The 115,343-nt window shown below is 37.8% G+C and carries 92 protein-coding genes and 1 tRNA gene (2 of these 93 only partly in view); 27 read left to right on the forward strand and 66 right to left on the reverse strand.

Annotation, left to right across the window (positions count from 1 at the left end; all coding sequences use genetic code 11):
• From DCS32_RS03955 to DCS32_RS03980, 6 genes are all read right to left on the reverse strand, one after another.
• Positions 1-762, reverse strand: the 5' portion of a protein-coding gene (locus DCS32_RS03955) for an efflux RND transporter periplasmic adaptor subunit (protein ID WP_108877087.1). 525 nt of this gene lie to the left of the window's left edge; 762 of the gene's 1,287 nt are visible here — the first part of the coding sequence; its start codon is at positions 760-762; its stop codon lies off the left edge, out of view.
• Positions 763-767: 5 nt separating this feature from the next.
• The gene (locus tag DCS32_RS03960) at positions 768-2,225 is read right to left on the reverse strand and encodes a TolC family protein (RefSeq protein ID WP_239057559.1); all 1,458 of its coding nucleotides are present in this window, start codon (positions 2,223-2,225) and stop codon (positions 768-770) included.
• A 140-nt stretch (positions 2,226-2,365) separates the two neighbouring features.
• Complete coding sequence (locus DCS32_RS03965; RefSeq protein ID WP_108877089.1) at positions 2,366-3,535, reverse strand: efflux RND transporter periplasmic adaptor subunit; 1,170 nt, start codon at positions 3,533-3,535, stop codon at positions 2,366-2,368.
• A 22-nt stretch (positions 3,536-3,557) separates the two neighbouring features.
• The gene (locus tag DCS32_RS03970) at positions 3,558-4,817 is read right to left on the reverse strand and encodes an ABC transporter permease (protein WP_108877090.1); all 1,260 of its coding nucleotides are present in this window, start codon (positions 4,815-4,817) and stop codon (positions 3,558-3,560) included.
• 102 nt (positions 4,818-4,919) lie between these two features.
• Positions 4,920-6,164, reverse strand: a complete 1,245-nt coding sequence (locus DCS32_RS03975; RefSeq protein WP_108877091.1) for an ABC transporter permease — start codon at positions 6,162-6,164, stop codon at positions 4,920-4,922.
• Positions 6,157-6,858: an ABC transporter ATP-binding protein gene (locus DCS32_RS03980; RefSeq protein ID WP_035335655.1), complete on the reverse strand. Its 702-nt coding sequence runs from the start codon at positions 6,856-6,858 to the stop codon at positions 6,157-6,159. Before DCS32_RS03980 ends, DCS32_RS03975 begins: the two co-directional genes overlap by 8 nt.
• A 325-nt stretch (positions 6,859-7,183) precedes the next feature.
• On the opposite strand from DCS32_RS03980, the gene DCS32_RS03985 reads away from it, so the two are divergent.
• On the forward strand, positions 7,184-7,567 hold the full coding sequence (locus DCS32_RS03985) for a hypothetical protein (RefSeq protein ID WP_108877092.1): 384 nt from the start codon (positions 7,184-7,186) through the stop codon (positions 7,565-7,567).
• Positions 7,568-7,661: 94 nt separating this feature from the next.
• On the forward strand, positions 7,662-9,881 hold the full coding sequence (locus DCS32_RS03990) for a TonB-dependent receptor (RefSeq protein ID WP_108877093.1): 2,220 nt from the start codon (positions 7,662-7,664) through the stop codon (positions 9,879-9,881).
• 101 nt (positions 9,882-9,982) lie between these two features.
• Here DCS32_RS03990 and DCS32_RS03995 read toward each other — a convergent pair whose 3' ends face one another.
• The 9 genes from DCS32_RS03995 to cyoE form a co-directional block, all read right to left on the reverse strand.
• Complete coding sequence (locus tag DCS32_RS03995; RefSeq protein ID WP_108877094.1) at positions 9,983-12,484, reverse strand: TonB-dependent receptor domain-containing protein; 2,502 nt, start codon at positions 12,482-12,484, stop codon at positions 9,983-9,985.
• A gap of 152 nt (positions 12,485-12,636) precedes the next feature.
• The gene (locus DCS32_RS04000) at positions 12,637-12,915 is read right to left on the reverse strand and encodes a hypothetical protein (protein WP_204161799.1); all 279 of its coding nucleotides are present in this window, start codon (positions 12,913-12,915) and stop codon (positions 12,637-12,639) included.
• Positions 12,916-13,461, reverse strand: a complete 546-nt coding sequence (locus tag DCS32_RS04005; RefSeq protein WP_108877095.1) for a DUF420 domain-containing protein — start codon at positions 13,459-13,461, stop codon at positions 12,916-12,918. It abuts the gene before it with no gap.
• 3 nt (positions 13,462-13,464) lie between these two features.
• Positions 13,465-14,199 (reverse strand): SCO family protein, encoded by a 735-nt coding sequence (locus tag DCS32_RS04010; RefSeq protein WP_108877096.1) that lies wholly within the window; start codon positions 14,197-14,199, stop codon positions 13,465-13,467.
• Positions 14,200-14,212: 13 nt separating this feature from the next.
• A complete protein-coding gene (locus tag DCS32_RS04015) occupies positions 14,213-14,896 on the reverse strand; it encodes a hypothetical protein (RefSeq protein WP_108877097.1) in 684 nt (227 codons plus the stop codon).
• A gap of 129 nt (positions 14,897-15,025) precedes the next feature.
• Positions 15,026-15,409, reverse strand: a complete 384-nt coding sequence (locus DCS32_RS04020; RefSeq protein ID WP_108877098.1) for a cytochrome C oxidase subunit IV family protein — start codon at positions 15,407-15,409, stop codon at positions 15,026-15,028.
• A 25-nt stretch (positions 15,410-15,434) separates the two neighbouring features.
• A complete protein-coding gene (locus DCS32_RS04025) occupies positions 15,435-16,412 on the reverse strand; it encodes a cytochrome c oxidase subunit 3 (RefSeq protein WP_108877099.1) in 978 nt (325 codons plus the stop codon).
• A gap of 120 nt (positions 16,413-16,532) precedes the next feature.
• Complete coding sequence (locus DCS32_RS04030; protein ID WP_108877100.1) at positions 16,533-17,114, reverse strand: heme-copper oxidase subunit III; 582 nt, start codon at positions 17,112-17,114, stop codon at positions 16,533-16,535.
• Positions 17,115-17,942, reverse strand: coding sequence for a heme o synthase (cyoE, locus tag DCS32_RS04035; RefSeq protein WP_239057560.1), 828 nt, complete (start codon positions 17,940-17,942; stop codon positions 17,115-17,117).
• 219 nt (positions 17,943-18,161) lie between these two features.
• Between cyoE and DCS32_RS04040 the strand changes: the two genes are divergently transcribed.
• Both DCS32_RS04040 and DCS32_RS04045 read left to right on the forward strand, forming a co-directional pair.
• Positions 18,162-19,034: an MBL fold metallo-hydrolase gene (locus tag DCS32_RS04040; protein WP_108877102.1), complete on the forward strand. Its 873-nt coding sequence runs from the start codon at positions 18,162-18,164 to the stop codon at positions 19,032-19,034.
• Between the two features lie 11 nt (positions 19,035-19,045).
• Positions 19,046-19,420 (forward strand): glyoxalase, encoded by a 375-nt coding sequence (locus DCS32_RS04045; RefSeq protein WP_108877103.1) that lies wholly within the window; start codon positions 19,046-19,048, stop codon positions 19,418-19,420.
• Here the strand turns inward: DCS32_RS04045 and DCS32_RS04050 are convergent.
• The 22 genes from DCS32_RS04050 to DCS32_RS04155 all read right to left on the reverse strand — a co-directional run bounded on the left by DCS32_RS04050 (position 19,417) and on the right by DCS32_RS04155 (position 53,359).
• The gene (locus DCS32_RS04050) at positions 19,417-19,833 is read right to left on the reverse strand and encodes a hypothetical protein (protein WP_162533590.1); all 417 of its coding nucleotides are present in this window, start codon (positions 19,831-19,833) and stop codon (positions 19,417-19,419) included. The genes DCS32_RS04045 and DCS32_RS04050 overlap by 4 nt on opposite strands.
• 97 nt (positions 19,834-19,930) lie before the next feature.
• Positions 19,931-22,060 carry a gliding motility protein RemB gene (locus DCS32_RS04055; protein ID WP_108877105.1) on the reverse strand — a complete coding sequence of 710 codons (2,130 nt, stop codon included), beginning with the start codon at positions 22,058-22,060 and terminating at the stop codon, positions 19,931-19,933.
• A 99-nt stretch (positions 22,061-22,159) separates the two neighbouring features.
• Entirely contained in the window at positions 22,160-22,951 is a 792-nt protein-coding gene (locus DCS32_RS04060) for an energy transducer TonB (protein WP_162533591.1), read from the reverse strand.
• 160 nt (positions 22,952-23,111) lie between these two features.
• Entirely contained in the window at positions 23,112-23,840 is a 729-nt protein-coding gene (locus DCS32_RS04065; protein ID WP_108877107.1) for an energy transducer TonB, read from the reverse strand.
• A gap of 59 nt (positions 23,841-23,899) precedes the next feature.
• Entirely contained in the window at positions 23,900-24,289 is a 390-nt protein-coding gene (locus tag DCS32_RS04070; protein WP_108877108.1) for a VanZ family protein, read from the reverse strand.
• Positions 24,282-24,662 (reverse strand): glycine cleavage system protein GcvH, encoded by a 381-nt coding sequence (gcvH, locus tag DCS32_RS04075; RefSeq protein WP_108877109.1) that lies wholly within the window; start codon positions 24,660-24,662, stop codon positions 24,282-24,284. Before gcvH ends, DCS32_RS04070 begins: the two co-directional genes overlap by 8 nt.
• Before the next feature lie 104 nt (positions 24,663-24,766).
• Entirely contained in the window at positions 24,767-32,239 is a 7,473-nt protein-coding gene (gene sprA / locus DCS32_RS04080; protein WP_108877110.1) for a cell surface protein SprA, read from the reverse strand.
• A gap of 7 nt (positions 32,240-32,246) precedes the next feature.
• A complete protein-coding gene (gene ruvA, locus DCS32_RS04085) occupies positions 32,247-32,828 on the reverse strand; it encodes a Holliday junction branch migration protein RuvA (protein ID WP_108877111.1) in 582 nt (193 codons plus the stop codon).
• Between the two features lie 231 nt (positions 32,829-33,059).
• Positions 33,060-35,363 carry an NADP-dependent malic enzyme gene (locus DCS32_RS04090; RefSeq protein WP_108877112.1) on the reverse strand — a complete coding sequence of 768 codons (2,304 nt, stop codon included), beginning with the start codon at positions 35,361-35,363 and terminating at the stop codon, positions 33,060-33,062.
• Between the two features lie 87 nt (positions 35,364-35,450).
• Complete coding sequence (locus DCS32_RS04095; protein WP_108877113.1) at positions 35,451-36,404, reverse strand: carbohydrate kinase family protein; 954 nt, start codon at positions 36,402-36,404, stop codon at positions 35,451-35,453.
• Between the two features lie 44 nt (positions 36,405-36,448).
• Positions 36,449-37,786 (reverse strand): MFS transporter, encoded by a 1,338-nt coding sequence (locus DCS32_RS04100; RefSeq protein WP_108877114.1) that lies wholly within the window; start codon positions 37,784-37,786, stop codon positions 36,449-36,451.
• A gap of 120 nt (positions 37,787-37,906) precedes the next feature.
• On the reverse strand, positions 37,907-38,836 hold the full coding sequence (queG, locus tag DCS32_RS04105; RefSeq protein WP_410492546.1) for a tRNA epoxyqueuosine(34) reductase QueG: 930 nt from the start codon (positions 38,834-38,836) through the stop codon (positions 37,907-37,909).
• Positions 38,837-38,838: 2 nt separating this feature from the next.
• Positions 38,839-40,164 (reverse strand): cytochrome P450, encoded by a 1,326-nt coding sequence (locus DCS32_RS04110; protein WP_108877115.1) that lies wholly within the window; start codon positions 40,162-40,164, stop codon positions 38,839-38,841.
• Positions 40,165-40,279: 115 nt separating this feature from the next.
• Positions 40,280-41,302 (reverse strand): Holliday junction branch migration DNA helicase RuvB, encoded by a 1,023-nt coding sequence (gene ruvB, locus DCS32_RS04115; RefSeq protein ID WP_108877116.1) that lies wholly within the window; start codon positions 41,300-41,302, stop codon positions 40,280-40,282.
• A 164-nt stretch (positions 41,303-41,466) separates the two neighbouring features.
• Positions 41,467-43,290: a cbb3-type cytochrome c oxidase subunit I gene (locus DCS32_RS04120; protein WP_108877117.1), complete on the reverse strand. Its 1,824-nt coding sequence runs from the start codon at positions 43,288-43,290 to the stop codon at positions 41,467-41,469.
• 37 nt (positions 43,291-43,327) lie between these two features.
• Positions 43,328-44,410 (reverse strand): cytochrome c oxidase subunit II, encoded by a 1,083-nt coding sequence (locus DCS32_RS04125; protein ID WP_108877118.1) that lies wholly within the window; start codon positions 44,408-44,410, stop codon positions 43,328-43,330.
• A gap of 28 nt (positions 44,411-44,438) precedes the next feature.
• Entirely contained in the window at positions 44,439-45,830 is a 1,392-nt protein-coding gene (locus tag DCS32_RS04130) for a quinol:cytochrome C oxidoreductase (protein WP_108877119.1), read from the reverse strand.
• A gap of 32 nt (positions 45,831-45,862) precedes the next feature.
• Positions 45,863-46,558: a c-type cytochrome gene (locus DCS32_RS04135; RefSeq protein WP_108877120.1), complete on the reverse strand. Its 696-nt coding sequence runs from the start codon at positions 46,556-46,558 to the stop codon at positions 45,863-45,865.
• 9 nt (positions 46,559-46,567) lie between these two features.
• Positions 46,568-47,098 (reverse strand): DUF3341 domain-containing protein, encoded by a 531-nt coding sequence (locus DCS32_RS04140; RefSeq protein ID WP_108877121.1) that lies wholly within the window; start codon positions 47,096-47,098, stop codon positions 46,568-46,570.
• 6 nt (positions 47,099-47,104) lie between these two features.
• Positions 47,105-48,868 carry an NrfD/PsrC family molybdoenzyme membrane anchor subunit gene (gene nrfD, locus DCS32_RS04145; RefSeq protein WP_108877122.1) on the reverse strand — a complete coding sequence of 588 codons (1,764 nt, stop codon included), beginning with the start codon at positions 48,866-48,868 and terminating at the stop codon, positions 47,105-47,107.
• A 31-nt stretch (positions 48,869-48,899) separates the two neighbouring features.
• Positions 48,900-51,971 (reverse strand): TAT-variant-translocated molybdopterin oxidoreductase, encoded by a 3,072-nt coding sequence (locus DCS32_RS04150; protein WP_108877123.1) that lies wholly within the window; start codon positions 51,969-51,971, stop codon positions 48,900-48,902.
• 95 nt (positions 51,972-52,066) lie between these two features.
• Positions 52,067-53,359 carry a c-type cytochrome gene (locus DCS32_RS04155; protein WP_108877124.1) on the reverse strand — a complete coding sequence of 431 codons (1,293 nt, stop codon included), beginning with the start codon at positions 53,357-53,359 and terminating at the stop codon, positions 52,067-52,069.
• A 221-nt stretch (positions 53,360-53,580) separates the two neighbouring features.
• Between DCS32_RS04155 and DCS32_RS04160 the strand changes: the two genes are divergently transcribed.
• Positions 53,581-53,976, forward strand: coding sequence for an SPOR domain-containing protein (locus DCS32_RS04160; RefSeq protein WP_013751045.1), 396 nt, complete (start codon positions 53,581-53,583; stop codon positions 53,974-53,976).
• A gap of 327 nt (positions 53,977-54,303) precedes the next feature.
• Here the strand turns inward: DCS32_RS04160 and infB are convergent, their stop codons facing one another.
• Genes infB through rimP form a run of 3 tightly spaced genes read right to left on the reverse strand, consistent with a single transcriptional unit; the run spans position 54,304 to position 58,884 of the window.
• Complete coding sequence (gene infB / locus DCS32_RS04165; RefSeq protein WP_108877125.1) at positions 54,304-57,123, reverse strand: translation initiation factor IF-2; 2,820 nt, start codon at positions 57,121-57,123, stop codon at positions 54,304-54,306.
• Between the two features lie 52 nt (positions 57,124-57,175).
• Positions 57,176-58,408 carry a transcription termination factor NusA gene (nusA, locus tag DCS32_RS04170; protein WP_108877126.1) on the reverse strand — a complete coding sequence of 411 codons (1,233 nt, stop codon included), beginning with the start codon at positions 58,406-58,408 and terminating at the stop codon, positions 57,176-57,178.
• A gap of 11 nt (positions 58,409-58,419) precedes the next feature.
• Positions 58,420-58,884, reverse strand: coding sequence for a ribosome assembly cofactor RimP (rimP, locus tag DCS32_RS04175; RefSeq protein ID WP_013751042.1), 465 nt, complete (start codon positions 58,882-58,884; stop codon positions 58,420-58,422).
• 214 nt (positions 58,885-59,098) lie between these two features.
• Here rimP and DCS32_RS04180 point away from each other — a divergent pair, with 214 nt between their 5' ends.
• From DCS32_RS04180 to DCS32_RS04190, 3 genes are all read left to right on the forward strand, one after another.
• A complete protein-coding gene (locus DCS32_RS04180; protein WP_108877127.1) occupies positions 59,099-59,932 on the forward strand; it encodes a universal stress protein in 834 nt (277 codons plus the stop codon).
• Positions 59,933-60,211: 279 nt separating this feature from the next.
• The gene (locus DCS32_RS04185) at positions 60,212-62,026 is read left to right on the forward strand and encodes an SLC13 family permease (RefSeq protein WP_108877128.1); all 1,815 of its coding nucleotides are present in this window, start codon (positions 60,212-60,214) and stop codon (positions 62,024-62,026) included.
• A 16-nt stretch (positions 62,027-62,042) separates the two neighbouring features.
• Positions 62,043-62,936: a mechanosensitive ion channel family protein gene (locus DCS32_RS04190; RefSeq protein WP_108877129.1), complete on the forward strand. Its 894-nt coding sequence runs from the start codon at positions 62,043-62,045 to the stop codon at positions 62,934-62,936.
• On the opposite strand, the gene DCS32_RS04195 is transcribed toward DCS32_RS04190, so the two are convergent.
• From DCS32_RS04195 to DCS32_RS04215, 5 genes are all read right to left on the reverse strand, one after another.
• On the reverse strand, positions 62,933-63,433 hold the full coding sequence (locus DCS32_RS04195; protein WP_108877130.1) for a pyridoxamine 5'-phosphate oxidase family protein: 501 nt from the start codon (positions 63,431-63,433) through the stop codon (positions 62,933-62,935). The genes DCS32_RS04190 and DCS32_RS04195 overlap by 4 nt on opposite strands.
• Before the next feature lie 59 nt (positions 63,434-63,492).
• Positions 63,493-63,744: a Rho termination factor gene (locus DCS32_RS04200; protein ID WP_108877131.1), complete on the reverse strand. Its 252-nt coding sequence runs from the start codon at positions 63,742-63,744 to the stop codon at positions 63,493-63,495.
• Positions 63,745-63,999: 255 nt separating this feature from the next.
• A complete protein-coding gene (locus DCS32_RS04205) occupies positions 64,000-64,725 on the reverse strand; it encodes a GLPGLI family protein (protein ID WP_108877132.1) in 726 nt (241 codons plus the stop codon).
• A gap of 77 nt (positions 64,726-64,802) precedes the next feature.
• A complete protein-coding gene (locus tag DCS32_RS04210; RefSeq protein ID WP_108877133.1) occupies positions 64,803-65,024 on the reverse strand; it encodes a hypothetical protein in 222 nt (73 codons plus the stop codon).
• Between the two features lie 107 nt (positions 65,025-65,131).
• Positions 65,132-65,204: transfer RNA gene (locus DCS32_RS04215), tRNA-Gln, on the reverse strand.
• Between the two features lie 250 nt (positions 65,205-65,454).
• Here DCS32_RS04215 and DCS32_RS04220 point away from each other — a divergent pair.
• The 3 genes from DCS32_RS04220 to DCS32_RS04230 are packed head-to-tail and all read left to right on the forward strand — an operon-like array spanning position 65,455 to position 70,397.
• Positions 65,455-68,778: a DUF2723 domain-containing protein gene (locus tag DCS32_RS04220; protein ID WP_108877134.1), complete on the forward strand. Its 3,324-nt coding sequence runs from the start codon at positions 65,455-65,457 to the stop codon at positions 68,776-68,778.
• An 8-nt stretch (positions 68,779-68,786) separates the two neighbouring features.
• Positions 68,787-69,731 (forward strand): TerC/Alx family metal homeostasis membrane protein, encoded by a 945-nt coding sequence (locus DCS32_RS04225; protein WP_108877135.1) that lies wholly within the window; start codon positions 68,787-68,789, stop codon positions 69,729-69,731.
• Complete coding sequence (locus tag DCS32_RS04230; RefSeq protein ID WP_108877136.1) at positions 69,732-70,397, forward strand: polysaccharide deacetylase family protein; 666 nt, start codon at positions 69,732-69,734, stop codon at positions 70,395-70,397.
• Between the two features lie 5 nt (positions 70,398-70,402).
• Here the strand turns inward: DCS32_RS04230 and DCS32_RS04235 are convergent, their stop codons facing one another.
• The 3 genes from DCS32_RS04235 to DCS32_RS04245 form a co-directional block, all read right to left on the reverse strand.
• Positions 70,403-70,702: a thioredoxin family protein gene (locus DCS32_RS04235; RefSeq protein ID WP_108877137.1), complete on the reverse strand. Its 300-nt coding sequence runs from the start codon at positions 70,700-70,702 to the stop codon at positions 70,403-70,405.
• Positions 70,703-70,765: 63 nt separating this feature from the next.
• Positions 70,766-71,992, reverse strand: a complete 1,227-nt coding sequence (locus DCS32_RS04240) for a metallophosphoesterase (RefSeq protein ID WP_108877138.1) — start codon at positions 71,990-71,992, stop codon at positions 70,766-70,768.
• 110 nt (positions 71,993-72,102) lie between these two features.
• Positions 72,103-73,074, reverse strand: coding sequence for a type I phosphomannose isomerase catalytic subunit (locus tag DCS32_RS04245; RefSeq protein ID WP_108877139.1), 972 nt, complete (start codon positions 73,072-73,074; stop codon positions 72,103-72,105).
• Between the two features lie 89 nt (positions 73,075-73,163).
• Between DCS32_RS04245 and DCS32_RS04250 the strand changes: the two genes are divergently transcribed.
• Positions 73,164-74,120: an ABC transporter ATP-binding protein gene (locus tag DCS32_RS04250; RefSeq protein WP_108877140.1), complete on the forward strand. Its 957-nt coding sequence runs from the start codon at positions 73,164-73,166 to the stop codon at positions 74,118-74,120.
• Here DCS32_RS04250 and DCS32_RS04255 read toward each other — a convergent pair.
• Together DCS32_RS04255 and DCS32_RS04260 are read right to left on the reverse strand one after the other, a co-directional pair.
• Positions 74,104-74,562 carry a hypothetical protein gene (locus DCS32_RS04255; RefSeq protein ID WP_013751029.1) on the reverse strand — a complete coding sequence of 153 codons (459 nt, stop codon included), beginning with the start codon at positions 74,560-74,562 and terminating at the stop codon, positions 74,104-74,106. The genes DCS32_RS04250 and DCS32_RS04255 overlap by 17 nt on opposite strands.
• A gap of 83 nt (positions 74,563-74,645) precedes the next feature.
• Positions 74,646-75,758: an NAD(P)/FAD-dependent oxidoreductase gene (locus DCS32_RS04260; RefSeq protein ID WP_108877141.1), complete on the reverse strand. Its 1,113-nt coding sequence runs from the start codon at positions 75,756-75,758 to the stop codon at positions 74,646-74,648.
• A 67-nt stretch (positions 75,759-75,825) separates the two neighbouring features.
• On the opposite strand from DCS32_RS04260, the gene DCS32_RS04265 reads away from it, so the two are divergent.
• The 4 genes from DCS32_RS04265 to DCS32_RS04280 are packed head-to-tail and all read left to right on the forward strand — an operon-like array spanning position 75,826 to position 79,943.
• On the forward strand, positions 75,826-76,308 hold the full coding sequence (locus tag DCS32_RS04265; RefSeq protein ID WP_108877142.1) for a toxin-antitoxin system YwqK family antitoxin: 483 nt from the start codon (positions 75,826-75,828) through the stop codon (positions 76,306-76,308).
• Positions 76,309-76,312: 4 nt separating this feature from the next.
• Positions 76,313-77,023, forward strand: coding sequence for a glycosyltransferase family 2 protein (locus DCS32_RS04270; RefSeq protein WP_108879233.1), 711 nt, complete (start codon positions 76,313-76,315; stop codon positions 77,021-77,023).
• Complete coding sequence (locus DCS32_RS04275) at positions 77,020-78,510, forward strand: cellulose synthase family protein (protein ID WP_108877143.1); 1,491 nt, start codon at positions 77,020-77,022, stop codon at positions 78,508-78,510. Before DCS32_RS04270 ends, DCS32_RS04275 begins: the two co-directional genes overlap by 4 nt.
• On the forward strand, positions 78,507-79,943 hold the full coding sequence (locus DCS32_RS04280; protein ID WP_108877144.1) for a mannosyltransferase: 1,437 nt from the start codon (positions 78,507-78,509) through the stop codon (positions 79,941-79,943). Before DCS32_RS04275 ends, DCS32_RS04280 begins: the two co-directional genes overlap by 4 nt.
• Before the next feature lies 1 nt (position 79,944).
• Here DCS32_RS04280 and DCS32_RS04285 read toward each other — a convergent pair whose 3' ends face one another.
• The 4 genes from DCS32_RS04285 to DCS32_RS04300 are packed head-to-tail and all read right to left on the reverse strand — an operon-like array spanning position 79,945 to position 83,802.
• Positions 79,945-81,576, reverse strand: a complete 1,632-nt coding sequence (locus DCS32_RS04285) for an ArnT family glycosyltransferase (RefSeq protein ID WP_108877145.1) — start codon at positions 81,574-81,576, stop codon at positions 79,945-79,947.
• Positions 81,573-82,193, reverse strand: coding sequence for a lipid-A-disaccharide synthase N-terminal domain-containing protein (locus DCS32_RS04290; RefSeq protein ID WP_108877146.1), 621 nt, complete (start codon positions 82,191-82,193; stop codon positions 81,573-81,575). The genes DCS32_RS04285 and DCS32_RS04290 overlap by 4 nt, the downstream gene beginning before the upstream one ends.
• Entirely contained in the window at positions 82,186-82,905 is a 720-nt protein-coding gene (locus tag DCS32_RS04295; RefSeq protein ID WP_108877147.1) for a glycosyltransferase family 2 protein, read from the reverse strand. The genes DCS32_RS04290 and DCS32_RS04295 overlap by 8 nt, the downstream gene beginning before the upstream one ends.
• A gap of 6 nt (positions 82,906-82,911) precedes the next feature.
• Positions 82,912-83,802 (reverse strand): pseudouridine synthase, encoded by an 891-nt coding sequence (locus tag DCS32_RS04300; RefSeq protein WP_108877148.1) that lies wholly within the window; start codon positions 83,800-83,802, stop codon positions 82,912-82,914.
• Positions 83,803-84,124: 322 nt separating this feature from the next.
• On the opposite strand from DCS32_RS04300, the gene DCS32_RS04305 reads away from it, so the two are divergent.
• Positions 84,125-84,748 carry an ExbD/TolR family protein gene (locus DCS32_RS04305; RefSeq protein WP_108877149.1) on the forward strand — a complete coding sequence of 208 codons (624 nt, stop codon included), beginning with the start codon at positions 84,125-84,127 and terminating at the stop codon, positions 84,746-84,748.
• Positions 84,749-84,810: 62 nt separating this feature from the next.
• Here the strand turns inward: DCS32_RS04305 and DCS32_RS04310 are convergent, their stop codons facing one another.
• The gene (locus DCS32_RS04310; protein WP_108877150.1) at positions 84,811-85,770 is read right to left on the reverse strand and encodes a carbon-nitrogen hydrolase family protein; all 960 of its coding nucleotides are present in this window, start codon (positions 85,768-85,770) and stop codon (positions 84,811-84,813) included.
• A gap of 169 nt (positions 85,771-85,939) precedes the next feature.
• Here DCS32_RS04310 and DCS32_RS04315 point away from each other — a divergent pair, with 169 nt between their 5' ends.
• Positions 85,940-87,226 carry a putative DNA modification/repair radical SAM protein gene (locus tag DCS32_RS04315; RefSeq protein ID WP_108877151.1) on the forward strand — a complete coding sequence of 429 codons (1,287 nt, stop codon included), beginning with the start codon at positions 85,940-85,942 and terminating at the stop codon, positions 87,224-87,226.
• A gap of 7 nt (positions 87,227-87,233) precedes the next feature.
• Positions 87,234-87,998 (forward strand): TIGR03915 family putative DNA repair protein, encoded by a 765-nt coding sequence (locus DCS32_RS04320; protein WP_317047389.1) that lies wholly within the window; start codon positions 87,234-87,236, stop codon positions 87,996-87,998.
• A 60-nt stretch (positions 87,999-88,058) separates the two neighbouring features.
• Here DCS32_RS04320 and DCS32_RS04325 read toward each other — a convergent pair whose 3' ends face one another.
• Positions 88,059-88,508: a nucleoside deaminase gene (locus tag DCS32_RS04325; protein WP_108877153.1), complete on the reverse strand. Its 450-nt coding sequence runs from the start codon at positions 88,506-88,508 to the stop codon at positions 88,059-88,061.
• 38 nt (positions 88,509-88,546) lie between these two features.
• On the opposite strand from DCS32_RS04325, the gene DCS32_RS04330 reads away from it, so the two are divergent.
• A complete protein-coding gene (locus tag DCS32_RS04330; protein ID WP_108877154.1) occupies positions 88,547-90,325 on the forward strand; it encodes a 1-deoxy-D-xylulose-5-phosphate synthase in 1,779 nt (592 codons plus the stop codon).
• Between the two features lie 55 nt (positions 90,326-90,380).
• Here DCS32_RS04330 and DCS32_RS04335 read toward each other — a convergent pair whose 3' ends face one another.
• Positions 90,381-93,086 (reverse strand): T9SS-dependent M36 family metallopeptidase, encoded by a 2,706-nt coding sequence (locus DCS32_RS04335; RefSeq protein WP_108877155.1) that lies wholly within the window; start codon positions 93,084-93,086, stop codon positions 90,381-90,383.
• 89 nt (positions 93,087-93,175) lie between these two features.
• A complete protein-coding gene (gene dgt / locus DCS32_RS04340; protein ID WP_108879234.1) occupies positions 93,176-94,507 on the reverse strand; it encodes a dGTP triphosphohydrolase in 1,332 nt (443 codons plus the stop codon).
• Positions 94,508-94,753: 246 nt separating this feature from the next.
• On the opposite strand from dgt, the gene DCS32_RS04345 reads away from it, so the two are divergent.
• Both DCS32_RS04345 and DCS32_RS04350 read left to right on the forward strand, forming a co-directional pair.
• Complete coding sequence (locus DCS32_RS04345; RefSeq protein ID WP_108877156.1) at positions 94,754-96,016, forward strand: hypothetical protein; 1,263 nt, start codon at positions 94,754-94,756, stop codon at positions 96,014-96,016.
• Positions 96,017-96,098: 82 nt separating this feature from the next.
• Positions 96,099-98,918 carry a TonB-dependent receptor gene (locus DCS32_RS04350; RefSeq protein WP_239057561.1) on the forward strand — a complete coding sequence of 940 codons (2,820 nt, stop codon included), beginning with the start codon at positions 96,099-96,101 and terminating at the stop codon, positions 98,916-98,918.
• A gap of 91 nt (positions 98,919-99,009) precedes the next feature.
• On the opposite strand, the gene DCS32_RS04355 is transcribed toward DCS32_RS04350, so the two are convergent.
• Complete coding sequence (locus DCS32_RS04355; RefSeq protein WP_041295652.1) at positions 99,010-99,375, reverse strand: toxin-antitoxin system YwqK family antitoxin; 366 nt, start codon at positions 99,373-99,375, stop codon at positions 99,010-99,012.
• A 321-nt stretch (positions 99,376-99,696) separates the two neighbouring features.
• Here DCS32_RS04355 and DCS32_RS04360 point away from each other — a divergent pair, with 321 nt between their 5' ends.
• Positions 99,697-101,937 carry an inorganic phosphate transporter gene (locus DCS32_RS04360; protein WP_108877158.1) on the forward strand — a complete coding sequence of 747 codons (2,241 nt, stop codon included), beginning with the start codon at positions 99,697-99,699 and terminating at the stop codon, positions 101,935-101,937.
• Between the two features lie 286 nt (positions 101,938-102,223).
• Positions 102,224-102,376, forward strand: a complete 153-nt coding sequence (locus DCS32_RS16120; protein ID WP_013751007.1) for a hypothetical protein — start codon at positions 102,224-102,226, stop codon at positions 102,374-102,376.
• A 268-nt stretch (positions 102,377-102,644) separates the two neighbouring features.
• On the opposite strand, the gene DCS32_RS04365 is transcribed toward DCS32_RS16120, so the two are convergent.
• The 5 genes from DCS32_RS04365 to DCS32_RS04385 form a co-directional block, all read right to left on the reverse strand.
• Positions 102,645-103,391 carry a succinate dehydrogenase/fumarate reductase iron-sulfur subunit gene (locus DCS32_RS04365; RefSeq protein WP_108877159.1) on the reverse strand — a complete coding sequence of 249 codons (747 nt, stop codon included), beginning with the start codon at positions 103,389-103,391 and terminating at the stop codon, positions 102,645-102,647.
• A gap of 7 nt (positions 103,392-103,398) precedes the next feature.
• On the reverse strand, positions 103,399-105,411 hold the full coding sequence (locus tag DCS32_RS04370; protein WP_108877160.1) for a fumarate reductase/succinate dehydrogenase flavoprotein subunit: 2,013 nt from the start codon (positions 105,409-105,411) through the stop codon (positions 103,399-103,401).
• An 11-nt stretch (positions 105,412-105,422) separates the two neighbouring features.
• A complete protein-coding gene (locus DCS32_RS04375) occupies positions 105,423-106,091 on the reverse strand; it encodes a succinate dehydrogenase cytochrome b subunit (protein ID WP_108877161.1) in 669 nt (222 codons plus the stop codon).
• 400 nt (positions 106,092-106,491) lie between these two features.
• Positions 106,492-109,362, reverse strand: coding sequence for a WD40/YVTN/BNR-like repeat-containing protein (locus DCS32_RS04380; RefSeq protein WP_108877162.1), 2,871 nt, complete (start codon positions 109,360-109,362; stop codon positions 106,492-106,494).
• Between the two features lie 192 nt (positions 109,363-109,554).
• A complete protein-coding gene (locus DCS32_RS04385; RefSeq protein ID WP_108877163.1) occupies positions 109,555-110,319 on the reverse strand; it encodes a carbonic anhydrase family protein in 765 nt (254 codons plus the stop codon).
• A 240-nt stretch (positions 110,320-110,559) separates the two neighbouring features.
• Here DCS32_RS04385 and DCS32_RS04390 point away from each other — a divergent pair, with 240 nt between their 5' ends.
• Positions 110,560-111,852, forward strand: a complete 1,293-nt coding sequence (locus DCS32_RS04390) for an aminopeptidase P family protein (RefSeq protein WP_108877164.1) — start codon at positions 110,560-110,562, stop codon at positions 111,850-111,852.
• An 85-nt stretch (positions 111,853-111,937) separates the two neighbouring features.
• Here DCS32_RS04390 and DCS32_RS04395 read toward each other — a convergent pair whose 3' ends face one another.
• Positions 111,938-113,263 carry an aspartate kinase gene (locus DCS32_RS04395; protein ID WP_108877165.1) on the reverse strand — a complete coding sequence of 442 codons (1,326 nt, stop codon included), beginning with the start codon at positions 113,261-113,263 and terminating at the stop codon, positions 111,938-111,940.
• A gap of 99 nt (positions 113,264-113,362) precedes the next feature.
• Between DCS32_RS04395 and DCS32_RS04400 the strand changes: the two genes are divergently transcribed.
• Positions 113,363-114,019, forward strand: a complete 657-nt coding sequence (locus DCS32_RS04400; protein ID WP_108877166.1) for a hypothetical protein — start codon at positions 113,363-113,365, stop codon at positions 114,017-114,019.
• On the opposite strand, the gene brnQ is transcribed toward DCS32_RS04400, so the two are convergent.
• The gene (brnQ, locus tag DCS32_RS04405) at positions 114,016-115,290 is read right to left on the reverse strand and encodes a branched-chain amino acid transport system II carrier protein (protein WP_108877167.1); all 1,275 of its coding nucleotides are present in this window, start codon (positions 115,288-115,290) and stop codon (positions 114,016-114,018) included. The genes DCS32_RS04400 and brnQ overlap by 4 nt on opposite strands.
• Before the next feature lie 35 nt (positions 115,291-115,325).
• Here brnQ and DCS32_RS04410 point away from each other — a divergent pair, with 35 nt between their 5' ends.
• Positions 115,326-115,343 carry the 5' end (the start) of an alpha/beta fold hydrolase gene (locus tag DCS32_RS04410; protein WP_108877168.1) on the forward strand. The gene runs 777 nt beyond the window's last position, so the window shows 18 of its 795 coding nt (coding positions 1-18); it begins with the start codon at positions 115,326-115,328; the stop codon falls past the right edge of the window.

Genomic DNA, 115,343 nt, shown 5'->3' on the forward strand with positions numbered 1-115,343 from the left:
GTATGCATCTACCTCTACGATCGTTGAATCTCCTATTGCAATTTTTACAATATCATTTTCATTTACATCTACCTCAACCTCCATATTATTAAGGTTTGCTACACGTACAATTTCTGTTCCTGCCATTTGAGCAGTACCTACTACACGTTCTCCCAGCTCTACATTAAGCATAGAAATTGTACCATCACGTGGTGCAAAAATAGAAGTACGCCCTAGATTATCTGTAGCTTGCTTTACTTGTGCAGCTACACTCTGTACGTTATAGAACGCACTCTGACGATTTGCTTGCGCGATATCGAGATCAGACTGTGCTCTTTCAAAATCTGCTTTTGAGATTACTCCTTTATCAAAAAGTGGCTTATTACGATTAAAAGTAAGCTTGGCTTGATTAAGGCTAGCTTCTGCTTGTGATAATCCTGCACGGCTATTTTGTAACGCTGCGCGACTCTGGCTTACTGCTGCTTGCACTAAGTCAGGATTGATTTTTACAAGTAGGTCTCCTTTCTTTACATCTTGACCTTCTTTAATAGGAAGATCTATGATTTCTCCAGATACTTCTGATGATAGTTTTACTTCTATCTCTGGCTGTATTTTACCCGTAGCGGCCACAGTCTCAATGATAGTTGCTCGCTCTAGCTTCTGCACCTCTACAGCCTTGAAATTACCAGACTTACCGAAAGCTCCAGATTTTTTACCTGCGATTAATGCTATAACTACAATAGCAACAATACCTAGTAAAATGAAAAGTGTTTTTTTACTCATTTTGGTTAGAATTTTAGTTCGGTAACTGGAACTCCAAAATAGAGCTCTAATACCTTTATACGGAAAATATAATCATATTTAGAACGCGCAATCTCAATCTGTGCGTTATCGTAACGTAATTTACTTTGGCTAAAATCAAAGGCGTTTGTAAGCCCTACATCATAACGATCTTTTGCATATGCATATGCTAGCTCTTGCGACTCTACAGCTATTTTGGCTGCTTCATAACTTTCTCTTGCGGCTTTTGCATCTGTGTATGCTTGATAAACAGCAGTTCTTAGGTTTTGCTCTGCTAGCTCTTTTTGAAACTCTGAGCGCATCACATTTACCTCACTACGTTTTACTTGATTTTTTACACTGAATCCATTAAACACAGGAACCCTCAAAGATAATCCATAAGAGATACCATCATTAAGATATAGTTGCTCTATAAATGGTAATGGCCCTACTTCATCAACTCCAGTAATATTAGGAGATAAGCTGGTTACAATATCACCGGTGTTACCAACAACTCCAATAGGATTTCCAGAATCAATAAAAGGAGTATCAGGATCTATAGATGTATTAAAACCGCTTGATCTACTTGACTCTCTAGTATTATAATTAAAGAATGCATCTAGTGTAGGATAAAATCCCGTTTTACTTATTTCTAAATCCTTTTTGGCTATTGCTTCATTTTGAGCAGCGATCTTAAGATCATAACGGGTTTCCTTTGCCGTCTCTATCAACACATCTGCTTGTGTGTCTAATATTCCTTCTCCTCGCACCTCATATTCCCCTTCGGCAATATCAAAGTTTGCAATATCTTTTATATTCAATAGTTGAGCTAAGTTCACAAGACCTATAGTAACACTATTTTCGGCAGCTACTATACGTTGTCTTTCACTAGCATCTGTTGCGCGTATTTCTAGTAAATCACCTCTAGGCAATACACCTCCATCCACTAGTTCTTGTGTGCGTTGTATTTGCTCCTTAGTCACTGCGTTTTGAGTGATAATTACTTTTGCACTTTCTCTTGCAAGTAATACTTGAAGATATGACACTGCCACATTAAGAGCGACATCATCTTTAAGCTTAGCAATATTATAATCTGCTGCGATTTTAGAAAGTTCTGCTCTGTCTAGTACTTTATGGTTTCTAAAACCGTTGATTAATCGCACTCCAGAACTTATCCCAAAAGATGAGTTACGTGTTTGTTGCGTTTCTAAAACTCCAGTAAGCACGTTTTGTGTAAGACCCGTTTGCCAAGAATTTGATGCCGTACCGTTTAAGGTAGGTAAAAATGCTCCTATGGCATCAGAGCGGTCTATGGCTGCAGTCTCTAGATCTAACTCCGTTTGCTGGATGTTAATATTATTATCTATCGCATATTGCACGCATTCTTGCAGGGTCCACTTCTTCTCTTGACTATACGTCGTGAGAGCGAGTAACGCTGTCATACAAAATAAGATGGCTTTTTTCATAATCTTGATTGATGTCCAATATGACTATTGAAACGGTTATATGTTACAAAAACTGTTAATTATTTTTTTTGAGAGGTTGTTACGCTTTCGCGAAAGCGTACTTAAAAAACCTCCTTGCATCTATAAAACACGGGGGTTATCTAGCCTCTACCTCCTCCAAATCCAGTAGGGATTTTAAGCTGGTTCCACACCTTGATATTATCTTCTGCTGTGATTCCGCTCTTTACTTCTACAAAAATACCATCACTCACACCCACTTCTATATCACGACGTTCAAACTCTTGATCGCCTGTGGCAACCTCCACAAATGGCTTCTTAGTCTTAGGATCATATTGTACAAGTGCCTCTTTTATTGATAGAACATCTGTCGCTTTCTCAAGAATAATACTAGCATTTGCACTTAATCCAGCTCTAATAAATGTATCAGAATTTGTGCGATCTAGTGTTCCTTTAATTTCAAACTGAATCGCTCCATTTTCGGCTACGCCCTTAGGTGCTATATAATCAAGAGTCGCATTAAAAGTCATATTTTCTATTGCTCCTACGGTGATTTCTAATGGTAAATCTTCTTTTATTTTACCTACCTCACTCTCGTCCACTTTTCCTTCAAAAATCATTTTATCTACATCTGCTAGTGTTGCAACCGTAGTTCCATCATTAAAGTTGTTTGCTTCAATTACTTGGTTTCCCGTTTTTACTGGAACGTCAAGAATCATCCCAGTAATGGTAGATCTAATTTGAGTAGTGGCAGCATTACCAAGACCACTAGTAGTTCCCGTTTTAATAATATCGTAATTTTGAGAAGCACTCGTAAGATTTACTTGCTCCTGCTTTACACGCTGTTGCGCTTGGTTATATGCATTCTGAATACCATCAAAATCATTTGCAGAAATTACTCCTTTATCAAAGAGCGCCTTCTGACGGTCGTAAATACTTTTTTGATTTGCTAGCGCAAGCTTTGCAGTCTCAACTCCCGTGCGAGCTCCTGCAATATTATTCTTTGCATTTGTAAGTGATGATGCATTAGGCACCACCTCAATTTGAGCGATAAGATCTCCTGCTTTGATATTATCTCCAGCCTCTACATAAATCTCTTTAATAATACCAGACACGTTAGGCTTAATAAGCACTTCCTCCTTAGGAACAATACTTCCAGTAGCCACCGTTTTCTTAACAATGGTGCGGCTAGAAGCTTGCTCTGTAGTGTAAACAATAGGGTCTTGCTTATCTTTTGTGTAGATGTACCAGATGCCTACTGCAAATAATATGACGATTACAATGAGTGTAATAATGGTTCCTGTGCGTTTCATGGTATGAGTGGTTGATTGTATTTTATTCTATTCTTAATGCGTCTATAGGCTTCATTTGTATTGCCCTTGAAGCAGGAATAAATCCAGCTAGTAATCCTGATACAATCAAGATAGCGAGTGCAACAAAAATGACATTAATATTTACTGATGGATTTGCAAAATTATCTACTTTTCCTACTTGGTCTAAAATGGTATTCATCACCCATATAAATCCAGCGGCGACGGCGATACCAGACATTCCCGAGATAATAGTAAGCACTAAAGATTCTTGCAAAATCTGAGATTTAATTTCCCATGGCGTCGCACCTAGTGCTCTGCGCACACCTATTTCCTTAGTGCGTTCTTTTACCACAATAAGCATAATATTACTTATTCCTATCACTCCAGAAAGTAGCACTAATGACCCTACGAAATAACCCACAAAAGTGAGGATAGAAAATAGCCCCATCACACGACCATATGCTTCTGACAAATCAAAATGACCTATTGCTCGTTTATCATCAGGGTGGATAGAGCGCTGCTCTCTCATGGTTGCAAATACTTGCTCCTTAATGTCTGTGATATTAATGTCTTCACTAGCAGTTATTGCCATCCACCCTACATTATCACCTCTATTAAAAGCTTGTGAAAACGTGGTAAAAGGCACAAAAATAGTATTTGCATCTTCCTCTGCGTCTCCGCTACTTTTTGGGTTTTTAAAAGTACCTACCACTAGAAAATTTACACCATTTATTTTAATATAGGTGTTGAGGACTTCTTCTCCATTATCATACAACCCCTTCACTACATCTTCTCCTATGACACAAATCTTACGTTTTTCATTAATATCAGAATATGAGATGTAACGTCCGGAAGTAATGTCTTGAGGCTGCTGTTTTATAAATTCTGGATAATCTCCGTAGATACTAAAAGCTCCTGTTTTTTCATTGCGCGTCACATTGTTTGCACCATTAAATCCTCCAAGTTGATTACGGGGTGAGATATATTTAAGCTCTGGATACTTCTCTCTAAGCACCTCAACATCTTCAAGCTTAAAACTAAATCTTCTTCCCTTAGGTAGTCCTTTATACGATATGGACGTACCTTGCGACCACATAAACATAGAGTTCGTCGCAAAGTCACCAAAATCTGCCGAAACTCCATTCTTAAGTCCGTTGGTTAAAGCAAGAAGCAATACCAATATTAAGATTCCCCAGAATACACCAAATGCGGTAAGTAACGTGCGAAACTTATTTGCATTGAGGGCTTCTAATATTTCATTCCAGCGGTCTTTGCTAAACATCTTGTTATACCTTGTGAAGGTGTTTTTAGTTAAACGTTAGTTCCTCCTTTTATAACGGGAGTAATTTATGAGTACGCTTTCGCGAAAGCGTGATAGTTAATTTTATTCGTCTCTTAGTGCCTCTATAGGTCTAATATTTGCTGCTCTTCTAGCTGGAATATAACCTGCTAGTGCTCCTGCAACTATTAATATAATCACTGTCGAAATTGCTGTTGTAAAATCTACTTGAGGAAACTTAATAAAGTCACTATCTATTTGTGGTCCTATGAGCTCCAATAAACCTACGCCTAGAAACAAACCTAAAAATCCAGCGATTGCGGTAATAAAAATAGATTCTTGTAGTATCATCCCAATGATAGAACTAGGTAATGCCCCTAGTGCCTTTCTCACTCCAATTTCCTTGGTGCGCTCTTTAACAATAATAAGCATGATGTTGCTTACTCCTACTACCCCAGCGATAATAGTTCCTATGCCTACAAACCAAAATACCATACGTATGGTGTCTATAAGGCTATATATTTTTTGTGCTTCTTCAAGATTATAATTTACACGCACCGCGCTCCTATCATCTGGTGATATCTGGTAGCGTGACTTAATCTCATCTTCAATACCCTGACTCACTGCTGCAGATAGTGCTACGGCCTCATCAAAATTTTCAGACATTTTTACGGTAAATGCCATAGAGCGCAAGTTGTCTCCCGCATTAAATACTCTTTGTGCAGTACTAAGCGGAATAAAAATTCTAGATTCCTCGCGTTCACCTCCTGGATCAGTAAAGACTCCAGCTACTAGAAAATTAATCCCACTTATTTTTATGGTTTCTCCTATAGGGTCTGCTGTTTTAAAGAGGTCATTTTTTACCTTCTGACCTATAATCGCAACTTTGATGCCTTCGTCTTCGTCTTTTTGAGTAAGAAATCTACCTGCAGAGAGTGTTGCGTTTTCTATAAATTGCTGTCCATAGTTTGCTCCTTCTATACGATAATTACCAGACTCGTTCCCATAGTTTACCTGGCCACCCCAGATATTATATAATCCAGTTTTATGCTCTAAGGCCTCACCAAACTTTGTATTGACATTTTCATAATCACTATTATGCATTTGGATACGCCTACCAGGATTAAGACCTGCATATTCCTTTGTGGTAACACCGGTCCATACATTTACACGGCTTTCGGCGTCTTGAGCAAATTGAGTTTTTACTCCTTTTTGAATACCCGTACTAAAACCTAATAAAATCACTAGGATAAAAATCCCTGATGCTACAGATAGACCAGTAAGAAATGTACGAAGTTTGTTTTTTCCTATGGTCTCAAAAATCTCTTGCCAGCGTTCTACATCAAACATGATTGATTGCCTTTACTTGATTTACGAGTGTATCATCTATAATGCGACCGTCTTTTAGGTTTACAATGCGCTTAGTCATCTCTGCAATATCTGGCTCGTGGGTAACAATTAAAATTGTTTTGCCCTCATCATTAATTCCCTGTATGAGATCCATCACCTCGTAAGATGTCTTTGTATCGAGTGCTCCCGTAGGCTCATCTGCTAGTAATACCTTTGGGTCACTCGCAAGTGCTCGCGCTATAGCGACACGTTGCTTTTGCCCTCCAGACATTTCGCTAGGTAAGTGTGTTGCCCATTGTGCAAGACCTACTTTTTCTAGATAATGCATGGCTCTGTCTGTACGTTCTGCACGCTTCATACCTTGGTAATATAAAGGCATTGAGACATTATCTAGCGCATTTTTATAATTGATAAGATTAAATGATTGAAAAATAAACCCTAAAAATTTATTGCGGTATTGGGCTGCTATTTTTTCATTGAGGTTTTTAATTGGGACATTATCTAGCGTATAATTACCCTCATCTGCCTCATCAAGCATTCCAAGTATATTTAAAAGCGTAGATTTTCCAGACCCAGAAGACCCCATGATTGAAACTAGCTCTCCCTCTTTTACAGAAAAGTCTATACCCTTAAGTACGTGAAGGGAGTTGCTCCCCATCTGATACGATTTGTGAAGGCCGTTTATTTCAATCATAGTCAATGGTTTATAACAATATTAACGTTTACCAACTTAAATACTGTGAATTTCTTGTTAAGACTACTTGATGTTAAGCAAGCCTTTTACGCTGTAAAATGTATTGAATAGACTGTTTTTGAGCGCTTCTGTTACACTTACATATGTTAGCGTTTTGTTAAAGATATTTTTATGCTTTCGCGAAAGTGTAACTCCCTTTTTCTTAAACTATTCTTAAAACGAAACCCTCGAGGTCATATTACCGTAAGTTCTATAGTAGATTCACACATACAAACTGAAAACTAACCATCACATAGCATCCATCACCAAAACTATCGCCTTTTTTATGGCGGTATTTTGCTTGTTATCTCCTATTAAAAAGGTGGTTTTCCAACTTGCGCACAATATTGAACATGCCATCGCGCAGGATAATGATCATAACCCACCACATCAACACGAAACCATAGCTACCCATCACCACAGTAATGAGGTGTCTACACATCACAGCCACCGCGCTCTTAGTTTTCTTAAATTGGTATTTAATAGTAATGACCAGCAGTCAGAGCAATCTAAAAGCGATGAAAAATATAATACAGACAAACAATTGTCACAAACCCATTACCCTACTCTAGTAAGCGCTACATCTACTGAGGCAGTGCAAAACTGGTGGTATCTAGAGAAAAAGTACACTTCGCAAAGAGATTTGTTTATAAAGCCACCACGGCTGTAGTATTCTCACTATGGAATACTGTTTTTATACTCGCCTATCACTAGGCTAGTCATATAAACACGCATAAATACATTCAAATCTCAAATATAATTATATGAAATTCTTTCTTGGAGTTATCACGATGCTCCTCATTATCCCATTATACGGCCAGTCTATTAAAGGTGTGGTGCTAGATGAAAATGCTAGCCCAATAGAAAATGCGAATATCTTTAATAAAGAATCGGGACAGCACGCACATACGAATGCTACAGGCTTCTTTAGTATACCTAAAACAACAGTAGGCGACTCTTTATATTTTTCTAGCCTAGGCTATGAAACCCTTCTTTATATATTATCAGAAGGTGAAACACAATTACAAATCAAGCTTGAGCCTAAGTCTTTCTCACTTGACCAAGTTCTCATTGTATCTGAAGTAAATCAATTAAGTAGAATTGTAGATATCGACGTGCAAAATAATCCTGTAAAATCATCTCAAGAAATTTTACGTAAAGTACCTGGACTAATTATAGGCCAGCATGCAGGTGGAGGAAAAGCAGAGCAAATTTTCTTACGTGGTTTTGATATAGATCATGGTACAGACCTCGCTCTTAGTGTGGATGGACTTCCTGTTAATATGGTTTCTCACGCCCACGGACAAGGATACTCAGATTTACACTTTGTAATTCCAGAAACCATACAGAATATAGAATTTGGCAAAGGTCCTTTTAATGCTCAACAAGGTAACTTTGCAACAGCGGGATATATTGACCTTAAACTTAAAGATGTTGTAGAAGACAATTTAATTACTCTTGAAGTTGGCCAATTTAATACGCAACGTTTATCAGGTTTATTTCCAGTACTTAATAAAGAATATAGCTCGTTATACTTCGCATCAGAGATATACCTTACTGATGGACCTGTAGACTCACCACAGAACTTTAATCGTCTTAACTTGATGAGTAAATACATTTATGCCAAGCCTGGAGAGGAAGAGCTGGATATTACATTATCACACTTTCAAAGTAAATGGGATGCCTCTGGCCAAATACCACAAAGAGCTGTAGATGCTGGATTAATAGGTCGTTTTGGAGCAATAGATGATACTGAGGGTGGTACCACAAGCAGAAGTAATGTATCTCTTAATTACACCAAGAACTTAAATGATAGTGACACGTTTAAGACCAATGCCTTTTTATCAAAATATGACTTTGAGTTATACTCAAACTTCACCTTCTTTCTTGAAGACCCTGTAAATGGTGATCAGATAAGACAGCATGAAGATCGTGTATTAATGGGTGTTCAAAGCTCATTTGAACGTACGGACACAGCTGTTGCTGGTTTTAATCTAGATTATCAAACAGGTGTTGGTTTTAGATATGATGATGTAAATGATGTGGAGTTATCACGCACAAAAAATCGTCGTGAGACACTAGAAAATCTATCCTTAGGTGATGTAGATGAGCTCAACGCATTTGGTTACTTTAATGCCGAATTTAAAAAAGGAGATTGGAACATTAATCCGTCTGTACGTTTAGACTATTTTAAGTTTGACTATGTGAATGAGCTAAGTCCTGTTTATGATAATCGTAGTGAAGATAAAGTGGCCTTTAGCCCTAAGCTTAATGTAATTTACACACCGTCTACTACATTTCAATACTTCCTCAAAACAGGTATAGGCTTTCACTCTAATGACACACGCGTAGTTGTAGCAAATGAAGGTGAAGATATTTTACCTGCGGCTTATGGTTTTGATATAGGTACTATCATTAAACCAGCCGACCGTCTTGTAGTTAATGCTGCCTTATGGAGCTTATTTCTAGACCAAGAGTTTGTATATGTAGGTGATGCTGGAATTGTAGAGCCTAGTGGACGCTCTCGCAGAGTAGGTGTTGAGCTAGGTGCTAGATACCAGTTTAACGATTGGTTATACGCATACTCAGATGTAAACTATACGTATGCTAGAAGCACAGATGAACCTAATGGGGCAGATTTAATACCACTAGCTCCAGACTTTACTGCCGTAGGAGGAATTAGTGTAGACAACTTAGGTGCCTTTTCTGGATCGCTTTCTTACCGTTTTATTGATGATAGAGCAGCAAATGAAGATAACTCAATCGTAGCAGATGGTTATTTTGTTACAGATATGAATCTTAATTACAAAGTAAAAAACTGGACGTACGGAATTGTGATCGAAAACTTATTTGACACTGAGTGGAATGAAACACAATTTGCTACAGAAAGTAGATTGTTTAATGAAACACAGTCTGTAGAAGAGATTCACTTTACGCCGGGTGTTCCTTTCTTTTTAAGAGGAAAGATCTCGGTTTCTTTTTAGACAAACCATTTATATTATTACCTAAAAAAGTAAAGGTGGACGGTTATACCGTCCACCTTTATTTGTTGGGGAAATTACGCTTTCGCGAAAGCTAAAGAAGTCTATCCTTCAAAATCATCTTCTCCTTCACCACCACCTCGGCTACCTCGCTCACGCTTCTTCTTTTGATTAAATCTATACGTAAATGCTAGATTAACCGAGCGAACTCTAAACTGGAACTCACTATCGCTTGTAAAAGAGTCTGTAGTTGTAAATGATTGTCGTTTACTTGAGTTAAATACATCGCTTACATTTAAAGCGAGTGTAGCGTTATCATTGAGTATGTCTTTGCTAAAAGCTAAGTTTGTAAATAAGAACCCTTCTGTATCTGTTTGCGCATTATTACTAGGACCTCTGTAAAAGATATTAGTTTGCCAGTCAATTTTATATGGCAAGCTCACTTTTGCACTTCCTCTTGTAAAGAAGCTAAAGTTACTTGCACCATAATCTACACCATTAAAAGAACCATTTGTTTCAAATAAGAATGCATTTGCACTTAAGTTTAATCGTAACCATTTATTAGGATTATATAGAACACCTAACTCTGCTCCATAACGTTCGTTTGTACTTAGGTTAATAGGAAGTGTTCTAATAATAGGCACTCCATTTGCAGTGACTAATCCTGTATCTTCTTGAATACGCTCAAAAGAATCTGTTTCATACTGGTAGTACACAGATGAAGTTAACGTCAATTTATCCCATCTTTTTAAGTATCCTAAATCATATGCACTTGCAAATGATGGAACAAGATCTGGATTACCTTGAAAGATGTTTGCTTCACTTGAACGCGACGGGAAAGGATTAATAAAACGTCCTCTTGGCCTATTAATACGTCTGTTATAGCCTAAGGTGATATTCTCACGCTCATTAAACTCATAAGTAAGATTTAACGTAGGAAACAAACCATCTGTTTGGTTATCAAAATCAAGATTAGTACCTAGGGGATTATCATCAGAAATCACTGCATCTACAGTTCCTTGCTGTCTTGTATTTTCATAACGAAGACCTGCTAAGAAAGAAAAATCACCAAATTTATCTCCATACTGTGTATAAAACGCATGTACATCTTCTTTATAAGTAAAGATATTAGAAAGTCCGTTATCTCTAATAAACGTACCACCTGCAACATCCTCCTCTAGCAGTGTGTAATCTGTCTCTGTTTCCTCAAAGTTTCCTCTATAACCTATCTCAAACTGGGCAGTCTCTCCTATAGGACGCACATAGTCTACCTGCGCTAAGTACTCCTTTTGATTTTCAATCTGAGTGATAGCTTCTGTAGGTAAATTTTCTAAAGTTGGGAAAGAGTTAAACTCTGTAATAATTGATGTTTCTGTTTCCTCATCTCTTGCATATTGTAAAGCTGCCGTAAGCTCATGGCCAGATTCATCAAACTTTGTAATAGAATTAAGGGAAAATTGATAGGTCATGTCCTCTTCATTCTCGCGCTCAAGTCTAGTTCTTGATACTGTCAATTCATTATCTGGTGTAAACTCATTTGTAAAGTTATCTGTACCAGAATCGTTATCTCCTAATCTTAAAAATCCACTTGCGGTTACAGATGTTTTTTCTGTTAGAAAATACTCAATACCTAAGTTCGTATTAAATCCTCCACGGTTTCTATCAAAATCTCTATCCTCTCTTAAAATACGATCTATTTCGTTTGTAAAAGATTGTTCTCCATCTGCTCCTATTTCTGATGCAAAATATTGATTTTCGGCAGAAGCATTTCCTGGAGAAGTACGTTTACTATATCCAGTTGTATTAAACAGATTAAACTTATCTGTTCTAAGGTTTATATTTCCTGTAACCCCATAACTTTCTGGATAACCTACATTAGTCTGGATAGAACCGTTAATACCTAATGTTTTCTCTTTTCTAAGTATAATGTTAAGTATACCCGCCGTACCCTCTGCATCATATCTGGCAGATGGTGATGTAATCACCTCTACACGTTCAATAGCATCTGCTGGCAACTGACTTAGTGCATCTACAGATCCAAATCCGGCTATTGCAGATGGTCTTCCGTTAATTAAAATACGCACATTAGAGTTTCCTCTAAGTGCTACTGCTCCATCTACATCTACCGTAACAGATGGCACATTACTAAGTGCATCACTTATAGTAGCTCCACTTGTAGTGAGATCTTTACCTATGTTATATATCTTTTTATCTAGTCGCACTTGTACTTCTGTAGTCTCTGCGCGTACAATCACTTCATCAAGAGATTGAGAATCTATAGCTAGTGTTTGTGTAGGCAGTGTAGTATCCTTAGTAAGACGTTGAGCCGCTAGGACTTTTGTTTCAAACGAGATAAACTCAAACTTGATATCATATACACCTGCTGGTATTTCTATGCTGTACTTTCCAGAAGGGTCTGTGATTCCTCCTGTTACTACTTTCCCATCTGCAGTGGCAAATGATACTGTTGCATACTCTAAAGGTATATTAGTCTCTGCCTCCATTACTGTACCAGTAATAACAACATCTGGTCGATCCCCTCCAGGTCGCTGTGCAACAGCAACTAAAGAAAATGACAGTAATAAAAGGGTAATAAAATGTTTCATCCGTTTGATAGTTTGGTTCTAAAATTAGACACGCAAATTACGGATGGGTTTAGTCGGGTTGTCCTAAGGTTTTGTTAAAGAATAAAAACCATTAAACCCCAGAGAAACTAAAAGAAGAACCTATTGACAGCAAGTAATCAAAAAAACTTTTTTTAGGATTCAATATGTTCGTCTTGTGACTCAATAGAAGCGTTTTTTCTAGATTTATAAACGAAGTAGAAAACACCACCCACAAGGATATATGGAATTATCATAAGGTACTTTATTCCATTATTTATTCCTTTGGCAGTACTGTTATCCTCTTCAGATTCTAGAACGGCACGACACATTGCGCACTGAGTAGTAGATGCTGCCACTGTTGCATTTAAGTCCGCTTTCGCGAAAGCGCAACAGAAAAACATTACAACTAGTACTTGTTTAAGATTTTTCATCTAGTGGATGTAATAAGGTGAGATCATTAAATACACAACAACGCCAGTGATTGCAACATACAACCATATAGGAAAAGTAATACGCGCTAGTTTTCTGTGCTTATCAAAACGCTCTGCAAGTGCTCTTACATATGTAAACAATACCAATGGTATGATTATTATAGAAAGTGCAATGTGCGTAATCAAAATGAAGAAATACACATAACGGATAAGCCCTTCACCTCCAAAACTCGTAGAGTCTGATGTCATGTGATAAGCAACATACATCAATAAAAACAATACAGATAACCCAATAGCGGTTTTCATTAAACGTTCATGAAGAGTGCGATTTCCATTTTTTATGGCGCGTACTGCTAGTATTAATACAATAGCTGTAAGTCCGTTTATCGTAGCGTAAACTGGAGGCAAGAATGTAAGTGGCTCTACATCTATACCGTAATCCTTAAGCTTAACACCAAATAGTATAGCAACGGCTATAGGAATCACTACCGATAAAATAATGATCCAAACTCTGTATTTCTTCTCTGTAGGGTTGAGTGTACTCATAATCTATTTAAGTAATTTCTGTATGTCTTCAATAAGTATATCTATCTCTGGCGTTTCTCCTCCTTCTGGGACATTTTCATTCATAGGTACAAACCCTCTGTAATAAGGTTTGGCATTACCATATGGATCTAACCTAGAACGAATGAACCCATTTTGATCAATAAGTGCAAACAGTCCCGAGTGGTATAAATCACTCTCATCTTCTTCTTCATTTGTAGCAAGATAAAAACCTTCGTTAGATAGCTTTCTAATAACAGAACGATCACCAGTCATAAAGTTCCAGTTAGGGTTAGTAACTCCGTATTCCTCTTGATACTTTTTAAGTACCTCTGGCTGGTCATGTTCTGGATCTATAGAGAAAGAAGCAATCCCAAAATCATCGCGTCCTTCAAATCTCTTTGATATTTCAATCAAATTATGACTCATTGGGATGCAAATATCTGTACATCTTGTAAAGAAAAACTCTACTAGGTATACTTTCCCTTTATAATCTGCATTTGTAATGGTATCATTATCTTGATTTACAAATGAAAATGGTGGCACCTTTCTATCTACGCCACCTTGATTAATGTAGATTAACCCATCTGGTGCATCATTGATTTTCTCGCCACCTTCTTGATGCATTCTACCACCGCGGGATACATCATCATTTGCTATGCGTTTATAAATCTTTGGAATTACAATGATCCCAAAAATGAGCACAATGGCAGCTATTCCTATATATGTATTTTTTCTCATGACTTAATAGCTGTTACTTGTTGTCTCTGCGTTGCTCAATCTTAGGACTAGCGTTATTATTCTTCTTAAGTGCCAGCCTATACTCTGCCAGTAATATTTTTACGTCATCCTTAAGATAACCCATTTCTACCGCTTGTGTAAAATCATAGCCGTACACATTTGCCTTCTTTTCCTCATGACCAGAACGTAACGCTCTTGCCTTATCTATCACAAACACATTAGGATGTCCGCCATCATTCATCATAGAAAGTGAGGTGCCTAGTGTATTAAAATGCTCTTGAGTTTGTTGCTTTGATGCTACAATGAAGCGCATTTTTGAAGTGTCAAAAATACGAGACAATTCTGCTCTTAGATTATCTATCACATCTTCACTTCCTTCATTTACAAATAAAACCAATTGGAAATCTGTATAACGCTCAAAGTATTTGAATATCATTAAATTCAAATTTGCCGTATAGCCTTCATTTCCTTTAAGTCCGTCACCTAGGTAACCAACTAAAGTAATATGATCATCAAATGTAAGTGGAGCTTCAGGTGTTGCTTCTGTTGTAATTTCTTGGTCTGCATACCTATTAATGTCTGCTACTTCTGGCGTAAGCAAAGGTAAATTTGCAAAGTTGTAAACTCCAGACGCAAAGAAGAGATAGATAAGCACTGGCAGCACAAAAAGCGATATAAGAACGATTTTCTTTTTCATGTTACAAAGATAAATCTCAAGAAGTAATCGAGCTTATAATTGGTTTCAATTTTTATGAAATAACGCTTTCGCGAAAGCGTAACTACAAGACATAAAAAAAGCGACTCGAAAGTCGCTTTTAATTATTTATTAGAAATCCCAACTCTGGAATCCTGTGTTGTAAACTTCAAAGATATAATCACCTTCTGTAAGTAAAATGAATACTAAGTAACAAATAAGGAAGATACCTGTCCAAACTACTGCTCTGCGTAATCCTTTAACTTCGTCACGCATGTGCATGAAATCCCAAGTAATATAATATGCCTTTACAATAGTAAGGATAATGAAAATCCAGTTAAGAAGTTTCATCCTTATAAAGGTTGTTTCTAGTAAAAACTCTGGCTTTATAATACCTAGAACAACTTCTACAGCTGTGATAATCGAAAGAAATATAAGTACTCCCCAGATTTTCTGAATGTTATTCTTGAACTTTAATGTTCCTCTAAATATTGCAAGTTTATGTTCGTGTGCCATAATGTATAATAGTCTGAAAGGTAAATTAAACTAGGTAGAAGAATGTAAATACAAATACCCATACAAGGTCTACAAAGTGCCAGTATAAACCAACCTTTTCAACCATCTCATAGTGTCCTCTTCGCTCATAAGTTCCAAGAACTACGTTAAAGAAAATAATGATATTGATCATTACACCTGAAAATACGTGGAATCCGTGGAAACCAGTAATAAAGAAAAAGAAATCTGCAAAAAGTGGTGCTCCATATTCATTATGAATAAGGTTTGCTCCTTCTACCACGAGCTTTCCATCTCTAGATAGTTTTGCAAGAGACTCTTCTCGTGACAATACCGTCTTCTCTCCATTTTCTGTAAGTGTCTGGATGCGTATCAATGCATTAGGAGTAGCTTCAAAACCAGCTTTTACTTCCTCAATTGAGTATGTAGTAGGTGCAGCCTCGTCTGAAAACCAAACTCCATTTTTATTAAGGTGTTGCTCTCGCTCTCCCACTTGCGTAATTGCAAAATCACCAAGTGCCATACGGTTACCATCTGTATCAACAAACTGAAGAATCTTACCTCCCTTTGTTTCTACTGCACCGTAATCACCTTTAATAAAAGTAGCCCACTCCCATCCTTGTGATCCCACGAAGATGATACCACCTATGATGGTAAGGAACATGTAGAATGCTACACTTTTATGCTTTAAGTGGTGTCCTGCATCTACAGCAAGTACCATAGTTACAGAAGACATAATCAATACAAACGTCATAAACGCCACGTATATCATAGGGAAATTTCCGTGTATGAAAGGTACGTGTGTAAATACTTCGTCAGCTATTGGCCAAGCATCAATAAATTTAAATCTAGAAAAACCATATGCGGCTAGAAAGCCAGAAAAGGTTAATGCATCTGATAAGATGAAAAACCACATCATTAGTTTTCCGTAGCTCGCTCTTAGTGGTTGATTACCACCACCCCAAGTTGCTCCCTCGGCGTCGTTGTTTGTCACTGTCGTGTCCATTCGTAAGAATTGGTTAATTTAATGGTTGCAAAAATAAGTATTTTATGTTCAGATATCAACACTGAACCCTCGATTTATAATCGTTTTAGATACGTGTCAATATAATAATGTATCGCTAGACTACTTTGTAACAAATAAAAGCACAAATAAAAACACCCAAAGAATATCTAAAAAGTGCCAAAACGTTACTCCTAGTGTTAATCCCAAATGTTCGGCTGCAGAATATTTTCCTCTTAAATGATTGATAATTACCGTAATTAAAGATATAAAACCAGCGATAAGGTGGGCAATATGCACAGCAATGATAAGAAAGAAAAAGGTAGTTGTAATATTACTAGACGCTCCTGTAAAATAATAACCCTGTTCTTGAAACGCACTAAAGCCTGCAAACTGAGAAACCACAAATCCTATTCCTAGTGCTAGTGTAAGCATCAAAAATAAAGTTCCCATTGAATTTTTACCGCTTATAATAGCATTTTTGGCAAGGTGTATCGTGATACTACTTATTATAATTAATACTGTAGAAACTATAAGCGCCTGCGGAAAATCATAGTTTTCTAACCAGTCACGACGTTCCATGCTTACGATATATGCACTCGTAAGTCCTGCAAATGTCATACACAAACTTATAATCCCAAACCACAACATCTGCTTTTTGGCGCGATCTTGTTTTAACTTTTCACCTCTTTGAGTATAATCCATCTATCTTAAAAATTTATCTATTACAAAAACAATTTGAAGTAGTGTGATGTAAGTCACACTTGAAAGCATTAGTCGTTTGGCTGTTTTTGCATCTCTGTTTTGGTACAATTTAATTGCCCAATACAGCATAAATAATCCTAGCGCCCCTACGATAATTGCAGAGACAGGTGTTAAAAATAAATCTCCAGTTACCCCAAATGCAGGTATAAGCGAGATAAGTACCGTCCATACCGTGTATAACACGATTTGAACTGCAGTTCCTTTATCACGTTTTCCCGTAGGCAACATAGCAAAGCCTCCTTTTTTATAGTCATCAAAAAGAAACCACCCTATTGCCCAAAAATGAGGGAACTGCCAGAAAAATTGTATCATAAATAACGTTCCAGGCTCTATCCCAAAATCATTAGTAGCAGCTACCCAACCTAACATGTAAGGTATCGCTCCTGGAAATGCGCCTACGAAAACAGATAGTGGGGTTTTCGTTTTTAAGGGCGTATATAACAGTACGTACATAAATATAGAAATTCCTCCAAACATAGCTGTCTGAGGGTTTATGTAATACAATGTACCTAAACCGAGAATTGTAAATGTGATTGCTATTAAGAGCGCCTTTTGCTTAGACATCCTTCCTGAAGCTACAGGCCTATTTTTTGTCCGATCCATCAAGGCGTCTAGATCTTTCTCTAGCACCTGATTATAAGCGTTTGACGCGCCTACCATAAAGTAGCCTCCTACAGCCAGCAGCAATACAACAAACCAGTCTATCTCTGTGGCTCCAAGAAAATATCCCGCAACACTAGAAAACACAACGCTTATAGATAAACGCATCTTTGTGATTTCTTTAAAATCGTACCAAGCAGAGTAAGTATTCGTATGTATAGCGACGTCGCTCAAAGACAGTAGGTTTAGCAATTTTTTAAGTGGTGCAAAGATACTGCCCAAAAGGAATCTGTACAACAAAACGACAAGCATAATAGGTTGTTAAAATTACGCTTTCGCGAAAGCGTAACTACATCAATACGACTACCTTTATAAAAAAACTCAAAAATGAAACACTTTACACTCATTATCATCACACTAATAACTGCTGCAACTACTGCACAAGGACGTTTTGACGATGTACAAATTACTGTTGAAAAAGTCACCGATCACATCTATATGCTTCAAGGAGCTGGTGGAAACATAGGAATCTCTACTGGAAAAGATGGTGTTTTTATGATAGACGATCAGTTTGCACCTCTTAGCGAGAAAATCACAACTGCCATTAAAACCATATCTGATCAGCCTGTGAGTTTCTTGGTCAACACTCACTTTCATGGTGACCACACTGGAGGAAATGCAAATTTTGAAGCCACTGGAGCAATGATTGTAGCTCATGATAATGTACGTAAAAGACTAGCAGCCGATGAGAAAACAGCTAGTGCTGGACTCCCAGTTATCACTTTTAGTGAAGATGCTACTTTTTATCAAAATGATGATGACGTATTTTTAACCCACGTTCATCATGCACATACGGACGGAGATGCGCTTGTTTATTTCGCTCAGAGTAATGTACTACATACGGGAGACACCTTCTTTAACGGCAACTTCCCTTTCATAGACACTAATCGTGGCGGTAGTATTCAAGGAGATATTGATGCAGCAAAGAAAGGACTTATGCTTATCAATGAGGATACTAAAATAATTCCTGGACATGGAAATCTAGCAACAAAAGAAGACTATCAAAAATACCACGACATGCTTGAAAGTGTTCATACAGCAATTGCTGCAGCGATAGAGACAGGTAAAACTCTTGAAGACGTTACTGCAATGGAGACAATCACATCTGAATATCTTACAGATGAAGCGTCTGCAAAGAGCTTTATTACTGGGCCAAAATTTAGAAGCACTGTTTACAAAAGCATACTAGAGAATAAATAATAATACATCTTATGATTCCTATTACTAAATCCATTAGACCATTTATAGGTGCTGCAGACTTTGATTCTTCGCGAAGGTTTTACTCTTCAATTGGTTTTAAGGAAACAGTCATCTCATATAACATGTCACTATTCACAATGCATGACTTTGGGTTCTACTTGCAAGATGCTTATGTAAAAGACTGGATAAACAACGCGATGGTGTTTCTAGAAGTGCTACATCTAGATGAATACCTCACACACCTTGAGTCTCTTGATTTGACCTCGTTATTTAAAGGCGTTAAGATTTCAAAAATCGTAGAGAATGATTGGGGAAGAGAGTTTTTCTTACACGACCCATCAGGAGTCTTGTGGCACATTGGGTCGTTTACAAATAACCCGTCTTAATTTACAATATACTCTACAGAATCATACACCAAAGCCGACCAACCATAGTCGGCTTTTTGTTTGTTGTATTTTAAGCCAATTAGCTGTGCACCTTGATATCCTTTAGTTTTATCTATTTCAATATGATTTGCATCTTCCTCTGAAATTACCATACATAACTTCCCGCAGAATGCATTACCATAAGCAGCAACTACAAGGTAATGTTGCCCAAAGATTTCTTCGCGCATTTCATAATAATAATCGACTTCTGGGCTTTCCTTTATCAAGCGATAGAGCTCTGCTTGATATTCCTTACTATTATATGAGTTTGCAGCAAGTATGTGATTCCGTTGCGTGCTTTGACAGTTCTCTTCTTGACAAGAACATAAGAAACACAGCACTATCATCCCCAAAATGGTGATTCTAGATAACATATCGTTTTAGTGATTGATGAAGTAGTTTCTTGTCTAGAGTTATAACGACTTCATAACCGCAAATATTACACAATCACTTAACAACGCTAGCTAGATTTTAATAATCATAATACCAATTAAACAAATCTGTTCTAAAACCTATATTGAGCCATAGCGTGCTGGTATCAAATGTATTTGGAGCATCTTGGATATCTGCCGTTACATTGCGATAGATAGGGTTTGCATATACTTTTAAGTTGGTCGCAGGATTTATCAAATATCCTAGCTCGAGATCTGCATAGAGGCTATTAACCTTATTCCCTTGAAAGAATGCAATCCCATCATCTGAAGGTCTATTTTCATCATTGCCATAAATACTTCCTCCATAGTACACTTCATTGATATCTCCTATCTCAACACCACGAGCTCCCACAATAAGTTTTGCAGTTCCATACCATCGCTCTCTTTCGTAACGAGCAATCCCTATTAACTCTTTAAAGTTTGCACCCCATTGGTGTGCTAGCGACTGGTTTGCGTGTCCATAATTAAGTTGGATCTCATTATTAGAATACACATATGGACGCACTTGGTTGTACTCACCTTGCAATATTAAATTCTTAACCCCAAAGGCATCATAATACTTTGCTCCTATCTGGAAGCTCTGTTTGTTTTTATAGCTTTGATTTCCGCCTATCACATCACTAGCCGAAAACTCATCTATAACGACTTGACCATAAACATTTACTCGATCATTCACTTTATACTTTCCGGTTAGTCCTATAAGCGCATTACCACCGCGAGAACCTGTAGAAAACTCAATAGCACGATAAAAAATCACAGGATTTAAGAAGTTAAAATCAAATCCTCTTCCATTTTCATCTTCCCATATTACAGATTCAAAAAGACCCACGTTAAGTTTCTTACTTAAGTTCCAACTTAGATAATGGTTACTCATGAACTTTGTTCTAAAAGCACCATCTGCTGTGGTTTCTGGTCTTATATCTCGCAATGATGTCCAAGTATTAGTATACTTAAATTTCCAAAAGGTAGTATTGAGTTTTAAATACGGAAAGTAACTCGTATTATCACTAAGCAATAACGATCTATAACCATCTCCTATAAACTGCTTACCGTGACCTAGCTGGATATTAAAATACTTACTAGGGGTGTATGAAATATAACCTTCGGCTACTGGATAATCTAAGTCTCCATTTGTTCCTTCTTTTGCAATCCCACGGCCAGGCACCACTGCAGGGTTACCACCATCTGGTCTTAATGATCTAGCAAAAGCATCAAAGTATCTAGGAAAGCGTCCTTGACTCTCATATACAGCAGCAAAAAAGTTGAGCTTCTTTCCTAATCCACCTTGGATATAAACCGCCCGTGTATTATTGTAAGTGAAACTATCAGATTTCAACTCATCAGTTTCATATCCCAGTTGCAAATCGGCTGCTGGGTCTAGGGTGATCCAGTAATCCTCTCCTTGTATTTGCACCATGTGCTCGTTAGACCATTTTCTCCCAAACCACGTTTTCTTCTCTTTCTTGAGTGCGTCTGTCTTTTCTTGAAAATTATAATATGGATTTACAGTTTGATACAGGTAAGGCTTACTTGCCGTATGCGCATTTGTCCCCACAAGGTTTAACTCTTGATCAAACCTACTATAAACTTGATGCGAGAAAGGAATATTAAGCTGACTGGTATACTCATTTGCTGGATTGAATTTTTGATTTTGAATACGGTCATATTCATCCTGCATTGGGTTTTTAAGCGGTGTTTCTTTTTTTGCTTTCGCGAAAGCGTCACCTTTAATATCACCACTATTCATCTCACCTATTTTATTACGTGACAGTGGCAATAGCACAGGCATTGTAAATTGCATATAGGTAGGCTCACCGTTATATGTAGCCGGATCAATTACAGGTAGTTTATCAAAAACATCTTTCGCCGAAGTCTTAAGCGATGCAAAGACGGCATCTGTGTACAGTAGCTTAAAAGCACCCTCACGAGTAACTTCAAATAAAATGACCATCTTTCCATCGTAATTCTCTTCATTAACCTCTGCCGGGACTTCAAGATTATCGATTATAAAAGAAATAAAAGTTTCATTAAAACAAGCCGCAACTTCGCTCACTGGCAAGTCGGCACATTCTGGAAAAACGGGATACTTTTCATAATCACTAGTGGTTACCTGAGCGGTAAGACTACAAGTAGCGAAAACGAACAAAAGAAATACATATTTATGCATGGATGTAGGCGTAATAATTGCGCACGAAAGATAGGGTTTTATACACAAAAAATCCCGTTGCGAGAGGCAACGGGATTATAGTAAAAATGTTCTTATAATTTAATCTTCTATTTGAAATGAGATTGGTAATGAAAAAAGAACCGCAACATTCTCACCTGCTTGTTTTCCAGCAGTCATGTCCGGTAGCAACTTTGTAACTCGCAAAGCCTCTTCTTCTAGTTTTGGATGAGGAGCTTTGGCATTTACATCCACTACTTTTCCAGAAGCATCAATTTTAAATGTTACAAAGATTCTATTTACTCCAGAGAGCCCTAAACCTTCACCTCTTTCTGCTCTAAACTTCTTAGATACAAACTTAGAAATCTTGGCACTCATGCAATCCTTGCGTTCATCATTTGAGCTTAAACCTTCACAACCCGGATACAGAGGAGCTGTCTCCACTAGAGAGAAGATTTTGGCAATTGGCTCATCGTCTACAGTATCATCATAAATAGGAGTACGTGGATCTACTATAGGATCATCTGTGGCACCTGTTGGCTTGAGATCATCTTCAAGGAATTTGGAATCATCTTCCTTTGTCTGGACGTTCTCAAGAATCTTAGGCTCCTCTACTTTTGGGAGTTGCACTTTTTTTACAACTTCCTTTTTAGGTTGCTCTACCTTCACTTGGTCAAGAGTAAAGATTTGATCTACGTTTTCCCGCTCTACTGCTATCGCAAGTTTCTTTTCTGGAGTACGCATTTCGATAAAAAAGATGGACGCTAGAAGTGCTAAGATTAACCCAATTTGAAAATGAAGCGTGGGATTTCTTCGTAAATTTGCCTCGTGCTTGCGGCTTGATTTGTACACGCTGTTTTGGCGAACAGCAGTGCTTTCTTTGGAATTTTCCATAAGATATAGTTTTAAAAATGTTGAACAATTCTTAAAACGAATCAATAAGCAAGCCAAAATTGAGGTCACCTTAGGGCGACCTCTTTTTTTTTGATATAAGACACAAAAAAACCATCTCATTGCTGAGATGGTTTTTTGATATTTAAAAAGTCTTTACGACTTAGTCTTCTACTTTAAATGTAATAGGTAGTGAGTATAGAACCCCTACTGGCTTACCACGTTGCTTACCTGGTGTCATTTTAGGCAATAACTTGATTACACGCTCTGCTTCTGATGCAAGACGTGGGTGTGGTGCACGAGATCTAATGTTTACAATTCTTCCAGTTTTATCAATTTTAAAACTAACAAAGATTCTGTTTACTCCAGAAAGACCTAGATCTGAACCTAACTCTGTGTTGAACTTCTTGTTTACAAGCTTGCTCACCTTTTCAGACATACAGTTCTTACGATCGTTATTGTTAGTCATAGACTCACAACCAGGAAAAATAGGCGCATTTTCAATAACTGCAAACGGTACATCTGCAATCTCCTCTTCTTCTTCTACAACCTCTACTTCCTCTACCTCTACGATTTCCTCTTCGGCATCTGTTTCTGTAGATTCTATAATTGTTTCTTCTATTTCTTCTTCATCCTCTACTACCTCAATGATTTCCGGCGCTGGTGGCGGTGGTGGCGGTGGTGGTGGTGGTGGAGTATTCAACTCCGTGATTGGAATTTCTTCGTCGTCTAGATCATCAAGATCAAGCTGACCAATATCAATAGCCACATCATCATAAGTCTTCCACTCGATGGTGATGTACGTTAATGCAAGCACTGCAATGAGTCCTAGCTGAAAAAACAGCATGCTTCTCTTGCGAAGGTCTGCTTTGGGATTTTTCTTGGGTTCCATAATTAAAGTATTAGTAGAGAGCTAAAATAGCAAAATAAATCTCAGTTGTGAAACTAAAATTACGATTTTAACCCTTTAAATTTCTTAAAAAATAGTAGAAATGTGAAACTTCCGAGTATTACACCTATACTATTTGCAAGTACATCCCACACATCAGGCGTTCTGTATGTAGTTGCACTGCCTTGTAATAACTCAATCACTATGCCATATACCACTAATGCTAAAGCAATTGCTATATAAAAAATTGGCTTTGCCCATTTCTGACTTGCCGAGGTTTTCACGATATGAAAATAACTCAGCCACAGTATAGCTAAACCAAAATAAGCTCCTAAATGTAGGAGCTTATCTATATTTGAAATATTAGTATCTAGTTTTACAGGCTTAACAAGCGATCCTATGCTTAATGCGCAGGTATATGCTATTGCTGTAAAACCAATAAGCTTATCCACCTATAAGTTCTTTGTAAGCATCTGCACTTAAAAGCTCTTCAACTTGTGAAGCATCAGAAAATTTGATTTTAATCATCCATCCTGCTCCATAAGCATCGCTGTTTACGATTTCTGGCTCATCTTCTAGACCTTCATTAAAAGCTACAATCTCACCAGAAAGTGGTAAGAAAAGATCAGAAACGGTCTTTACGGCCTCTACAGTACCAAAAACCTCATCTCTATCAAGTGTTTCATCAAGAGTCTCTACTTCTACGTAAACGATATCTCCTAGTTCTCCTTGTGCAAAATCTGTAATTCCCACTACGGCTACGTCACCTTCTATGCGTACCCACTCGTGATCTTTTGTGTATTTTAACTCTGCTGGTATATTCATCTTAGTCTGTATTAGTTTGATTTAATTCCGCTTTCGCGAAAATATTCTTTTTAATAGATTAATGCTTACTATTTTCAAGTTTTCGCGAAAGCGAACTCATATAATTAATTTCCAAAATTATACCTCAATGTAAATCCAGACCTAATAGTCGTTTGCGGAAATGCTGTTGATATTGCAAATGTCGAAAAAGTATGGTCATAAAAGAAGAGCGCAGTAAGATTTTTACTCAACGCATAATCTGTTGTAAACCTAAGTCCATAAATATCTTGTCCAGCAGTGGTCTGGCTGTTGTCTATGTCTAGATATCTGATGATAGTTTCGTTTTGTCTAAGAGAGAAATCTGCCTTAAAGTTGAGGTCACTTTTAAGAACCCTACGCGAACCACCAAAGTTTGTAACAAACCTAAGGTCCTTAATACGATATCCTAATCCTAATATATACTCATTACCCTTAATCTCGGTTAAGAGGTTGTTATCAAAGCTTAACCCTAATGCTCTATCTCTTTTAATTTCGGCAAGAATCTTTACAGAATTTTTCATTTCAAAATCCAAACGAACTAGCGGTGTGAACTGTTCTGTAAGTGTCACATTACTTAATAGCGTTTGATTTAAAAAGTTACCCGCTTGATCACGTTGTGCAGTCGCAGGATCACTATCTGTATTCCTGTTATAAGCAAGGTTAGTCAAGTAATTATTTACAGAATATCCGGCAGTATAACCGTGCTGCACTGAGAATCTCTTGAACTTATCTTTAAACCATTTTATGTTCATTAAACCGGTATACTTTATATTCCAGTTAGGTAATGGGATACTTCTAAGAAAACCGGTGTCTGTTTTATTTACATCCTTACCGCTATATGCAGCTAGGAAAGCAGGTAATAACACCTTTTGATTAGTACGCCCGAAACCTTCTGGATATCCATCTGCATCTACCTCAAAGGTATTTGTACCGTAAAACTCTGTTGCCAGTCTATTTGCAACTGCCAGCCTGTTTTCTCTAAACGTATTAAATGTACTACTAGACTCAGATGTGCTCTGTGCAAAGGCAGTACCTATTAATACCGTAGATATATTAAAGCGACCAAAACTATTACCTGTTAATGATTGATATGCTAAACTCTGCTGGTTAACTCGGTAATTTTCTTGATAGTTTTCTTGAAAAACACGATTTAAATTAAGGTCTATATCTAGATCTTTAAGAAGTCCTATTCTAGCTTGAATTGCAAGGTCTCTACTTTCTATCTCGCGATACTGCTGGTTAAAATCTTGAAACAATGTTAACCATCCATTACTCGCGGCAAGCTCTCTTACTTCTGCCTGACTTCCAAAAATAAACCCTGGCGTAGGTCTTAAACTTCCCGCAAAACCAACTGACGGCAAATACCCTGGTAAATAGATACCATTACTCTCCTCATAGGTGAGCTGCACACGTTTTATCGCAGTAAGTAATCCTACTCCTGTATTAAGCGCCTTGTCTGATGTACTTAGACCACTTGCGGTTCCATCACTTGAAGCGTCCTCTTTTAATTTATCAATCTTGCTATTACGATCATCTTCTGGTGATGGCAATCCTCTAGGTCTAGTGCTAGTAGCACGCTGTTTTTTTTTCTTTGTTAAGCCTACATATTTATAAAGCTTCTCCATGTCAAAGGTTCCATTAATAGCGTGCGTATTTGTATTCTCCACACTATTTCCTATTTCTGGAATATTATCTAAGACCTGAAATTGTTGTGAACCTCTCTGCCATCTGTAATTTGCAGTATATGCATAGGTAGCAGCAATCCACTCTGTAAAAGGAATCTTATCGAACGGTAAATCATAGTTGAGCTGTAATACTCCAAAGTGAGTATCTGGCGTACCTACATCAAAGAATCCATTATAAATACCATATCCATCAACCTCTTGACCGGCATCATCTAGAAAAGCTGGCGTACCGTCATTATCAAGATAATTTCTTACAATACGGTTGTGGTTTACATTATAATTAAGACGCAGACTTTTAGTAATAGGAAAATCTACCGAATAACCCCAATCAAACAAATAGTTACGTTGAAATAAACGCGGTACCGCAATATCATCTTCGTTTGCAAATACATCTCTAAACTTTTGCTGATTATACTGGCGCACAACATTAGATTGCACAGCAATATTAGACGGCAAGTAATTGAAATTTAAATCTTTTAAAAACTTATAGTACTTCCCTGTAAATAGAGAATCATTTTTAGCAAATGGTTCTACAGGTTTAGAGTTAAAACTATAGTTATAAGTACCTCCTAATCTCACGTTTTGATCGCGAGATTCTTCTATCTCAAAATCCTTATGATCTGTCTGGTTATAAGAATATGAAAAAGTAAGATTTTCAATATCGTAAGGCATAGGCTTGCGCTCTGTATCCGTGCGCTCTTTTCTTACTCCTATAGCACTAAAACTTTGGCGTTTTGTATAATCTACAGAGTAGTCTTCTATGTTGTCTCTCTCTTCTTGACTAGCTGCATTATCTAGTGAGGTATCTAACTCAACATCCTCATAAAGTGGATTGAATTTAGGTGTAATGCTTTGCTCACCTATTGCGTAGTTGAGCGGCAACTGTAATCCCCACTTCTTTGGCAGTAATTGACCTGCATTAAGATTTGTAACGATATCATATTGCGTTACATCTTCTAGACTGCGCTCACCAGCATTTTGCTCTATACTTCCAAAACCTACAGTACTTAAACGTCCCGTTGCAGATACATTTGCAAAGTCTGCAATATTTCCATCTACACTTAGTACTCCAGCATATCCGCCATCATTAGTAAGGTCTGATAAGCGTAGCTCATTGAACCAAACCTCTCCATCTATTTCTCCAGGAGAACAACCCATGGCTTGGTTACTCGTAGGGTTTCCATTTTTTACACCCAGCATTAATGTTCTTACGTCACCAAAACTAGGAAGACCTTGAATACCTATGCGCAATTGACCTTCTTCATAACACATAGACTCTGGATTGAGAATACGATCACCGTTTTGATCAAAATACGTGATATCATCTGGATCTGACTCTACATCTCCAGCAATAACTTTTGACTTAATAATCTGTAGTAATTCTAATGGAAGATCGAGCTCATTTGCCGCTGGCCAGATAGCATCTCTATCTTGGTTAGACACATTAAATGCAGTAGGCTGTAGTGGTAATTCTATCTGATAAAAATTTGAATTAAGGTCGGTTCCCATTCTTATGAAACCTACTAGATTCTGATTATCAAGACCATTCTCAACAATAGGCTCTGCGTGCATAAACATCTTAAGATTTTTATACTGTCGCATATCGAGATTATAATATTTATAAACTCCTCTTGCGTCTTGCTCTTCAAGATTTTGAACTCTTAATGAAAGAGACTGCTCGTTTTGCCTGATATTATTATTGTTGTTATTAAGTCTCTCACGCTCTACCCCTGGAGGTAATGCATAAGGAACTGGCTGTCTCGTTTCGTTAGCCTCTATATTAACAGCAGCTACTTCAAACTGTGTGTTATCGGCATCATTGATTTGTGTGTTCTCATTAGGATCTAACGTTAGTAAGTACCTTCTAAAATCACCACGTACTAAATCTAATGTTCCAAAACGAAGTACAACATCTTCTTGCCATCCGCTCATGTACATACGCATAAAACGTATAGACCTAAAGTCATTAATCCCTCCAACTACATTTGTTGCTTGATTAATTGGCACTCTAAACTGTACCCACCTTGTAGGGAGCTGATTTCCATTTTGAGTAGTGACAGTAAGCTCTCTTACATCGGTCACAAATGGATTGTTTTCTACACTTAAAGATGCTGGATTAATAGGTAATTCATATTCAAAATATGCATCTACCGTATTCATTGTATTATCACGGTTTACATCTTCAACATCTGGAAAAGTAGTTGAACCACGATTAGTCTGTGTTACCTCTACAGGAGAGTTACCCTGATTGTTATTGTAATCTCTATATCTTTCTACTACACCACCTTCAGTGTTTAAGAAATAATTGTAGTTATCACCTGCTGGATCTGGAAGTCCTGCAAAGTTTGGAAACTCCATTGCTTCCTCTACATCGCTTAATCCATCATAACCTACATCTTGATTAGTGCGCTGCTGGCCTTCTGTATCAAAAGCATAGACTAAAGATTGATTAGTAGGCACTTTACCCCATACCGTTTCTGAAGTTGACTCATCTCCTCCCTCATTAGGAAGTCCATTTTCATATTGCTTTCTTCCATCCTTAAGAATATCTTCAGAGATACTACCTAAGTTGAGTGTAAGATTTCCTCCCGCGTTTGTTGTATCACCATCTCCAAAAAACGGATCCAGCAACCAGAATTCTACAAACTCCACATTTGCTTGTTCAAAGTCTGTCGAGGTTAACTGCCTTGTAATTCCTCCAAAATTTTGCTGAGGATTAGAAAGCATTCCATCTGCTGCATCTGGACTAAAGTTATAAGGCCCGCGCTCTCCTGGGAAATAAGCTAAATCTAGCGTAAAAAGCGCTTGTGTTTGACCTGCAATAATATCTTGTTGAGGGAAAATCTCATCCCTAAAAACACGTCTAGTTTCAGCGAGAGACAAGTCGTCATCTGAAATACCACTAGGACGCTGATTGTTATAGAAGATAGGATCTATAGAATACCAGGCAAACTTTGCCCTTCTATATCCCGTAGAGAGATCGCCGTTTGCTAGTTCTCCACCAAAACCTACTGGTGCAGATGACAAACTCCACTGTAAAGCTCCGCCAATATCTATAGAGGTTTGTGAACCTTCAAAATCGTCTACATAAGAGGTTGCCTCTCCATTAAAGTCCGTTCCTTTAGGTTGCCCAGGAATTAAATAAGCTACCTCACCGCGCACCGAAAGATTAGATACTACATCTGTATCAATATTTGGAAGTTTGTTTACCCACCTTGTTAAGAAAGGGAGTTCTGTAGAATAACTTGCATTTAGACCTACGATGGTGTTATTAATAGGCTCAAAACTATAGGTTGCTTTTTGCGTAAGCGGTCGCTCATTAAGATTTAAGAATGTACCTCCTACTATAAAATTCTCATTAAACTGGTGTTCTACATTAATTCCTGTAAAACGTTTATTCTGTTGCCCAAAAATTGCATTATTCTCTACAGACGCAGAAATAGGAATACCAGAAGCTTCGAGAGATTTATCTAAAATAATAACACGCCCTAATTGATAATTTACCGTATAATCTAACCCTTCTACCAGCCTTCTTCCTCCTGCCGTAACTGTCACAGATCCCTGTGGTACATTAAATGCTCCTAATGGAATACCCTGCTCTTGAGCAGATTTATAACGCCCTTTTAATAGGAATTTGTTCTTCTCAGCATTATCTCTAGCTATTGTTTTTGTAGACTGATATAATGAAGAATAAACGTACTTGTCTTGATGCGGGTTGTAAGTTTCTGTATTCTCATAGGTTTCTGCACCATCATTTACGCTTAGTAAATCAAACAATGTCTCTCCAAATGGCTCTACAGTTGTAAATACAATACTTCCATTTTGCACATGCACTGTTGTGCCTGGTACAAAATCAAAGAAACCATCCCCTCCTACTTGCGGATCTCCAAAGGTGGTTAGTCGGTCAAGATTAAATAATCGTAATAAGGTATTACTCTCAAGATCTCCACGATCTTGACCTTCATCCATGGTGTTATCGTTATTAGTACCATCAAACAAGGTAGGTAAAGGGGCTCCACCTACAGGAGTTATGAAGTTAATAGGAGAAGGATCTGAGTATACAATGTTTAATCTAAATCCTTCTTGCTCTAATTGAAAAGCACCTAGCGGATAGATGTTTTTCATCATTAAGTCCCATATAGGCTCTTGTACATTTGTGAGGTTACTTTTAAGCATTTTAACCACAAGATTCACCGGGCTTCCAGCTTGTCCAGCAGGAATTACAGTATCTAAAATACCATCACCATTTACATCTTGACCGTTTAAGATGCCATCACCATTCACATCTGCATCTGCACTATCTGCAATGTTATCGCCATCTTGATCTGGACGACCTTGTCCAAAATCTGCATCAATAATATCTGGTCTTCCATCTCCATCTGCATCTGGGCGACTACCCTCGGTAGCATTAATACCGTCATTTGCAAATTCTCCTACTTGATACACTTGACCTCCTACTGTATATTGAAAGGCCACCCCAAGCACCTCATCATTATTTAATCGCTGACTAAGAGATATATAACCTAGTGCTGGATATAATGTAAACTGGGAGCTTTGTAATTGTCTAGCATTTTCAAGTAATACGTAGTCAGTTCCGTCCTGCACTGTGACGTTGCCAAAACCTTGACTAGCCGTCGCCACGTCTCTTATTGCAGGTGTAAGAACAGACTGCACAGACTGATCATTTATACCACGCGGGTTGAAGTCGTTATTGCGGTTATCTGGAAATGCATTTACAGCGTTATTGATAAAACCTGGATTTGCTCCAGCATCGATGCCTATGTTTGCAGGATTAGATTCTCCTATATCTTGTATCGCAATTATATTTCGTGCGTTTGTAGTTTGGTTTTGTCTGTTTGTAATCCAAACTTCTACCCTAGTTACCTGGACTCCTCTGTTGTCTATAAATGGGTAATTTTTGAGAGCATCATTATAAGCATCTCTAAAGTAATGTGCTAAGAAGAAGTGACGGTTTTCATCATAATCTAATGCAGGTACTTCAAAGTCTTGCACAGTCGAACCACCCTCAGCAGTTACAGTTCTAGGTTGCGACTGGTTTTCAGAAAACACAGCCGTTACTCGCGTCTTTCCAAACTGCAACTCAGTTTTCACACCAAACAAACTCTGTGAACCTTGAATAAGTGCACTATTTAATGGCATTGAGATGTTACCTACCTCAATTTTTTGGATTATATCATCCTCGGTAGGAGTGTATTCTAGCTTAATTTGATTTTGGAAATTAAAGGTAGACTCCGTATCGTAATTTGCTGTTATCTGTAAACGCTCACCTACTTGACCTAGCAAGCTCAAGCTTATACGTTGATCAAAATCAAAGGTAAAATTACTACGGTTACGCGGTGAAAATGCCGGGTTATCTTGTTTTGTAAATAACAGCCCAAGATCCATCTCTACAGATCCCTGAGGTGTAAACTCTATCTTATCTCCACCAAAAATACTTTTAAACAGATCATTCTCAACATATAGTGATTTTACTAAGCTATTACGTGTATCGTCCTCATCAGACCTACCATCTACTGCACTAACTTTCTCTCTAAAATACTGACGCATCTGCTCGTCACGCACTCTTTTTTGATACTCTGCTGGGGTTAAAATGAGAGGATATGTGATATTAAAACTCCCTAGCTCCTCAGTATATATATACCTGTCCAGTATAGCATCATATGTGTATTTTGAGACTATACTATTAGGATTAGGCAACACAAGACTACCTAATGAGAAGGTTGTAGCTGTAGAGTCTTGAGATGCTGCATTCTCCTCTTCTTCCTGCGCCATTGCCACGGAGTTTCCTAGAAAGAAAAATCCAACTACAAACAATATCGCTATACGTACATTTAAATAATAGTGTTGCTTCAAAATATGCCTACAGTTTTTTTAATGCCTCCTTGATAATCGTTTCTACGCTTGCGTCTGGCTTTTCTTTTACAATAGCCGTACAGACTTTTTCTGCTTGCTTACGCGCAAAACCTAATGTCTCTAAAGCAGATAACGCCTCTTCTTTGCTAGTATTGCTTTGCACAGCATTTTCGCTACTCATATCGTACACCTTCAGGATCTTATCCTTTAGGTCGAGTATTACTCGCTGGGCTGTTTTTGCTCCTATTCCCTTAATACTTTGTATGGTTGCTACATCATTTGATGCAATAGCTTGTTTAATCTGATTAGGATCTAGCGAGGACAACATTGTTCTTGCCGTACTTGCCCCTATCCCAGAAACAGACAGTAGTAATCTAAAAATCTCACGTTCCATCACCTCCATAAACCCAAAAAGTGTATGGCTATCTTCTTTAACTTGTAGATGGGTGTGTAACTTTAAAGCCTCGCTATCTCCTAGCTGCCCAAAAGTGTGCAATGAGATATTAATAAAATACCCTACTCCATTGCAGTCTAGTACTACGTGAGTTGGATTTTTTTCTATAAGTCTTCCGCTTAAGTGAGTGATCATTTAACAAATAATTAAGGAGCGTAAATGTAAGAAAATTATGTCTAGGAGATTGCCAATTTTAATGGTTACGCTTTCGCGAAAATGAAACCACTCAAAACCATGTGATTTCATTAAAAACTAATGAATAATCCTTCCTCTTTTCATCAATAAAACCACTCACAAAAAAAGAGGTGTAAACATTACATTTTACACCTCTTTGTATCAAGTTTTCGCGAAAGCGAAATCTATATATTACTTCTGTTCTTGCGCACGGCGCACTTCTTGTTTTTGTTTTTTCTGAGCATCAATAACCGTAATTGCAGCCATACTAACCATTTCATCTACACTTGCTCCTAGCTGAAGTACGTGCACAGGCTTACGCATGCCTAACAAAATAGGTCCTATGTTATCTGCTTTCTCAAGCTCCTTAATCACTTTATAGGTAATGTTTGCACTATCTATATTTGAAAATACAAGTGTGTTTACTTTTCTTCCTGCTAGTTTTGAGAAAGGAAATTTTGCCTGCAACATTTCCCTGTTGAGAGCAAAATCTGCTTGTACTTCACCATCTACCACAAGATCTGGATAGTAACGGTGCAAATAAGACACCGCCTTACTCACCTCTGTAGCTTTCTCATGTCCAGAAGATCCAAAGTTTGAATAACTTACCATAGCCACTACTGGCTCAAGACCAAACATCTTTACGGTAGCCGACGTCATTTGGGCGATTTTAGCAAGTTCCTTTGCAGTTGGATTAATATTTATTGAAGTATCTGCAAGAAACAAAGGTCCTCTTGATGTCACCATCAAGTTACAAGCTGCTACTTTTTGAACACCAGGCGCAGTACCTATAACTTCAAGCACTGGCTTTATCACAGTAGGATAACTACGACTATAACCAGATAACATACCATCTGCATCACCTTCATTTACCATCATAGAAGCAAAATAATCGCGACGCTTTACTTGACGCCTTGCATCAAGATATGTGATACCCTTGCGCTTACGTGTGTTCCAGTATATGTTTGCATAGCGATCTACTTGATCTTTTTCCTCATTAGATAAAGGATCTATAATCTCTACATCTGCTTCAAAACCTATTTCTTCTTTAAGCTCAAGTATCACCTCTCTGTTACCTAATAACACAGGGATTGCAATCCCTTCCTCATGCACAATCTGAGCAGCTTTTAGTACATCCAGCTGATCTGACTCTGCAAAGATGATACGCTTAGGATCAAGCCTAGCTCTATCAAGCAGTAATCTTACAATCTTATTATCTTCTCCTAGGCGTTCTAATAACTCATCATTATAAGACTCCCAGTCTGTTATAGGTTCAAGTGCAACTCCACTATCCATAGCAGCTTTTGCAACTGCTGGAGGAATTGTTGTTATCAATCTCGGGTCAAAAGGCTTTGGGATAATATAATCTCGTCCAAAGGTAAATCGTGTTGCTCCGTATGCAATATTTACCTGCTCTGGAACTGGCTCTTTTGCTAGTTGAGCCAGTGCTTTTACAGCCGCCATTTTCATTTCTTCATTTATTGCCGTTGCTCTTACATCAAGCGCTCCACGGAAAATAAAAGGAAAACCAAGCACATTATTAACCTGATTAGGATGGTCAGAACGGCCCGTCGCCATAATAAGATCTGGTCGAGAAGTAATTGCTACGTTATAATCGATCTCTGGTGTTGGGTTTGCCATCGCAAAGACTATAGGATCATTTGCCATAGATCTAATCATATCTGGTGATACAATATTACCTACAGATAGTCCTAAAAACACATCTGCATCTACCATGGCTTCTGCTAGATTCTTATAATCTTTGTTACTCTTAAATTTTACCTGCTCTGGAGAAAGATCTTTTCGATCTGCTCGTAGCAAACCGTTTATATCAAACATTGATATATTTTCCAGCTTAGCACCTAGTAAGTGATATAGGTTCATGCAAGAGATAGCAGCGCTTCCCGCACCACTCACCACAATCTTTACATCTTCAATACGTTTACCTGCAATTTCTAATGCATTAAGCATTGCCGCAGCCGAAATAATTGCTGTACCATGCTGATCATCATGCATCACTGGTATATCCAACTCTGCTTTAAGTCTGCGTTCTATTTCAAAAGCTTCTGGAGCTTTGATATCTTCTAAGTTAATACCTCCAAAAGTAGGCGCTATATTCTTTACAGTCTCTACAAAAGCATCTACATCCTTAGTATCTACCTCTATATCAAACACATCAATACCAGCAAATATTTTAAACAATAGACCTTTACCTTCCATAACGGGCTTAGACGCTTCTGGCCCTATATCTCCCAGTCCTAAAACTGCGGTACCATTTGTGATTACAGCAACTAGGTTACCCTTTGCCGTATATTTATAAACGTTATTTACATCTTTTGCAATCTCTAGACAAGGCTCTGCTACACCAGGAGAATATGCTAGCGCGAGATCACGCTGGCTAGAATACTTCTTCGTAGGAACTACGGCAATTTTACCTGGTTTAGGCTTTGCGTGATACACGAGAGCTTCTCTACGCTTGTTGCTGTTTTGACTCATAAAGTTGATTTGTATTTGACTTACAAAAATACTGATTTCCTAATAGGTCACATAAGCTATGGAACATTATAGTTATGAGGTTACGTTCTATTTAAAATCTAATAATTGCGTTAAGATATCTACGTTTTGAGGAAGCCTGCCTACATGCTGTAATTTGATTGCAGCTAGTGACAGCGCAACTTTAAGACAACGTTCGATTTCATATTCTTTAATGTATGCAAATAAAAAGCCGCTCCAGAAGGCATCTCCTGCACCCGTAGCGTCAAGAATATTTTCTACCCTTGCTGCTGGTAGTTCAATTATTTCTTGAGATTTGTTTTTACGCTTTCGCGAAAGCTTAACCCCATCAGAGCCTAGCGTGAGACAAACGAGCTCAACACCAAAATCACTATGAAAGAAATCAAATATCTCATCATGAGATTTACGTTCTCCAAACAAGCGCTCCATATCATCTTCGCTTATTTTCACTAGCGGATTATATGAACAGTATTGTCTAAAAGTCTCCATCGCCTTTTCTCTCTTTGGAAAAATACGTGGAGAATAATTAAGATCAATACTCAAGGTACATCCTGCCTCAAATGCTTTCTTTGCTTTATTCAAGATAGTAGTGCGAGCAGGATTTTTACTTAATGCAAAAGCGGTGGTGTGAAAAATGGAAGTCTTTTCAATAAGCTCATCTGGAATTTGATCTTCGGTGATTTTCGTATCTGCATAGCGATAGGCAATAAAATCTGGTGTTCCCGTTGTTTTCGAAACAAAGATTACACTCGTAGGATTTACAGCATCTGTTCGCACAAGATCTGTTTGCACTCCATTCTCTGCAAGTTTTTCTTCTATATAAATACCTAGACCATCGTCACCTCTAGTAGCTGCAAGCTTTACATTCATGCCTAATCTAGATAAATTCATAGCCACATTTGTCGGGCTACCACCTAGATACCTGTGATAATCTCTAGTTTGATCAATTCGCACTTCCTTTTGGTGACCTATGAAGTCTATTAAAACCTCACCTACACATATGATATCGATATCTCTACTCACGTCTTTTTAGAATTTTGATACTTATAAATGATGTAAACTACTAATTACTCTGGTTGATTATATACTTCTTGCGCTTGCTTAGGTGTCAACCTAAGTGCTAGAATAGCCGATATCAAGAAAAACACTCCCGCAAATAATATTGCGTTTATAGCATTTCCTCCCAGCAAATATTTATAAATAGGACCAAAAGTCACGGTCTCGATTGCCATAGGTATAACAATCATCATATTTAAAATACCCATATAAATACCACGCTTAGTTTGAGGTACAATTTTAGAAACCATCGTATATGGGATTCCCATCATTGCAGCCCAACCTATCCCAAAAAGAATCATAGGTGCCAATACTAAATTTGCATCGTTTATATATGGGATCAAAAACATAGCGATTGCTGTACCTAGTAAACTTGCTGCATAAATTTTCTTACCTCCATACTTTAACGTGAGCGGCACGAGCACAAGAGCAACGACCATAGTCACAGAGTTGTAGGTTAAACTCATTTTTGCAGATTGTGATGCAGCTTCTCCAATAGTGAAATTTAATGTATCTCTAAACATAGGAACATTAAATTGCCAATACACAAACAGTGCATACCATTGAAATAGATACACACCTGCCACCTTCCACATAAATGGAGGCATTGTTTTTACGGTTTGAGCAATCTCAACAAATGGATGTTTAAATTTTTCTATAAATGATAGTCCTCTAAATTCCTTGATTTGCACCATCTCCCCTTCAGAAGGTGGTATTTCTTTAGTCCTACTAACAGACCATAATATGGTTGTGATAGATAATATCGCTCCTATAAAAAATGAGTAGTATAACCATTGGGGTATACTTCCTACAATTTCTTCTGCCACTCCAAAAATCTCTTGAAAGTATATAATAGATAGCATCGCAATCACTGTTCCCGCGCCTACAAAAAGACTTTGCATTTGGTAACCAAGGCTTAGTTGCTTTTGCGGCAACTTATCTCCTACTAGTGCTCTATACGGCTCCATAGCCATGTTATTACCTATGTCGAGTATCCAAAGCAATGCAACTGCTACCCACAACACTGGACTAAATGGGAATGCAAAAAGACATATACTACCTATTAGAGCACCTATCAAGAAAAAAGGTTTTCTTCTTCCAAACTTTGGCGACCATGTTTTGTCACTTATCGCACCTATAATAGGCTGCACAATTAATCCTGTTATAGGCCCTGCTATATTGAGAATAGGCAGCAAATCTTCGGCTGCTCCTAGATATAAGAATATAGGATTTATAGCTGTTTGTTGAAGTCCAAAGGAAAATTGAATCCCTAAGAAACCAACGTTCATATTAAAAATTTGCCAGAATGAGAGGTTAGGCTTTTTAATGGAGCTTAGTATTTTATTCATAAGATAGTGCGTAGTTATTGCAGTGTAGCGATAGTAATATCCGTAATAATTTTTAAAATACCCGTAGAGAATTTCAAATTATGATACTATAACGTTTTCGTAAAAAAGCAATTTTTTTCATTATGGCCGTTTAAGTGCATCTATATTGCGCTGTAACCCTGAAAACTTGGTGCGTTTTACTGCAGATTTTTTAAAGATTTCTGAAAATACCTCTTGCGTGATTTCTTCCCACTGCTTCTTTGAATTGGAAAGCAATTCTGGATGAGGGTCAAATAGTGGCTCACTATGCGCTTTTGAAAAACGATTCCAAGGACATACATCTTGACACACGTCACAACCAAACATCCAGTCGTCTAGATGTGGCTTTGCATAGTCAGGAATTTGATTTTTTAACTCAATCGTAAAGTAACTTATACATTTACTACCATCTACCTTATAAGGCTCTACAATAGCATCTGTAGGACATGCGTCTATGCACGCTGTACAACTACCACAGTGATCTGTTACAGGTGTGTCGTATTCCAGATCTAGATCAATCACTAATTCTGCTATGAAGTAGAAAGAACCAGCTTTCTTAGAAAGTAGATTACTGTGTTTACCTATCCAACCAAGTCCACTCATCTTTGCCCATGCTTTATCAAGCACTGGAGCGCTATCTACAAAGGCACGCCCGTGCACATCCCCTATTTCCTCTTGTATATTGTGTAAAAACTCTTTGAGTTTATCCTTTATCACAAAGTGATAATCGCGGCCATAAGCATACTTAGATATCTTGTACGAATCCTTATTTTGAATTTCGTGAGGATAATAATTAAGCAATAGAGAAATCACACTTTTTGAGCCCTCCACAAGCTTAGTTGGGTCAAGGCGCATATCGAAGTAGTTCTCCATATACTGCATCTCGCCATTCATATTTTGCTTAAGCCATGACTCAAGTCGAGGTGCCTCCTCTTCTAGAAAACCAGCTTTACTTATACCACAAGACATAAAACCCAGGCGAGTGGCTTCGGCTTTAATGAAGGTTGTATGTTTTGCTCGATTTTCAATCATTACTATCTTGGTATAAATTCTAGCAACGCATTTTTAGGCTTTAAGGTAATAAGCGGTAAAATTTCAATAGGTGTGTTTTTTGGGGTAATCTTATACATACTCACCATTTCTGTAATGGCTAAGATCATTTCATACATAGCAAAATTATTCCCTATACACATTCTAGGTCCTGCGCCAAAAGGAAAATATGCCGGATGTTTCATCCCTGCGTTATCATCAAACCTCGTAGGATCAAATTGATCTGCTCGTTCCCAAAAGTCCTTATGCTTATGTATCTCTATCACAGAAAACAATAAGTTAGAACCTGCAGGAACCTCCATTCCGTTATGATCATCATCTTCAATATTCACTCGATCTATAAAATATGCTGGTGGATACATACGCATGGTTTCCTCCAGCACCTGCTTGGTAATGGTACAATGTCTTAAAAACTCATTAAGGCTTATGGAGTTCGCTTTCGCGAAAGCGTATTCTTTATAAATTTTATCTTGCCAGATAGGATTTCTAGCAAGCAGTTCGGCTGTAAAAGTAAGTGCATTTGAGGTAGTCTCATGACCCGCCGAAAATAAAATGAGAATTTCATCAATAAGCTGTTTATCGTCCATAAATCCACCATCTTCATATTGAGAATCTAGCAGCATATCAAGTAAATCACCTGGCTTGTCACCGCTGTCTTTGCGCTCTTGTACGAGTTCCTTTAGAATCACCCTCGCCTCTTTTGTTAGAGCAAGATGTTTATCTATAGGTCCACCATATTTAAAATACCATGCCTTAAATGGCTGGCGCAGTTCTTTTACAAGCATCTTTTGTGCTTGCTCTGTGATGTGTTGCAGTCTATTAATTTTATCTCGATCTACATCTGTTTTAAACAATGCCTTAACGACAGTCATAAATGCAAGATCATTAAAAACCTCAAATACATCAAAAGGCTTATGCATTACAATACGCAATAGTTCTTTTTGAATTACCTCATGCATTACATCAAGTAATTGAGCTAGTTGCTTTTTATGAAAGGCTGGTTGTATGAGTTTGCGTTGTTTTTTCCAGTGGTCACCTTCTGCCGTGAGCAGACCTTCCCCAACATATTTTGCTAAGTCCTTAGTTTGGATAGGTGATTTACTATAATTCCGTTGATTTTTCTGAAGTGCATATCTAGCAAATTCTGGATCTCTTGAGAAAACTACATCATTACCAAAACCAAGCTTTAGTTTAAAAGTGTCACCTTTTAACTCAAAATTTTCCTTATGAAATGGCAATGGGTTTTTAAGAATACTTCCTGCATTTGCAAGAAATTTAAACACGGATACTGCTGGAATTTTATCTGGCATATAATGTTTTGTAAGATCAATTATAAAGATACGGCTTGATTGAATTTAAGATAACCCAGGCTTTCAAAAAACATGAATCATTCCACTTTTATAATTGCCAACTTCACAGTAAAAATTAAAACAGTCCGCCCTGCACAGGCCCTTTTACACGACCTAAATGCCTATAAGCTTCTTCGGTCACTTCTCTACCTCTAGGCGTACGCATTATAAAACCCTGTTGTATTAGGAATGGCTCGTAGACTTCCTCAATCGTTTCTGCACTCTCAGATACAGCAGTTGCAAGTGTGGTAATACCTACGGGTCCACCCTTAAACTTATCTATAATGGTCGCAAGTATTTTATTATCCATCTCATCAAGTCCGTGTGCATCTACATTTAATGCCTCAAGACTGTATTTTGCAATAGCAATATCTATACTTCCATTACCCTTAATCTGAGCAAAATCACGCACACGCCTCAACAACGCATTTGCAATACGAGGAGTTCCTCTACTCCTTCCTGCAATCTCAACAGCGGCTTCCATGGAGATAGGCACCCCTAATATGCTCGAACTACGCTCAACGATAGTAGTTAGCAGTTCCGTAGTGTAATATTGTAATCTACTTGAGATACCAAAACGTGCTCGCATAGGCGCTGTAAGTAGTCCAGAACGAGTTGTTGCACCCACTAATGTAAATGGAGCAAGATCAATCTGTACGCTTCGAGCATTAGGACCGGTCTCGATCATAATGTCGATACGATAATCCTCCATAGCTGAGTATAGATACTCTTCTACTATGGGACTCAATCTATGTATCTCATCAATGAAAAGCACATCTCTCTCATCAAGATTGGTAAGTAAACCCGCAAGATCTCCTGGCTTGTCCAGTACAGGACCTGATGTAATCTTGATATTTACATCAAGTTCATTTGCCAGAATATTTGCTAGCGTAGTTTTACCAAGACCTGGAGGGCCATGAAATAGCGTATGATCTAGCGCCTCACCTCTAAGATTTGCAGCTTGAACAAATATCTTAAGATTCTCCAGTACCTGATCTTGTCCTGCAAAGTCATCAAAAGACAGAGGTCTCAATGCCTTTTCGACATCTACATCTTCTCTAGAAAAACCTTCATTTGTGGGAACTAAATGTTCATTCATACGTAGCGGTGCTTTCAATCAAAGATAAGGAATAGTGTTGGGTCATGATGAATACATAACAATGAGCACTCACAAAATTTTAATTGTATTAGTCCGCTTTCGCGAAAGCGTAACAACAAAAAACCCACTCAATTGAGTGGGTTTTTAAAACTAAATATTATAATCTAGTGATTCATTTCTTCTTCATTAGGTTGAAGAGGCATGGTCTGTGGGATAAAATCCTGACCAGGTATTACGTAATCTGAACCATCTTTATTCAATTTAGAATAATCATATGGCCAACGTTGTACCTCTGGAATTGCTCCAGCCCAGTTACCGTGAATATGCTTATGTCCAGTAGTCCACTCTAATGTGTTAGACTTCCAAGGGTTTTGCGCTCCTACTTTACCATAGAACATAGAATGGATAAAGTTATATAAGAATACTAATTGTGCTCCTGCAGTTATGAATGCAAAAATACTTATAGCCTTATTTACGTCTAGTAAATCATCAAAATATGGGAAAGCAGAGTTCGTGTAGTAACGTCTAGGTAATCCCGCCATTCCGATGAAGTGCATAGGGAAGAAAATACCGTACGCTCCTATAACTGTAATCCAGAAGTGAACGTAACCCAAGTTCTTGTTCATCATCTTACCTTCAAACATTTTTGGGAACCAGTGGTATACTCCCGCAAATAATCCATAAAGCGCAGATATACCCATCACCAAGTGGAAGTGAGCTACTACAAAATAAGTGTCGTGAACGTTAATATCTAATGTAGAATCACCAAGAATAATCCCTGTAAGTCCACCAGAGATAAAAGTAGATACAAGACCTATAGAAAATAACATCCCAGGGTTGAACTGGAGATTACCTTTCCATAAGGTTGTTATATAGTTAAATGCTTTTACTGCAGATGGAATCGCAATAAGCAATGTTGTAAATGTAAATACCGATCCTAAGAATGGGTTCATTCCAGAGATAAACATGTGGTGACCCCATACGATGGTAGACAAGAATGCTATTGCAAGAATAGACGCAATCATCGCACGATAACCAAAAATAGGCTTACGCGAGTTAGTTGATATAATCTCAGACGATATTCCTAATGCCGGTAGTAATACAATATATACTTCTGGGTGACCTAAGAACCAGAAAAGGTGCTCAAATAATACAGGCGAACCTCCAGAATTATGTAATACCTCTCCACCTAAATAAATATCAGATAAGAAGAATGATGTTCCAAAACTTCTGTCCATGATTAACATTAAAGCAGCAGAAAGTAATACTGGGAATGAAACAACACCAATAATTGCTGTTACAAAGAATGCCCAGATTGTAAGAGGAAGCCTAGTCATAGACATACCCTTAGTACGTAAGTTTATTACAGTTACTACATAGTTTAATGACCCTAAAAGTGAAGAAGCAATGAAAATAGCCATTGATACTAACCATAATGTCATTCCCATACCTGAAGCAGGGATACTGTTAGGTAGTGCTGATAATGGAGGATAAATTGTCCATCCTGCAGCAGCTGGGCCTGACTCTACAAAAAGAGAAAGAACCATGATTACTGAAGAAAGGAAAAATAACCAGTAAGATACCATGTTCAAGAATCCTGAAGCCATATCTCGAGCTCCAATTTGAAGTGGAATCAATAAGTTACTAAATGTACCACTCAAACCAGCGGTAAGTACAAAGAACACCATGATAGTTCCGTGTATCGTAATAAGTGCTAAATAAATATTTGGATCCATAACACCATCTTTACCCCAGTCTCCTAAGAGTACTTCGTAAATAGTGAACTGGTGATCTGGCCAAGCAAGTTGAAGACGGAATATCAATGACATCCCAATACCTATAATACCCATTATCAAACCAGTAATTAAGTACTGCTTTGAGATCATCTTATGATCTGTACTAAAGATATATTTTGTTACAAATGTTTGCTCGTGGTGGTGCTCGTGATCGTCATGACCATGATCTGCTGTTGGTGCGTGTGCTGCCATACCTTGATTCTTTAGTTAATTTTTCTTTTTCTTTTTTTTACTCTTGAGCTGTTGCTAAAGAACTACCAAATGTCTTTTGTTCTGCGATCCAAGCATCGTACTCTTCTTGGGTCTCAACAACAATCTTCATCTGCATGTTGTAATGCGAAGCTCCACAAATCTTATTACATAGCAAGTAATAGTCAAATTCGTCATATGCATCTATTGGACCGTCTCCAGCTGCAATAGAGTGCTTGTTTTTCTCTTTTCTAATATCTTTAATAGTAGCCATCTTATCCTTCATGTAGTCCGTATCGCGTATTTCAGCAGTGGTTTTTGAAGGTGTAAATGAAAACTGAGTAATCATACCAGGCACAACGTTCATTTGTGCTCTAAAGTGTGGCATGTATGCCGAGTGAAGTACATCTTGAGAACGTAGCTTAAAAATCACTTGACGTCCTACAGGAAGGTGTAATTCTGTAGTAATCTTATCATCCATTGCATCTGCATCACTCTCATCTACTCCGACAGTATTTGCTCCTTCAATGAATCTTACATTTGCATTACCTAAGGTATTATCCTCTCCAGCATATCTAGCTTGCCATCCAAAACGTTTTGCATAAAGCTCTACTACGATGGCATCTTCATCCTCCTCAAAATTCATAATATCTGACCAAGTAAAAAGACCATATATGATTAAACCTGCAAGAACGATTACTGGAATTATTGTCCAGATAAACTCTAATTTATCATTGTCTGCATAAAATAAAGCACGCTGTCCTTTTTTTCCGCTGTACTTATATGCGAAATAATGAAGTAAAGCCTGTGTAATTACCTGCACAAACATGATAAGAGCAAGAGATATGAATAATAAATAGTCATAATCTGCACCATGCTCTGATGATGCCTCTGGTAAATAAAACTTACTGTAATAGATAAAACAGTATGCCATTATAAAATAAAATACAACTGCAAACCAGAGCATCAATTTACCATTGATACGATTGTCTTTGTCGTCTGCTACTTGAGCCGTTTCGCTATTAGTCTTCTTATTAAACTGTGATAGTTTAAAGATCTTCGACATTTGCCAAAGCGTGACTACAAATAGAATTACTACGATGAGTGCTAATAAACCTGTCATTGTTTTCTAACTTCTTTATATCAATATTCTAATAATGAAAGTGTTTACTTTCTTCAATAAGTGGATTGCGCTTAGGCTCTAATGGACGTTTTGTAAGCGATGTAAATACAATCAATACAAATAATCCAAAGAAGAACATAAGTGATCCTAACTCTACAAATCCAAATGACCAAGCTTGCCCAACTGTACCAGGCATAACCATGTTATATATATCCACATAGTGACCTAATAAGATAACAATACCAGCCATAACAACGAACCAGTTTACACGTTTGAAGTCACTGTTCATTAGTATTAGTAATGGGAATAAGAAGTTCATTATAAGCATTCCGAAGAATGGTAAGTTATAATCTTCTATACGCTGTATGTAGTATGTTACTTCTTCCGGAATGTTTGAATACCAAATAAGCATGAACTGAGAGAACCATAAGTATGTCCAGAAAATACTAAATCCAAACATAAATTTAGCAAGGTCATGAATGTGACTATCATTTACACTCTGTAAATAACCAGCACCTTTAAGTATCATAGTTATTAAAGCGATAGTTGTAATACCACACACCATCATTCCTGCAAGTACATACCATCCAAATAACGTACTAAACCAGTGTGGGTCTATAGACATAATCCAATCCCATGACATCATTGATTCAGTGTATAAAAAGAATACTAAAAATAGCGCGGCAAGTTTAAATGACTTTTTATGTGATCTGTTATCTGTTGCTTCGTCTTGTTCTTTAGAAAACTTTACAGCAAAGAATCTATATGCATTCCAACCTGCAATAAATATAACAGCTCTAATCAATAACCATGGTACATTTAACCAATCTGATTTACCAGCAATTAATTTATCATAGTTTTCACTAGTTGGATCTGTAATACCATCTGCCATCCAGTGGAAGATATGGTTGAAATGAAAACCAGAAAGAGCTAACAAAATCAACATGATAATACTCCCAGGTAACAAATACCCAGTAATACCTTCCATCACTCTAAGCAATAAAGGAGACCATCCAGCTTGTGATGCATATTGAACAGCGTAAAACGCTAGACACCCTAATGAAATCATAAAGAAAAAGAATGCCGCTACATATACTGCAGACCATGGCTTGTTCTTATATCCATCTAAAAGGTGTTGATTATGTTCAGCTTCGCTCATTGCATGACCTTCTTCAGCTTGATGACTAGCAACTGCATGATCATCACCGTGACCTTTTGCGGTAGCTATAGCCTCGTGTGCCTCATGACCTTCGCCAGATACTGCTGTATCATGACTCTCTCCGTGATCATCACCAGCGTGCATAGCTTCAATATCTGCTATTGACGAAGGCATATACATCGCATCTACTGCAAATAATAACGCCCCTACTACCATAAAAATGATAGCTGATAATTTTAAGTTCTTAGATAATGTGTACATATCTTAAATATCGGTTGTTCCGTTAATTAGTTTTATTCGTGACCTTGAGCATTCATTGGCTCTGATTCTGGACCAGGAATTGCATCTACTGCACCCTCGTTTAAATCAACATCAATTTTACCCTCAGTCATCTCAGAGATAATTTCAGAGGCTGTAAATTCCTTCTGTGGCTTACCATCTAATGCGTCTTTAAGACCCATTACATAATGATCAACCATCCAAAGTTCATCTTCTGTCATTTGAGATGCATAGGACCCCATAGAGTTAATACCATAATACATAACATGGTATACACTACCTTCAGTAATAGCTCTACCAGCATCATTGTAAGCAGGCACTCCTAAAATCTTTTCGCGTTTTGCGAGATTCCCTTTACCATCACCTTTAACTCCGTGACAGATTGAACAGTAAATATTATAAAGTTCGTTACCCTTCACATAATTATCTTCTGTAAGAGGAAGTGGATTTTTCAAATTCGCTTTCGCGGAAGCTTTACCTTCTGGAGTATTTTCAAAATCGTAAGGCATCCAACCTCTCATTACAGATCCCTCTGCTGGTTCTAGTGCTTCATAACCATCAGGAAAAACCTCGTACTTACCATAAGTCTCATAACCTACAGATTCATACATATTAGGCATATACTGATAGTTAGGTTTATTATCATCTTGGCAAGAGATTACACTTGCAAAGGCAATTAACAAAACAGCTATTTTAAATATATTCTTCATTGCGTTGGCTTATGCTTCGTTTGCAATTAAATTAATCTCTACGGCTCCAGTCGTAACTAAAAAGTTTGCGAGCTCCTCTCCATCTTTACCAGTGGCATCAATCTCCATAAGAAAGTGATCATCTGTAGTACGTACATCTGGATTTTCAGCTTTTTTGAATGGCCATAATTTACTTCTTAAATAAAAAGTTATTACCATCAAGTGGGCAGCAAAAAATACTGTAAGTTCAAACATGATAGGCACAAATGCTGGCATGTTCTCAATGTAGCTAAAAGAAGGTTTACCACCAATGTTCTGTGGCCAGTCTTCAATCATTATAAAGTTCATCATTACTGTCGCTACTGTAATTCCAACACATCCGTAAAGAAATGCTGTTATAGCAAGACGAGTAGGTGCAAGACCCATAGCCTTATCAAGTCCGTGTACAGGGAATGGAGTAAAGATATCATTGATATGAAGATGCTTCTTCTTTACTTCCTTAACAGCGTTCATAAGAACGTCATCATCCGTGTATATTGCGTGTATAACTGTAGATGCCATACTTAATTATTTAAGATTGTTAGCTTGACCAGCCCAGTCATCGCGCTCTGCACGACCAGGAAATGATCCAGTTAGATTATCAAGTAACGTATACTCATTAGAAGTCATTCTGCTCACTTGCTCATAAGTATAAATACCAAGCACATTAAGCTTCTCCTCCATTTTAGGACCTATACCATTAATGACTTTAAGATCGTCTGCTTTCTGTGTTGCAGCATCAAATGAACCTAGACGGTCAGTTAATGATGCAGCACCATGATTATCTTCAGCGATAACAGTTTCCCCTTTAGATAATTCTTGTGGCTTTGCAATGTATGCACCATCAAGATTAATTTTTACAGGTCCACCAGATGTACGAGGGTCTGCTCCTGTACCTACTAATGATTGTCCTGACTCACGTAATTTCTTGTAACGTTCTCCAGAAGACTTCATAATTGTCTTTACTTCTGCTTGTGCAATCACCGGGAAAGTACGAGCATATAATAAGAACAATACAAAGAAGAAACCTATAGTACCTATAAAGATACCTATATCTACAAATGTAGGTGAGAACATCGTCCATGATGATGGTAAGTAATCACGGTGAAGTGAAGTTACAATAATCACGAAACGCTCAAACCACATTCCAATATTTACTACAATTGATATAATGAAAGAGAACATTATAGATCTTCTCAATTTTGGGAACCACATAAATTGAGGAGAGAATACATTACATATCATCATACTCCAATATGCCCAAGCATAAGGTCCAGTTGCTCTGTTTAAGAATGCATACTGCTCATACTCTACACCAGAGTACCAAGCCATAAACAACTCAGTAATATAAGCAACACCTACTATAGAACCTGTAATCATAATTACGATGTTCATAAGTTCAATGTGCTGTACTGTTATATAGTTTTCTAAACTCACAACCTTACGCATTATGATAAGAAGCGTATTTACCATGGCAAAACCAGAGAAAACAGCTCCCGCAACAAAATAAGGAGGGAAAATAGTGGTGTGCCATCCAGGTATAACCGAAGTTGCGAAGTCAAAAGATACAATCGTGTGTACAGAGAGTACTAGTGGTGTTGCAAGACCTGCAAGTACCAATGATACTTCTTCAAAACGCTGCCAATCTTTTGCTCTACCAGACCAACCGAAGGCTAGTAGACTATAAATCTTCTTTTGGAAAGGCTTTACAGCTCTATCACGAATCATTGCAAAATCTGGAAGCAATCCAGTCCACCAGAACACTAGTGATACAGAAAGATATGTAGATATTGCAAATACATCCCAAAGTAGCGGCGAGTTAAAGTTTACCCATAGAGAACCAAATTGGTTAGGTATAGGTAACACCCAATACGCTAGCCATGGACGCCCCATGTGGATAATAGGGAACAAACCAGCTTGTACTACAGAGAAGATAGTCATCGCCTCTGCCGAGCGGTTAATTGCCATACGCCACTTCTGACGGAATAATAATAGTACCGCAGATATCAATGTTCCTGCGTGCCCGATTCCTACCCACCATACAAAGTTGGTAATGTCCCAAGCCCATCCTACGGTTTTGTTTAGGCCCCAACTACCAATACCGTTTGTTACAGTATAGATAATACAGCCTATTCCCCATAAGAAAGCAACAAGTGCGATAGAGAATACGATCCACCATGATTTATTAGCTCGTCCTTCAACAGGAGCGACTATATCTAAAGTTACATCGTGATAAGTTTTATCTCCGGTAACTAGTGGTCTTCGTATAGGTGCTTCGTAATGCGCCATAATCCTATATAATTAGTCTTTAGATTAGTTGTTTTTATGCTTCTTCTGTATTACGTACCATTGTCTGGTAGAATACATTAGGTTTTGTTCCTACATGCTCGAGCAAGTGATACATACGATCATCTGTTCTAAGCGTTTCAATTTCACTCTCCTTATCGTTTATATCTCCAAAGGCAAGAGCTCCACTTGTACAAGCGTTAGAGCAAGCTGTAGCAAACTCTCCGTCTTTTACTTTACGTCCATCACGCTTTGCATCAAGAATAGTTTTCTGTGTCATTTGAATACACATAGAACATTTCTCCATAACTCCTCGTGAACGAACTGTTACGTCTGGGTTAATTACCATACGACCAAGGTCGTTATTCATGTGGTAATCAAACTCATCATTCCCATTATATAGGAACCAGTTAAAACGACGCACTTTATATGGACAGTTATTTGCACAATATCTAGTACCTACACAACGGTTGTACGTCATGTGGTTTTGACCTTGCTTACCGTGTGCAGATGCTGCAACCGGACAAACTGTTTCACATGGTGCGTGGTTACAGTGCTGACACATGATAGGCTGGAAAGCAACCTGTGGGTTTGCCGCTGGATCTTCTAGCTCACCAAATCCTCCAAGAGAACCTTGATCACCACCTAAACCACTAAAATCATTTTTCTTAGTATCATCAAGCTCAAACGTCTCCTCAGAAGAGTAATATCTATCAATACGTAACCAGTGCATATCACGACTACGACGTATTTCTGACTTACCTACAACAGGAACGTTGTTCTCTGCGTGACAAGCAATAACACAAGCACCACAACCGGTACATGCATTCAGGTCAATAGCAAGATTGAAGTGATGCCCAATAGAACGATCAAATTCATCCCAAAGATCAACTTCTGGTGAAGTTACTTCATACTCTATATGACCTTTACTCACTTCTGGCATTACATTCCAAGAGTGCTTATCTTTTGTATTAAAGATTTCAAGTGTAGTTTCTTTTACAATATCACCACGACCCATCAATGTATTATGAAGTTGCACAGATGCAAATTCATGTACACCACCTACTTTTTCAATAGATACTTTTTGAGTTGTCTGGAAGTTCTGCATTAACGGGAATGCATTTACACCCGTTTGCATCTCCTCTTGAATTCCATTTTTACGACCATACCCTACTGCAAGCCCCACTGACCCTTTAGCCTGACCCGGCTGGATCATTACAGGAACATTCTCTAAGGTAACACCGTTTACAGTAACATTTGCATAATGACCATTAAGACCACCATTTGCATTGTGACGTGCTTCTGTAAAGAATGTACTTCTATCAAACCACAATCCTTTCTCTTTGGCATCTGCCTCAGACATTGTCAAGTAGTTATCCCAAGTACAACGTGTTAACGGATCAGGCATTTCTTGCAACCAAGGGTTGTTTGCCTGTGTACCGTCACCCATTGATGTCATTGTGTACAACGTCAATTCAAAATCACCAGTACCTTCTTGTAATGTGCTAGACAACCCAGCATCTGAAGTGATTGATGTATTTGAAGGTGTAACCGCTTTCGCGAAAGCGTTAGTCTCAACAACACCAGCTTGAACAGACTTATTAAAAGGAAGTCCAGCCGAAGTCATTGTATCCTTAAGATACTCGTAATATGTTTTATCCTCACCCATCCAAGTCAACAAACTCTGTTGAAATTGACGTGTGTTGAAAATTTCTTTTATCGTAGGTTGCTGAAGGCTTACCTCTCCCATTTTAATCTGCACATCTCCCCAAGATTCTAGGTAATGTGGCACAGGAGCTATATGTGTAGACAAAGCTGCAGTCTCGTCTGCTCTTATAGAACAAGCAACTGAAACTTCTACCTTCTTAAGCCCTTCTGTAAATTCTGAAGCATTAGGTAAACTATATGCTGGGTTTACACCCGCCATAATAAGAGTTCCTACTTGCCCAGCATTCATATCTTTTACAAGCTGCATCATCTTGCGCGCATCTCCAGAGCGAGTCATCTTAGGCTTAGCAGTGTCCATTACAGACTTACCAGCATTAAAATCTAGCGCTATTTTCTGAGTTGCCACGTCCTGAACTCCTGTTATAAGAAGTCCGCTATCTCCAGCCGCAAGTAATGCCTTACGAGCTTGAGCAACTTTTGCCTTTATTCCTTCTGGCAAACCAGATACAGAACCACCAGCAAGAGCTTGTACTATTAATTTTTGTTGTGATGGTGTAGATGGTACACGTACATCTGCATTTGCACCAGAAAGAGACATGTTTGCCTCAAACTGGAAATGCTTAGACATCTTTCCATTTTTAGGAACACGCTTCTTACCGTAAGCAGAATCATATCCACCACCATTCCAATCTCCTACAAAGTCTGCACCTACAGCAACTATAACATCTGCCTTAGCAAAGTCATAATCCGGTAATGCACGGAAACCGTATTTCATTTCAAAAGCATCCAAAGCAAATTGTTCCCCAGCAGCATCGTACGCTACGTGCGATACATTAGGAAACTTAACTTTAAACTCTTCTATAAGTTTATCTGTAGAAGGACTTGCAAATGTTTGCGTAAGCAACACCGCCTTCTTTCCTCCTTGAAGTGCACCTATAACACCCTTATCTATATCTGACCAAGAAACTTCTTCACCAGCAGCAGTAGGGAACTGCGCACGATTAGTATCATACATTCCTAAAACAGATGCATGAACACGAGCATTTGCTCCAAAACCACCTTTAGCTAGATCGTTATTTTCAATCTTAATAGGGCGACCTTCACGTGTCTTTACAAGAACACTTGCAAAGTCAAAACCATCTGCAATTGTTGTTGCATAATAGTCTGCTACACCAGGAACAATTTGCTCTGGCTGCACTACGTAAGGAACAGATTTAATAACAGGACCTTCACAAGCTGCGAGGGAAGCTGCGGCAGTAGAGAAACCTACATACTTCAAGAAATCACGACGTGTAGTTTCTGAAGCCTCAAGGGTTTCCTTATCACCTAAAAATTCATCTGTCGGAATTTCTTGTACAAACTCATTCTGTCTTAGCGCCTCGATAGATGAGTCCCCTTGGAGCTCATCGACACTTTTCCAGTATTTCTTGTTTGATGACATATACTTAATTTATTAATTGTGATCTTCTTTAGATCGATAATTCGTTTCGGTTAACATACACACCCTATAAGGATGTGATTCGCACTCGCACTATACTAGTAGTGACACTTACCACATTCTAGACCACCCATTTGAGCAGCAGTTACTTTCTCAACACCATACTTCTTTGCAAGTTGCTCGTGAATCTCTGTGTAATACTCATTACCTTCAATCTTCACATTAGTCTCACGGTGACAGTTAATACACCATCCCATTGTAAGGGGAGCATGTTGATACATAACTTCCATCTCCTCTACAGGACCGTGACATTTCTGACACTCAATTCCTGCAACACTTACGTGCTGAGAGTGATTAAAGTATGCAAAGTCTGGAAGGTTATGAATACGAACCCACTCTACAGCTTGAGTTTCCCCAGTGTAAGATTGTGTTGACTCATCCCAACCTACAGCTTTATAAAGCTTTTGAATTTCTTTATCGTAAAACTCCTTAGAGTAATCCTCAGTAACAGATGTAAACTCAGACTCAGGTCCCGCAACTTCTGCGATAGACTTGTGACAGTTCATACAGATGTTTAATGAAGGTATCCCCGAGTGCTTAGACACACGTGCAGATGAGTGACAATATTTACACTCGATTGCATTTTCACCTGCGTGAATTCTGTGTGAATAATGAATAGGCTGCACTGGCATATAACCCTGATCAACCCCTATTTGAGACATCCACCCATATGCAAAATACGCACTACCTAACAAAAGGAAGATTACTGAAACAAGTACTAAGAATTGATTTTCAACAAATGCTTTCCAAATAGGCTTGCGTTTCTCTTCTGCTTTCAATTCGATCCCTTGAGCCGACGCAAACTTATTAAGCGTGTTGTTTACTAAAAACAATACAGCAATAAGAAGCAACAGTACAAATCCAAGAATTGCAAGAATCAAGTTATTTGAAACTCCACCACCTTGTTTAACATCAACAGGCCCATCAACAATAACAGGAGGAGCAGGCTTTGGAGTATCCGTATAGGCGAGGATGTTATCTATATCTGCATTAGACAACGCAGGAAAAGAGTTCATCACTTTATTTCCGTTTTCCTCGTACACTTTTACAGCAAGTGCATCTCCAGATTTGATAAGTCCTTGGCTATTTTTAATCCACTTGTACAACCACTCACGGTCATACTTCTCAGAAACCTGATGAAGTAATGGACCCGTCATAGGCTTATACAGTTTATGACAAGCAGCACAATTTGCCTTGAATAAAGCTTCACCAGCCTTAGCATCAGCAGCAGGAGCGTCTTGCGCAAAAAGAGAACTAGAAAGTGTAAGAATCACCACCACGGCTAGGGTAAGGACTCTTGAGAATGAATTTTGGCGTTTAACCTGTATCATATTAATATTGAATTAGCTTCAAAAAGATGGCACGATTTTTAGACAAATAATGTTGTTAAGAGCCTGTTAATCTCGCACGCAAAATGGTTAGCAAAAATACTACACAAACTGCATTCTCAAAGACACCTTACACGGGTTCTTATTAATTTATAACAGTTCTAAATAATAATTTTAATTTGTTTAAGTTTTAATCTTTTACCTTTACAAAAAATAAAACAATTATGAACGGCATTACGTTTAAAAACATACAATTAACACTAGCCGCCGCTGTGTTTTCATTCGCTTTCGCGAAAGCACAAACCGCACAATCCACTATAAATCAAGATGAAAGAATTACAGAACTTCTTGATTTGAAAAGCAGTCTGGAAAAGGAAGGGAAGCTAACAGATAGATATAAAATTCAACTCTATTCTGGAAGCTTAAATACAGCAAGCTCAACATTAAAAAAGTATAGAAATCGCGTAGGGACATGGTCTTCGTCTATAAAACACGAAACCCCTAACTACAAAGTATGGATAGGGAGTTTTAGAAACAGACGTGAGGCAGACAGAGCTCTTATGGAAATCAAGAAAGACTTTCCAAGCGCTTTCATTTTTAAACCAGATGGTCGCGACTAATCAATCACAACATCAATTATACACCCTTATCAACTTAACTGTTTTTAAGGGTTTTTTTATGCTCAGTTCAGAAAACATAGTTCTCTCCAGTAAAACGCATTAGAAAGTGCTCATAAAGACCAAATCGCATCAACCACAACTTCACCAACAGCTCAACCTGAGCCTCAGCAAAATCTACTAGTGCAATCAAACAACTACCCTTAATTGAGATAACGAAAGACAGCACAAGCAACATTATAATTAGCCTGTAATACTTTCGCGAAAGCGCATAAAAAAATCGCTTAAGATTGCTCCTAAGCGATTTATATAATTAAGTACTCTGTGATGCTATTTAAGCTTCTTCTTTACAGCTACTTCTTGGAATGCTTCAATTACATCATCAATTTTAATATCGTTGTAATTTTTAATCTGCATACCACAGTCATAACCTTTTGCTACTTCCTTAACATCATCCTTAAATCGTTTTAAGGCAGCAAGTGTACCAGTATAAACTACTACACTATCACGGATAAGACGAATATTAGAGTTTCTAAAGATTTTACCACTCATAACCATACAACCTGCGATTGTACCCACTTTAGATATCTTAAATGTCTCACGAATCTCTGCAGTACCAGTTATCTCTTCTCTCATCTCTGGAGAAAGCATACCTTCCATTGCATCCTTAAGATCATTTATCGCATCATAGATAATTGAGTATGTACGGATATCGATTTCTTCTTTATCTGCAACTTGTCTCGCATTACCTGCTGGACGAACATTAAATCCTATGATTATCGCATCTGATGCAGAAGCTAGTAACACATCACTCTCTGTAATGGCACCAACACCTTTATGTATAATGTTTACTGCTATTTCCTCTGTAGATAATTTCTGGAAACTATCTGTAAGTGCTTCAACAGATCCGTCCACATCTCCCTTAAGGATAATATTAAGCTCCTTAAAGTCTCCTAATGCGATACGACGACCTATTTCATCAAGTGTGATATGACGCTGTGTACGCACATTTTGCTCACGCTGTAATTGCGTACGCTTTGTTGCAATATCTTTTGCTTCACGCTCATCTGACATCACAACAAACTTATCACCAGCCTGAGGAGCTCCATCAAGTCCTAACACTGAAACTGGAGTAGATGGACCCGCTTTTTTAATTTTCTTACCGCGCTCATCATGCATTGCCTTCACCTTTCCAGATGTTGTACCGGCCAATACATAATCACCTACCGAAAGCGTACCTGCCTGCACAAGAATAGTAGATACATATCCACGTCCTTTATCAAGGAAAGCTTCAACTACAGTTCCATTTGCATTTCTATTAGGGTTTGCTTTAAGTTCGAGCAGCTCCGCTTCAAGTAATACTTTTTCAAGTAATTCTTTTACACCCGTTCCTTTCTTTGCAGAAATTTCTTGTGATTGAATTTTACCTCCCCAATCTTCTACTAGAAGATTCATTTGAGCTAGTCCTTCTTTTATTTTCTCTGGATTTGCTGCTGGTAAGTCTATCTTGTTAATTGCAAAAACAATAGGTACTCCCGCCGCTTGTGCGTGAGAAATTGCCTCTTTCGTTTGTGGCATTATACTATCATCTGCTGCAACTACGATTACTGCAATATCAGTAACCTGAGCACCACGTGCACGCATTGCCGTAAAGGCTTCGTGACCAGGTGTATCTAAGAATGCTACTTTCTTACCATTTTCAAGTTGCACACCATAAGCACCAATGTGCTGTGTGATTCCTCCACTCTCACCTGCAATAACGTTTTCTTCACGTATGTAATCCAGTAAAGATGTTTTACCATGATCTACGTGACCCATTACAGTTACAATAGGAGCTCTTTCTACAAGATCTTCTGGTAGGTCAACTACCTCTTCAATAGAATCCTCAATGTCTGCATTTACAAATTCTACTGTATATCCAAACTCATCTGCAACAATAGAAATAGTTTCTGCATCAAGACGCTGGTTCATTGTTACCATCATACCGAGTGACATACACGCAGATATAATTTGAGTAACACCTACATCCATCATGGTAGCAACTTCACTCACCGTAACAAACTCTGTTACTTTAAGGATTTTGCTCTCAATATCCTGCTGTGCCTGATCATCTTCTGTCTTCTGACGGTGTTGATCACGTTTATCACGACGATATTTTGCTCCTTTTCCTTTGCTTGACTTTCCTTGAAGTTTTTCAAGAGTCTCACGAATTTGCTTTTGTACTTCTTCTTCAGTAGGCTCTGCTTTTACAACACGACCTCTACCTTTACCAGCGTTATTTCCGCCACGAGAATTATTACCTCCACGCGTATTATTTCCACCGGGTTTTGAACCACCTGTAGTAGTTCCCGGTTTTGTAATACGACGACGACGTTTTTTCTTATCGTCTGAAGCAGATGATTTTTTCTCAGGCTTCTTAAACTTAGAAAGGTCTATCTTCTGTCCTGTAAAGTTAGGACCGTTAAGTTTTTTATAATCCGTTTTGAGAACTTCGTCCCCTAAACGCACTTCTTTCTCCTCTTTCTTAGCTTTAGGATCTGCAGGTTTTGCTTCTTCCTTTTTTACAGCTGGAGTTTCCTTTTTCTCAGGGGCTTTTGCTTTGACTTCAGATTTAACCTCTTCTTTCTTAGTCTCAACCACTGGAGATGGAGTTTCCTTAACCTCAGACTTAGGAGTTGCAGCTGGATCAGCTTTCACCTCTTTTACAGGCTTCACTTCCTGCTTTGGCTTAATCTCCTCTGCAGTTTCTTTTTTAGCTTCCTTACGGTCTGCTAAATTTCCTGCTGGCTTACTAAGATCAATTTTACCCACTTGCTTTGGCCCATTAAGCTGTGCTTTAGCTTTAACGACCTCCTGCTTTTTAGGCGCCTCGGCTTTTGCCTCAGCTTTTGCTTCGATCTCAACTTCTCGAGCGGCGCGCAGTGCCTCCTTCTCTTTCTCTTTTGCTTCGGCAACTTCCTTAGAAGCTACTTTCTTATTGGCATCCGTTTGAAACTCACCCGAAAGCACCTCGTAAACCTCCGTAGTGATTTTCGTAGTCGGACGCGCCTCTATCTCGATACCTTTGGTTCCTAAGAACTCAACGGCACGATCTAGAGAAATGTTCATTTCTCGTAATACCTTGTTTAATCGCATTGTTGCTGCTGCCATAAACTGCTCTAAATTTTATTCTTAACCTACTTACTTCCGCTTGTAGGGTACTCTATTCTTCAAATTCTGCCTTGAGGATTCTCATCACATCAAGAACTGTTTCTTCTTCTAAATCTGTACGACGTACTAGATCTTCTGCATCTTGCTCTAATACGCTTCTTGCGGTATCAAGACCAATTTTCGCGAAAGCTTCAATCACCCACGCTTCTATCTCATCTGAAAATTCTGTAAGCTCAACGTCTTCCTCTACACCTTCTCTGTAAACGTCAATCTCATATCCAGTAAGCTGTCCGGCCAAACGAATGTTATGACCACCGCGACCTATAGCCTTACTCACCTCTTCAGGTTTAAGAACTGCTTGTGCGGTTTTATTTTCCTCATTAATCTTAATACTTGTAATACGCGCAGGGCTTAAAGCTCTAGTAATATACAAGTTAAGGTTTGTTGTGTAATTTATTACATCAATATTCTCATTTCCTAACTCACGTACAATACCATGAATACGAGAACCCTTCATACCTACACAGGCTCCTACTGGATCAATACGATCATCATAAGAGTCTACTGCTACTTTTGCCTTCTCCCCTGGTATACGCACAACATTCTTGACAGTAATTAGACCGTCAAAAACTTCTGGTATTTCAGACTCAAATAATTTTTCTAAGAACAATGGAGATGTACGAGACATAACAATTGAAGGTTTATTTCCCTTCAACTCTACGCTTTCGATTACTCCACGTACATTTTCTCCTTTACGGAAAAAATCTGAAGGAATCTGACGATCTTTTGGTAAGATAATCTCGTTTCCGTCATCATCAAGTAAAATGATCGCTCTATGTCTAATATGGTGCACCTCTGCAGTATACAACTCACCTTCAAGCTCTTTAAATTGCTTGTAAATGTTAGTATTATCATGCTCATGAATCTTGCTAATTAAATTTTGACGCAATGCCAAAATAGAACGTCGACCTAAGTCAAAAAGCTTCACCTCTTCAGAAACATCTTCTCCTACTTCAAAATCTTCCTCAATCTTGCGAGCATTAGTTAATGAAATCTCTTCATTATCATCTTCAACCTCACCATCTGCCACAACCACACGGTTACGCCAGATTTCAAGATCTCCTTTATCAGGATTTATAATAATATCAAAGTTATCATCACTACCAAAACGTCTCTTTAACGTACTTCTGAACACCTCTTCTAAGATGGCCATTAAGGTTACACGATCTATTAATTTATCGTCCTTGAATTCTGAAAAAGAATCGATTAACGCTAAATTCTCCATATCAACATTTGTTAAAATTTAATCATCACTTTTGCTTGAACTATCTCATTGTAAGGGAATGTTTCTATCTTTTCGACAGTTACTTTTCCTTTACCTACAGGCTTAGGCTCTCTTGTTTTCCAAGTAAGCGTAATCTCTGCATCTGTCGCCTCGGTCATCAATCCTTCGATTTTCTCACCATCCTGCGTCTTCACTTCTAGGTGTCTACCTATATTCTTTTTGTACTGTCTCGGAATTTCCAAAGGGCTCGTTGCGCCAGCAGACATCACTTCTAATGAGAAGTCTTCTTCCTCACGATCTAAGTTATGTTCTACCTTACGACTCACCGCCATGCAATCCTCAACTGTCACACCACTATCACCGTCTATAATGATTTTAACCTCGTTATTCCCTTGAATATCAAGACTAATCAAAAATAAACTTGGATTCTCATCCAGTGCTTCTTGTAGTAAATTGGTTACTTTTTCCTTCAACATATAAGCCTATAAAAAGAGGGGACCGCTGTCCCCTCTGTATTCACTTCGTCTTTCAACGGTGCAAATATACTACAAATTATCCGTTTTTAAAAGCCTAAAACCCTGCGTATTATTTTGTAAATTTAAGATGCCTTTCTTAATGAGTATTTACATCTGTGCTACGGGACGACAGCGCGTCTATCTTGATAGCCAGATTCACTAAATAATTGTTAGCATGATTAAAAAAATACTTGTACCCACAGATTTTTCTGAACAGGCCGAAAATGCACTAAGAGTTGCTGCAGATCTAGCAAAGAAACACAATGCGTCTATTAATTTACTACACATGGTAGACCTCCCCATGACACTCGTAGATGCTGTTACTGGAAATCAAAGCGAACTTCCCGAGGCAATTTTCTTCATGAAACTTGCTCATCAAAGATTTGAATCTGTGATGAGCGCACCTTTTCTTGATGGAGTAACTATAGAAGAAAGTGCAGAGTTTGACGGCGCATTTGAGGGAATTATGGATTATGTAGACAAATATCAATCAGACCTAATTGTCATGGGATCCCACGGAGATAGTGGTTTACACGAATTCTTCATTGGTTCAAATGCAGAGAAAGTAGTGCGCAATTCTAAAATTCCAGTACTTATTATTAAAAACAGACATGAGCATTTTGAAATTAAAAACTTTATTTATGCGCTTGACTTTCAAGCAGAGAATCACAATGCTTTTAAACAAGCTATCGCCTTTGCCAAAACAAACAACGCACAACTCCACTCCCTTTACGTAAATACTCCTGGAGACTTTAGATCAACTCATGAGGTTGAAGAACAGATGAAAAAGTTCATGGATATAGAAGGGCAAGTAGAAAATTGCACATTAAACATCTATAATGACAACACGATAGAAAGCGGCATCCTTCACTTTGCAGAGATGATTGACTCTGGGCTAGTAGGTATCGCAACCCACGGTCGCAAAGGGCTCGCTCATTTCTTAAATGGATCCTTGAGTGAAGGACTTGTAAATCACGCAAAACGACCCGTAATCACTTTTAGAATTTAAAATATAGTCTAGAGCATAATTCATTACTGACTATTTGAGGGAATATTCACTCTTGATGTGCTCTAGATTTTTTATGCTTTCGCGAAAGCGTAACACCACACAATACACGCAAACCCCTAGCGTACTTGTGATACTAAATACTCCCTAACCAAAAGCAAATAACTACAATTAAAGAATATATAAATATTCTCACAAATTATACACAAAGTCACATCACATTAAGTCAATCCACTGTAGATTTATACTAGGAGACCAACAACATCTTCATTAAAATCAAATATGGAACTACCTATTCTTTTAGTGTTTCTAATAATTGGAGCCACTATAATACTCTTTGTTACAGAGTTTTTCCCAATTGATAAGATTGCACTGTTTGTAGTAGTCTCACTACTACTCCTAGGACTCACTACACCAGAAGAAGCAATAAGCGGTTTTTCTAACGCCGCAACTATAACCATTTTATCACTCATGATTCTAGCTGTAGGGTTAGAAGAAAATGGGGTCATACAATGGCTTACAGATGGTATTAGAAAACTCAAACTCTTGCCACTTATACTTATCACGCCAGCATTTATGATTGTATCTGCAGGCATATCTGCATTTATAAGCACTACAGCAGTGGTGATTATCTTCATAAAGATTGTTTCTCAACTTGCAGAAAAGTATAACTTTTCATCTTCAAAACTCTTAATGCCTATTTCCTTTGCTGGAATTTTAGGAGGAAGCTGTACGCTTATGGGAACCTCTACTAACCTTATCGTAAATTCCCTTGCTAAAGAAGCTGGAGCAGAAAGCTTAGGCTTTTTTGAGTTTTCCTTTATAGGTCTAGCATTTGTTCTAGTAGGTGTAATTTTTATGACTATTGCCTCGCGCTTCTTACCGAAAGATAAAAGCAAAGACCTACAGGGTGATTACGGAATTGATAAATATGTATTCTCAATTAAAGTAAAGCCAGAAGCTTCCTTTATAGGAAAGAAGATTGCAGATATAGACTTCTTAACCAACCAAAATGGGCATATTCTAAAACTCATTAGAGACCGCCAAGTCATTAATGCGCCAGGAAAATACGTAACCATACAAGAAGACGACGAACTTATTTTGCTCTCAGAAATTTCTGAGATTACTGATCTATCAGCTACCAATGAAATAAGCTTTAATGAGAAACAGGAAGAAAACAACGCCAAAAATGACAACGAAGACCAACAACAATCAGAAAATAAAAAACTCACTTATGTAGAGTTACTTATACTTCCTGGGTCTGAAATGATAGGTAAAACCATTAAAAACCTAAGAAACATGTCGCTTCAGGGCGCATTTCCTATTGCTATTAACAAACGAAAGAACATAAGAAATACTCAAGAAAGATTACTGCGAAAAAATGTTGAGAACATACGAGTAAAACCTGGAGACCGTTTACTAGTGGAAACACAAACCACTGCCATATCTAGATTAAACAGCATACAAAACATCGCTATTTTAAATGAGCATGACTACAAAATAGGAAAGACCACACTACAAAAGAGCATTGCATTAATAATTCTGTTAGGCGTAATAGGCTTAGCGGCTTCTGGAGTTCTCTCTATCTTAGGAGCTTCCCTTACTGGAGTTGCCGCCATGCTCCTCACCAACTCAATTTCACTTGAAAATGTGTATCACAAAATAAACTGGCAAATAATATTTTTACTTGCAGGGATGATTCCACTGGGAGTTGCTATGACTAACACTGGCGCAGATACGTGGTTGTCAGAAAACCTCCTCACACTTCTTGACGGACAAACACCTACCGTTGTCATCGCCTTGCTTTTTGGCTTCACAATGTTAATAAGTGGTACCATCTCAAATAACGCCACAGCTATTATTATGACTCCTGTAGCACTATCACTAGCTGCAGGATTAAGTCTTCCAGTAAAACCATTTATTCTAGCAGTTATGTTTGCTGCAAATTTTAGTTTTTTCACCCCTGTGGGTTACCAGACCAACACTCTTATTTATGGAACAGGTATCTATAAGTTCAAACATTTTTTAATTATAGGCGGCATGCTCTCCATTATCTTATGGATACTAGCAACATTCATTCTATCAACTATGTTATAATCTCACCTTAACAAATATGTATTTACAAGCAGATAACACAGGTACGTTTACAAAACTCACACTAAAACTTGAAGGCTGGTGGGATGCCATTATTCTCAAACTACCTAATATCGCAATTGCAATACTGGTAATGGTGCTTTCATATTTTATAGCAAGAGGTATTAGCAATCTCTTACGCAGAATCTTGAGAAAACAAATGCAAGATCAATCTATGCGTAGGATTATCTCAAAGATAGTTTACGGTATCATTCTTCTCTTTGGATTTTTCTTAGCGCTAGGAGTTTTAGAACTAGACAAGGCACTTACCTCCATACTTGCGGGTGCTGGCGTAGTTGCCCTAGCAATTGGACTTGCACTGCAAAGCACATTATCAAATACTTTTTCTGGTATTATGCTTTCCTTCTTGCCTCGTATCAAAATAGGAGATTATGTAGAAACGAGTGAACATGGAGGATTTGTACATGAAATAAGCCTGCGCAACCTTGTGCTTAGAAGACCCGACAACCATTATGTAATAATGCCTAACTCGAAGTTTATAGAAGAACCTTTTGTAAACTACTCTCTAGTAAAACGCGGCAGAATCACCGTGAGTTGTGGCGTAGCCTATGGATCAAACCTACACAAGGTAAAAGAACTAGTTACCAAATCAATTACTGATAATTTCCCACTAGAACATGGAGAACGCATCGAGTTTTATTTTACAGAATTTGGAGATAGCAGCATCAATTTTATGACCAGATTTTGGATTGATTACGTTAAAAAAAGTCAGATGTATGCTGCTCAAGATAAAGCCATACTTCTCATCAATGACTTATTTGCTCAAGAAGACATTAACATCCCTTTCCCTATAAGAACTCTTGACATCCCTCAAGCAACCATTAATGCACTCAATAACAAAGCTAGAGATTAAATCTCTAGCTTTCCTTCTTCATTCAAGTCTTGCTGCTCCCCTGTGAGTGCCGCAAAACCTAAAGACATTAGTGAGACAAGCGCATTCTCCTTAGTATCCCAATAATGTACATGGCTCGGTATAACTTCTAGAGCACATATGTTTGGATCTTCTTTTCCGTCAAACCATGCATCATCTGTTTTTGCATAAAGCTCTTCTATTATCTTTTGATTAGTAGTAACATTTACAGTACCATACACACTTAAAAAACTCACACTTGTTGTATCTCCATAAATAAGCTGTACTCTAGCGTCTTTTTCTAGGTGTTTGTTATGAGAACTATATCTATTACTTAAAAACCAGATAGAACCCCTATCATCTACTTTCTTTGTACTCATAGGCACAATATGAAGTGGTAGTTTTTCTAGATCTGTTGCCATCATTGCAAAATCAATAGACTCTGCGAGATCTCGTAGTTTTTCTATAGCCTCTTCGCTATATAAATTTTTGTGACTCATCTCCTGCTAGTTTTAATTGTTATTGTATTTTTTTCGCTTTCGCGAAAACGTGAAATAATTCAACGATCTTCTCTCAGAGCTTTTATCAACTCTTCCTTATCCATCTTACTACAACCGTCTATTTCCAAATCCATAGCTTGCTCGTACAGCTCCTTCTTAGAGCGCTCTTCATAAGGTTTTGAGGCGCCTCCCTTTTTACCAGCGTCAGGCGTATTTGCAATTCGTGCAGCTTTCTCCTTGCTCATCCCCTTATCCTTTAATGCTTCGTATTGCTCCTCATTCATAACCGACGGTCTGTCATTCTTATCCATGATGATTTATTTTTTATCTTAAAATTACTCTTTTGGCTCACTAAATCAATTGGTTTTTAGAATAGTATAACTTTTTTAAGAGATTTTATGATTCTAAATATGAGATGGATTTTGGGGTACGAAAAAACAATAAAACATTAATATTCAGGTATAATTGTGCGCGCATGATTGCATGGAAGAATATTATCAAAAACTTAAGCGCATAAAAAAACCCGATCTAATTAAAGATCGGGTTTCTACAACTTACAAATAGACTTAATAAGACAGCCGATCGGCTAGAAGCTTATTAAAATCTTCTTGGGATATAGCTTTCTCCTTAAAATCTTTTAATGGAAAAGATTTTATTTTTTCGATAGATTTTGCTGAAATAGAATAATTTACACTTTTACTCTTCACCTCCACCTTCAAGATTAAACCAGGTAAACCACTATAACTTCCTGGACCAGATTGCAAAGTCAAATCTGGGGTAAAATAAGCATCAACTTCTCTATAAAAAACACCTTTAGAATTTTTTATAGTTTCTCGGGTTGATGCTTTTATACATTTTTTACCCAAGATTGTATATTCTTCATCTGTTATGATCCATTTTTTACTCTCTATAGGCTTTTCAATTATGAAATTTTTACCTAGGACACTCTTCTGATTGTATTGAAATTTCTCAGTAAAATCACTCTGCACATAACCACTAAAACCAACTGTAGTAATAATTAATTCCCTAGCATTAAAAGGATCATTTGGGAGCGCTATACGCTCTTCACCTTCAAATACACTAGTCTTATAATTTGTTTCTAAAAAAAAATCAACCTTATTTATGTTGCTACTCGCCTCATTAATGGCAATTTCCAAACTATTGAAGGTAGAATTATCAACACTCTTACCAGTATTCATATTAAAATTATCAATTACGTACGTGACTCTGTAGTTCTGGGAGAAACATTGACTTATTTGAGCCAGCATAAGAAATAAAACAAAATATTTCATAAAACAATTTTATTAAAAAAAGAAAGCAAGAACACACCCATGCTCTTGCTTTATTGTAATTATTATCAAAATGAAAATTATTCCATGCATTTTTCGAATGCAGTAGTCGCTATATCAAATGCCACTTCATCTGGAAACCCAGCAAATTCAAAATAGGTAGCAACAGAATTTGCCAAGATCAAACATTCATAACCTGATCTTCTTTCAACCTCACTTTCAATCTCCGTTGCCTGATTCATCGGAAATGCAGAACCTACAAAAAGCCCACAAAAGGCAATACTTAAAATAACTTTTTTCATTTTTTAAAAAATTAGCGTTAATACTCTATGTACCAGCCAAACATACAATAAAAGTTTGATTTTTTTTCATAAAAAAAACCCGATCTAATTAAAGATCGGGTTTCTTGTTGGCCCACTAGGTTTCGAACCTAGACTCTTCTGCACCAAAAACAGACGTGTTGCCAGTTACACCATAGGCCACTATTTTGTGATAGCGAGTGCAAATTTAAACCAAAGTTTTAGAAATCCAAACATTATTTTAAAAAAATCTCATTTTTTTAAAATAAAAATTCTTCTTGAAGCACGCTATGTAATACAAGCATTTGAATTTGAATTAAATATGACATTCCGAGACAGAAAAAATTTTTTTAAGCCCAATAATTAATGACTCTATGACGTTACCACAAATCACACGTATTGCTTAACTTCGTCCCTTTACAAAATATACAATATGACCGACTTCAATTTTGCGAAGTATAATAAGATATTAGGCTGGACAGTATTTGCCATTGCCCTTATTGTTTACTCTCTTACTGTAGAGCCTACAGCGAGTTTCTGGGATGCCGGTGAGTACATATCCACCTCCTCAAAACTAGAAATAGGTCACCCACCTGGAGCACCACTTTACCAAATACTAGGAGCCTTTGTTTCTATTTTTGCACCAGATGCAACCTACATAGCACTTGCTGTAAATTATCTTTCGTGCCTCACAAGTGCGTTTACCATACTTTTTATGTTTTGGTCGCTCACTTTATTGATCACGAGATCGCTTGCTATTAACGCAGAACTTATTACAAAAACAAAACAACAAGCAATTCTTGCTAGTGCTGCCATAGGTGCGCTTGCATTTGCTTTTACAGATAGCTTTTGGTTTAATGCCGTAGAAGCAGAGGTATATGCCCCAGCAGCCGTGGTACTCTCTCTTTTATTCTATCTTGGATTGTTGTGGGAGCGTGACATGCACGAACCTAGAGGAAATCGCTGGCTCATATTAATATCTTTTATTGTAGGTCTATCCTTTGGTATTCACTTTATGGGATTACTTACCATCCCTGCAATTGGCTTACTTTATTTCTTCAAGAACACAGAAAAAATAACTGCCAAAAATCTCATCATAGCACTGGTTATCGTTGTAGCCATCTTGATGTTTATTTTTAAGTTATTACTTCCTTATACATTATCATTATTTGGGTACTTAGAAGTATTCTTCGTAAACTCTATGGGACTACCTTTTAATAGTGGTACCATTATAGCAGGTTTACTTCTTGTAGGGTTATTTGTTTACGGATTTAAGCTTTCGCGAAAGCGTAACAAACCACTCCTTAACACCATGCTACTTTGCATGCTTTACATCTTTATAGGTTTTTCTAGCTGGATGATGCTGCCTATACGTGCAAATGCTGGTACAACTATTAATGAGAACAATCCGTCAAATGCTCGATCACTACTTGCTTATTACAACCGTGAGCAATATGCCGAAACAAAACTCTTTTATGGACCTCAATTTACCTCAGACTATTCTGGACTAGATCCAGATACGCCATACCTCGACAAACCGAAGTTATACGAGAAAGACGAAGCGCTTGGAAAATATGTTGTGGTAAATGAGTGGCGCAATGCAAAGCAAAATCTTGATGATGCGCATAATGCTATCTTACCAAGAATGTGGAGCCCAGAAAATAATGCAAATTACATGCAGTATACGGGTCCTTTAAAATTCAGTATCAAGTATGATCCTGATATGCCAGAGGAAGATCGCCAGTATCTTCAAGAAGTTGTAACTCAGTTCAAGATAGATTACAGAGACGGAAAGGTAAATTATGAAGGTTATGATGCCTTTCTAAAGAGCCAGATAGGAAGTTACCTAGATGTAGAAAAACCATCCTTTGGAGCAAACATGAATTATATGTTCAGCTTCCAGTTTGGGTATATGTACTGGCGTTACTTCATGTGGAACTTTGTAGGAAGACAAAATGATATACAAGGTAAAGGCGATGACTTTAACGGAAACTGGATTTCTGGAATAGACTTTATAGACAGTATGTTCTTAGGACCTCAAGACAATTTACCGTCTGATGTTGCTGATAACAAAGCTCGTAACACTTATTTCTTTCTTCCGCTATTATTGGGATTATTAGGTCTTCTTTTTCACGCAAGTAAAGACTGGAAACGTTTTGCAGTATTACTAGTCTTCTTCTTATTTACAGGTCTTGCACTAAAAGTGTACTTAAATGAACGTGCTTTTGAACCTCGTGAGCGTGATTATGCGCTAGTGGGATCCTTCTATGTCTTTGCGATGTGGATAGGTTTTGGTGTCTATGCGCTATTTGATATTGTAAAAGATTTTATAAAACCTAAAATAGCAATGCCTATTGTGGCTGTTATATGTTTACTAGCTGCTCCTGTATTACTTGCCTCACAAAACTGGGATGACCATGATCGCTCAGGAAGGAAAACGGCACTTGCCATGGCAAAGAAGTACCTAGACTCTGTAGATGAGAATGCCATTATATTCACAATAGGTGACAACGATACGTTTGCTCTTTGGTATGCACAAGAAATTGAAGGATATCGTACTGATGTGCGTATTGTAAATACTAGTTTGATTAATACAGATTGGTACTACGACCAGATGAAGAGAGCGGCATATAAAAGTCCTCCAGTGCCTAGTTCGCTTACACATGATAAGTATGCAGCATCTAACCGTGAGGCACTATTTTATCAAGAAACTAAAGACTCTATTATTCCTATCTCACAATGGATGAGTTTTGTTGCTAGCGATGATCCTAGAACAAAGGTAGAGTATGCAAAAGGGCAGTTTTTTAACACCTTCCCTAGCAAAAAGGTGCGCATTCCAGTAAATAAGGAAACCGTACTCAAGAACAAGATTGTCCCTATGGATGATGCAGATAGCATTGTACCATACATAGACATTGAACTTAAAGGGAATGTTCTTTACAAGAACAGGCTGCTTATGCTCGACATTATTGCTAGCAATAACTGGGAACGACCTATTTACTTTACTGGTGGAAGCTTTGGTGATGATGACTACTTATGGATGAAGGACTACCTACAACTAGATGGTGTAGCTTATAAACTTATCCCAATAAGGACTCCTATCGATCCTCGTAATCCTTATGATATGGGTCGCGTAGATGCAGATAAGATGTATGACATCGTAAAGAAATGGTATTGGGGCAACAGTGGAAGCCCAGATATCTATCACGATCGTGAGACACGCACTAATGCTATTACCTATAGAGGTAACATGGCACGTCTAGTGGAGCAACTTCTCGCAGAAAACAAGCCAGAAAAAGCAAAGGAAATCATGGATCTCGCTATGGAGAAAATGCCTGTAGACATCTTTGAATTTTACACGCTTGTAGAACCATATATTACTGGATATTATGAGATAGGAGAAACGCAACGTGCTCAAGAAATATGGAAAGAAGTTGCTGCTAAGTATCAAGAGCAACTAACTTACTTTAGCAAGGTGGACGAAGAACTTCAATACAAATATTACGAAGAAATCTTGACTAATATTGAGAAGTACAGAAGTCTTGTAGATCTGCTTATTATAAATGACGATAGAGAACTGTTTGAAAAAGAAGCAACAGTCTTTGATAACTACATGCGTACGTTCCCTTACTTAATGGGCGATGATGATGAAGGAGAGGAAATTCCTCAAGAGTTACTTGAAACACTACCTGAACCGTCCATTGAGATTCCAGCCCAAGATAGCGTAAGAGACGAAGTAATGACAGATTTAAACTAATCTCAACGATGCAGGAGAATATTTTACCATGGGCCTTATTAATAGGCTATATAGTTATCCTACTGCTTATAGACTTTTTTGTACTTCACAAAAAAGGAACAACCATAAGCGTTAAAAAAGCATCGTACGAGACCATCTTTTTTATAACTAACGCCCTTCTCTTTGGAGGGCTTATTTATTGGTTTTATAGCTCAGGACTCGTAGCAAATCCTTATGATTATTCTGGCACAAAAGCAGTAGTCACCTACTTAACAGGTTATCTGGTGGAGCTATCGCTCAGTGTAGATAATCTATTTGTGATTGCAGTAATCTTCACCTCTTTTAAGATTCCAAGCCAGTTCCAACATAGACTGTTGTTTTTAGGGATTTTGGGCGCCATCATATTTAGAGCATTACTTATCGGAGTAGGTATTACACTTATTAATAAAATACCTGGAATGCACTTCATTTTTGGAGGCATCCTACTCTTTACAGCATTCAAGATGCTCAAAGACGATCAAGAACCTGTAAAGAATGAAGAACCAAAGGGATTTGCAAAATGGTTTAAATTCTCAAAAATAATAGACGGAGATAATTGGGTCACTACAGTAGATGGAAAGCGCGTTTTTACAGCTTTATTTGGAGCACTGGTTACCATAGAGCTTACAGATTTACTTTTTGCCTTAGATAGCATTCCTGCAATACTAGCCATTACAAAGGACCCCTTTATCGTATACAGTTCAAATATATTTGCCATTATGGGGTTGAGATCGCTCTATTTCTTTCTAGCCAATATGCTAGAGCGATTTAAGTATCTTAAGTACAGTGTTTTTGTAATACTGCTATTTGTCGCAGCCAAACTTATTGTAGGTCATTACTATCCGTTCCCAGAATGGTTATCACTCGTTGTCATTTTCGTATGTCTAGGCGCAGGGGTTATGTACTCTCTTAGCAAAGATCAGACGCGACTATAGATGAGCTTTTTAAAACCTTCTCGAGTACCTTCCATAGTTACCTGGTTGTATCCAAGTTGGTATTTGTGGAGCAAACCAAAAGGTAAGAAAACTATCTATCTCACCTTTGACGACGGACCTATTCCTGAGGTGACCGATTTTGTTTTGGATACGCTTTCGCGAAAGCGTGACAACCCTATACCCGCCACTTTTTTTTGCATAGGAGATAATGTGCGTAAGCATCCAGAGGTGTTTAAAAGAATCCTTGCCGAAGGTCACTCCATAGGGAATCACACCTACAATCACTTACAGGGATGGAAAACGGATAACGAGACGTATTTAAAAAACACACAGCTCGCCGAACTTGAGATGAGCAAGCATATAGAAGGTAATCCTGACGCATTAACAAGTACGCTATTTAGACCACCATATGGAAAAGTAAAGCGTAAGCAGGCATCTGCATTGCGCAAGATGGGATATAAAATCGTAATGTATCGTATAGTTGCTTATGACTGGGAGTCAAGTATTACTCCGGAAGCATGTCTACATAACGTAATTGATACTGCTCAGGATGGAGATATTATCGTTTTTCACGACAGTGTAAAAGCATTTAAGAATTTACAATATGCGCTTCCTAAAGCTATTGAGTATTTTGAAAAAGCTGGATTTAGCTTTGGGAAATTGTAGTGTTATTATACTGAGTACTCTTCCATAATACCAATAATGGTATTTGCATCTAGCGCTCCGCTTTGACGCCATATCATCTCCCCGTTTTTATAAATAATTAGGGTAGGTAACGCTTTAATGCGCAATGCTTCGGCAAGCTTGTTATTCTTATCTACATCTATCTTAATCACTTTTCCCTTATCGCCTATTGCGGCAGCTACTTCCCTAAGAACAGGATGCATTGCCATTGAATTTTCATTCCAGTCTGTATAAAAGTCTAACAGTATCGGAATATTTACGTCTATAAGTTCTCCAAATTTTGACATACCTATGGATTTTATTAATCAATTAAGGATTACGTGCTTAGTAAAGATAGCACTTTATTGGTATTATGCGTTTGCACTAGCTCTTTTCAACTCTATAACAGTTATCTCAGGCCAAATCCCTACCCTTCCAGGAAAAGCAAGATACCCAAAACCACGGTTTACATTTATATACTGCTTTGCATCTTCATAGATACCTGCCCAGTATTTATAGCGCCACTTTACAGGACTCCATTTAAACCAACCTGGTATCTCAATACCAAATTGCATGCCATGCGTGTGACCACTAAGCGTTAAGTGAAAATGCTCTGGGTGATCCTTTACCTCAAACTCCCAGTGAGAAGGGTCATGACTCATTAGTACTTTAAACTCCTCCTTATCAAGCCCGTTTATTGCTTTATTGAGATCTCCCGCTTTTTTAAATCCGCCTTCACCCCAGTTTTCTACTCCTACAATTGCAAGACGCTCTCCATCTCTTTCAATAAAGTGGTGCTCATTAAGTAATAGCTTAAAGTCCATCTCTTTTTGGATTTCTTTGAGCCTATTGAGGTTATCTATTTTTGCCTGAGGCGTAGGCCACTCTACATAATCGCCATAGTCATGATTTCCTAAAACAGAAAACTTCCCATCTTTTGCACGCAAACGAGCGAAAGAATCTTGCCATTCATCCATCTCGCTCGCTTCATTATTTACCATATCACCAGTAAATAAGATAGCATCACTAGCCTGCTCATTAATAAGATCTATAGCATAGTTTACCTTCTCCTTATTATCAAAGCTTCCACTATGTATGTCACTTATTTGTGTAATCTTATAACCATCAAAGGCAGCTGGAAGGTCATCAAACGTGAGCGTATACTTAAGGACTTTAAAATTATAACGCCCTTTTATAACTCCGTATAAAATAGATGCAAATGGTATTGCTGCTAGCCCTAACGCAATCTGACTTACAAATTTACGGCGAGAGGGAATTGCTTTACCTTCTGAGCTTGCCGATATTTTATGCACACCACCACGTATAAGTCTAAAGATATCTTCTCCAAACATGGTTGCAATAATGATTAGCTTACAAACAATGAGAATGATAAATGAGACCACAAAGAATTGTGTTAAAGCACTCATGTTACGTCGTCCTCCAGTAGAGAATTGATAGATCATCCCTCCTATTATAAATAAGGTAATAAGAAAGTATAAAATGGTTCCCCAGCGGCCTTTTACAAGAAATCTAAATGCTTGGTAGGCATATATATCTAGGGCAATCACAAATAGGATAATAAAAATAAATCTGAGCACAGTTTATGAATTTAGGTAAAAATATAGGGTGAACTATTAGTAGAGTTCCGTTTCACGTTTCTTTAACTATAAAGGTGTTATTTACATACGCTTTCGCGAAAGCGTACCTATCAAACAGTGACTTCTAAGATTTTTGCATGACTGCTTGTAAACGAAAGTCCATTTACAACCGCTGGTAATACTACGGTCTGTCCTTTTTTAAATGTGTACACCTCATCATTACATGAAAACGTTGCATTACCATCTACACACATAAGAATTGTAAAAGAATCCTTATTACTATAATCTCTGGTTGTATCTCCTTCTAAGGTCAAAATAGCTGTTTGGAAATATGGTGTTTCCATGATAGAAACAGCTTCATTAACCTGGGTTTTATAAGGAGTATTATAGGTGTCATATCCTTTTAAGTCTACTACATCAATAGCCTCCTCACTATGGAGATCACGCAATGCTCCTGTTTTTGCATCTATTCTATTGTAATCAAAAATGCGATAAGTAACATCAGATGTTTGCTGTATTTCGGCTAGTAATACACCTGCACCTATGGCATGTACTCTACCTGTAGGAATATGAAATACATCACCTTCTTTTATGTATTCTGTATGTAAAAGATCTACAATATTTCCATCCTTTACAGCTTTTTCATATTGTTCTTTTGAAGTATCCTCTTCAAAACCAACAATAATACTTGCATCATGATCTGCTTGCATGATATACCACATCTCATTTTTTCCAAAAGAATTATGACGCTCCTTTGCTACCTTATCATCTGGATGCACTTGTATAGAAAGCGGAGTTTTGGCGTCTAGAAATTTAATAAGTAACGGGAAATTTGTACCAAATCGTTCAAGCACGGATGCTCCTAAAAATTGCGCTCCATAAGTGGTAATGAGATCATGTAAGGTATTACCTGCAAGCGGCCCGTTTGACACTTGTGTCTCGCTACCTTCTACATCAGAAACCTCCCAAGATTCACCTATCTGATCTCCACTAAATTCTTTATTGAGCTCTGTGCGCAACTTATCACCACCCCAAAGGCGGTATTTAAAGTGTGGAGTAAAAAATAGGGGATATAGTTTCATAGTCTAAATAGGTCGCAAATATACAGCTTACCTTAAATTTTTCTATCACTTCTATTTCTTGATTCGCTATCTGTATTTTTGTAAACACTATGCTTAAATTAAAAGATGTACTATTTCATATTTCTAACCGCTTTACAATAGGTCCTATCAACTTGTCTATCAGCCAAGGTGATCATATCGCGCTTATAGGAGAAAGCGGTTGTGGTAAGACCACCTTACTCAAAATGGTTTATGGACTTTATGATCTAGATGAAGGGGCAATCACATGGAAAGAAGAAAAAATCACCGGTCCAGAAGATCATCTCATACCAGGAATGCCTTTTATAAAATATCTTTCTCAAGATTTTGACCTCATGCCATTCACTTCGGTAGCAGAAAATATTAATAAATACTTAAGCAGACTAGAGCCTGAAGCGAGTAAGGCGCGCACAGATGAGCTCATGGAAGTGGTTGAAATGACGGCGTATGCAAACGCACACGTAAAAACGCTCTCTGGCGGACAAAAACAACGTGTTGCACTCGCACAAACGCTAGCCAAAGAACCAGAATTACTCCTGCTAGACGAGCCATTCTCACACATAGATAACTTTAGAAAAAATAAATTACGCCGTAGGTTATTTAGCTACCTAAAAAAACAACAAATCACCTGCTTAGTTGCAACGCATGATAGTACAGATGTACTAGCCTTTATGGATAAAACCGTAGTGATGAAAGGTGGAAAAGTAATCGCTCATGATGAGACACTAGCATTGTATAAGAACCCTCCTAGCTATTACGTTGGTTCGCTTTTTGGAGATATTAATGTACTGCCTAAAACCTGGTTTTTTAAAGATTACCAAGGTGATGCTACCCTATTATTACATCCTCACGAGATTACGACAGTAACCGATGGAAAAATAGCAACCGTTACAGATTGCTATTTTATGGGTTCGCACTATTTGGTAACCGCTATGGTAGGAGATAAAATTGTTCTCTTTAATACATCAGCTCCATATCCTACACATACAGATGTTATACTAGGCCTTAAAATTAGTACACCGAAGTAATGGTAATATCGCTTTCGCGAAAGCGTACTACATCACCTTTTTTCTTACTCAATAATAATTGCCCCATAGGCGATGCAAGTGCTATCGCATAATAAGGTCTTCCTTCTATTTTTATTTCTCCTGCCGAAACCGAGATAAAGAAACGATTTGTAGAGGTATGAACTACACTGCCTAGGCGCACGTAGTCGCTCTTTACTTTGATATCAACTTTAGATAAGGCATCTTCTATCTTCCCTATTTCTTTAAGTTGCTCGCCCGCTTGCTCGCGATCAATCTGTAGCATCGCTCGTCCTGTCTCATGCTTATCTCCCGCCGAACTTTTAGTCTCGTCTTCTAGCGATTCCATGATATCTGCAATCACAGTTTCTACCTTATTGCGACGGTTTACAATCCACTGTGTGCATTTTGTAAAGAGTTCTAATTTTATTTCTTGATGATTCATAAATTACTTGCCTATGGTTATGTGACAATAAACTTATTATACGTGTAAACACATAAAAGGTTACAATCACTAGCTACAAAATTTTAAATTAAATCTGCGAGGTTTTTACCTATGGTACTTCCTATGGCAACTCCCATCCCTCCCAGGCGCACGCCGCAATAAGTATGCTTAGACAATTTTTTAACGACAGGCTTTTTTTGAACACCCACACCCATGATACCACTCCATCTGTGATCTATAGTATAAGGAGTATTTGGTAAAATTACCTCAGCAAGCAGTCGCTCTAGCTCATTTTGAATAAGTACTGTTTGAGACATCTCCATCGTTTCCTCTCCTTGCATATCTAGATTTCTCCCTCCCCCTAAAAGAATTCTATCATTAATATTTCTAAAGTAATAATATCCTTTATCGAGATGAAATGTACCTTTCACTTTGAGTTCTGGAATAGGATGTGTGATTAACACCTGCGCTCTCGCTGGTTTTACTTCGCTAAGTCCTAGCGCGCTTGCAAAGCCATTTGTAGCAATGAAGAGCTTTTTTGTGATGAATGCATTATGAGCCGTTACAACTTTCACACTCTCGGCTCCTTCTCTATATGAGTTTACAGTCATGCCGTTTAATATGAGTATTCCTTTGGCGTGTGCGAGTTTGAGAAGTGCACTCATCATCATTCCCGTATCTATCTGGCCTTCGCAATTATTAAAAATCACCTTATTTTCTATACCATCAAAACCAAATGCATCATCCTGCAGCGTGTAAACATCTTTATTAAAAACTGGAAATAACAACTTATTTATACGGGATAGATTATCAACACATTCTTCATACAACACTTTATCATTTGAGGTAAAAAGCTCGTAACCTCCATGTTCTTGATAATCTATTTCTTGATCACCCAGCATGCTTCTCAACAGTTTCAAACCTTCCACACGTTGTTTTACTAGTGAGACCATCTCTTCTTCTGAGTGTGTTTTGAGATCTTCTAGTAATTCTGAGATACTTCCAAAACATGCAAAACCAGCATTTTTTGTGCTCGCACCATTAGGCAACAATCCCTTTTCTAAGATTACTATTTTTGAGTTGGCATCTTTTTCGCGTAAGCGTATTGCACACAATAATCCCACGATACCGCTACCTACAATGGTATAGTCTAAATTATTAAACCACGATTCTCGCTCCCAAAAACTTAGATTCATTAGATATTTTTCATTAAAAATACGTGTTCTATGTTAGTGCCTCAAATTTCTCTCGTCTAACACTCGTATGACAGCGCAGGCAATTACTACGATCTTACTAGCTTTTATAGCATTTTCACTCCCAGAGCCGAGAATGTATAGCAAGCAATATCATGATGATGGCACCATTAAAGCAGAAGGATGGATCATGGGAGAGCAAAAGGTAAAATACTGGAAATTTTATCACGAGAATGGCACCATCGCCGCCGAGGGACACTATCAAACCAATAAGAAATCAAAATACTGGCATTATTACGATAATCAAGGAAAACTAACCAAGGAAGGGCATTATGAAGACGGAATTGCCCAAAATTGGTGGATTTTTTACGACCTTGCGCGACAAGAAACTAGAAAAAGCCAGTACGTTGACAATCATTTACATGGTTTCTGTCTCGTATATAAAAACAAAAAACTTTTTAAGGTAGAAAAATACGAGAAGAATCAATTAAAAGGCGCGTGGACAAGCATACGTGATTTCCGCCGCGATAATCCTGATGTATCACTCTACTAGCGTTATGACTCCCCTTATTAAAGTAATAATACCAGCTTACAACGAGCAAGACTCCATTGGTCACGTGCTACGAGACATTCCTCACACGGTGAGTGAAGTTATTGTAGTAAGCAATGCATCTACAGATAATACAGAACAAGTTGCTAGAGATAATGGTGCTACTGTATTAAGAGAAGAACGCAAAGGATATGGATACGCCTGCCTCAAGGGCATGGAATACATTGCAACCACGGGTATTGATGACCCTACCAAACGCCCAGATATCGTTGTCTTTTTAGACGGAGATTATAGTGACTACCCAGAAGAGCTAACTAAGATAGTCGCTCCTATTATCAATGGAGATTACGACATGGTTATAGGTGCTAGAGACAAACGCTTTCGCGAAAGCGGATCAATGACCACTCCACAGATATTTGGAAACTGGCTTGCAACTACATTAATGACGCTATTTTTTGGAGCAAACTTCACAGATTTGGGACCTTTTAGAGCTATGAAATATGATAGCTTACTAGCTTTACAGATGGAAGATAAAACCTATGGGTGGACGGTAGAGATGCAACTCAAGGTTTTAAAGAAGAAGATGAATTATATAGAAGTCCCAGTAACTTATCGCAATCGCATAGGTGTTTCTAAAGTCTCTGGTACCGTAAAAGGTGCAGTAATGGCAGGAGTTAAAATACTAGGATGGATTTTTAAATACAGTTTTAAGAAATGATATTAGAAACCGTTATTATTGTTATTTACACGATTTCGCTTATTATCATATTTGCGTATAGCTTATCACAGCTCAACTTACTTTTTAATTACTTGCGTGCACAACGCAAAAAGGATGATGCTGTAGTTTTTAACTTTAAAGATCCAGCACAAATCCCTTTTGTAACCATACAGCTTCCTGTATATAATGAACTGTATGTCATGGAGCGTCTACTAGATAATATTGCGCTCTTAGACTACCCTGCAGATAAGCTTGAAATCCAAGTGCTAGATGATAGTACAGATGAGTCTTTTGAAACCACAAGAAAACACATAAAACGTCTAAGCGATAAAGGACTAGACATTAAGCATGTTACTCGAACAGACCGTTCGGGATTTAAAGCAGGCGCATTAAAGGAAGGACTTAAGGTTGCAAAAGGCGAATTTATTGCCATCTTTGATGCAGATTTTCTTCCAGAACCTAACTGGTTACAACGTACTGTTCCTTACTTTAAGGATCGTAACATAGGCGTCGTACAAACACGCTGGGGACACATAAACAGAGATTACTCCCTACTCACAAAAGTGCAGGCATTTGCACTTGATGCTCACTTTACTCTAGAACAAGTAGGTAGAAATAGTAAAGGACATTTTATAAACTTTAATGGAACTGCTGGCTTATGGCGCAAGCAGTGTATTGAAGATGCTGGAAACTGGGAAGGTGATACCCTTACCGAAGATCTTGACCTAAGCTACCGTGCCCAACTTAAAAACTGGAAATTCAAATACCTAGAGGATGTAGAAACTCCAGCAGAGCTTCCGGTAGTTATTAGTGCTGCTCGCTCTCAACAGTTTCGATGGAATAAAGGTGGAGCAGAGAACTTCCAGAAAATGTCTAGAAAGGTTTTGACTAGCAAAACTATTTCTCCAAAAACAAAACTACACGGCCTTCTACATTTATTAAATAGCACCATGTTTTTAAATGTTCTCATAGTAGCGATATTGAGTATCCCAATGCTCTATATCAAAAATGAATATGCACACCTAAAGCCATACTTTTATGTGATGTCTTTCTTTGTAATTAGTAGTGTGATTTTCTTTATCTGCTATTGGTTTATGTTTAAAAGCATTTATGGTGGAGGATTCAAGCAATTTTTAAAGTATACGGGGATGTTCTTTGTATTTTTTAGTATTGCCATGGGATTCTCACTTCATAATTCTATTGCAGTAATAGAAGGTCACCTAGGTAAACGAAGTGATTTTATACGTACGCCTAAGTTTAACATAAGCGAACTCAAAGACTCTTGGAAAGGTAATAAGTATCTCAAAAAGAATATATCAATCAATGTGATTTTTGAAGGTCTCTTGATGTTGTATTTTGGTTTTGGGATGTATTATGCATCTGTAGTAGGAGATCAAGGTGGAGATTTTGGATTATTTCCTTTTCACCTTATGTTATTCATGGGCTTCGGGTTTGTGTTTTTTAAATCACTTACAAGTAAAGCGTGATAGAACGCCTTTGGAAATATAATAAAACTCCTATCGCACTAGCGATTGTTTCCTTAGTTACCTACTACCTCTTTGCTTTTCATCTAGAAAGAGCTAACACCGCACTCCTATTAAGTCTATACAGTATACTTTTTGCTTGCTTTTACTTTATCGTTAGTAAAGGCAAAAATGACTTCTCTTTACTTCTTTTTCTAGCAGTAGCGCTAAGGCTCGTTTTTATACCCGTTATACCAAATCTCTCTCAAGATTTTTATCGCTTTATATGGGATGGGCGGATGCTCGTTCAAGGTTTTAATCCGTATTTAACAACTCCTCAAAGCTATATAGAAGCTGGCAATCTCCAGATTGTAGCGCATGCAAAACAGCTCTATGAGGGAATGGGAGCACTTAACGGAAGTCACTTTACAAATTACCCACCCGTAAACCAACTTATATTTGCAATCGCAGGATTATTCTCTGGCAATAGCATCATTGGTGCCGCCATCGTTTTTAGAATTACCATCATTCTTGCAGACATTGGGATTATTATTTATGGTAAGAAATTGTTACAAAAGTTAGGCTTACCTATTCACAACATCTTCTGGTACGGGCTCAATCCCTTTATCATTATTGAGATGACAGGCAATCTGCATTTTGAGTCTGTCATGTTGTTTTTTGTCGTCTTATCCTTGTATTTACTGGCCCAAGGTAAGTGGATAATAAGTGCTGTGATGATAGCATTATCTATATCTACTAAGTTATTACCACTACTCTTTCTGCCACTTTTCATGCAATACTTCTTAACTCGTGGTGATAGAAAAACAACTCACTTTAGAAGCTCCTACCCATGGAAAGTCCGCTTTCGCGAAATAACAAAAAACCTTCCTCGCCTCGTTTATTTCTATTTGATTGTGATTGGAGTAGTCATATTGACCTTCTTACCATTTCTCACAAATGAGTTCGCCGAAAACTTTGGGGCATCCATTGCGTTATGGTTTAAGAAATTTGAATTTAATGCCAGTATTTATTACATCATCAGATATGTAGGTTATCAAACCATAGGCTGGAACATTATTGCAGATGTAGGACCTTTACTGCCTAAGATTGTATTAGGCTTTCTAATAGTTATAGCCTTCTTTAGAAACAACAGATCATTACAAGCTACCATTACCGCCATACTCATTGGGATTTCCTTTTACTTTTTAATGTCTACCACTGTTCACCCTTGGTATGTAGCTACGCCTCTACTTTTGTGTGTATTCACTCGCTATCGTTTTCCACTGGTTTGGAGTGCTACCGTGATGCTAAGTTACAGTGCGTATGGCGCAAATGGTTTTAATGAAAATTTATGGCTCGTAGCTATAGAGTACATTATTGTAATCGTATTTTTTATCTGGGAAGTTTACAAACCATCTAAAATTATTGTAATGACAAAGACCGCCATTGAGGGCTAAACTATTTTCCCACCTTAATCATCTCATACACTTTTCCAGACTTTCTATCTTTATAAGCTCTACTATCTGTAGCGTTGTAATTAAAATCAAAGTCTTGAACAAACGTTGCTTGATAGCCCTTAAATTTTTCTGAGAGAACCGCTTCACAATCTGAACATAACAGTAAGTGGAACCTCTCATCTAGCACCACAGTCTCTTCAGAGTCAAGAATAACCACTTCCCTTTCAGCTCCCCAGAACACTTCAGGAGCGCCCATTTCAAAACTGTACAGTGGTGTGCTACTTTCGAGAACCTCATCGTTAAATACACTGTAATGATCATTAAACAGGTTGTTTTTAAGAACTGATAGACTTCCTATGGCCGTACAAATAACAGCGAGGACAATAAGCAGGAAAACATGGTATATATTTTTATGCATTAAAGCACGAATAATATATAGTGCAACTACAAGAACTACCATAAAAGCAATTACGGCAACAACATTTACAGCTATCGAGTGTGATATAGCTAGGTAAATAAATGCAATAGGAGCAGCTATAAATATTAAAAGCAATAAACCCACATTGAAATACACGGGAACAATCTCTTTTCTACTTTTCAATTCTTTAAAACGTTTTACGAGATACGTGATATAAAAACCAACATTCATGGCTAGTGGTATAAGCACAGGCATAAGGTATCGAGATTTTTTCTCTGGAATAACAGAAAGTAGTATGACAGCGATAATGGTCCACAAAAATGTAAAACGATATGCTTTTCTATTAGAAACCCTAGTCTTCAAATAAGGATACAATAGACTTATAAAGGCTGGAATTGTCCACAATCCGCTTTGTACAAAGAAGCTCCAGTAATAATAAAAAGGCCTCACATTATAACTCGTCCAGTTTCCTGTTTCTTTGGAAGCTATCGCTGCAAAAGTTTCCGGATCTATAGCACGTACATAACCGTACCAACTAAAACCTAGCAATAATCCTCCTAGCAAAACAAGTGTTAATGGCAACCACTTTCTCCTTCCAGTTTCCCTTCTATAGACTACGAGATAAGCAATCAGAAATGGCAAGAACAGTACGTATAAAGAAACAGGACCCTTACTCAATATAGAAGCTCCTAGACATATAGCAGCGATGAGCCAAGTCGATATATTCCCGCGTGATGTATCTTCACTCAATCCCTTAAAAATGCAATAAATTGCCGTGAGCATAAATGCATGTGCATATATATCCCATGGTGCTTCAAAAACTATAAGAATAACATATAATGAAGTTATACTTACCAGTGCATTAATAAGACTATTGCGTTTAGTAAGAGTCAGCTTTCGCGAAAGCGTATATATCATACTCCCCAGCAACATCACCATTAGCACTGCAGGAAAACGCATTGCCCAGACGCTATTTATACCAAAAATAGCTCCTGAAATTGCCGATAGCCAAGTGGGCAAAGGAGGTTTTTCATAACGTGGCTCACCATTCATGGTAGTGAGTATCCAGTTACCATCAGTAAGCATTTCTCGTGCTGTCACAAAGTTGCGAGCTTCCATGATGGTTACTTCTAGCACATCAAGAAAAGGCAATAATAAAACTCCAACCACGATAATGATTGTGAAAATAGGTCGCTTTTCTATGAGTGTGATCAAGCCTTTTGAGATTTATAATGAAGATAAATATTGCGTGCGTAGATAAAGGTTCCCAACCCATAAGAGAGCACCATTACATAATCTACACGGTATAAGAAATACAGCAACGAGAGTAGTCCTCCCGTAAATGAAAACAACCAGAACCCAAGAGGTAGTGTTGCTTCTTTATTCTTTTCCGCATGAAACCACTGGTATACAAAACGAAGTGTAAACAAGACTTGTGCAACGATTCCAAGGGTAAGCAGCCAAGTGCTCATTTCCTCTTTTGAGAATAATGCTGCGAGGTCAAATTTTCCATTATTCCAACCGTATGCAATAATCCCAACAGGAATGGCAATGATTAAAAACTGAGACCATTTAGGCAACAATTTCCATTGATTTTGGATTTGTAAATTTCTTATGTAAATAATATAACCCAGCACCTGACCCAGCATGAGCGGGAAGTCCGTACGGAAATATCCGTAAATAAAAAGTACAAAAGACCCAGAAAGACTAAGCCACCAGAATGTAAGAGGTGTTACTACTTTTTTCCTTTTTTCTGAAAGCAACCACTGCGATAACATACGCCCTCCAAAGAGAAGCTGCGCAAGTACGGCAAGTAGCGACAGACTATCCACGGCTTGTGCTTCCTACTTTATAGTTGATGTATTTTTTCTTCATCCAGAGATAGGCAAAGCAATCCATAAGAGGACCCACTAATCTATTCCAAACGCCAAATTTTGCCTCCCCAGCAATACGCGGGAAGTGACGCACAGGAACTTGTTTTACTTTCCCATGTTGCAACAAAATCATTGCAGGAAGAAAACGGTGCAATCCTTTAAACATAGGTATGCGCTGCGCATACTCCGTTTTTATAATTTTAAGCGGACAACCAGTGTCATCCATCCCGTCATGTGTAAAGGAACGGCGTATTCCATTTGCAATCTTTGAAGACATGTTTTTCACAAACTTATCCTTACGATCTGCACGTACACCAGTTACAAGATCATAAGGTCCTATTTCTTTAATAAGCACATTAAAATCTTCTGGAGATGTTTGTAAATCACTATCTATATAACCCACGAGTTCTGTATCTGCGTGATCAAATCCAGCTTTAATTGCGGCACTTAGTCCGCAATTTTCTGTGAATGCGATATACTCAAAGTCAGTATTTCTAGCGCAAATCTCCTTGATAATATCAAGACTGGTATCCTTAGAACCATCGTTTACAAACAGCACCTTACTCTTTGCTACAGCAGTTTTAAAATAAGCTACAAATTCAGATTCCACCCTTGCGAGGTTATCTTCTTCATTATAAACTGGGACTACGATAGTAAGACGATACTCCATAAAAACCTATCCGTTTTTGAGATTTACAACCTCTTGTTTTGTTAAGTGTCTCCAGTGACCTCTAGGTAAATCTTTCTTTGTAAGTCCCGCTATTGTAACACAATCTACACGTACCACCTCGTAGTTAAGGTGTTCAAAAATAGTACGTATCACACTGTTACCAGTATTTCTAATACGAAGACCTACTTCCTTTTTAGGCGCTCCATCTACATAGCTTATCTCATCTACGGTAATTGTTTTGCCATCGATCTTAAGACCCTCATTGATTCGCTCAATATCTGCACCTTTCAAGTTGTTAGAAAGCTCTACGTGGTATAACTTATCTACTCCTTTTTTAGAATTTGTAAATTTCTGTACAAGCTCATCATCATTAGTAAAAAGTAATAATCCCATCGCATTACGGCCTAATCTTCCTATAGGTTGAATACGAGATTTAGTAGAACCTGCTACGAGATCCATTACGGTATTTCCTTTATCATTACTTGTTGTAGTTGCAAAGCCTTTAGGCTTGTTAAGCAATACATATGCTTTTGCCTCAGGATTGATACGACGTCCATCAAAACGAACATCATCCTCTAGTTTTACTTGGTAACCCATCTCATTAACCACCTTACCATTTACGGTAACCTGACCTATAGAGATATACATATCTGCCTCACGACGAGAACATATCCCTGAGTTTGCTATATACTTATTAAGGCGCATCGTTCCATCATCCTTCTTTCTAGGCGCTTGTTTTTTTGGTGCATCAAAGGCTTTATCCTTAGGTTTTCCTACTGGTTTATTCGCTTGTTTACGCACGGGTTGTGTCCCTCTAGAACCACTCTTTTGCTTTCCGCCAGCGCCACTACGCCCAGATGGTTTTCCTTTTCCTCTATTATCTGCTCCTCTGCTCATTACATTATTGTTTAAGCTGCAAAGGTAAGATTTACTCCGTACTCTTTTACTACCTAGTGAGCATAATAATAAGTTACCCGCTTTCGCGAAAATTTGATCTCATTACAAAGAAGCTTTTATCAACTAAAACAAGCCTCACCTCCTACTCTCATTGAATTCAAAACCAAACAAACACCTGGATCAACACTGACAAATAAAACACTAAAGCTGCTTATTAAAGACCCTCGCTACGAGCTTAGACACGCTCCATTTTCAAAAAGTAGCCTACTGGCACAGAACTTGATTCCCACAACCTGTTCAACATTTTAAAACTTTATACATTATGAGAAGACGCACTACTCCCGAAGTAAATGCAGGATCCATGGCAGACATTGCCTTCCTCTTGCTTATTTTTTTCTTGGTTACCACAACTATAGAAAAAGATAAAGGCATCGCACGGCAACTCCCGCCAGCGATTCAAGACAAACCTCAAGTTCTTATTAAGAACAAGAATCTTTTTGAAATCATTGTCAACGCAGATAATATGCTGCTGGTAGAAAATGAACGTGTACCGCTTGAAGATTTAAGACAATTAACCATTGACTTTCTTGATAATGGCGGTATCCCGTTAGGTCAAGATGAATATTGTGATTATTGTAAAGGCAGCAGAGATCTACTCTCTTCAGATAATCCTCAGAAAGCTGTAATTTCTATTTCGCCAGATAGACTTACAAACTACGATACGTATATCAAGGTACAGAATGAGATTTCAAGTGCTTATGAGTTTTTGAGAAATAGAGAAGCACAACGATTATTTGCGATTGACTTTACAGCTACAGATAAGGCTATAAAGAATGGCACCTACAAAGGAGATGTGTTAAAAAGAACAGCTCAATTAAAACAAGTGCGAACTATGTTCCCAATGCTTATCTCAGAAGCAGAGACTTCAAAAGAACTGAGAATTTAAAATACATTATCAAGTAATACAAAAACGGCAGAAATCTTCAAGTAGATTCCTGCCGTTTTTAATTAATCATTAAAGGTTACCGTGCTCTGACGTTCTCTGTTAACTGTTAGCTTAGTCACATCTGGACGAGAATAATGCCCAGAAGGATCAAAATTCTGACGTTCCTCATACACTCTATTAAAATCTAAGGTGTGATATATATTACCTTCTGTTTCTATATCTGGAGGTAAGATGAATTCGCCATCCGGTCCTGCAATGCAAGAACCACCATTTGATGAACGCTCTGGGGCGCGCTTTAAAATTTCTTTAAGGTGAGGAGTATCTTCTGGAAAATCAGTAGCAATTGCCATTCTGCTAGACACAGAGATTACATAACTACGAGATTCTCTTGCGATAAAGCGTGTGATATCTTTCGTATTGTAATCACTCCCTGGCCATACGGCAATATGTAAATTTTCACCTTGCGCATACATAGCAGCTCGTGGTAATGGCATCCAGTTCTCCCAGCAGTTAAGACCGCCCACTGTAAATTGTTTAAGAGGATGCACTTTTAGACCGTGACCATCTCCTGGCGCCCAAGTTAATCGCTCATCATAGGTAGGTTGTAATTTGCGGTGAACAGATTGTATTTCTCCATTTTGATTGATATACACTAAGGAGCAATATAAACTTGCTCCTCCTCGATCCATTGGTTTTTCAATGATTCCAAGATATATTGCAATATTGTAATATTTCGATAATGCACATATTTCATCTAGATCACCACGCTCTACATCTACAGCATTTCTCGCGTAGTGCGCATGTAATTCCTTCACCACTTTTGTATCCCATGCCGCACCATCTGTGAGCGATAACCAATATGGATACCCAGGCAACAACCCTTCTCCAAAAACAATGAGTTCTGCCTCATTTTCGGCAGCTTCTTGAATGGCGATTTTTATTTTTTTAATCGTCTCTTCCCTATTTCCCCAGACTGGAGCGATTTGAGCAAGAGCAACTTTTAAATGATTAGACTGTGACATAGGTATAGTTTATAAAAGTGATAATGTTAAAAGTACTAAATAGTAGTCGGCTTCATAGGGTTACGCTTTCGCGAAAGCGTACTTATTTCTTTCAATACCATTCACAAAATTTGTGTTACAATCCACATATTAGGAATTATTCCATAATTTTGTTTTAAATCCTATTGCTATGAATTTTGAACGTATTAAAGAAAAGCTCAACATCCTCGCAGATGCTGCAAAATATGATGTCTCTTGCTCTTCTAGCGGAAGTAAGCGTGCAAATAAAAATAAAGGATTAGGAGATTCTAGTGGGATGGGAATCTGCCACACCTATACAGAAGATGGACGATGTGTATCATTATTGAAAATCTTACTTACTAATCATTGCATTTTTGACTGTGCCTATTGCGTGACTCGTAAAAGTAATGATGTAAAACGAGCCGCTTTTAAAGTACAAGAGGTGGTGGATCTTACGATCAATTTCTACCGTAGAAATTATATTGAGGGCCTATTTTTAAGTAGTGGTATTTTTAAAAATGCCGACTATACCATGGAGCGCCTTGTTCTTGTTGCCAAGAAACTACGCCTTGAAGAAAATTTTAATGGGTATATCCATCTCAAATCTATTCCTGGAGCGAGCGACGAATTAATGAGAGAAGCAGGACTTTATGCCGACAGACTTTCTGTGAATATTGAAATACCCACGGAGCAAGGTCTTAAACTACTTGCTCCAGATAAAAAACGCGAAGACTTTATCAAACCTATGCGCAAAGTAAAGAATGAGATCATTCAATACAAAAGCGAGAAGAAGCTTATAAAAAGCACTCCTATATATGCACCTGCTGGGCAAAGTACACAAATGATCATAGGCGCCACGGGTGAGACAGATGCTCAGATTATGTACACAAGTGCATACTTTTATAAAGAATTCCAAATGAAAAGGGTGTACTACTCTGGATACATCCCTATAAGTCATGACGAGCGATTGCCTTCTATAGGTACAGATGTGCCTATGTTACGAGAAAATAGGTTGTATCAAACAGACTGGTTATTGCGTTTTTATGGATTTAGCATACAAGAGTTGCTCAACAAAGAGCATCCTAATCTTGAAACAGATATCGACCCAAAATTAAGTTGGGCACTACGCAACTTACAGCACTTCCCTGTAGATGTAAATCATGCAGACCGCAGATTACTTGCTCGTATTCCTGGTGTAGGAATGCGCTCTGTAGATAAAATTATCAATGCACGTAGATATAGAAAACTAAGCTGGGAGCATCTCAAAGCCATAGGCATCTCAATGAATCGTGCTCAGTATTTTCTCGTTTGCGCTTCTTCACAATTTGAAACAAAAGACCGCACCGCTGCACAACTTAAAAGCTTAATCATGGGAACCTCTTCTAGTAAATGGCGAGGTGCTTACAACAGCCAGCTTAACCTTTTTGAATCTAACGCAAATGTAACTGTGTCGTAAGATGGGAATGATAGATCAATACATCTATGATGGAACTTTCGAAGGTTTTCTCACTTCAGTATTTGAGGTTTATGACCGTAAACCTACACGAGTAAAAATTGTAAGCGAGCGACTAGTCACCGTAAATTTCTTTGATGAGGAGCATACAATATATACAGATCAAGCCAAATCTGATCGTGTATGGAAAGGTATTGAAGATAAAATAGGAAAGAAAGCTGGTAATCTCATCTACAAAGCATTTTTAAGTGAGCAATCAGATAGAGAGCAAGTCCTCTTACGAATAATCAAAAAAGGATTTAAAGGTGAAAATGTCACTGATAATTTTGCAGATATCGATGTGTTGAGACTCACCAATTTGGTTAAAATTGTAGGGCGTGAAAAACATAGAATGGATGCCTTTATCAGGTTTAGACTTACTAAGGACAATGTATATTTTGCAGAGGTCGAACCAGATTTTGACACCTTACCTCTTAATGCCATTCACTTTAAAAATAGATATTCAGATCAAAAATGGCTCATCTATGATCGTTGCAGGAATTATGGGATTTTCTATGACCTAAAGACTGTCAACTATGTACAGCTTGAAATCTCAAATGATATTAATAGTAGCCTAGCTGCGCCATTTTACTTCACGCATGATGAAATGCATTATCAAGACTTATGGAAAAACTATTTTAAAAGTACCAATATACCTTCCCGTAAAAATATGAGACTACACTTACAGCATGTACCCAAGAGATACTGGAAGTATTTAAGTGAGAAACAGCCGTAAATTGGGTCATTATGCTTTCGCGAAAGCGTAACTAAGACTTATAAAAAAATAAAAGTGTTCCTAATTAAGATTGCGCTTATCTACAAAAAAGCGCTTCATGATACTTTCACACTCTTGTGCGAGCACTCCGCTTTCTACCTTTGTCTTAGGATGCAAGGTGGTACCCATCACATCATAACCACGCCTCAAATCTTTTGCACCATAAACGATTCTACCTATTTGACTCCAATAGAGAGCACCAGCACACATCTGACAAGGTTCTAAAGTAACATACAACGTACATTGCTGAAGGTATTTACCACCTATAAAACTAGAAGCACTTGTAATCGCCTGCATCTCTGCATGTGCGGTTACATCTGTTAAACGCTCTGTAAGATTGTGTGCTCTGGCAATAATCATATTATCAATTACGACTACGGCACCAACAGGAATTTCACCTTGATCAAAAGCAGCTTGCGCTTCTTGCAAAGCCTTCTTCATAAAGTAAGCATCATCATAAGGTTCTAGCATGTATCCTGTTTTTAATGATATAAAAATACATATTCAAGATGTACCTTTGTAACATGCCAGAGAGTATTCTTGATACTATAAAATCACCAAGCGATTTGCGCCTATTGACGCAAGAGCAACTATCCCAACTTGCGGTAGAGCTTCGTCGTTTTATTATTGATATTATTGCAACTAAGGAAGGACATCTAGGCGCTAGTTTAGGAGTTGTTGAAATTACAATTGCCCTACACTATATATTTAACACCCCAGAAGATAATCTTATCTGGGACGTGGGTCACCAGGCTTATGGACATAAAATATTAACGGGACGTAGAGATATTTTCCATACTAACAGGCAAAAGGGTGGTATAAGTGGTTTTCCTAATCGTATGGAGAGTGTATATGACACCTTTGGAACTGGCCACAGCAGCACCTCTATATCTGCAGCTTTAGGCATGGCGATGGCTGCAACATTAAAAGGTCAAAAAGATAGACATCACATCGCCGTAATAGGTGATGCCTCCATAGCCAGCGGGATGGCTTTTGAAGGATTAAATCACGCGGGAGTAACTAACGCAAATTTACTTGTTATCCTTAACGACAATGCTATAGGTATTGACCCTAGCGTAGGAGCTCTAAAAAAATATCTAACTAACGTAAAAAAAGGCACTGCTAGGGAAGACAACATCTTTGAAGCGCTTAATTTTAAATATTTTGGCCCAGTAGACGGTCACGATTTACCTAAACTACTAGGGACCTTAGAAGCTCTCAAAAAAGTAGAAGGTCCAAAATTCTTACATGTAATTACCACAAAAGGAAAGGGACTAGCCCTCGCCGAACAAGAACAGATCACCTATCATGCCCCTGGTAAATTTGATGCAATTACTGGCATTAGAATTACAAAAGCAGTTGTTCCAGAGCCTCCAAAATATCAAGATGTTTTTGGGCATACCATTGTGGAGCTCGCAACACTTAACAAAAAAATTATAGGTATTACACCTGCCATGCCTACAGGCAGCTCTCTTAAATATATGATTGCCGCTTTTCCAGATCGTGCCTTTGACGTAGGCATCGCAGAGCAGCATGCTGTAACGCTTTCAGCAGGAATGGCAACAGAGGGAATGGTAGTTTTTTGTAACATCTATTCCACCTTTTTACAGCGAGCATATGATCAAGTAATTCATGATGTGGCGCTACAAAATTTACCCGTTATTTTTTGTTTAGATCGCGCTGGTCTTGTGGGTCAAGATGGAGGCACACACCAAGGCGTTTATGACCTGGCGTACCTTAATTGCATCCCTAACCTTATTATTTACGCACCTAGTGATGAGATTGCATTACGTAATATACTATATACTGCACAACTTGGATTAAAACATCCTATTGCCATAAGGTACCCACGAGGTCGAGGTATTCATATAGACTGGCAGCTTCCTTTTGAAAAAACACACATAGGCAAAGGACGTTGTATTCAGGGAGGTAAGGATGTTGCCATTATAAGTATAGGAAGCATTTTAAAGAATGTTATAGCAGCAGTAGAGAAGTCAGAACAAGCATTTGGGGTTTACGACATCGGTTTTTTAAAACCTATAGACACCGACCTATTAGACGAGGTTTTTAAAACCTATAAACATATAATTACTGTGGAAGATGGCTCAAGAATAGGTGGACTGGGAAGTGTTGTGGGTGATTACGCTTTCGCGAAAGCGTATAAAGGCAAACTCATCATACTAGGAGTACCAGACACGTTTATAGAACATGCCACGGTTGATGAGCAATATGAAGAAGCTGGAATATCTGTAAACGAAATTACAAGACTTCTTAAAAATCTTACATAAAAAAATCGGCAGACTTATGAGTCTGCCGATTTGTTATTTGATTCAATATCTAATATTACTCGATAATAATCTTGATAGTTTCAGTAGTATTAGTACTCTGAACTTGTAGTAAATAAATACCTGTTGCAAGCCCTTCTGCTTGTAATCTTACAGTACCTTCAAGCACAGCATCTTTAGTATATACCACACGTCCGTTTATGTCAATAATTTTCACAGTCCCTCCACCTTGAGGTGTATTTACTGCGATATTGATATTACCGTTACTTGGATTAGGAAACACACTGAATGCTCCAACTGCTGCAACTCTATCTACAGATAGAGGTCCTAAGCAAGGATTAAGGTTATCTGGTGGTAAATCTGTAGCAGAAGTTCCGTCTTCTCTTTCTCTCCAATCACCTTGATCTGCAGAAAAACCTAAACCTCTATTTGCAAATGCATTCCAAATAATACATCCAGCAGTAGCTTTTGTATCCTCATCTGTAAAGTATGGACTCATTTCTACGGCTGCTAGTATCGCATCTCTACCATCTACAAATCCTGGATTACACGGCTGTAGTTTAAGTCCGTCCATTACTAATTGAAGAGCAATATTATTTCCACCTGTTCCATTATATATATCTTCATCAAAACCAAACTCATCAATGAATCCCCATGTCATGTCCCAGATCATGGTTGCCCATACATAACCTACTGGATGCGGTGCAGTGGTATTTTCGAATACCGCAACAGAATCATATGATGAATCATTAATAGCTAGATCTGTACTATAAGGAGTAGGGCGTATACCGCCACCATCTGTAGGCTGCCCTATTGCATAAGTTCCAATACCTCTTACATCTGCACCAGTGTCTCCTTCCTTCATAGTAACCATAAGCCCGAAATAATCTGACCACCCCTCACTCATTACTTCTGTAGCAAATCCAGGAATACAACCATCAACATCAAACTGCACACAAGTTCTCATACAGTTAGAATTGTTTGCACCTCCTGTTAACCTATTTGACACACCATGCCCATATTCATGAGCTACAATACCGTTATCTAGGTTACCGTCAACTTGAAATGGACCTTCATTAAGTAAGGATCCATTAATAATGTCTCCGTTTTGTAATGCTGTAATTAAAGCTTCTCCATCTTCTTGAGAAACCATAACACTCGCGATAGTTACCTGGTCACCTACTGCTCCAGGAGCCATAGCTATTGGCGCATCGGCATTGTTATTTATAACAATAACAGCAATGGCCCCTGCTTGCTCTGCAGCTAGAACCTTAACACCAAACTCACATGTACCTCTTCTCAAAAGTGCAATCTTACCAACTACATCTGCTGCATTTGTAACAGTGTCACAAGCGTCGATTTCATCTGTTGAATCTCCGGCGTTATCATCTAATAATATAGCTAGTTCTCCAACTAATGCAGTTTGTTCTGGTAATGGTGCTCCAAATCCAGCAGGTATACCTATATAAGAACCTGCCAGAGATCCATCAAGAATTGTAATCGCTTCTCCTGGAGGTCCACTTGCTGACCACAAAAACATTTGCATTCTTGGATTAATTCCATCTGGTGGTGTAGCAAAGTTTGCGTTATTAAGTCCTGATCCATCTTGCGAATCTGCAATTACAAAATCGTTGCCATTTCCTAGATTAGAATAATTTGTCTGTTGAAAATTCCCACTCTCTTCATCAAATCCGTAAAGAAATAAAACATCATGCATGATGTTGTTCCAATAAAATAAATTTGTAGTAGATGCTTCCAGCATATTTACTGGATTTGTATCAAACGCATAAGGAAAGTCAAAACTAAGTGCAGCTCCTCCATCTGGTGAAGCTCCCCCTGTATCTTCGTTATCTCCTAATATATCATCCCACGCTAGTACATTATTTCCTCTAGTTATAGTAAACTCTGCTCCTGCTACGCCGTCTGTATCATGCCACCCAAAAGGAGAAGCCTCTAGGTTCTGAGGATCAACTATTAATGAAGCATTACCATGATTAGGACTCTCTACAGGAAGTGCGTATACATTGTATTGCTCCCCAGCAAATGCTGCTGCTGTAGCTTGTTCATTCTTAAAAAGAGAAAAGTCTTTTTTAGTTGCCTTTTTAATATTGTTTGCCGATTGATGATTATGCGTACTAAATGAACAAGAAACTACCCAATCATTTTGATTGATAATTTCTCCTGTTTGAGCATCTATACGTACACTCCACCAATGCTTACCATCAAGAGTATGAATATTAAGATCCCACGCAATTTTTAACTCTTCACCTACTGGCACATAAACCAATTCTACTGGAACATCTTCTAAAGAAACACCACCGTTAGTAAGAAGAAATTCTTTAGTCGTTACTGTCTCTATTAAAGAAAAGCTTCCTGTACCCAGACCTAACTCAGCTGCTGCTGCGGTTGCTGCTTGTAGAGGGTTTAATTGTGGCGTTATTGCATTTACACGAGCAGACACATTTGCTTCAAGAGTGTTTGAAAAATAAACTAACTCTTGACCTTTAAATGCTCCGTTTGCAGTTGCATTAAATATCGAAATGTCATTATACTTCTGTCCTGCATACACATGCATTACATCAGTTTTTTGAGTTCTACTCTTACTATAAATATACAGTTCATTTATATCTTGAGACCCAATTCCTAATTGGCTCCTCTGTGAGGTAATTTCCTGCTTGAGCAGTGATAAATAATCCTGTGCCTGAACACCCATCGAGGTGACAAACAACAAAATCATTAAAATCTTAACGTAATTTTTTTTCATAGAACTATAGGATTTAATTTAAATTATGCAATAAAATTAAACGAAAGCCACTAACCCCACAATGAATGTACGTTCATTAACATAATTGTTTACCCATTTATATTCATTCCTTGAAGCTGTTGAAATATTTTAACAGACTTACTATCTGTCATCACAGACACTTGATTACAAATCTCAAGGAGTTCTTGATACAAAGTATAATCACCGTCTGATCTTGTATTAAATAATTTTAGAACTAGCTTATCGTAATGTGTAGGCGTTGTTGTTATTGCATTGCACCTTGCAGACAATAAAGTGTTTAAAATTTCATAACCCGCTATTTCTTTTGAAATCACCTCGTCACTGTCATAAATATTTGAAACACTTATTTTAAGAACATCATTGATTTGCGCTTCATATTTAGATTTATCTAGCAATGCCTTATCAAAGACTCCCCCGAGAATAGCCTCTTCATTTTTCATAAAAATAGAAACAGCCTCGTCTATGAGCGTTCCTATTGCGAGTGCTCTTAGATAACCCACTCTTGCCGCCTTATCTGTAAGTGTAGAATATTTAGATCTATTTATATGTGGAACGAGTTTTATAAGATATTCTAAAGCATATTCTTCTGGAATGAGCCCTAAGTTGATACCATCTTCAAAGTCTATAATAGTATAGCAAATATCATCTGCTGCTTCAACTAAGAAAGTAAGTGGATGTCTCGCGTAACTTATATCCTTACCTGACCTAGTCTGGATAAGACCTAATTCTTCGGCTACATCTTGAAAAGAGGCTTTATCATCTTGAAAGAAACCATATTTCTTATCTGCTATATGTTTTGTAGGCTTATGTGGGAGCGATTCTTTTGGGTACTTCATAAATGTACCTAGGGTTGCATACGAAAGTCTTAGACCACCATCTGCACCAGGACGGGACTCCGTGAGTATTTTAAACCCGTTTGCATTTCCTTCAAAAGTGCATAGATCTTGATATTCTTTATCTGTGAGCTCTGCTTCAAATCGCTTACCTCCACCATTTTTGAAATAATCACCTATAGATTTTTCTCCAGAATGACCAAAAGGAGGATTCCCAATGTCGTGTGCCAATGCAGCAGCAGCTACAATTGCCCCAAAATCATTCATCTTATAGCCATGTACCTCAGAAAGATGAGGATATTTTTCTAGAATTTGTTTCCCTACTTGCCTACCTAATGACCTTCCCACAACAGCGACCTCTAGACTATGCGTTAATCGTGTATGAACAAAATCTGTTTTAGACAAAGGGATTACCTGCGTCTTATCTTGTAGGCTTCTAAAAGCCGACGAAAAGATTATACGATCGTAATCTACTTCAAAGCCTAAACGGGTTTCATCTTGCTCTGCTCGTAATCTCTTATTTGTATCTCCTTGCCTCTTAAGTGAAAGCAGTCGTTCCCATTGCATCATTTTTTCAATCCTTTGTTAGCAAGGGGAAAGATAGTCTTTTTCTACTTTTTTTTGATTGATTTACGCTTTCGCGAAAGCGTAAAAAACATGACACCTAAAGAATTGTATAACAGTCTTAACGTTGAGATAACACTAAAATTACAAGAAGCTAATGCAACTATAACAATGAGGTAACTTCAAAAAAAGATAATGCTAGCATCTTTGCATCGAAGATTTTAAATGACAATCAAATCGAAAACCAAGATGAAAAAATTAATTTTTAGTTTAGCCTTATTAGGCGGAATTTTAGCAGGATGTTCAAGTGATGATGATCAACCTATCGTAATAACTGAAGTTCCTGGAACTGGAGGTGGTGATGATACAGATAGCGTAGATACTACTCTTTCCGGAAATATCACCGAAGACATGACATTAACAAATGATGCTATATGGCAGTTAGATGGTCGTGTGATTGTAACAGCTGGAAACACTCTTACTATAGAGCCAGGAACAATCATTAAGGCATTTGCAGGACAAGAAGCAAACGCTTCTGTTTTAATTATTGCACGTGATGCAAAAATAGAGGCAAACGGAACGGCTGCTGCCCCTATTATTATGACTTCTAGTGCAGATGGTATACAACTAGGACAAACAGAAGGAACTCTTGATGAAAATACTCGTGGTTTATGGGGAGGACTTATCGTATTAGGTAACGCACCTATCTCTGAGGATGGTGACGTAGAAGCATCTCAAATTGAAGGAATACCTGCTAGTGACACTAACGGTCTTTATGGAGGTACTGATGCAGCAGATGACTCAGGAACTATAACTTATGTTTCAATACGTCATGGCGGAACACTCATAGGTGAGGGTAACGAAATTAACGGACTTACTTTAGGTGGTGTAGGAACAGGAACTACTATCGATCACGTAGAGGTTGTAGGAAATGTAGATGATGGTATCGAATTTTTTGGAGGTACTGTGAATGCATCAAATCTTTTAGTGTGGGCTCAAGGTGATGATGGTCTTGACATCGATCAAGCATACTCAGGAACTGTAACAAACGCAGTTGTAATTGCTGGAGACATCTCTGATCACGCTTTAGAAATAGATGGTCCAGAAGGATCTTTAAACGGTGCTTTTACACTTAATAATATTACTTTGATAGGAAGTGCAACTGCTCCAAATGGAGAATATGCAGACTATAGAGATGGTGCACAAGGAGCAACTAACAATGTTTTTGTAACAGGATTCCAAGACGGTAAAGATGTTGAATTAGATAATAATGGGGTTGCTCAAAACTTTATAGATGGTCTAATTTCATTTTCAAACTGGGTTATAAATGGAGTAACTCCAGCAAATTCAATTTTTGTTGAAAAAACCGGAGATGGAGAAGCAACAATAGTCTCTCCTTCATTTACTGATCAAGCTGCAGACTGGACAATGTCTGGAACAACTGGAGGTGCAGATCTTACTGTATTTGCATGGACACTTGCAGCACAAAGTACATCTGGTGTAATTGATTAATACAATCTCACACTCTTACAAACTATACAATAATATAGATTGCCCACCATTAATGGTGGGCAATCTTATGAATTATAACATAATGAAAACCGTTTTATATTCACTCTTACTTTTACTGTCTGCAATGACCGCAAATTCTCAAACGGGAATTATCGCTGGTACCATTAACGATGGACAGCTTAATGACATATTACCATTTGCAAATGTTATTGTACAAGGAACGACAAAGGGTACTACTTCTGACTTTGATGGGAAATACACACTAGAAATTGCTCCTGGAACCTATGTCATAGAATTTTCTTTTGTTGGATATAATACACAGCAAATTTCTGAGGTAATTGTCACAGAAAATAATACTACAAATCTTGATGTAACACTATCGGGAGCATCACTAGACGAAGTTATCATCACATCGACTAGTCGTCAAAACACAGAGCAATCAGTTTTAAATCTTCAAAAAAAATCGGTTCAATTGCTCGATGGATTGTCATTAGAAAGTATTAAGAAAAGTGGCGCTAGTAATGTTGCTGCAGCAGTAAAAAACATTCCTGGAGTATCTGTTCAGGGTGGAAAGTATGTATATGTAAGAGGTCTAGGCGATCGTTATACAAAAACAATACTCAATGGTGTAGATGTTCCTGGACTTGATCCAGACAGAAACACACTACAACTTGATATTTTCCCTTCATCAATTTTGGAAAATATCATAGTTGTAAAATCCTCTACCGCAGACCAACCAGCAGATTTTACTGGAGGTGTAGTTGATATAGTTACTAAAGATATCCCTAATGGAAAAGAAACTAGCGCTTCTATAGGTCTTGGCTATAACCCTAATTTTCACTTTAACGATAGCTACATAAGCAACGAATCTAGTGGGACAGATTTTCTAGGTTATGATAACGGACAGCGTACTAACCCTTTTAATGAGAATCAAGTATTTGACTTCCCTACAAACACGCCTAACACTGCCTCTTTTCTAGCAGGCAGACTAAATCCTGTACTAGCTGCACAGAGAGAAAACAGTGGTGCAGATTTTAACTTATCGTTTACTACAGGAAACTCTTATGATGTAGGTGATAATAAATTGGGATATCTTGCTTCCGTTTCTTACCGCAATGAAACTACTTATTATGATGATTATGTAGATGGGCAACGTTTTAGAAAAGATACTGATGCAAGCATTTTTGAATTAAACACAGACAGAACACAACAAGGTGAAAGAGGAGAAAATAATGTTCTTATCAGCGCATTAGGAGGGTTATCTTATAAAACTAGCAACTCTAAATATCGTCTTAACGTACTACACATACAAAATGGTGAATCTGGCGCTTCATTACTTAGCCAAACTAACAGAATAGACAACAGTAACACCATTAAAAAGGACATTTTAATTTATACAGAACGTGCTCTTACAAATGTACTTTTGAGTGGAAAACACACTAATGAAGATGCCTCATGGACAACGGAGTGGAAATTATCTCCTACTTTTTCAAGAGTAGATGATAAGGACTTCCGTACTACTCCATTTCTAGTTAATGATGAAGATGAAAGCTTTACAATAAGCCCAAGTGAATCTGGTGATGCTTCCCGTTTTTTCAGAAATCTTGATGAGATAAACCTAGCTGGTAAATTAGATATGACTCGCAAGCATGAATTATTTTCAAAGGATGCAAAATTTAAATTTGGTGCAGCATATACTTATAAGCAACGTGATTTCAAAACAGTACGTTTTGCAACACCTTTTAGAAATTTCAATAGCGCTCTTTTAAACGGAGACCCTAATGCAATTTTAGGGCAAAACGTATATAATCCGGATACTGACAGTGGCTTCTTTGTGAGAAGGGATTCTAATGATAATGACCAGTATGATTCAAATATCAATGTAGGAGCTTTATATGCGTCTGAAGAACTTAGACCAGCTTCATGGTTCACAGCAATTGTAGGACTACGCTTTGAAAAATTTGATCTTATTTATACTGGGCAAGATCAACAAGGAAACGTTTTTAATGATGAGAAAATACTAGATAAAGCTGATTTATTTCCTTCTGCAAATTTAATATTTGATCTTAACGAGGATGGGAATAAAAAGATTAGAGCATCATACTCTAGGACTACAGCACGTCCTTCATTTAAAGAGGCATCACTTGCACAAATATTTAATCCTATTGAAAACGAGCTTTTTATAGGTAATATAAATTTACAGCCTACTTACATTAACAACTTAGATCTAAGATATGAGATTTACGGTGCTAGTGAAAAGAAGTTTGGAATAGGTGATTTTGCTGCATTCAGTGGTTTTTACAAGAGCTTCAAGGACCCTATCGAACTTACATTTTTTGCCGAGGCAACTGGACAGGTAACACCACGTAACCTAGGAGATGCTAATGTAATAGGAGCAGAAATTGAGCTACGTAAAAACCTAGATTTCATAGGACTTAACAACTTCTCACTTAATGTAAATTATTCTATTATTGAGTCTGATGAAACATACAATGAAGACGAAAGATTGTTGAGAGAAAACTTACTGAGAGATGGAGAAACTCTTGACTCTGGAAGAGTTTTACAAGGACAATCACCATTTTTATTAAACGCTGGTATTGCTTTCGAATCTGAAGATTCTGCATGGAAATCAAGTCTGTCTTACAATGTTCAAGGTAAAACACTTCAAATTGTGGGAGCAGGAGAAATTGCAGATGTATATACACTTCCTTTCAATGACCTAAAATTCAATATTTCAAAGTCATTTGGAGAAGATCAAAATCAAACAATCACATTTAAGGCAGGAAACTTACTTAATGATGACCGCGAGAGTGTTTTTCAATCTTACAAAGCAGAAGACCAATTATACTCTAAGTGGAGTCCTGGACAAGATTTTAGCTTAAGCTATAGCTTTAAGTTCTAATCAACTGTTATTTAAATTAGCCACAAAAAAAGGTCTCCATATTGGAGACCTTTTTTTATTTGTATCGTTTTACGCTTTCGAGAAAGCGTTATTATCTATTACTAGCAACTTTGGAACCTTCATTCTTCCAAGTATTAACAGAAGCTACTCGTGAATCTTGATAGTCTACCTCAGTAAGTTTATCACTTGACCAGAAGAACCAAGTACCCACTTTAGTTCCATTGTCATATTGAGCTTTGGCAGTTTTATCTCCATCACGGTTATAACTAATCCACTGTCCAGTAACTTGTCCTTCCTTAGTATAAAAACCTGTTTGACTTACTTCACCATTATCAAAATATAAAGTTGCCTTAACTAGGTCTCCTACTTCTACATATGTAGGCTTATTATTTTTTTCTTGAGCTTGCATTGAAACAACCATTAAAAATGCAACTGCTATCATCATTATCTTTTTCATAATTTGGGATTTTAATTTTTCTATGATATAAATGTAACATAAAATTTACATAAAACAAACTTTTACATAACATTTTGTTTACATTTAATTTACATTGAACCACTAACCAACTGAATTACAATTAATTAATATTGTTTAAAATCATATTTTAATCTACCTCTCTTTATTGTTCACAGGCTGCTAGTGTACTGCGAATACTATAAATTTGCATTGTAGTTCGATGTAAAAAGTTATTATCTTTCGCTCGATATAACCTTTACATAACGCTTAATCTTTTTTTAATTAAGATTTTTGCCACCTTGGCTTTTCAGCTTATATTTTATGGAAAATATTTACATTTTTATGATTGCTGCGTTAGCAATTCTCGCAATTGCAGATTTGGTAGTCGGAGTGAGTAATGACGCAGTAAACTTTCTAAATTCTGCAATAGGATCTAAGGCGGTTACTTTTAAAACAGTGATGATTGTGGCTAGTGTGGGTATCGCTTTTGGTGCGCTCTCCTCTAGTGGTATGATGGAGGTTGCGAGGAAAGGAATTTTTGATCCCAGTCAGTTTTATTTTGATGAGATCATGATCATCTTCATGGCTGTCATGATTACAGATATCATATTGCTTGATATCTTCAACAGCTTGGGTATGCCTACCTCTACAACAGTCTCTATAGTATTTGAACTACTTGGAGCCTCTGTGGTTATGTCCATTATTAAAATATCAAACAATAGTGATTCTCTTGCCCAGATAGGTGAATATATAAATACAGATAAGGCAACGGAGATTATATTAGGTATACTCCTCTCTGTTTTTATCGCCTTTACTATTGGAGCTATTATACAGTTTTTAACAAGATTCCTCTTGACTTTCAATTTTGAGAAAAAACCATCTTGGATTGCTGCTGTTTTTGGAGGTATTGCAGTTTCATCTATTTCATACTTTATAATTATTAAAGGATTAAAAGGTGCAAATATTTTACCACCTGAGTTTAGTAGCTGGGCAAATGATAATCTAATCCAATTCTTAGGAGCTAACTTTATTCTTTGGACCGCAGTCTCTTGGGTGTTTCATGCAATTCTCAAACAAAACATATACAAACTTGTTATTATCTTAGGGACCTTTGCGCTCGCAATGGCCTTTGCTGGTAACGACTTAGTAAACTTCATAGGAGTTCCTATGGCTGCCTATAATTCATTTATAGCCTGGTCTGGTTCTGGAATATTACCAAGTGCATTCAGCATGGAACAGCTTGCTGAAAAAGTACCTACACAACCTATTTTACTTTTGGTTGCCGGTTTAATCATGGTTCTTACATTGTGGTTTAGTAAAAAAGCAAGACGCGTTGTAAAAACCTCTGTAGATTTATCACGTCAAGATGAAGTAAAAGAGCGATTTAAACCTAACTGGGTATCACAGCACTTAGTACGTGGAGTTATCATTGCAAATACTGGTGTTAATAAAATATTACCTCCAAAACTACGTCAAAGTATAAACAAGAGCTTTGAACCATCTACCGTAGCACACGCAAAAGCGTCAGACGCTCCAGCTTTTGATATGGTGAGAGCTGCCGTAAACCTTGTAATTGCGAGTGTTCTTATATCAGTAGCTACTGGACTTAAGCTTCCACTATCTACAACTTATGTTACATTTATGGTTGCTATGGGTACTTCCCTAGCAGATCGTGCTTGGGGAGCAGAAAGCGCTGTATATAGAGTTGCTGGTGTTCTTAATGTAATAAGCGGGTGGTTTTTAACAGCATTTAGCGCATTTACTGCGGCAGGTATTCTAGCATACTTAATGTATCTAGGAGGGAATATTGCCATCATAGGCTTATTCTTCCTTGCAATTGCCATGCTTATAAGAAATTATTTATCTACTAAAAAGAAAAATAAGGAAGCAAAAATTGAGGAAGACCTTCGTAAAGCAGAAAGTAAAACCATTTCTGGTATCATCGAAGAAAGTGCAGATAACATTGCAAAAACAATTATTCGTACTGACAAAATTTACACAGGAACTCTAAAAGGTCTTGCTAAGAATAAGGTAGGAAGCCTCAGAAAGAGCAGAGCCACCGTCGAAAAACTTAATGAAGAGATAGATGAGTTGCGCAATAATATTTTCTATTTCATTAAAAACCTAGAGGAAACGAGTGTACGAGGATCAAACTTCTACATAGAGATATTGGGATATCTTGAAGATATCACTCAATCACTTGAGTACATAGCAAAAGTGAGTTACAAGCACGTTAACAACAATCACAAACCGCTACGTTTTAATCAAATTAGAGATTTACAAGAAATAGACAATAAGCTGTGTGACTTCTTACAAGAAACAGCTCAAGCTTTTAAAGACCGTAATTACAACAAAATAGAGAGGCTTTTAGGAAGAAAACAAGAGCTTTATGGTCACGTAACAGATAAGATTCAAAAACAGGTAGAGCGCACACGTTCTGAAGAGTCTAGTCCTAAAAATACCACCTTGTACTTTGGTCTATTATTAGAAACTAAAGATCTTATAGAAGAGATCATGAACTTACTTGAACTCTATAACACAGAGCACAAAAGATCAAAATAAAGTGTATCACATATGTGTACCAAAATGCCGGAAACATTATTTGTTTCTGGCATTTTTTATTAGCGATATAGATACGCTTTCGCGAAAGCGTAATTATATCCCGCAAAAGGCTCTATCAATTGATTTAAGGCTTGTTTACTATTAAAGTAGAACTATGTAGTCGGATAACAGCTAAAAACGACTTAAAGCGTTAAAGCTTCCTAAAAACGTCTGTTAATCTTACTTAAGACAAAATGAAATAGCAAGAACAATCCTTAATATTATCATCTAACCAAAAATTAAGATTATGGCAGATATAGTTAAGGACGAAAAAGATCCTACAGATGAGTATTTACTTCAAGATAATAAGAAGACACGCTTTGGCGCGACTTTTATAATTATAACATTAGTAATCCTAATCATTGCAGTAGTAGCAACTTACTTTGCATTAGGATTATAATATATTTAAATAGAAATTCTAAGGTATAAATGCGATTGCTAAAAGGATGCACACGATAATGATGATTGTAATTTTCATGATTATGATTTTGAGGATTTATACATAGCAAATATGCACCTCATTTATTGAAAATTAACGGGGTATTTACCCCTAATCCTATCGCAATCAAACCTTTTCAATAGAAATGTAACACATAAAAAAAGCCTGAATTCCATATGGAATTCAGGCTTTTTATTATCTATAACTTTTTCGCGAAAGCGAATATAAATTATCCTTTTAGTGAAGCAGAAAGATACTCACGGTTCATACGTGCGATGTTCTCTAGGGATATCCCTTTAGGACACTCAACCTCACAAGCACCAGTGTTTGTACAGTTACCAAAACCTTCCTCATCCATTTGCTTTACCATGTTAAGAACACGAGTAGTTGCCTCTACCTCTCCTTGTGGAAGTAATGCAAACTGACTCACTTTCGCTCCTACAAATAGCATAGCACTTGAGTTTTTACAACTTGCAACACAAGCTCCACAACCGATACATGTAGCCGCCGCAAAAGCGTCGTCTGCATTTTCCTTCTCGATAGGAATCGAGTTTGCATCTTGTGTGTTACCAGAAGTATTTACAGAGATAAATCCTCCAGCATGCTGTATGCGGTCAAAAGAAGAACGATCTACCATAAGGTCCTTTATAACAGGGAATCCCGCAGCTCTAAAAGGTTCTATAGTAATAGTATCTCCATCCTTAAATTTACGCATGTGTAACTGGCAAGTAGTTACAAGTCTATCTGGACCGTGCGCCTCACCGTTAATAAACATAGAACATGAACCACAAATTCCCTCACGACAATCGTGATCAAATGTTACAGGTTCATCTCCTTCGAGGATAAGCTTATTGTTAAGCATATCCATCATTTCTAAGAAAGACATATCTCCATCGATACCATCGATTGGGTACGTTACTATGCTTCCTTTAGCTGTGGCGTTTTTCTGGCGCCATACCTTTAGCGTTAGTTTCATCGTCTTCTTATTTATAGCTTCTTTGTTTTAACTCAATATTTTCAAACTCCAGTTCTTCTTTATGAAGAACAGCATCCTTAGGTGCTCCTTTATATTCCCAAGCAGATACAAATGTGAAGTTTTCATCATCACGAAGTGCTTCTCCTTTTTGTGGTCCATCTAGCTCAACAGACTCTTCTCTAAAGTGTCCACCAGCAGATTCGTTACGTGTTAATGCATCTTTTGCAAATAACTCACCTAACTCCAAGAAATCTGCTACACGAAGTGCTTTTGCAAGTTCTTCGTTAAACTCATTCTGTCCTCCAGGTACACGTACTTCTTTATAGAAATCACTACGTAATTCTGCAATCTCATCAATAGCACTCTGTAGGTCTGTCGCGTTACGAGACATACCACACTTGTTCCACATAATCTTACCTAACTTCTTGTGGAAGTAATCTACAGATTTTGTTCCATTGTTATTAACTAAAGCATCTACTTGCTTGCGCACGTTTTGTTCTGCTTCTTCAAATTCTGGAGTATCTGTTGGTATAGGTCCTGTACGTATATCATGAGATAAGTAGTCACCTATTGTATATGGTAATACAAAGTATCCATCTGCAAGACCTTGCATAAGCGCCGAAGCTCCTAAACGGTTTGCACCGTGATCTGAGAAGTTTGCTTCTCCTATCGCATATAATCCCTCTACAGAAGTCTGTAAGTTATAATCTACCCATAATCCTCCCATTGTATAATGTACCGCTGGGTAAATCATCATAGGTGTTTTGTATGGATTCTGATCTACAATCTTTTCATACATCTGGAATAAGTTTCCGTATTTGTTACGTACTACTTCTGTTCCTAATGCTGTTACGACTGCTTTATCATTTGCATCTTTATGCTGTACATACGCTTGTTCTTTACCGTAACGCTCGATTGCGCTAGCAAAGTCCAAGTATACAGCTTCTCCAGTTTTGTTTACTCCAAAACCTGCATCACAACGCTCTTTTGCAGCTCTAGATGCTACATCACGTGGCACTAGGTTACCAAAGGCTGGGTAGCGACGCTCTAGATAATAATCTCTCTCGTCCTCAGCAAGCTCAGTAGGCTTCTTCTTCCCTTCGCGTATTGCGATGGCATCTTCTTTTTTCTTAGGCACCCATATACGACCATCATTACGTAGTGACTCAGACATAAGCGTTAACTTAGACTGGTGATCACCAGAAACTGGTATACATGTAGGGTGTATTTGAGTATAACAAGGATTTGCAAAGTAAGCACCACGTTTGTGTGCCTTCCATGCTGCCGTTACGTTAGAACCCATTGCGTTTGTAGAAAGGTAAAATACGTTTCCATATCCTCCAGTTCCTAATACAACCGCATGTGCAGAGTGACGCTCTATTTCTCCAGTAACTAGGTTACGAGTGATAATACCACGAGCTTTACCATCTACCTTTACGACGTCTAGCATCTCGTGACGGTTATACATTTTTATTTTACCACGACCTATCTGACGGTTCATAGCAGAATATGCTCCCAGTAGTAATTGTTGTCCTGTTTGTCCTTTTGCATAAAAAGTACGACTTACAAGTACACCACCAAAAGAACGGTTATCTAGCAAACCACCATAATCACGTGCAAAAGGAACTCCTTGAGCTACACACTGATCAATAATGTTTGTAGAAACCTCAGCAAGACGATAAACGTTTGCTTCACGTGAGCGGTAATCACCACCTTTTACCGTATCATAAAATAAACGGTAGGTAGAGTCACCATCACCTTGATAGTTCTTTGCTGCGTTAATACCTCCTTGTGCTGCAATAGAGTGCGCACGACGTGGAGAATCTTGAAAGCAAAAAGCTTTTACGTTATAGCCTAGTTCTGCAAGCGTTGCTGCTGCAGATCCTCCGGCAAGACCTGTACCTACCACAATTACATCAATAAGACGTTTGTTTGCAGGGTTTACAAGGTTAATTTCATTTTTATAATTAGTCCACTTATCAGCTAGTGGTCCTTGGGGTATTTTAGAATCTAATGCCATAGCTTTATTTTTTAGTGAGGAATTTGATTAAAGTGCAGGTATACTGCAATAATTATAAATCCTACAGGTATTGTAATTGCCCAAACTTTAGCAAACTTTGAAAGTCCAGCAGAGTATTTATTATTAAATCCTACCGACTGGAATGTCGATGCAAATCCGTGCCATAAGTGAAGTGCTAGTAGCACAAAAGAAATCACATAAAGTACTACACGTACAGGGCTTTCAAATTTGTGAACAGTCTCTGCATAATATCTTGTAGGATCCTCTGGATGCGTTTCTACATATTTATGAATCATTTCTGGAATCCAGAAATCATAAAAGTGAAGTCCTAAGAAAGCAAGTACCACAAGTCCAGAAAGAATCATGTTACGTGATGTCCAAGGTGCATTTGCACTTCCTTTATACTGTGCATATCCTACTGGACGTGCTTTTCTGTTTTGTAATTCTAATACAAATCCCATAACGAAGTGAAAAACCACTCCGAATATAAGAACAGGCTGTAATCCATATTGTACTAATGGGTTAGACCCCATAAAATGCGACCACGCATTAAATGTATCTGGCGCAATAACCGCTGTACTGTTAATTACAAAGTGCTGTGTTAAAAAGACAACTAGAAAAAGACCTGATAGCGCCATGGCTACCTTTCGGCCAATTGAAGATTTTAATAATCCGCTCATTTAATTTTTGGTTTGGAATAATCTATACAAAAATACGGCGCAAACGTTGTTTTGGCAACTATACAAGGAAAGCATTGCTATTATTTAGAATGATTATAAGAAAAATCGCAACTATGTTGAACACTAAAAGGTAGACATTGCAAAAACTGCATTTTACGTTCAACATTTTCAATATTATTGAAAACTTTTAAGAGAGATTTATAAATTTTCACGCTTTCGCGAAAGCGTAATTTGAACCTAAAACACTATTATAAACCATCATACTGTGACTACTCAATTACATAAAGTCAGATGTTATACTATTAAGTATTAAATTATCACCTAGACACTTAGTGTTATTCAAGAGCAAAAAACCCTGTACGATGTGTACAGGGTTATAATAAGCATTTTGTCTAAAGATTTATTTAATCTCTAAGGTAGTTTGCGCTGCATTACTATTGCCTCCACCACCATCAAGGGATACTGTATAAGTCCCTTTTGGGAGGTAATACTTACCACTTTTGGCCTTTTGTATATCTAATGAAGAATTTGCCTTTTCAAGTATCTTCTTTCCTTTTTCTGTTATAGAAAGATTGTAATTAAACACACTAAGTCCCGCCGAAGGTACTAACGATACTCTTTGCACTTCTTTCCCCTCTGCGTCTTTAATTACCATAGCATATTTACCTGCATTGCTTATGTAGTAATTAATCGCAACATTTGGCTCGTTTGGTTCAGACCAACTGCTCCAACTATTGCCCCATCTCCCGCTTAATCTTACACTAGCAATGTCAAATATTTGAGCATTCGCCTCTGTATTTACTTGCTGTATAGCTGTTAGATCTGCTCTGTAGATGCTTCGGCCATGAGTTCCTAGCAATAGGTGATTTGCCTTTTTCTGGATTTTCATATCATGAACGGCTACTGCTGGTAGTGGTGCAGTAGTTTTATCTGATACCGCTTTCGCGAAAGCGTTATAACTATTACCACCATCCATACTTACATAAGCACCATTATCTGTACCTACATAAATGATATTTTCTTTTATAGGATCTTCGATGATCACATTTACAGGCGACATAGGAATCCCTGCCGAAATATTCTTCCATGTCTGTCCATAATTTTCAGAAACATAGATGTATGTTGCAAAATCATCCCAACGATATCCATTTAAAGTAGCATATACTCGCTCCTTCTTATGCTCTGAAGCCACGACACGTGATACCCACAAATCTTTAGGAAATGTGTTACTAATCACTTGCCAGTCGCTACCACCATTATTTGTGACAGCAATCTTACCATCATCACTTCCTGTGTATATCAACCCAAATTGAAAAGGTGACTCAGAAACTGTAGTAAGGGTTCCATAAGCGACATTACCAGGTTTACCACCATGCGTAAGGTCTGGGCTTATTGCAGTCCAGCTATCGCCTTGATCCATAGACCTCATGAGTTTATTACCTCCTAAATATAAAATATCTTGATTATGAGAACTCAGCAAAATAGGCGTTTGCCAGTTAAAACGGTATGGCTTCTCACCTAAGGTATGCTTTATATCAAATCGCTTGTTTTCTCCAGTCTCGCGATTAATCCTGAAGTAGTTTCCAAACTGAAATCCTGTGTACACAATATTTGCATCACGACTATCTACTTGTACTTGCATACCGTCACCACCCATGATACTTTCCCAAGGGTACTGCCCGCTTTGTAACCAACCTCTACTTTCGTGTGCAGTGCTAGGAGCTACCCACACACCATTATCTTGTAATCCTCCATATATATTATAAGGCTCCTCATTATCAACTTGAATAAAGTAAAACTGACCAACAGATGGATCATTTGCTTTTATCCAGCTAGCACCATCATCGTATGAAATATTAATACCTCCATCATTCCCATTAATAAGGTGCTTTTCATTTTTAGGATTAATCCACAGCGCATGATGATCTGAGTGCACATTAGGAGCACTGATACTTGTAAAAGTCTTTCCTCCATCTTTAGACTTTACAATAGGCACCCCATAGATGTAAATATCTTGAGCATCTGATGGGTTTACATTAATCTCGCCAAAATAATACCCGTAACTATAATATAAATCTTCTATGTAACCCTCGTGGGTCTTCTTCCATGTAGCTCCACCATCATTAGACCTATACACCTCTGCTCCTACTACAGGCGTGTCAAACATTTGCGTATTTGCTGTTTCTAAGTACGTGGCAAGATCTACTGGTTGTACATCTCCTTGACGCACCATAGATTTTACGTTTGCAGCACGATATTTTTCTTGAAAACCATTGCGCTTTAGATAGTCATCTAGCTTCTTGTCATCAAGAGCTAGTAGTGCATCTTTAGACATTGTTTTAAAATCGTCTTTTTCTAACTTATTTGAAGATGATTTTTTTCCATCTCCCTCACGTCGAAATTGGCTATCATGCACTGCATACACCGTATTCTCGTCATAGACCGCAATCCCTATTCTACCCACACCATCACCAGAAGGAAATGAGTTAAGTTGTTTCCAAGTATCTCCACCATCTGTACTCTTATAAATTCCAGAACCAGCGCCGGCTCCTTCAAAGTTCCATGCTTTGCGATCCTTTTGCCATGCTGAAGCATACATCAAATTAAAATTAGCCGGATCATTATCTATATCTATAATTCCCGTCTTATTATCAATAAACAAGGTTTTCTTCCATGTCTTACCGCCATCTGTTGTTTTATAAACTCCGCGCTCTTCATTATCTGAATAGAGATGACCTAATGCTCCTACAACGACCTCATCCGGATTAGACGGATTTATTAAAATACGCCCTATGTGATGACTATCTATAAGTCCCATATTTTGCCATGTCGCTCCTTTATCTGTAGATTTTAATAATCCTATACCGGCATAACTAGATCTAGAGGCGTTATTCTCTCCAGTACCTACCCATATGGTTCCGCTTTTCCAGTCTACTGTCACTTCTCCTACATTTTGCGTAGGCGCATTATCCATTACTGGTGTAAAAGTGGTTCCATTATTATTAGTGTACCATAAACCACCACTTGCATATCCTGCATAAAACTCTGAAGGCATTTCTGGATTTACTGCAATATCTACAATACGACCACTCATTACAGAAGGCCCTATATTTTCAAAAGGAATATTTTTTACAATACTATTATTAAGCGATTGCTCTTTTTGAAGCACCGCCTGTTCTTGTAATTGTATCGAGGTCGCTGGTTGTTGTGACTGCCCTTTTGTAAGTGCAAAAAGAACCGCACTCGAGGCAAGGAAATAACGTAATTTCATTTGGTTTGGATTTTATAAGGCAATGAAAATACGGAAAGGACTTATTTTAAGAAAACTTTTGGTTTTTGTTTAACAGACATTATACAGAATGGTTTGCAAGCATCATCACTCAAAAGGAAATGCTCTCCGAAACTTATTAAAGTTGGGAGAGCATTAAAACTGATTACAACATCAATTGTGAGTCTACAATATTTAATTAATAAAATTTACTTTACCAGTTTCCATATCATATACCGCCGAAACAATTTTAATCGTACCATCATTTTCCATTGCGGCCATTTTAGGAGATTGCTTTCGAATATCTTCAACCGTTTTTATGGCATTTTTATGAATTACATTGTTAGTAAAGGCAACATTCTTAGAAGATAGTTCGCCATCTTTCTCGGTTACAAGTACTGATGGTTTAATCTCATCAAGTAAATTTGAAAGAGAATTCATACCCATAGACGCAGCGTCCGTATTATCTATAGCATGTTTTACAGCGCCACATTCAGTATGGCCCATTACAATTACTACTTTTGATCCCGCAACAGCCGTAGCAAATTCCATAGAACCTACGATGTCAGTATTTTCAATATTGCCGGCTACTCTTGCAACAAAAATATCGCCGATCCCCAAGTCAAAAACATCTTCTACAGGTACTCTACTATCAACACAAGACAGTACAATCGCTTTAGGGTATTGACCTATTGTAGCTTTTCTCCTTTGTGCGGAGTGGTCGCGTTGTGTCAAATTATTGTCTACAAAGTTCTGATTTCCCTTTTTTAATCGATTTATAATTTCGTCAGGAGTCATTCCAGCTTGTTCTTCGGCAGTCATAATACTTTCTACAACTTTTTTTTCTATAACCTCAGGTGTTCGTTGTTCATCTTGTAAAATCTCATGGGAGCTCTCTTTGCAAGAGTTCAAGAAAATCATACACATTACACTTAGTGATACTTTAAATAGATTTCTCATTTTTCTAATTTTTATTTAGTTATTCATAATGATATAACTAGTTTCAAATTTAATAGTAATACTATCATTTTTAAAACTTATGCTATTATTTTAACCAATAATTAACTCATATGCTCTTCCACAGCTATATTGACAGTCAATTATTGTGATGCTATTGTCATTAAAAAGCATGTTCTAATTTGTACTTTTACAACAGTAGATTAACGAACAATAGATACACCCGTATAAAAGGTCACAATTATGAAATACGACTTAATAGACAACACCCTTTTTATAAAAAATCGCAAAAACTTTATGGCGCAAATGAAGCCTAAGAGTCTTGCTGTTTTTAATAGTAATGATACTTACCCAGTAAGCGCAGACTCCACTCTTCCTTTTGAGCAGCATCGTGATATTTTTTATTTAAGCGGCGTTGATCAAGAAGAGTCTATCCTTGTTTTATTTCCAGACTGTCCTAAAGAGCAATATCGTGAAATCCTTTTCTTAACAGAAACTAACGATCACATCGCAGTTTGGGAAGGAGAAAAACTCACAAAGGAAAAAGCACTAGCAACTTCTGGAGTTGAGACGGTTTTTTGGCTTCAAGACCTAGAGAAAGTTTTTGCAGAGCTTATGACATATGCAGATACTGTGTATGTAAATACGAACGAACACTACCGCCAGTCTGTAGCACTTGAGACAAGAGAAGATCGTTTTACAAAATGGTGGAAAGCAAAATACCCAGCACATAGTGTTGCAAAAAGTAACCCAATCCTCCAGCGTTTACGTTCTGTAAAAGATCCTATCGAGTTAGATCTAATGCAGAAGGCTTGTGATATTACTAATAAAGGTTTCCGCCGCGTGCTTGGGTTTGTAAAACCTGGAGTTTGGGAATACGAGATTGAAGCAGAATACATGCATGAATTCTTACGCAATCGCTCTAAGAAGTTTGCATATACACCAATCATAGCTTCTGGTAATAGCGCAAACGTACTTCACTACATTGAGAACAACAATCAGTGTAAAGATGGAGAACTTATCTTAATGGATGTAGGTGCAGAATATGCAAACTATGCTAGTGACATGACAAGAACCATCCCTGTAAACGGAAGGTTTACAGACCGACAAAAAGATGTTTATAACGCAGTGTTGCGTGTAAAAGATGAGGCTACAAAAATGCTTGTACCTGGAACTATGTGGGAGCAATACCACGTAGAAGTGGGTAAACTAATGACTTCTGAGTTACTAGGTCTAGGGTTACTTGACAAAGCAGATGTACAGAACGAGAATCCAGACTGGCCTGCTTATAAGAAGTATTTCATGCACGGCACTTCTCACCATATTGGACTTGATACTCATGATTACGGATTATTACACGAACCTATGCAAGCAAACAATGTGTTTACTGTAGAGCCTGGAATATACATTCCTAAAGAAGGTTTTGGGATACGTCTAGAGGATGATTTAGTAATACAAGAAAATGGAGCTCCTGTAAATCTTATGGGTGACATTCCTATCACAGTTGAGGAGATTGAAGATCTTATGAATAAGTAAAATAAGTACGCTTTCGCCAAAGCTACCAAATAACAAAAAGCCCGTTTTCACTAGGAAAACGGGCTTTTACAATCAAAGGAACTTCTTAGTTTGCTACGGGAAGAGAAAATACATAACGCTGTAAAAGCTCTAGAGCACTACGCTTATCTTCTGTTGCGACTAGCAATGATATATTATGATCACTTCCTCCGTAAGAAATCATGCGCACTTGCACATCTTGGAGCACTTGGAATAACTTATGTGTATCTGCATGGCGATTTACCTCATTACCTACAAGACAGATAATAGTCTGATTTTTATCTACCACCACTTGTGCAAATTGTAACAACTCTGCTTGTATAGCATCAAGATGTGTGGTGTCATCAATCGTGAGTGATACCGCTATCTCTGAAGTGGTAATCATATCTATAGATGTCTCATAGCGCTGGAAGATTGCAAACACTTTACTTAAAAATCCGTGCGCAAGTAACATCTTGCTTGATTTTATTTTGAGTGCTGTAATCCCATCTTTGGCAGCGATTGCTTTTATCCCTTCCCCTTCAGATCTATGAGTTATTACTGTACCAGGAGCATCTGGCTCCATCGTATTTTTAAGCCTTAACGGTATACGATCCTCTCGTAATGGCTGCACTGTTTGCGGATGCAAAATTTTGGCTCCAAAATAAGCCAACTCTGCCGCCTCATCATAAGAGAGTGCACCTATAGCTTTTGTTTTCTCAACTTCTCTAGGGTCATTATTATGAAAGCCATCTATATCTGTCCAGATCTGCACCTCACTCGCTTGTATTGCAGCTCCTATTATAGTTGCTGTATAATCACTTCCTCCACGTTGCAAGTTTGAAATCTGACCGTAGTAATTGCGACATATAAAACCCTGGGTGATGTACACCACACTGTCATCAGTCTGCTCAATTACTCGACGTAAGTTTTGCGCGATATAAAATTGATCTGGCTCATGCTCTTTATCAATTCGCATGAATTCTAGCGCAGGTAACAAGACAGCTTTAAGTCCTTCTTGCTCTAGGAAATGACAAAATATAAAAGTAGAAAGTAATTCTCCTTGCGCTACAATTGCCTCTGCTTTTTGATCACTAAAATCTTCAGATGAAAGTCGCTCTATCTCTGCAAAAATCTCATCTACATATCCTATCACAAGAGGTTTTAGCCTTTTATCTGTAATTAATTGCTCCACTACATCGTCGTACCTTGATTGCAGGCTGCTGCGTAGCTCACTTGCCTCGGTAAGATTTGAAGCTCTTGCGGCATTTGCGATTTGGACTAAAGCATTTGTAGTACCAGACATTGCAGAAAGCACTACTATTTTAGGAGTTGGCGTATCAATAATATGTCTTACAGAGATCATATTTTCTGTAGATCCAACGGAGGTACCCCCAAATTTTAAAACTTGCATACGTGATATTTTTAAGCAAAAGTATTTAAGAGTTAGATTACCACCACATAAATGAAGAAAATAGACTAATTTTGAACAAAATGTTAACTATATAACGATTTGAATACTATATCCGACTGCGTATCAGAGATTATCGCACAGCAACCTTACCTAGAAGAGGCATTATCACAGAAGATTATTAATTATGCGGCTCTCGCTGAGAATCTTAATCCTCAGGTCTCACAATTACTTAAGAAACCTGTAAAAGATGGAGCTATATTAATGGCGCTACGTCGTTATGCATCACCTACAGACACTCAGAAATCGCTACGCTTAAAGGAAGTACTTAGTACGCTAGGTGATATCACAGTACGTTCTAAGCTTATTGTGTTTACTTTTCAAAATTCGGGTACACTTATCCAGAATCACGCTCAAATATTGAGCACTATTGCTACAAACACACAAGTGTTTTATACATTTACACGTGGTATTCATGAAAGCACACTCATAAGCTCTTCAAGTGAGGAGGAGAACATTCGTAATCATTTTGAGACAGAAAGTATTCTTGGGTTTCAAGGAAATTTATCTGCTATAAGCATAAGACTTCCGCAAGGTAACACTGCCGTTGCAGGTTTATACTACCAGATATTTAAGCGTTTGGCTTGGGAGGGCATTTCACTACAAGAGGTTATTTCAACCACTAATGAATTCATTATCCTAGTAGAAGACCATCTAGTTGATCGTGCGTTTTCTACCATTAAGAAGTTACAGTCTTAGATGGTACGCTTTCGCGAAAGCGTAATAGCACTCACCATTATATAAGTCACCACAGCAGGTAATAACCAACCTAAACTTACAGTGCCTAGCGGAATCATTTCCTGCAGTACTTTCATCTGGTCACCAAAACCTACAGAGGCCCAAAAATCTGGTGCGCTAAAAAGTATGGTAGCAATTACTACTGCTCTAAATACTACTGGAGAGGTCCACCTTCTAGGCATCGCGTTAAGTAATATTAACACGATTGTGATTGGGTAGATAAACATAAGTGCTGGTACAGCAACTATAATAATAGAATTTACATCTAGTTGTCCCATTACAACACCAAGTATAGCTCCTAGAATGGCGGTGACTGTATAAGCTACTTGCGAGTTTCCTAGAATTCCTTTTACAAAATCTGCAGTTCCTGTTACAATTCCTACAGCCGTTGTAAAGCAAGCTAAACTTACTAAAACAGCGAGCACCTTAGTACCTATAACTCCTAATGTATCTGTACTAAGAAGGTTGAGAAGTGCCGTACGATCTGTCATCTCTATACCACCACTTCTTAGAGCACCTAGATAGATAAGTCCTCCATATATTAGTAACAATCCTATACCTGCAATGATGCCCGCTCTAGTTAACAAACGTTGCTTTGCTCTACTAGAACCCTTTTTAAAACCAAGAGAAATCACAATGACTCCTCCTACAACCACTCCACCTATGGCGTCAAAAGTTTGATAACCTTCTAAGATTCCGCTAGTGAGCGTACTATCAAAAATAGATGCACGCATAGGCTCATACTCTCCAAATATCCCAATACCAATCACCAATGCCAGAATAATGAGAATGGCTGGCGTAAGATATTTACCTACAAGATCCATCATCTTAGATCTATTAAGCACAAATAACAGGACTAATCCAAAGTATATCGTACTCCACAGCCAACTAGAAATATCAAAATAGGGAGCAATTGCCATCTCATAAGTAACAGAGGCAGTACGTGGACCTGGCAATGCGATAGAAATAGCATAGACCACGATTGCATACAATAGTGCAAAGAGTGGTGAAACTTTATTTGCAAAATCAATCAACGTTCCTTGTAATCTTGCATGACCGTAAATTGCCAGAATAGGCACTACCACCGCCGAAATAAGAAAACCTGCCAGCACAAATAACCAAGAGCTCCCGGCATTATAACCTAGAAAGGATGGCAAGATTAAGTTACCTGCACCGAAAAAAAGAGAAAATAAAGCAAAAGCTGTGATAAAGGTTTGTTTGGTCATTCTCATAGGTTGCGTGATATTTGCCCTCCAATATAGAACTAATGACTATTAACCACAAA

The organism is Dokdonia sp. Dokd-P16 (genome assembly GCF_003095655.1).
Lineage (GTDB): Bacteria > Bacteroidota > Bacteroidia > Flavobacteriales > Flavobacteriaceae > Dokdonia.

Bases quoted from the DNA above. Each gene is read 5' to 3' on its own strand.
- DCS32_RS03960 (WP_239057559.1), bottom strand. From the start codon at position 2,225: ATGAAAAAAGCCATCTTATTTTGTATGACAGCGTTACTCGCTCTCACG.
- DCS32_RS03965 (WP_108877089.1), bottom strand. From the start codon at position 3,535: ATGAAACGCACAGGAACCATTATTACACTCATTGTAATCGTCATATTA.
- DCS32_RS03970 (WP_108877090.1), bottom strand. From the start codon at position 4,817: ATGTTTAGCAAAGACCGCTGGAATGAAATATTAGAAGCCCTCAATGCA.
- DCS32_RS03975 (WP_108877091.1), bottom strand. From the start codon at position 6,164: ATGTTTGATGTAGAACGCTGGCAAGAGATTTTTGAGACCATAGGAAAA.
- DCS32_RS03980 (WP_035335655.1), bottom strand. From the start codon at position 6,858: ATGATTGAAATAAACGGCCTTCACAAATCGTATCAGATGGGGAGCAAC.
- DCS32_RS03985 (WP_108877092.1), top strand. From the start codon at position 7,184: ATGGCGGTATTTTGCTTGTTATCTCCTATTAAAAAGGTGGTTTTCCAA.
- DCS32_RS03990 (WP_108877093.1), top strand. From the start codon at position 7,662: ATGAAATTCTTTCTTGGAGTTATCACGATGCTCCTCATTATCCCATTA.
- DCS32_RS03995 (WP_108877094.1), bottom strand. From the start codon at position 12,484: ATGAAACATTTTATTACCCTTTTATTACTGTCATTTTCTTTAGTTGCT.
- DCS32_RS04000 (WP_204161799.1), bottom strand. From the start codon at position 12,915: ATGAAAAATCTTAAACAAGTACTAGTTGTAATGTTTTTCTGTTGCGCT.
- DCS32_RS04005 (WP_108877095.1), bottom strand. From the start codon at position 13,461: ATGAGTACACTCAACCCTACAGAGAAGAAATACAGAGTTTGGATCATT.
- DCS32_RS04010 (WP_108877096.1), bottom strand. From the start codon at position 14,199: ATGAGAAAAAATACATATATAGGAATAGCTGCCATTGTGCTCATTTTT.
- DCS32_RS04015 (WP_108877097.1), bottom strand. From the start codon at position 14,896: ATGAAAAAGAAAATCGTTCTTATATCGCTTTTTGTGCTGCCAGTGCTT.
- DCS32_RS04020 (WP_108877098.1), bottom strand. From the start codon at position 15,409: ATGGCACACGAACATAAACTTGCAATATTTAGAGGAACATTAAAGTTC.
- DCS32_RS04025 (WP_108877099.1), bottom strand. From the start codon at position 16,412: ATGGACACGACAGTGACAAACAACGACGCCGAGGGAGCAACTTGGGGT.
- DCS32_RS04030 (WP_108877100.1), bottom strand. From the start codon at position 17,114: ATGGATTATACTCAAAGAGGTGAAAAGTTAAAACAAGATCGCGCCAAA.
- cyoE (WP_239057560.1), bottom strand. From the start codon at position 17,942: ATGCGTTTATCTATAAGCGTTGTGTTTTCTAGTGTTGCGGGATATTTT.
- DCS32_RS04040 (WP_108877102.1), top strand. From the start codon at position 18,162: ATGAAACACTTTACACTCATTATCATCACACTAATAACTGCTGCAACT.
- DCS32_RS04045 (WP_108877103.1), top strand. From the start codon at position 19,046: ATGATTCCTATTACTAAATCCATTAGACCATTTATAGGTGCTGCAGAC.
- DCS32_RS04050 (WP_162533590.1), bottom strand. From the start codon at position 19,833: ATGTTATCTAGAATCACCATTTTGGGGATGATAGTGCTGTGTTTCTTA.
- DCS32_RS04055 (WP_108877105.1), bottom strand. From the start codon at position 22,060: ATGCATAAATATGTATTTCTTTTGTTCGTTTTCGCTACTTGTAGTCTT.
- DCS32_RS04060 (WP_162533591.1), bottom strand. From the start codon at position 22,951: ATGGAAAATTCCAAAGAAAGCACTGCTGTTCGCCAAAACAGCGTGTAC.
- DCS32_RS04065 (WP_108877107.1), bottom strand. From the start codon at position 23,840: ATGGAACCCAAGAAAAATCCCAAAGCAGACCTTCGCAAGAGAAGCATG.
- gcvH (WP_108877109.1), bottom strand. From the start codon at position 24,662: ATGAATATACCAGCAGAGTTAAAATACACAAAAGATCACGAGTGGGTA.
- ruvA (WP_108877111.1), bottom strand. From the start codon at position 32,828: ATGATCACTCACTTAAGCGGAAGACTTATAGAAAAAAATCCAACTCAC.
- DCS32_RS04090 (WP_108877112.1), bottom strand. From the start codon at position 35,363: ATGAGTCAAAACAGCAACAAGCGTAGAGAAGCTCTCGTGTATCACGCA.
- DCS32_RS04100 (WP_108877114.1), bottom strand. From the start codon at position 37,786: ATGAATAAAATACTAAGCTCCATTAAAAAGCCTAACCTCTCATTCTGG.
- queG (WP_410492546.1), bottom strand. From the start codon at position 38,836: ATGATTGAAAATCGAGCAAAACATACAACCTTCATTAAAGCCGAAGCC.
- DCS32_RS04110 (WP_108877115.1), bottom strand. From the start codon at position 40,164: ATGCCAGATAAAATTCCAGCAGTATCCGTGTTTAAATTTCTTGCAAAT.
- ruvB (WP_108877116.1), bottom strand. From the start codon at position 41,302: ATGAATGAACATTTAGTTCCCACAAATGAAGGTTTTTCTAGAGAAGAT.
- DCS32_RS04120 (WP_108877117.1), bottom strand. From the start codon at position 43,290: ATGGCAGCACACGCACCAACAGCAGATCATGGTCATGACGATCACGAG.
- DCS32_RS04125 (WP_108877118.1), bottom strand. From the start codon at position 44,410: ATGACAGGTTTATTAGCACTCATCGTAGTAATTCTATTTGTAGTCACG.
- DCS32_RS04130 (WP_108877119.1), bottom strand. From the start codon at position 45,830: ATGTACACATTATCTAAGAACTTAAAATTATCAGCTATCATTTTTATG.
- DCS32_RS04135 (WP_108877120.1), bottom strand. From the start codon at position 46,558: ATGAAGAATATATTTAAAATAGCTGTTTTGTTAATTGCCTTTGCAAGT.
- DCS32_RS04140 (WP_108877121.1), bottom strand. From the start codon at position 47,098: ATGGCATCTACAGTTATACACGCAATATACACGGATGATGACGTTCTT.
- DCS32_RS04150 (WP_108877123.1), bottom strand. From the start codon at position 51,971: ATGTCATCAAACAAGAAATACTGGAAAAGTGTCGATGAGCTCCAAGGG.
- DCS32_RS04155 (WP_108877124.1), bottom strand. From the start codon at position 53,359: ATGATACAGGTTAAACGCCAAAATTCATTCTCAAGAGTCCTTACCCTA.
- DCS32_RS04160 (WP_013751045.1), top strand. From the start codon at position 53,581: ATGAACGGCATTACGTTTAAAAACATACAATTAACACTAGCCGCCGCT.
- infB (WP_108877125.1), bottom strand. From the start codon at position 57,123: ATGGCAGCAGCAACAATGCGATTAAACAAGGTATTACGAGAAATGAAC.
- nusA (WP_108877126.1), bottom strand. From the start codon at position 58,408: ATGGAGAATTTAGCGTTAATCGATTCTTTTTCAGAATTCAAGGACGAT.
- rimP (WP_013751042.1), bottom strand. From the start codon at position 58,884: ATGTTGAAGGAAAAAGTAACCAATTTACTACAAGAAGCACTGGATGAG.
- DCS32_RS04180 (WP_108877127.1), top strand. From the start codon at position 59,099: ATGATTAAAAAAATACTTGTACCCACAGATTTTTCTGAACAGGCCGAA.
- DCS32_RS04185 (WP_108877128.1), top strand. From the start codon at position 60,212: ATGGAACTACCTATTCTTTTAGTGTTTCTAATAATTGGAGCCACTATA.
- DCS32_RS04190 (WP_108877129.1), top strand. From the start codon at position 62,043: ATGTATTTACAAGCAGATAACACAGGTACGTTTACAAAACTCACACTA.
- DCS32_RS04195 (WP_108877130.1), bottom strand. From the start codon at position 63,433: ATGAGTCACAAAAATTTATATAGCGAAGAGGCTATAGAAAAACTACGA.
- DCS32_RS04200 (WP_108877131.1), bottom strand. From the start codon at position 63,744: ATGGATAAGAATGACAGACCGTCGGTTATGAATGAGGAGCAATACGAA.
- DCS32_RS04205 (WP_108877132.1), bottom strand. From the start codon at position 64,725: ATGAAATATTTTGTTTTATTTCTTATGCTGGCTCAAATAAGTCAATGT.
- DCS32_RS04210 (WP_108877133.1), bottom strand. From the start codon at position 65,024: ATGAAAAAAGTTATTTTAAGTATTGCCTTTTGTGGGCTTTTTGTAGGT.
- DCS32_RS04220 (WP_108877134.1), top strand. From the start codon at position 65,455: ATGACCGACTTCAATTTTGCGAAGTATAATAAGATATTAGGCTGGACA.
- DCS32_RS04225 (WP_108877135.1), top strand. From the start codon at position 68,787: ATGCAGGAGAATATTTTACCATGGGCCTTATTAATAGGCTATATAGTT.
- DCS32_RS04230 (WP_108877136.1), top strand. From the start codon at position 69,732: ATGAGCTTTTTAAAACCTTCTCGAGTACCTTCCATAGTTACCTGGTTG.
- DCS32_RS04235 (WP_108877137.1), bottom strand. From the start codon at position 70,702: ATGTCAAAATTTGGAGAACTTATAGACGTAAATATTCCGATACTGTTA.
- DCS32_RS04245 (WP_108877139.1), bottom strand. From the start codon at position 73,074: ATGAAACTATATCCCCTATTTTTTACTCCACACTTTAAATACCGCCTT.
- DCS32_RS04250 (WP_108877140.1), top strand. From the start codon at position 73,164: ATGCTTAAATTAAAAGATGTACTATTTCATATTTCTAACCGCTTTACA.
- DCS32_RS04255 (WP_013751029.1), bottom strand. From the start codon at position 74,562: ATGAATCATCAAGAAATAAAATTAGAACTCTTTACAAAATGCACACAG.
- DCS32_RS04260 (WP_108877141.1), bottom strand. From the start codon at position 75,758: ATGAATCTAAGTTTTTGGGAGCGAGAATCGTGGTTTAATAATTTAGAC.
- DCS32_RS04265 (WP_108877142.1), top strand. From the start codon at position 75,826: ATGACAGCGCAGGCAATTACTACGATCTTACTAGCTTTTATAGCATTT.
- DCS32_RS04270 (WP_108879233.1), top strand. From the start codon at position 76,313: ATGACTCCCCTTATTAAAGTAATAATACCAGCTTACAACGAGCAAGAC.
- DCS32_RS04275 (WP_108877143.1), top strand. From the start codon at position 77,020: ATGATATTAGAAACCGTTATTATTGTTATTTACACGATTTCGCTTATT.
- DCS32_RS04295 (WP_108877147.1), bottom strand. From the start codon at position 82,905: ATGGAGTATCGTCTTACTATCGTAGTCCCAGTTTATAATGAAGAAGAT.
- DCS32_RS04300 (WP_108877148.1), bottom strand. From the start codon at position 83,802: ATGAGCAGAGGAGCAGATAATAGAGGAAAAGGAAAACCATCTGGGCGT.
- DCS32_RS04305 (WP_108877149.1), top strand. From the start codon at position 84,125: ATGAGAAGACGCACTACTCCCGAAGTAAATGCAGGATCCATGGCAGAC.
- DCS32_RS04310 (WP_108877150.1), bottom strand. From the start codon at position 85,770: ATGTCACAGTCTAATCATTTAAAAGTTGCTCTTGCTCAAATCGCTCCA.
- DCS32_RS04315 (WP_108877151.1), top strand. From the start codon at position 85,940: ATGAATTTTGAACGTATTAAAGAAAAGCTCAACATCCTCGCAGATGCT.
- DCS32_RS04320 (WP_317047389.1), top strand. From the start codon at position 87,234: ATGATAGATCAATACATCTATGATGGAACTTTCGAAGGTTTTCTCACT.
- DCS32_RS04325 (WP_108877153.1), bottom strand. From the start codon at position 88,508: ATGCTAGAACCTTATGATGATGCTTACTTTATGAAGAAGGCTTTGCAA.
- DCS32_RS04330 (WP_108877154.1), top strand. From the start codon at position 88,547: ATGTACCTTTGTAACATGCCAGAGAGTATTCTTGATACTATAAAATCA.
- DCS32_RS04335 (WP_108877155.1), bottom strand. From the start codon at position 93,086: ATGAAAAAAAATTACGTTAAGATTTTAATGATTTTGTTGTTTGTCACC.
- dgt (WP_108879234.1), bottom strand. From the start codon at position 94,507: ATGCAATGGGAACGACTGCTTTCACTTAAGAGGCAAGGAGATACAAAT.
- DCS32_RS04345 (WP_108877156.1), top strand. From the start codon at position 94,754: ATGAAAAAATTAATTTTTAGTTTAGCCTTATTAGGCGGAATTTTAGCA.
- DCS32_RS04350 (WP_239057561.1), top strand. From the start codon at position 96,099: ATGAAAACCGTTTTATATTCACTCTTACTTTTACTGTCTGCAATGACC.
- DCS32_RS04355 (WP_041295652.1), bottom strand. From the start codon at position 99,375: ATGAAAAAGATAATGATGATAGCAGTTGCATTTTTAATGGTTGTTTCA.
- DCS32_RS04360 (WP_108877158.1), top strand. From the start codon at position 99,697: ATGGAAAATATTTACATTTTTATGATTGCTGCGTTAGCAATTCTCGCA.
- DCS32_RS16120 (WP_013751007.1), top strand. From the start codon at position 102,224: ATGGCAGATATAGTTAAGGACGAAAAAGATCCTACAGATGAGTATTTA.
- DCS32_RS04365 (WP_108877159.1), bottom strand. From the start codon at position 103,391: ATGAAACTAACGCTAAAGGTATGGCGCCAGAAAAACGCCACAGCTAAA.
- DCS32_RS04370 (WP_108877160.1), bottom strand. From the start codon at position 105,411: ATGGCATTAGATTCTAAAATACCCCAAGGACCACTAGCTGATAAGTGG.
- DCS32_RS04375 (WP_108877161.1), bottom strand. From the start codon at position 106,091: ATGAGCGGATTATTAAAATCTTCAATTGGCCGAAAGGTAGCCATGGCG.
- DCS32_RS04380 (WP_108877162.1), bottom strand. From the start codon at position 109,362: ATGAAATTACGTTATTTCCTTGCCTCGAGTGCGGTTCTTTTTGCACTT.
- DCS32_RS04385 (WP_108877163.1), bottom strand. From the start codon at position 110,319: ATGAGAAATCTATTTAAAGTATCACTAAGTGTAATGTGTATGATTTTC.
- DCS32_RS04390 (WP_108877164.1), top strand. From the start codon at position 110,560: ATGAAATACGACTTAATAGACAACACCCTTTTTATAAAAAATCGCAAA.
- DCS32_RS04395 (WP_108877165.1), bottom strand. From the start codon at position 113,263: ATGCAAGTTTTAAAATTTGGGGGTACCTCCGTTGGATCTACAGAAAAT.
- brnQ (WP_108877167.1), bottom strand. From the start codon at position 115,290: ATGAGAATGACCAAACAAACCTTTATCACAGCTTTTGCTTTATTTTCT.